Genomic DNA, 115,343 nt, shown 5'->3' with positions numbered 1-115,343 from the left:
ACGCTGATCGCGCGGTTTCGCGAAGCCGCGCCGCTCGCGCACCTCGAACTCGATTCGCTGAACCCGGCGCTCGATCACGCTGGCGCGCTCGACTCGGGCGTGCTCGATCTGGTGATCGCGAACTGGCCGCGGCCCGATCCGCGGTTCGCGCGCAGCGACCTGTTCCCCGACACCGTGGTGTGCCTGATGCGCGACACGCACCCGCTCGCGCGGGCGCCGCTCACGCGCGAGGCCTACGCGGCGGCGGCCCACCTCGCGCCGACGCCGTACACGGGCGCCGCGCGCAACGCGATCGAGATCGGCCTCGCGCGCGCGAAGCTCGAACGTCGCGTGGTAACGACGCTGCCCTACTTCGGCGTGGTCCCGCAGGTGCTGCTGCAATCGGACCTGATCTTCACCACCACGCGCCGCTTCGCCGAGCATTACGCGCAGATGCTGCCGCTCGTGATCCTCGCGCCGCCCGTGTCGTTCCCGCGCATTCATTGCTACCAGCTCGCCCATCCGCAGCCGGACCGGCCGTCCGACCTCGCGTGGCTGCGCGCGCTGGTGAAGTCGGTGTCGGATTCGCTGACGGCACCGCCGCGCGCGCGGCGCAAGACGGCGCGCTGAGGCCGTTCACGCGTCGAGCCAGGTTTCCTGCAGATGGAGCCAGCGAATCCGGCCCTCGGCCGCGTCGCGTTCGAGTACGGCGGTCGAGCGGCGCGCGGGCAGGGGCCCGCTCGCGTCGCGCTGATGCTCGTCGTAGCCGATCACGGCGCCGTCCGGATGGACGGCGATCGTGCGCAGCGCGACCAGCCTGATCTCGAGCCCGGGCTTGTAGCCGGCGAGCCGCGCGAACAGCGCGCGCAGGCCGGCGTGGTCCAGGCTCGCGCCGTCGGTGCCGGTCATCGTGAAGGCCGGCGCGAAGCGCGCGAGCAGCGCGTCGAGCGCCGCGGCCGAGGTGGCGGTGCCGGCCAGCCACGCCTCGATCTCGGTGCAGATCGAGACGACGGCGTCGAGGAAGGGTTGCGAATCGTTCATCGGGAATCGGACCTCGGCGAGCCTTCAGCGGCGGATCGAACGGGACATCGAGGCGGCGCCGCCGGACGCTCGCCGCGTGCTGCCGCGTTTCAATGCGCGGGGACCGGATCGAGCCCGGTCGCGGCCACCTCGGCGCGCGCGGCCGGCGAGGCCAGGTAGTCGAGCAGCTTGCGCGCCTGCTCGGGATGTCGCGCGCCGACCGGAATCCCGCCCGCGTAGCGCGTGACCGACTGCAGCGACTCGGGAATCCGCCCCGCGAACGTGACGCCCGGCACCGGCAGCAGTTCGGCGACCTGCTGGAAGCCGAGCGCATAGCTGCCGTCGGCCACCTTCGAGGCGACCGGCACGCGCGGCACCTTGACCGCCTTCGGCCGCAGCTGCGCGGCAATGCCGAGCTTGTCGAACAGCTCGCGTTCGATGTACACGCCGCTCGCGCTGTCCGAATACGCGACCGACGGCGCGGCCAGCAGCGCGGCCTTCAGCGCCGCCGGCGTATCGACCTTGGGCACCGGCGCGCCGGCCCGCACCACGGCGCCGATCCGCGAATCGGCCAGTTCGACGCGCGAATCGGCGCGCACCTTGCCCTCGGCGATCAGACGGTCGAGCGCGTAGCCGACCATGATCACGACGTCGGCCGGTTCGCCGCGCGCGAGCCGGTTCGGAATCGCCTGCGGGGTCTCGCCCATCGACGGGCCGTAGGTGATCTCGAGCGTGTCGCCCGTCGCGGCCGTGAATTTCGGCGCGAGGTGCTGGTAGGCGGCGGTGAAGCCGCCCGAATTCATGACGTGGAGCTCGACGGCATCGGCCGCGGGAGCGGCGAACATGGCGGCGCCGGCGAGGCAGGCAAGGAAGGCGTGGACCGTCGCGCGACGGTGCTCGGTGGCAGGCAAGGCGGAATGTTTCGGCATGGTGATCGAAGCGGCCGGCGACGGCCGTGGCGGTATAAAGACAGGGCTGTCCATCTTCGCGAATTGCGACGCATTTGAAAAGTGCCGTGTACTTGCCGATGGTCGCGGCCGGCAGGCGGCACGCGCCGAATCGCCGGTGCCGGATCGCGCGCTGCGCATGACGGCATCCGGTTCACGGCGGGCTCACGGCGTCCGGCTCGCGGCATCCGCTTTGCAGCGTCCCCCGTTCGCGGCGCCCGGCATGGGGCCTTCCGCCGAAAACCTCCGCGTCGGGCCTGCCACTTCACACCGCCACCGCCTCACGCCCCGACTCACGGCGCCGCCACCACCTCGCCCGCGGGCTGCCTGCGCCAGCGCCGCGCCGCGCCGGTCCGCGCCTGCAGCAGCTCGGCGCAGACCGCCACCGCGATCGCGGGCGGCGCCTTGTCGACGATGCCGGCCACGCCGATCGGACAGACCATGTCGGCCAGATGCGCGGGCGCCACGCCGCGCTCGATCAGGCGCCGCTCGAATTTCACGCGCTTGGTGCGCGAGCCGATCATGCCGAAATAGGCGAAATCGTCGCGACGCAGGATCTGCTCGGCGAGCGCGAAATCGAGCGCGTGGTTGTGCGTCATGACGAGGAAGTAGCTGCCGGGCGGCGCCGCGTCGACGATCGCCTCGGGCGTGTCGGTCGGCTCCGGCTGCACGTTCGGCGGTACCTCGTCGGGGAAGCATTCGTCGCGCGCGTCCACCCACTGCACGACGCAGGGCAGATGCGCGAGCAGCGCGACGAGCGCATGGCCGACGTGCCCGGCGCCGAACAGCACGACGTGCATCGACGCGATCGCGCGCACGGGGCCGCGCAGCCGGCCGACCTGAAGCGGTGACGGCAGCATGGCCTCAGCTCCGCGCGGCGCCGGGCGCGGCCGCCGCCGCGCGCACGGCCTCGACCGCGCCCAGGATCGCCTCGCCGGTGGCGGGTGCGTTCAACGGCGGCTGCACGCGATAGTCGCCGACCGCCGCCACCGCGTCGCGGATCGCGAAGAACACCGAGAACGGCAGCAGCAGCGGTGGCTCGCCGACCGCCTTCGAGCGGTGGATGCTGTCCTCGACGTTGCGGTTGCGGAACAGGTTGACGCGGAAGTCGGGCGGCGTGTCGTTGACGGTCGGGATCTTGTAGGTGGACGGCGCGTGCGTCATCAGCCGGCCGCCGTCGTTCCACCACAGCTCCTCGGTGGTGAGCCAGCCCATGCCCTGGATGAAGCCGCCCTCCACCTGGCCGAGATCGATCGCCGGGTTCAGCGAGGCGCCCACGTCGTGCAGCGCGTCGGCGCGCAGCACGCGCATCTCGCCCGTCAGCGTGTCGATCACCACCTCGCTGCAGGCGGCGCCGTAGGCGTAGTAGAAGAACGGCCGGCCCTGCAGCGTCGCCTGGTTCCAGTGCAGCTTCGGCGTGGCATGGAAACCGTCCGACCACAGCTGCACGCGCGCGAGATAGGCCTGGGCGACCACCTCGCCGAACGGCACGGCCTTCGCGCCGATCCACACGCGGTCGTCGGCGAAGCGCACTTCGGCCGCGGCCACGGCCGGCGCGTCGGGCTCGCCGAGCCGCTCGGCCGCGAACGCGGCGAGCCGCTCGCGCAGCTGTCGCGCCGCGTCCTGCGCGGCCTTGCCGTTCAGGTCCGAGCCGGTCGAGGCGGCGGTGGCCGAGGTGTTCGCGACCTTGCTGGTGTCGGTGGCCGTCACGCGCACGCGGCCGAACGCGACGCCGAGCTCGTGCGCGACCACCTGCGCGACCTTGGTGTTGAGCCCCTGCCCCATCTCGGTGCCGCCGTGGTTCACGAGGATCGAGCCGTCGGTATAGACGTGCACCAGCGCGCCGGCCTGGTTCAGGTGCGCGACGTTGAACGCGATGCCGAACTTGACCGGCGTGAGCGCGATGCCCTTCTTCAGCACCGGGCTGCGCGCGTTGAACTCGCGCACGGCCGCGCGTCGCGCGCGATAGCCGCTGGTCGCCTCCAGCTCGCCGAGCAGCGCGTGCAGCACGTTGTCCTCGATGGTCTGGCCGTAGGGCGTGACGTTGCGCTCGTCCTTGCCGTACAGGTTGCGGTAGCGCACGTCGAGCGGATCGAGGTCGAGATCGCGCGCGATGTTGTCGATGAGGTACTCGATCGCGAACGCGCCCTGCGGGCCGCCGAAGCCGCGAAACGCGGTGTTCGACTGGGTGTTGGTCTTGCCGCAGTAGCCGGCGATCGAGACGTCGGGCAGCCAGTAGGCATTGTCGAAATGGCAGACCGCGCGCGTCATCACCGGCCCCGACAGGTCGGCCGAGAAGCCGCAGCGCGAGGTCATCTCCACCGACACGCCGTCGATCACGCCGGCCTCGTCGTAGCCCACGTCGTAGCGGTAGTGGAAGTCGTGGCGCTTGCCGGTGATCATCATGTCGTCGTCGCGGTCGGCGCGCAGCTTCACCGGGCAAAGCAGCTTCCAGGCCGCCAGCGCCGCGCAGCACGCGAACAGGCCCGACTGCGATTCCTTGCCGCCGAAGCCGCCGCCCATCCGCCGGCATTCCACCAGCACGTTGTGCGAGGCCACCCCGAGCAGATGCGCCACCAGGTGCTGCATCTCGCTCGGGTGCTGCGTCGAGCAATACACGTGCATGCCGTCGTCGTCCTTCGGCACCGCGTAGGCCACCTGCCCTTCCAGATAGAACTGCTCCTGGCCGCCGAGCGTCAGCTCGCCCGTGTCGCGGCGCGGCGCGGCGGCGGCGCGGCCGGTCGCGTCGCCGCGCGCGAGCTTCATCGGCGGCAACACGTAGGATTCGGCGGCGCGCGCGGCCTGCGCGGTCAGGATCGCCGGCAGGTCCGCGTAGTCGATCTTCGCGCGGCGCGCCGCGAGCCGCGCCGCGTCGTGCGAGGTCGCCACCACGATGAACACCGGCTGGCCGACGAACTGCACCACGCCGTCGGCCAGCACCGGATCGTCGTGGATCACCGGGCCGCAGTCGTTGACGCCGGGGATGTCCTCGGCGGTGAACACGGCCACCACGCCGGGCGTGGCGCGCACCGCGTCGAAATCGGCCGAGACGATGCGCGCGTGCGCCTTCGTGCTCAGGCCGAGCGCCGCGTGCAGCGTGCCGGCGATCACCGGCAGGTCGTCGGTATAGCTGGCGCGCCCGCTCACGTGCAGATGCGCGGATTCGTGCGGACGCGAGACGTGGACCTGACGGAACTCGAGATCCTTCAGGAACGGTTCGGCTTGCTGGTTCATGGCGCGGGTTTCCGTATTGCGGTTCGGTCAAAGGTCGGCGACGGCAAGGCCGGCGGCCCCTGCTGCATCGGCCTCGGCGGCCACGCAGCGCACGTTCAGCGCCTCGGGCGCGAGCGGCGCGTGCGGGCGCGTCTCCAGCCAGAAGCGATACAGCAGGTTGCGCGCGGCGCCGAGCCGGTAGCCGCTGGTCGCGCGCATGTCGCTGAGCGGCGCGAAATCGCGGTCGAACGCCTGCATCGCGGCCTGCGCCGTGGCCTCGTGCCAGCGCGCGTCGGCCAGCGCCGCCTCCACCTGCGCGGCGCGTTTCGGGGTAGCCGCCATGCCGCCGAACGCCACGCGCGGCGCGCGGATCGTCTCGCCGTCGGCGATGAACGCGAACGCGGCGCAGACCGCCGAGATGTCCGAGTCGAAGCGCTTCGACAGCTTGTAGGTGCGAAACCGCAGGTTCGCGCGCGCGCCGGTGCGCAGCGGCACGCGCAGCGCGGCGACGAACTCGTCGGCGGCCATGTCCTTCTTCTGGTACGCGAGGTAGAGATCCTCGAGCGGCAGCTCGCGGGCCGCCTCGGGACCGCGCAGCACCACGCGCGCGCCGAGCGCGATCAGGCCCGGCATCGAATCGCCGATCGGCGAGCCGTTCGCGACGTTGCCGCCGAGCGTGCCGGCGTTGCGGATCGGCAGCGAGGCGAAGCGCTTCCACATCTCGGCCAGCTCCGGATAGTGCTCGGCGAGCGCCGCGTAGGCGCGCTCGACCGACACGCCCGCGCCGATCTCGAGCCAGCCGTCACGCTCGTCGATGCGGCGCAGCTCGGCCACCTGGCCCAGGTAGATCAGGTCGCCGAGGTCGCGCAGCTGCTTGGTGACCCACAGCCCCACGTCGGTGCTGCCGGCCAGCAGCCGCGCCTCGGGCTTCGCGGCGCGCAGCGCGGCCAGCGCCTCGATGCTGCGCGGCGCGTCGAAGCCTCGGCCGGCATGCTCGTAGCGGAACGTGTCGTCGCGGCGCAGCGCGGTGAGCGTGCGGGCCAGCGCGGCGGTATCGACGGGAGACGCGGGCGGCGCCATCGCGAACATCCGCTCGGCCGCGTCGACGATCGGCCGGTAGCCGGTGCAGCGGCACAGGTTGCCGGTCAGCGCGTCGGCGATCTCGGCGCGCGACGGCGCGGCGGCCCGCGCGCAGGGCGCGCCTGGCGCGGCCGCGTCGCACGGGCCGGCCGCACGCCCGCCGCCGTGTTTCTCGTAGAGCGCCCACATCGACATCACGAAGCCCGGCGTGCAGAACCCGCACTGCGAGCCGTGGCAGTCGACCATCGCCTGCTGCACCGGATGCAGCGCGCCGTCGGGCTGGCGCAGGTCCTCCACGGTGTAGAGCGCGCGGCCGTCGAGCGTGGGCAGGAACTGGATGCAGGCGTTGACGGCCTTGAACTCGACGCCGCCGGCGTCGTTCAGCTCGCCGACCACCACCGTGCAGGCGCCGCAGTCACCCTCGGCGCAGCCTTCCTTGGTGCCGGTGCAGGACGCATCCTCGCGCAGATACTGCAGGACGGTGCGGGTGGTGGCGGCGCCGCTGACTTCGCGGATCGCCTGGCGAAAATGGAAACGGATCGGCTGGCTCATGGGATCGTGAGGATCGTGGGTCTGGGAGCGCGGCTGGGTGTGGGCTGGGCGGCCGTTACCTGGCATTTGCGCCGTCATTTGAGTCAATAAGTCGCACGCTATCATCATCGAAAATGGCAACCCATAGGCCGAACGACATGGGGCGCATATTGTCGATGCCATATCGAAATGCAGCGTGTACGCCACAGTCATTCGTCTGATGAACTAAGCGGTCCATGCGACGGAAACGGTTCCATGCAACAATTCGGGTTTCTACCGACGCCCGTTTTCCCGCTGGATCCGCCCCCCATGTCATCCGCTTCCGATTTGCCCCCGCGCAGCGCGTTCTCGACGACGCTGCAGATCGTCTCCGTCGTCTCGTTTACCTTCGTCTGCTATCTGACGATCGGCCTGCCGATCGCGGTGCTGCCGGGGTTCGTGCATGAGGAGCTGGGGCTGTCGGCGGTGGTCGCCGGGGCCGTGATCAGCGTGCAGTATCTGGCGACGCTGGCCTCGCGCCCGCTCGCGGGGCGCTGCGCGGACACGCTCGGGCCGAAGCGCACGGTGCTGCGCGGGCTGGTGGGGTGCGGCGCGAGCGGCGCGCTGCTGCTGGTGGCGCTGCTGTTCGTGCGCTGGCCGGCGGTGAGCCTGGTGCTGCTGACGGCGAGCCGGCTGGTGCTCGGCATCGGCGAGAGCCTGGTCGGCACCGGCGCGATCCTGTGGGGCATCGGCCGCGTCGGCGTGACCCACAACGCGCGCGTAATCTCGTGGAACGGCATCGCCACCTACGGGGCGCTCGCGATCGGCGCGCCGCTCGGCGTGGCGATCGCCCATTCGCTGAACGCGGCGCTGCTCGGCGTGCTGATGGTGGCGCTCGCGGCGGGCGGCTACTGGCTCGCGCTGCGCATCGCGCCGGTGCCGCTGGTCCACGGCGAACGGATGTCCTACGCGAGCGTGTTCACGCGCGTGCTGCCGCACGGCCTCGGGCTCGCGCTCGGCTCGGCCGGCTTCGGCTCGATCTCCACCTTCATCGCGCTCTATTACGCGGCGCGCCACTGGCCGAACGCGGCGCTCTCGCTGACGGTGTTCGGGCTGCTGTTCATCGGCTCGCGCCTGCTGTTCGCGAACAGCATCAAGACCTACGGCGGGTTCCGCGTGGCGATCGTGTCGTTCGCCGTGGAATGCGCGGGCCTGCTGCTGCTCTGGCTCGCGCCGGTGCCGCACGTCGCGCTGGCGGGCGCCGCGCTGACCGGCTTCGGCTTCGCGCTGATCTTCCCGGCGCTCGGCGTCGAGGCCGTCGCGCTGGTGCCGCCGGCGAGCCGCGGCGCCGCGCTGTCGGCCTATTCGGTATTCCTCGACCTGTCGCTCGGCATCACCGGGCCGCTCGCCGGCTACGTGGCGGGCGAGTTCGGCTATCCGCAGGTGTTCCTGTTCGCGGCGGTGGCCGCCGCGGGCGGCATCGCGACCTCGGTGCTGCTCTACCAGCGGCAGACGCGCGTGGGCACGCGCACGGGCGCGGCTGCCTGAGGGCAGCCTGAAGGCGGCAGGCGGGACGCCGGGCGGGAACGGGGCCGGCGCCGTCCGCGACGGCGGGTATCGCGAACCGCCAACGCTTCCCGGCCGCGGGCCGCAACGGGATGGCACGCCCGAATCGTTGCCGCCGCACCGATGTGCCGGACGGCCGGACCCACGCCATCCTCGCTCGCCGCGACGCTCCGCTCCCGCGCCGCCCGTCTGGCGCGAGCGGCATTAGCGCCGGCCCGCGCGGCCGGCGCGTCTCTCAGAGCCGGTTCGACAGCGCCTGTTCGAGCGCGGAAACCCCGCCCGACAGATCGACCGGCACCTTCAGGTCGACCATGGTGCGGCCGAACGCGTGCAGCGTGCGGAACAGGTTGTGTTCGCGGCACTGCTCGCCCATCTGGCCGATCCGCACGATCGGCAGGCCGAACGACCCCGAGATCTCGACCTGATACTGCTTCGAGATGTGCCCGCAGATCATGCCCGGCGTGAGGCCCTCCGGCACGCGGATCCCCACCACCGAATTGAGCCGGCACGCCTCGGGCGCATAGAGCTCGAGGCCGAGCGCCGCGATCCCGGCCTGCAGCGCGAGCGCGCAGCGCTGGTGGCGCGCGTAGCGGCTTTCGAGCGTTTCCTGGCAGACGAGGCGCAGCGCCTCGTGCAGCGCGAGCACGCCCGAGACGGGCGCCGTGTAGTGGTAGCCGGCGTTGTGCCAGAAGTTCTCGGCGAGCGCCATGTCGAGACACCAGTGCGCGTTCGGCTCGGGGCGCTGCTTCATGCGCTCCCAGGCGGCGTCGGAGAACGCGATCAGCGACACGCCCGGGATCGACGACAGCCCCTTCTGGCCGCCCGTGATCACCGCGTCGATGCCCCAGGCGTCCATCTCGAGCGGCATGGTGGACAGCGTGCAGACCGCGTCGACCACCACCAGCGCGCCGGCCGCCTTGGCCAGCGCCGCGATCTCCTTCATCTGCCGGTTCCAGACCGTGTTCGAGGTCTCGCCGTGGACGATCGTCACGATCTCGGGCCGCTCGCGCCCGATCGCGGCGGCCACCGCCTCGAGGTTCGCCGCCTCGCGGTCGGGCACGTCGAGCAGCGCGACCTCGGCGCCGATGCGCGTGGCCATCTCGGCCATCCGCGCGCTGAAGAAGCCGTTGCGGATCGACAGCACGCGCGTGCCGCGCCAGGCCAGGTTCGAGATCGCCATCTCCATCGCGGCCGAGCCGGGGCCGGCCACGCCGAGCACCCATTTCGTGCGCGTCTGGAACACGTAGCGCGCCATCTCCTTCACCTGCTCGATGATCTTCGCCATGGTCGCGCCGAGGTGGTTGATCACGATCGCGTTGGCCTTGGCGACCGCGGCCGGGATCGGCACGGGGCCGGCGCCCATCATCAGGAGCGGCTCCTCGGGCAGGATCGCGTCGAGCGGAACCACGACGGGGCAGGGAATCGGCGAGTAATCGTTATGGGACATGAGCGGAGGATCGGCGAAAGCGGTTGAAACGGGTGCGGGCGCACCGGAACCGTCGATCATTCCGCGAACCGGCCTCGCGTGCAAGCCCCCGCGCGGCGACGGCGCTCTCGACGGGCCGGCTGGAACCGGGTCCGGGCCGTCCCCTGCACAAGCTTTGTGCGCCGTGCGCGCCGCTACCGCCTGGCCCCGGCGCGGCCTCGCGCAGCCGCCGGGCAGCCCTGGCCGGCCTCGCGGCCGCGCGCGTCTTCACGACGCGTTCACGTCACGTTCGCGGCGCCTTCGCCGCAGCTTGACGACACGATCGCGACACGGCGCACGGATGACCGGAACCGATTCCGAAGGGATTTCCGGATTATCGGAATTGCACGGCGAAGGTTAATCTCGCGGCACGCGCGGCGTTCACGGCGAGCATCGCGCTTCAAGCATTTCCGCTCGCCTCATTCTGAATTCCGAATCTCCGGAAATCTTGAAATCACAAAAATACAGAATTTCTTCCACCAGAAGCTCGGATTTCCCTTGCTAGCCAGAAAGCCTTGCAAAACAAGGAATATCCTGACTTCATGAAAAAATGAAACTGCGTTCCAACATGCCAAACCTGTTAAAAATACTGGCGACGACAACCAATTAACGGGTTGACTGCGTTACCGACTTTATTGAACAATTTAAGATGTCGCGGGTATTACGATAATCGACCCCGAGCTGATCCGACAGCGATTGACGGGACGATTCTCGACGCGGCAATTACACAACCAAAATCATCCGAACGGGCCGACAAGCTATGAACCAGATCCAAACCATGAGGGTGTTCGTCTGCGTCGCCGAACTGCAGAGCTTCCGACAGGCCGCGCGCAAGCTCGGCGTATCGAACGCTCTCGTCACGCGGTCGATCGCGATGCTGGAAACGCATCTGAACACCCGCCTGATCCATCGCACGACGCGCAACCTGTCGCTGACCGAGGCCGGCACCCGTTATCTCGACGGTTGCCGCGCCCTGCTCGAGGAGTTCGATCACCTCGAGGCCTCGGTCGCGCATACGATCCGCGAGCCGGTGGGCACGCTGCGCATCGCCGTGTCGGGGGCGCTCTCGCCGCAGCGGCTCACGCCGCTCGTCGACGGCTTCCGCCGCCAGTATCCGAAGGTGCGCGTGCAACTGACCATCGCCGACGGGCCGATCGACGGGCTCGACACCTCCTACGACGCGGCGATCCTCGCGGGCCGCCGGATCGACGACGGCCCCGCGCTCGTGAGCCACGCGCTCGCGCCCGACCCGTTCGTGGCGATCGCCTCGCCGGCCTACATCGAGCAGCGCGGCGAGCCGCACCGGCCCGACGAACTCGCGCGGCACGCGGCCATCACGCTGCCGCTCGACGCGCACGGCTTCGCGTGGCGCTTCGTCGATGCCGGCCGCTTCGCGCACCTCGTCACGCTGCAGCCGTCCTACACGATCAACGACGCCTGGCTGGTGCGCGCCGCCGTGCTGGCCGGCTCCGGCATCGCGATCCTGCCGGAGAGCTTCGTGGCCGACGCGATCTCGCGCGGCGAACTGGTCCGGCTGCTGGCCGACTACCGGATCGACGATCCCGACGCGCAGCTCGCGGTGGTCTATCCGAACCGCCAGTTCGTGCCGGCCCGCACGCGCAGCTTCGTCGAGCACGCGCTCTACCACTTCGGCGCGCGCTCGAACGGCCGCTACGGCTACGTCCACGACACGCTCGGCGAACACGCCGAGGTCGTCACCACCGGCCTGCAGTGACGCGCGGCGGCGGGCGGCGCCGGCCGCGCGTCACCGAATGCGGCCAATAGCCGCGTTCGTGGCCATCGGCACGCGCGTCGCCATCCGCGGCCCGACGGCCACGATACGGCGGGCCCCGCCCGCCAACGGCGGCGGCCGGAAAGGTCGGCCGCCGCGCCTTTGCCGACCGCGGCCGGCCGGACGCGTGCCACGCGCGCCATCGTTGCTCTGCGGCCCCCGGCACGCCTGCCCGGCCCCCTCGCCCGCCGCCATGGCCGACGCGGTCGCGTCGAAGGATCTGCTATCGTTGCGCTCGTTCGCCGGCTCTCCCGGCCCCGTAGCCCTCCCCGCCTTCTCCATGCGTTTCGACGATGCCTCGATCGCCGCCGTCTACCGGGCGATCTTCGAGCGGCGCGACATGCGCCACTTCACTTCCGATCCCGTCAATCCGGCCGTGCTCGCGCGGCTGATCCGCGCCGCCCATCACGCGCCGAGCGTCGGCTTCATGCAGCCGTGGCGCTTCATCCGGATCACCGACCGCGCGCTGCGCGAACGGATCCACGCGATCGTCGAGGCCGAGCGCTGCGCGACCGCCGACGCGCTCGGCCAGCGCCGCGAGGAGTTCATGCGCCTCAAGGTGGAAGGGATCCGCGAATGCGGCGAGATCCTCGTGGTCGCGCTGGCCGACGACCGCGAGCGGCACGTGTTCGGGCGCCGCACGCTGCCCGAGATGGACCTCGCCTCGGCGGCCTGCGCGATCCAGAACATGTGGCTCGCCGCGCGCGCCGAAGGGCTCGGCATGGGCTGGGTGTCGCTGTTCGACGTCGACGCGCTGCGCGCGCTGCTCGGCATGCCCGACCGCGCGAAGCCGATCGCGGTGCTGTGCATCGGCCACGTCGACGCGTTCTACGAACAGCCAATGCTCGAGGCCGAGCACTGGGCCGCGCGCCTGCCGCTCGAAGCCTGCCTGTTCGAGAACGGCTGGGAAGCGGCACAGGCCCCCGCCACCGCGCCCGCGCCGGACGCCGCGTCGCCGGCGAGCAACAGCTGATCCGGCCCCTCGCATTCCTTTCTTGTCCGGGTTTTTACTGAGATAGAATCGCGGCTATTCCCGCCCCGCCGTGGGCGCGCCGCATTCCGCGGCGCGCGAGCCCGGCCCGTTTTCCCGGAACCGCCCGATGCCGCTGCCCCTGTTCGCCCTCGCCATTGCCGCGTTTGGTATCGGTACCACCGAATTCGTCATCATGGGGCTGCTGCCCAACGTCGCGCTCGATCTCGACGTCTCGATCCCCGCCGCCGGCATGCTGGTGTCGGGGTACGCGCTCGGCGTGACGATCGGCGCGCCGATCCTCGCGATCATCACGGCGAAGATGCCGCGCCGCCAGGCGCTGCTCGGCCTGATCGGCGTGTTCATCGCCGGCAACCTGCTCTGCGCGATCGCGCCGAACTACGGCCTGCTGATGGCCGCGCGCGTGGTGACGGCGTTCTGCCATGGCGCGTTCTTCGGGATCGGCTCGGTGGTCGCGAGCAGCCTGGTCGCGCCGAACCGCCGCGCGCAGGCGATCGCGCTGATGTTCACCGGCCTCACGCTCGCCAACGTGCTCGGCGTGCCGCTCGGCACCGCGCTCGGCCAGGCGTTCGGCTGGCGCTCGACGTTCTGGGCCGTCACCGCGATCGGCGTGCTGGCGGCCGGCGCGCTCGCGGTCTGCCTGCCCCGCCAGCTCGAGATGCCGTCCACCAGCATCGCGCGCGAATTCCGCGTGATGCGCAACCCGCAGGTGCTGATGGTGCTCGGCATCAGCGTGCTCGCCTCGGCCAGCCTGTTCTCGGTGTTCACCTACATCACGCCGATCCTCGAGGACGTCACGCACTTCTCGCCGCACGAGGTCACGCTGGTGCTGCTGCTGTTCGGCCTCGGGCTGACGATAGGCGGCACGATCGGCGGCAAGCTCGCCGACTGGCGCCGGATGCCCTCGCTGATCGTGGTGCTGGCGCTGATCGGCCTCGTGCAGGCCGTGTTCGGCGGCACCATGCGCCTGCCGATCCCCGCGCTCGTGACGATCTTCGTGTGGGGCGTGCTCGCGTTCGCGATCGTGCCGATCGCGCAGATCCTGATCGTCGATCGCGCGAGCGAGGCGCCGAATCTCGCCTCGACGCTGAACCAGGGCGCCTTCAACCTCGGCAACGCCACCGGCGCGTGGCTCGGCGGCCTCGCGATCGGTGCCGGCGTGCCGTTCGCGCAACTGCCGTGGGTGGGTGCCGCGATGGCAGTCGGCGCGCTCGCGCTGACGCTGTGGTCGGCGTCGCTCGAACGGCGCCCGCTGGCCGGGCCGTCGTCGCTGGCCTGAACCGGCTCCTCCCCGAACTGGCCGGGCCGGCTCGCCGGCTATGGTCTCGCGAGCGGGCCGGCTCATCGGGCCAGCCTGATCCTGCACGTCCAACCGGGCGCCCGCGCTCGCGGCGCGACCGTCACCGTGCCGCAGATGCGCCGCGATTCGCTCGCGCGCGGCGCTGCGTCATGGTCCGAATCGCACGGCAGGTGTAGCATCTCGGCCGATGAAAGCGATCCTCAACCGTGATTTCCTCGCCCTGATCCTGAGCGTCGCGGTGGTCGGCCTCGGTACCGGCGCGACCCTGCCGCTCACGGCCCTCGCGCTGACCGAGGCCGGCCACGGCACCGGCGTGGTCGGCATGCTGACCGCCGCGCAGGCGGGCGGCGGCCTCGCGATCGTGCCGTTCGTCACGCGCCTCACGCAGCGCTTCGGCGCGCGCGAATCGATCGTCGCGTCGGTGCTGGTGGTGGCCGCGGCCACCGCCGCGATGCAGGTCACCTCGAATCTCGTCGTGTGGGGCCTGCTGCGCGCGCTCTGCGGCGCCGCGCTGATGCTGCTGTTCACGATCGGCGAAGCCTGGGTCAACGAACTCGCCAACGACGCCACGCGCGGCCGCGTCGTGGCGATCTACGCCACCAATTTCACGCTGTTCCAGATGGCCGGGCCGGTGCTCGTCAGCGAGATCGCCGGGCTGCACGGCATCCGCTTCGCGCTGTGCGGCGCGCTGTTCCTGCTCGGATTGCCGACGCTCGCGGCAATCCGCAAGCCGCCCGTCGCGAGAGCCGGCCAGCACGGTGAGCGACACGAGCCGCGCGACCAGTGGCGCCGCGTGCTGCCGCTGATGCCGGCGCTGATCATCGGCACCGCGTTCTTCGCGCTGTTCGACACGCTCGCGTTGTCGCTGCTGCCGATCTACGCGATCGAGCGCGGCGTGGCGAGCGGCATCGCGGTGCTGCTCGCGTCGGTCACGCTGTTCGGCGACACCGTCATGCAGTTCCCGATCGGCTGGCTCGCCGACAAGCTCGGCCGCGCGCGCGTCCACCTGGGCGCCGGCATCGTTGTCACGCTGCTGCTGCCGTTGCTGCCGTTCGTGATCACCAACCCGTGGCTCTGCTGGCCGCTGCTGTTCGTGATCGGCGCGGCGGCCGGCAGCACCTATACGCTGTCGATCGTCGCTTGCGGCGAGCGCTTTCGCGGCGCCGCGCTCGTCACCGCCAGTTCGCTCGTGTCGGCCTCGTGGAGCGTCGCGAGCTTCGCCGGCCCGGCCGTCGCCGGCTCGCTGATGAACGCCTGGGGCGACGACGCGCTGGTCGGCGTGATGGTGGCCGCCTCGCTCACGTTCGTCATCGCCGCGTGGTGGGAGCGCCGGCGCCTGCCGGTGGCGGCCGCGCGCGACGTCTGAAGCACGCGCCGATCACCCGCCGCGTCGAACTTCGAGTCTCGAGTCCCGGCTCTCACGCCGCGCGGCGCGCCTCGCCGTCGGCCGGCCGCGTGGCCACGCCGAGGCCCAGCACGAACAGCGCCGAGGCCAGCACCGGCAGCGCGGCGGCCCGGAACAGCGCGCCGTTCGACCAGTCCAGCGCGATCAGCTGGCCGCCCACCAGCGGCCCGAGCACCGAGCCGACGCGGCCCACGCCGAGGCTCCAGCCGATCCCGGTCGAGCGCAGCGCGGTCGGATAGTACTGGCCGGCCAGCGCGTTGACGGCCGGTTGCCCGCCCACCACGCAGAAGCCGCCCGCGAACACCACCACCAGCAGCCACGGCAACGAGCCGGCCACCGCGCCGATCGCCGCCACCGACACGGCGGCGCAGACGAAGCAGGCGAACAGCACGCGCACGAAACCATGGCGCTCGATGAACCCGCCCAGCAACAGCGTGCCGACCACGCCGCCCGTCTGCAGCGCGGTGCCGACGATCACGGCCGTCCGTGACGAATGGCCGGCGTCGCGCATCACGGTGGGCAGCCAGTTCGACAGGAAATACAGATCGATCAGGTTCAGGAAGCTGATCGCCCACAGCAGCAGCGTGACGGGCAGCCGGCCCGCGCGGAACAGCTCGGCGACGGGCGCCGCGCCGGTGGCCGGCTCGCGCACCACGAGCCGCGTCCGCGCGTCGATCGCCAGCGCCGGCGCGAACGCCGCGAGCCAGGCGCGGGCGCGGGCGACGCGCCCCTTCAGCACCAGGAACTGCAGCGATTCCGGCAGCCAGGCGAGCATCGCCAGCGCCAGCACGAGCGGCACCGCGCCGCCCGCCAGAAACACGGCGCGCCAGCCGAGCGCCGGGATCAGCGCGGCGCTGACAAACCCGCCGAGTGCCGCGCCCAGCGTGAAGCCGCACGACACGAACATCATGCGCTTGACGCGATGCGCGGCCGGGCTGAACTCGCCGACCAGCGCCATCGCGTTCGGCATGATGCAGCCGAGGCCGAGCCCGGTCACGAAGCGCAGCGCGATCAGTGACGTGATCGAAGACGCCAGCGGCGTGGCGAGCATCGCCAGCGCGAAGAACAGCGTCGCGCCGATCAGCACCGGGCGGCGGCCGATCCGGTCAGCCAGCACCGACAGCCCGAGCGCGCCGATCAGCATGCCGAACAGGCTCGCGCTGAACACCGGCCCGAGCGCGGCCCTGGCGATACCCCATTCGGCGATCACGCTCGGCGCGACGTAGCCCATCGCCTGCGCGTCGAAGCCGTCGATCACGAGGCAGGCGCCGCACAGCGCGAACAGCGCCGCCTGGAAGCCCGGCCTCCGCGTCTCGTCGATCACGCGCTCGACCTCGAGCGTGCGCGGTCCCGCCTGCGGCGCGCTCATCGCGCGCTCCCGGCCTGCGCGAGACAGGCGCGTTGGCGGCGATGGCAACGGGATCGGCCGTCGCGGCGACCAAGCCAGGCGTCATGAAACGCCGACTGGCGGGAAGAAATCGGGGGCATCGCGGGTCTCCGGGATGGCGCGGCCGCCATCGGCCGCGCGGACGTTCGGGGCCGACTTGGAACCGGTCGGCGGGCCTCGGTTTTGGAATTTCGAATCGTAAAATTAATTACGAATTGAGGAATCGATGTATACCCTGAGCACGCGCGGACGATATCCATATGACCAAAACGCCGAGCCGCACGAAGCCGGCACTGCTACTATCCTTGAGGTAATCGCGCCGCGTCGCGGCCGTTTGCCCACCCGACGAGTCCATGATCCCGCCCACCATTCCCGAACTGGTCGACCGGGCCAGCCAGCTGCCCTACCTGCGCGAACATCTGGCGCTGGCCCCGGGAAGCGAAACCGCGATCGCCAGCCTGCCGGGGCTGACGCTCGAAAGCGCCTACGAGCCGATCTACGACGTGACGATGCCTGGTGCGCCGCAGTCGTCGTCGTTCGCCGACGCGATCGAACGCTACGGCGACGAACTCGGTTTCCAGGCCGTGCTGCGCGCGAGCGGCGCGCCGTTCGATCCGTTCGACGCGATCAGTGACGACCCGACGCTGGTGGCCGTCGACCGTCTCTCTCGCGCGCTGCACGCGATCAACTTCTTCGGGCCGCAGCGCCACGGGCTGCTGTTCCTGCGCGTCCACGAGCGGCTGCTCAAGAGCGTCAAGTACGACCACGGCAAGCATTTCTCGACGGTGCTGCGCAACTTCGGGCTGAGCCCCGAGCGCATCGTGATCGAGCTGCCGGCCGCCGCCGTCGCCCACAAGACGTTCCTCGGCTACCTGACCAGGAGCTACCAGCACCACGGCTTCAAGGTGGCCGACAAGCTGCCCGATCCGGGCCGGATCCTCGCCGTCGAATCGGACATGGCGCGCCCGGACTACATCAAGATGGACGCGGCGATCGCCTTGCGCGACGGCATGGTCAAGGCGCTGGTCGGCTATGCGCAGCGCGTGCGGATTCCGATCATCTTCGATCACGTGATCGACGAGGCGCAGTTCATGCTGCTGCGCCAGTACGACGTGCGGCTCATGCAGGGGCCGGCGTTCGCCCAGCCCGCGCACGTCTGACGCCGTGCGCCGCGCGACCGGGTCGGCTCGCGCGGCAAATCTCCCGGATCGGCATGCATGCCATGCCCACGGCCGCACGCGCTGCGCGTGCTACGCGAGCTCGCCGAGCCGCCGCGCGAGCGCGCGCAATTGCGGCCCGATGCGCTTGCGAAACAGCGCCTCCCCCATCGACGACGCCGGCCCGCTGCAGCTGAGGATCAGCCAGCGCCGCTCGCGCGGCTCGCGAAACGGCACCGCCACCGCGTTGACATCCTCATGCCAGTCGCGAAACGAATAGCAGCAACCGTCGGCCGCGAAATCGGCGAGCGCGCGTTCGGCCGCGGCGACGCGCGCGTTCGTCGCGCGCGCCGGCCCGGCCGCCTGCTTCAGCCGGGCGATCAGCGCCGCGCGCGCCTCGGGCGGCTGCACCGCCAGGTAGGCGCGCCCCATCGAGCTGGTCAGCATCGACAGCCGGGAGCCGGGCGCGAGCCCGAGCGTCAGCGCGGTCTCGCTGCGGATCGTCTCCAGGTAGATCATGTCGAGGCCCTCGCGGCAGCCGAGCGAAACGGCCGCGCCGATCTCGCGCGCGAGCGCCTGCATGTGCGGGCGCGCGAGATCGAGGGTGCCCGAGCCCGACAGCAGCGCGTAGCCGAGCGAGAGCACGCCCGCGTCGAGCGCGTACTTGCCGAGCGCCGCGTCGAAGCGCAGATAGCCGAGCGCGGTCAGCGTGTAGGCGAGGCGGTTCACGGTGGCCTTCGGCAGTCCGGTACGCTCGACCAGGTCGCGATTGCCGAGCAGCGTCTCGCCGGGCCGGAACGCGCGCAACAGTTCGAGCCCGCGCGCGAGCGCCGTCACGAACTTGCGCTCGTCGAGAGGTTCATCAATGCGGGCGGAATTCGACACGGTGTACACTGAATCTCAAAATTGCAAAACATTGTTCCGCACTGCGGAACTCCAGTCAAGCAAGGAGCCGACACGATGAGTACCACCGCTTTCCAATGGGACGACCCGCTGCTGCTCGACCGGCAGCTCTCCGACGACGAACGGATGATCCGCGACGCGGCCCATGCCTACGCGCAGGGCAAGCTCGCGCCGCGCGTGATCGAGGCGTTCCGCCACGAGAAGACCGACGCGACGATCTTCCGCGAGATGGGCGAGATCGGGCTGCTCGGCCCGACGATTCCCGAGCAGTACGGCGGGCCGGGCCTCAACTACGTCAGCTACGGGCTGATCGCGCGCGAGGTCGAGCGCATCGATTCGGGCTATCGCTCGATGATGTCGGTGCAGTCGTCGCTGGTGATGGTGCCGATCAACGCGTTCGGCTCCGAGGCGCAGAAGCAGAAATACCTGCCGAAGCTCGCCACCGGCGAATGGATCGGCTGCTTCGGGCTGACCGAGCCGAACCACGGCTCCGACCCGGGCGGCATGACCACGCGCGCGAAGCCGGTGCCGGGCGGCTACTCGCTGTCGGGCGCGAAGATGTGGATCACCAATTCGCCGATCGCCGACGTGTTCATCGTCTGGGCCAAGCTCGAGGAAAACGGCGAGGACGCGATCCGCGGCTTCATTCTCGAGAAGGGCTGGAAGGGACTGTCGGCGCCGGCGATCCACGGCAAGGTCGGACTGCGCGCCTCGATCACCGGTGAGATCGTGCTCGACGAGGTGTTCGTGCCCGAGGAAAACCGCCTGCCCGACGTGAAGGGGCTGCGCGGCCCGTTCACCTGCCTCGACTCGGCGCGCTACGGCATTTCGTGGGGCGCGCTCGGCGCGGCCGAATCGTGCTGGCACACGGCGCGCCAGTACGTGCTCGACCGCAAGCAGTTCGGCCGCCCGCTCGCCGCCAACCAGCTGATCCAGAAGAAGCTCGCCGACATGCAGACCGAGATCACGCTCGGCCTGCAGGGCGTGCTGCGGCTCGGCCGCATGAAGGACGAAGGCACGGCCGCCGTCGAGATCACCTCGATCATGAAGCGCAACTCGTGCGGCAAGGCGCTCGACGTGGCGCGGCTCGCGCGCGACATGCTGGGCGGCAACGGCATCTCGGACGAGTTCGGGGTGGCGCGCCATCTGATCAACCTCGAGGTCGTCAACACCTACGAGGGCACCCACGACATCCACGCCCTGATTCTCGGCCGCGCGCAGACGGGCATCCAGGCGTTCTCCTGATCCCGGGGCGCGAGGCCGGGCCTCGCCGCCGGCCGGTATCACGAAAGCGGGCATCACGACGGCGGCCACCATGAAAAACGGGCATCGCGGCCGGCGATGCCCGTTCCTGTTCGTGCTGCCGGCGGCGCGGCTCGAGCCGCGCGCCACATCACTTCTTGTTCGGTTGCGGCGTGAGACGCAGGTACGGACGCAGCGCCTTGTAGCCCTTCGGGAAGCGTTGCTTCAGTTCGTCCTCGTCCTTCAGCGACGGCACGATCACCACGTCGTCGCCGTCCTTCCAGTTGCCCGGCGTCGCGACCTTGTAGTTGTCGGTCAACTGCAGCGAATCGATCACGCGCAGCACTTCGTCGAAGTTGCGACCGGTGCTGGCCGGATAGGTGATGGTCAGGCGTACCTTCTTCTTCGGATCGATCACGAACAGCGAACGCACCGTCAGCGTTTCGTTCGCGTTCGGATGGATCATGTCGTAGAGTTCCGCCACCTTGCGGTCACCGTCGGCAAGGATCGGGAAATTCACGCTCGTCGCCTGGGTTTCGTTGATGTCGTTGATCCAGCCTTTGTGCGATTCGACGTTGTCGACGGACAGCGCGATCGCCTTGACGTGGCGCTTCTCGAACTCATCCTTGAGCTTGGCGGTCAAGCCCAGCTCGGTCGTGCAGACGGGCGTATAGTCGGCGGGGTGCGAGAACAGCACACCCCAGCTATCGCCGAGCCACTCGTGGAACTTGATGCGGCCGAGACTCGAATCCTGCTCGAAATCGGGCGCGGTGTCGCCAAGACGTAGACTCATGTTGCTCCTCCTGCGGTGATGGATCGATGACGGACGCCGCGCGCGGCACGCACGCAGCCGAGCCTTCTAGCTTACGTCAACCGGCTGTCGCGGCAACGATTATTCCGTCAGATATTCATGAGTATTTGTTATTTTTGCCGACGCGTTTGAAAGATTGGGGAAACTTTTTGGTTCGCGATTCACTCCCTCATGCCATGGCCAGTCGTTTACCATGGCCCGAAACACCGCGTGACGAGCCTGCGCAAGGTTTGGGCTCACGGCTCGCCAGCAGGCACGGGTTTCGCTAGGATGTTGTCTATGCGGTACCTCTGCACAAAGGGAGTTGCAATGTCAGAAGTCAACAAGGAGAAACTGATGTCGGATATCAAAACCGTTCTCGCGGATGCGGAAGACCTGCTGAAACAAGCGGCGGCCACCACGGGCGACCGCGCCTCGGAGCTGCGCGAAAAGGCGCTGTCGCGCCTCAAGCAGGCCAAGGACAAGGCCGCCGACGTCCAGGTCGTGGTCGTGGAAAAGGGCAAGAAGGCGGTGCGTGCAACGGACGACTATGTTCATGAGCATCCGTGGACCTCGATCGGCGTCGCAGCTGGCGTCGGCGTGCTGATCGGCCTGCTGATCAACCGCAAGTAAGCTTCCCGCGGCGGCGCCCGCGAGCGGCGCCGCGTCCCGCTGCCGGGCCGGCCGGCGCTTCTGGCGTCGGCTGGCCCGGCCAGCTCCTGCACGCGCCCAGCGCTCCCATCCATGACGACAGATACGCCGCCCCATCCCGCACACGGCCCGTTGCGCCGCCTGCTCGGTTCCGTATTCGCGCTCCTGCAAACCCGGCTGGAGCTGGTCGGGATCGAACTCGCCGAGGAAAAGGAACGCCTGATCGGAGTGCTGTTCCTCGGTCTCGCCGCGATGATGCTCGCGACGATGGCGCTGATCAGCCTGACCGTGCTGGTCGCGATCGCCTTCTGGGACACCTATCGCTGGCAGTCGCTCGCCGTCATCACGGCGGTCTACGCGATCGGCTCGATCGGTTGCGGACTCAAGGCCCGCATGGGCCTGCGCGAAGCGCCGAGCGTGTTCGAGGCGACCCTGCACGAGCTCGAAAAGGACCGCGAGCTGTTTCGCGGCAAGCCCTGACCCACTTCACGCCCACGCGCCATGAACCAATCCGCACCGGATGATCCGTTCCGCCCGCCGCGTTCGCGGCGGCGGCTCAATCCCACGCAGTATCGTGCGTTGCGCAAGGAACTGCTGATCCTGCGCTCGGACGTCGAGCGCCTCGAACTCGCCCAGGCCGGCGGCGAATTGCGCCAGGCCGTCACGCACTTCCGCTGGCTGAAGCTGCTGATGCCGGGCTTCTCGGGCCGCGGCGCGCTCGGCAAATCGGCGAGGGGGCTCAACGCCAGCCTCGGCTCGCTGGTAGGCCAGTATCCGCTGCTCAGCTCGCTCGCCTCGGCTGTGCTCGCGAAGCCGGTCCGCACGCTGGTGGCGAAAAGCGCGGGGCCGGCGATCAAGTGGGGCTCGGTCGGCTTCGCCGTCTGGGAGGCTTATCAGATCTGGCGTGGCGCGCAGCGCGACAAGGCCTCGGCCGAGGCGCTCAAGGCCGGTTCGCCACCGGCGGCCACCGGCACTGGTACGCGCAGGGACGGCGGCGGCTTGTAACGTCGGGGGAAGGCTCTCTCGCGCAGGCAGGCGGGCGCGAGGCGAGGCGCGCGCGGAGGCAGGGTGCGTGGCCGCTTCGCTGCCTTGCCTGCCGCTGCCCCCTTCCACATCACGGCGGTTCACGCCTCCTGCCGGCGATCACCGGCGTGGCACGCCCTTGTTTCAAAGCATCGTCCAGCAGCCGTCCCGCACCTCGCCGGCGCCCGTCGCGCCACGCGATCGATTGCGGCGCGCGCCGTCCGCGCTCAGCAGATAGCTGCCGCATCGGTCATCTCGCATCGGCCCTTCCCCGACCGGCGTCGCGATCAGCACGTAACCACCGCCGTCGGGCGCCGCGCGCACCGACAGACGGTAGACGGGCGCGCCCTGCTCGGGCACGTTGCCGAGCGCCAGCTCGTGGTCCGGCGGCTCGAAGTGGCTGCGTGCCGCCAGTTCGTGAGCGGCGCGGTACAGCGCCGTCACCGCCCCGAGCCGATGGCCGCGTGCGATCTGCCGCCGGTACGACGGCACCGCGAACGCGGCGATCAGCGCCGCCACGGCCAGCGCGATCGCCAGCTCGACGAGCGTGAAGCCCGGGCGGCGTCGTGCTTTCATGGCCGCCCCGATGCATCGGATAGACATCGCTTCCCCTCCCTCATGACGGCGGCGCCGCCACACGGCGCCAGCGACGCGCGACGCGACGCGTATCGTCGAACGCAAGCTGCAGTTGCAGCCAGGCCGTCGTCGTGGGCGTCGCGCCGGTGCCGCGCGCCGTGATCACATAGGCACGCCAGCGCGGGCGCGACGCGATCGGCCAACGCTCGATCAGGCAGGCTGGCGGCACGACCGCGCCGGGCCAGGACGCGAACGGCCGCCATGCCGACGGGCCGTCGAGCGCGCCCGGCTGCCGCCACATGAACGGCTCGGCCGACGACGCACTCGCACCGGCCGGCTGCATCGCCATCGATGCATGGTGGACGACGGGCGTCGGCACGTTCGCGGGCGCTGGAGCCGTCTCGGCGACGAACGAAACGCGCTCGGCGAGACGACGCTCGCAGGCGTCGAGCGCGGCCTCGGCCGCATGCAGCGCGATGCTGCGTGACGCATAGGCGCCCACCGATCGGGCATCGGTGATCGACATCTCGAACCAGCCCGCGCTCGCGACCAGTAGCGCCGCGATGATCGTCAGCACCCCCGGCAAGGCCGAGGCCGTCGATCGCGCGCGGCGACGCAGCCGGCCGACGGCTGCGCCATGCCCGGCTGCATGCCGACGCCCGGCGCCGTTCGGATGGGCTCGTGACGCCGCGCGACTCGGACCTGCCGACGACTTCGCGGCCTCCACCTGATTCATTTCTCCGCTCCCGATGCGCCCGCCGGCAGGCCGGCGTTTCGCAACGACAGCCAACGCCGCGCGCTCCAGCGGCGCCGCCCGTCGCGGCTCCTCTGCATCGTGCCGTCGCAATCGAGATAGCGTGCGGCCTGCGCCGGCGCCGTGCCTCGCACCTGCACGCAGACTTCGATCGCGACGACCTCGCGCCACGCGCCGGCCGCCAAAGCCGAGGCGTCTCGCCATGCAGCCCTCCCTCGCAGCCGATACCGCAGACGCAGGCGTTCGATGCCTTCCACGAGCGGCTGCGCGACGCCGGGCCGGCCGCTGCCCTCGCAATACAGCTCCGGGCCGCGCGCCGACCTGCCTGACCGCACGAAATAGCGGTTGACGACCAGCGGCCGGTCGCCCACGGCGCCGACGCCCTGCCCCAGGCAGTCGGTCACGCGCCCGTCCGCGGTCGGCCAGGTGGAGACGGCATCGCCGACATAGCGCACGAGCAAGCCATCGGAGCCGTCGGTCTCGGCAAAACAGGCCGGCCGCGTGGCGTCACCGGCCACGCGCCCCGACGAGCATCCGAACAGCGGCGCGACACCGGCCATGCGCGCATCGAGCGGCACGAAGCCCGCCATCCGCACCGACTGCGCGACGAGCGTCAGTGCGACCGCCGCCGCGTCGCGCGCTCGCGCGGCATCGACCGACGCGCCATAGGCAGCACGCTGGGTCCGGTACAGCGCCACGGCGGCGGCCAGTACGAACGCCGCCAGCGCCAACGCGACGAGCGCCTCGACCAGCGTGTGCGCGCGCTGACGGCGCTTTCTCACGGCAATGGACCCTCGGAATAAGCCAGTGCGACACAGCCGGCCGGCTCGCGCGTGCCGCTCGCCCATTGATCGCAAGCGCGCGGTGCCGCGCCATGACCGCGACGCCGCCAGAACACGGTGACGAGCGCGTGGCCGTCGCGCGTCGCTTCATCGAACCGCGCGCCGGGCAGGTCGGGCGTGGCGCGCGCCCAGTCGACCGTCGACACGCTTTCGCTGCGCGCCAGTTCGGCACGCGAATCCGCGAGCCGCCACGCCTGCACACGCATCGCCAGATCGGTCTCGAGATGGCGCATCGTGAGTTGCGTGCCGAGCACGCCGACCGTCGCCCCGGCCAGCAGCAGCAACGCGATCGCGACTTCGAGCAGCGAACTGCCGGCCATTGCCGCCCGTGCATGCCTCATCGGGCGGCTCCGCAGCGTCCCGGCGACAGCCGGGCCCGGCCGCCGGCTGCAATCCTCAGGCAACGCGAGGCATCGGCCGCCCCCGTTGCGGAGGTCGGCGCACCTGGTGAAAAGTCGAAGCGCCGGAAGCCGCCGATCACCTGCCCGACGGGCGGCGTGAACACGACGTCGGCCGCGGCGCCGTCGACGCGTACGCCGGGATCGGCCGGAATCCTGCGCAGGACCGTGCCGCGCGCCGGGCCGCCCGGCGCCGTCACATCGAGCGCCACCACCGCCCATGCGCACGACCACGCGCCGTCGCCGTCGCAGCGCTGCCGGGCCTCGACGCAAGGCGGCCCGGCGCCGCCATCGCCGCGGCACAGCGCGACGCGCACGCCGCGCGCGACCGATTCGACACGCGCCGCCGCGAGCGCGGCGAGCATGGTCGTTGCGCGCGCATCCACCTGGTCGCGCTGCCGCCACGCGACGAACGACGGCATCGCATAGGTCGCGACGAGCGCCACCAGCGCGAGCGCCACCATCGATTCGACGAGCGTGACGCCCGCCGCCCTGCTTCTGTCCCGCATGATCCCGCTCCGCCGACACGACGCAACGACTGTAGCGGGGCGAACGCGGGCGCGCCATTGGCCGGACGGCCGAATGGCGTGAGCCGACCGCGCCGGTGACAATCGTCACGGCGAGATCGGCTTCAGGAGACCGGAAATGAAATCGGGAAGGGTGGAGTCAGCGCTTGCGGGGCGTCTTCGACGGCCCCGAGCGGCGGAATTCCTCGATGACGTCGGCGAATTCGGAGACGTCCTCGAAGCGCCGGTAAACCGACGCGAACCGCACGTAGGCGATCGTGTCGAGGCCGCGCAACTCGTTCATCACGAGTTCGCCGAGCTTTTCGCTGCGCACCTCGCGCTCGCCGGTGGCGAGCAGCTGGTATTCGATGCGCGACACCGCCGCATCGATCGCGTCCGCCGCCACCGGGCGCTTGCGCAACGCCAGTTGCATGCTCGCGACGAGCTTGCGGCGGTCGAACTCGGTGCGGCTGCCGTCCTTCTTGACGACGGCCGGCAACGCCAGCTCGACCCGTTCATACGTGGTGAAACGCTTGTCGCAGGCGGAGCAGCGGCGGCGCCGGCGAATCGCGGCGCCGTCCTCGGACACGCGCGAATCCACCACCTGCGTGTCGTCGTGCCGGCAGAACGGACAGCGCATGACCGATCAGCGGTAGACCGGGAACTGCTTCGTCAGCTCGGCCACCTGCGCGCGCACGCGCTCGATGGTCGCCGTGTCTTCCGGATTGTCGAGCACGTCGGCGATCAGGTTGCCGACGATCTCGGCTTGCTTCGCGCCGAAGCCGCGCGTCGTCATCGCCGGCGAACCCAGACGAATCCCGCTCGTCACGAACGGCTTCTCCGGATCGTTCGGAATCGCGTTCTTGTTCACCGTGATGTGCGCCGCGCCCAGCGCCGCTTCCGCCGCCTTGCCCGTGATCTTCTTCGCCTGCAGGTCCACCAGCATCACGTGGCTTTCCGTGCGACCCGACACGATCCGCAGCCCGCGCTTGACCAGCGTCTGCGCCAGCACCCGCGCGTTCTCCACCACCTGCTGCTGATACGCCTTGAACTCCGGCTGCGCCGCTTCCTTGAACGCCACCGCCTTCGCCGCGATCACGTGCATCAGCGGGCCACCCTGGATCCCCGGGAAGATCGCCGAGTTGATCGGCTTCTCGTACTCGGCCCTCATCAGGATCACCCCGCCGCGCGGGCCGCGCAGGCTCTTGTGCGTGGTCGTCGTCACGAAGTCCGCGTGCGGCACCGGGTTCGGATACACGCCCGCCGCGATCAGCCCCGCGTAGTGCGCCATGTCCACCATCAGGTACGCGCCCACCGACTTCGCGATCCTCGCCAGACGCTCGAAGTCGATCTTCAGCGCGAACGCCGACGCGCCCGCCACGATCATCTTCGGCTTGTGTTCCTGTGCCAGCTTTTCGGCCGCTTCGTAGTCGATGTCCTCGTCTTCGTTCAGGCCGTAGCTCACCACGTTGAACCACTTGCCCGACATGTTCACCGGCGAGCCGTGCGTGAGGTGGCCGCCGTGCGCGAGGCTCATCCCCATGATCGTGTCGCCGGGCTTCAACATCGCGAAGAACACGCCCTGGTTGGCCTGCGAGCCCGAGTTCGGCTGCACGTTGGCCGCGTCCGCGCCGAACAGCGCCTTGACGCGGTCGATCGCCAGCTGTTCGACCACGTCCACGTATTCGCAACCGCCGTAGTAGCGCTTGCCGGGATAGCCCTCGGCGTACTTGTTGGTCAGCTGCGAGCCTTGCGCGGCCATCACGGCCGGGCTCGTGTAGTTCTCGGAGGCGATCAGCTCGATGTGATCTTCCTGGCGCTGGTTTTCCTGCTGGATCGCCTGCCAGAGGTCGGGATCAACGTTCGCGATGGTGCTTTGGGCTCTGTCAAACATACGGTTTCCGTTAAGTGTGTACAGGTTGACCGAGGCGGCCGAGTACATTGCGTTGCTGGCGGCATGGCCAGCCCGACGTGGCGGAAGAATCCGGTTGACGCGAGGCGGGACAGCCACCGGCGATGCACGCAACGGCGCACAACGGCTGCCCAGGCGAACGGCAAAAACGGCACCCTGCGCTTCACGGTGGGACGCTCCACCTTGACCCCGGAGGGTTCTATCGCCAGTCACGCAGGGGGTGATTAGCGCCGTAGTTTATTGGATGCATGGTGAATAGGCAACCGGCCGGGCCGCCCGCCGGCGCAATCGGGGAGCAAACAAAATCAGGCTGGCGGCCCCGTCCAGCGGGGATTTGCACGTTTTCCGCAATGCACCAAGGCAGCCCGAAAACCGCCTGCACGTCGATGCCGGCGTCACGCGGCGTCGCCTTGCCGCAACGCGGCAATGTCAGTAGGCTAACGCGTTCCCCATCGCTTCACCTCACCGACCAGGAGCAGCAGCAATGATCGTGTTCGTCACCGGCGCATCCGCAGGATTCGGCGCCGCCATCGCCAGGGCCTTCGTCAAGGGCGGCCATCGCGTCGTCGCCAGCGCGCGCCGCAAGGATCGTCTCGACGCGCTTGCCGCCGAACTGGGCGAGGCCCTGCTGCCCGTCGAGCTCGACGTGCGCGACCGCGCCGCCGTCGACGCCGTGCTGAAAGGCCTGCCCGCCGGATTCGCCGACATCGACGTGCTCGTCAACAATGCCGGCCTCGCGCTCGGCGTGGAGCCGGCCCAGAAGGCCAGCCTCGACGAGTGGCAGACCATGATCGACACCAACTGCTCGGGCCTCGTCACCGTCACGCACACGCTGCTGCCCGGCATGATCGCGCGCGGCCGCGGTCACATCTTCAACCTCGGCTCGGTTGCCGGCACCTATCCCTACGCGGGCGGCAACGTCTACGGCGCGACCAAGGCATTCGTCCGACAATTCAGCCTGAACCTGCGCACCGACCTGCTCGGTACGCCGCTGCGCGTGACCGACATCGAGCCGGGCCTCTGCGGCGGCACCGAGTTCTCGAACGTGCGCTTCCGCGGCGACGACACCAAGGCCTCGAACGTCTACGCCAACGTCCAGCCGCTCACGGCCGAGGACATCGCCGATACCATCTACTGGATCGCGACGCGCCCCGCCCACGTCAACATCAACACGGTCGAGATGATGCCCGTCGCCCAGGCACCGGCCGGCCTCGCCGTCCACCGCGGCTGAGCCCTTCCGGAAATCGCCCGGAGCCCGCTCCGGTCGGCCTTCGGGCGCCCTCGGGCCAGTCGTCGCACGCGCAACATTCGGTTACCAAACGGCGCGAAAGCTTCCGGTAGAATGCGCGCCATGAATCCGCCCAATCGACCGTCCGGACCGCCCAACACCGCCTTTTCGTTCGACTGGCCGGTTCGCGTGTATTACGAGGACACCGACGCCGGCGGCATCGTCTTCCACGCGAACTATCTGAAGTATTTCGAGCGGGCCCGCACCGAATGGCTGCGAGCATGCGGCCTCGACCAGCACCGGGTAGGCGCCGAAACGGGAGCGATGTTCGTGGTGCGCGATACCGCCGTCGACTACCGCGCCCCGGCCCGGCTCGACGACCTGCTGACGGTCAGGAGCCGGATCGAGCGCTTCGGCCGCGCCTCGCTGGTGTTCGTCCAGGAAGCCTGGCTCGACAGCGTGCTGCTCGCCTCCGGCCGCATCGGCATCGGCTGGGTCCATCGCGAAACCATGCGCCCGACGGGCATTCCGCCGATGGTGCGCACGGCGCTCGAACAGGGTCCGATGCAATGTCTGTCAACGGCCGACACATGAGCGCCGTTTAAACAGAGCCGATGAACTTGCGACCCTGATTCGGGACCAACGAGAACACCGGGCCGGAGCCAGGCTCGGGCCGCCGGCGAGAACGCCGGCCGGCCACCAAGAACCGGATGCCGGACCCGTACCGCGCCATGGCGACAAGGCGCGACGCGACGGCCAAGAAGCACGTTAACCACACACCTATGAACTCTGCACAAGACCTGTCGATCGTTTCTCTCGTCCTCAATGCGAGCGTGCTTGCCCAGGCGGTGATGGGGCTGCTTCTGCTGCTGTCGCTGATGTCCTGGACGTTCATTTTCCGCAAATGGTTCGCGCTGCGCCGCGCGCGCAAGCAGACCGAGCGCTTCGAGCGCGACTTCTGGTCCGGCGGCGACCTGCAGGCGCTGTACCAGAGCGCGGCCAACAACCGCCACACGATCGGCTCGCTCGAGCGGATCTTCGAATCGGGCATGCGCGAGTTTCTGAAAGCCAAGGAAAAGCGCATCTCGGACCCGTCGCTGATCCTCGACGGCGCACGCCGCGCGATGCGCGCCGCGTTCCAGCGCGAGATGGACATGCTCGAGGCGAACCTCGCGTTCCTCGCCTCGGTCGGCTCGGTCAGCCCGTACATCGGCCTGTTCGGCACCGTGTGGGGGATCATGAATTCGTTCCGCGGCCTCGCCAACGTGCAGCAGGCCACGCTCGCCAACGTCGCGCCCGGCATCGCCGAAGCGCTGGTGGCCACCGCGATCGGCCTGTTCGCCGCGATCCCGGCCGTGGTCGCCTACAACCGCTACGCGCACGACATCGATCGCCTCGCGAGCCGCTTCGAGACCTTCGTCGAGGAGTTCTCGAACATCCTGCAACGTCAGGCGCAATAAGGAGCACGCGATGGCCGGCACTCCCCTTCGTTCCAGCATGCGCGGCGGCCGCTCGCGCCGCTCGATGGCCGACATCAACGTCGTGCCCTACATCGACGTAATGCTGGTGCTGCTCGTGATCTTCATGGTGACGGCGCCGCTCGTCGCGCCGTCGATCGTGAACCTGCCCACCGTCGGCAACGCGTCGCCGCAGGAGCAGACGCCGCCCGTGGTCGTCAACATCCAGGCCAGCGGCAAGATGAGCGTGCGCTACAAGAGCGACGCCGGCGCGTCGCAGGAAGACACGATGACGAAGGCCGAGCTCGACGACTTCATCGCGTCGCGGCAGGCCGACCACCCGGACCAGCCGGTCGTGATCGCGGCCGACAAGACCGTCCAGTACGACGCGGTGATGACCGTGATGTCGGATCTGAAAGCGCGCGGCGTGAAGCGCGTGGGCCTCCTCGTCAAATCGCAATGAACCAACGCACCCGGCGCTCCGCTTCCCCGCTGCAGCCGCCTCGCGAGCGCGGCACGGGGCGGGCGTTCGCGCTCGCGGCGCTGATCCACGTGCTGCTCGCGCTGTTCCTCTATCACGGCGTGCAGTGGCAGAACAGCACGCCGGCCGGCGCGGAAGCCGAGCTGTGGAGCGAGGTGCCGGATTCGCCGACGCCGCGCCCCGCTCCGCCGCCACCGCCGGCGCAGGTCGCGCCCGCGCCGCCGCCCGCCCGCGACGACGAAGCCGAGATCGCGCTGCAGCAGAAGCGCCGCCAGCAGCAGGAAGCGGCCGCGCGCGAGGCGCAGCTCGCCGAGCAGCGTCGCGAGCAGGAAAAGGCGCAGCAGGAAGCCGAGGCCAGGCGCGCGGCGCTGGCCGCGCAGCAGCTCGCCCAGCAGCAGGCGGCCGAGAAGCAGCGGCAGGCCGACAAGCTGCGCCAGCAGCAGCTTGCCGACCAGCAGAAGAAGCTCGAACAGCAGAAGCTCGAGCAGCAGCGCAAGCAGGCGCAAGCCCAGGCGCAGGCGGAGGCCGAGAAGAAGGAACAGGCCGAGAAAGCCGCGGCGGCAAAGGCCGAAGCCGCGGCGAAGGCCAAGGCGGAAGCGGCCGCGAAGGCGAAGGCCGACGCGGCGTCCAAGGCGAAGCTCGACAAGGAGCGCCAGGCGCGCCTCGCGCAGCTGCAGGGCCAGGTGGGTGGCGGCCAGGGCGGCGGCGAAGGGCTCGCCAGGAGCGGCACCGGCACCGGCTCGGGCGGCAACGCCGCGTCGCCGGGCTACGCCGACAAGGTGAAGCGCCGCGTCAAGCCGAACATCATCTGGAACGGTGATCGCAGCGGGCTCGAAACGCGCGTGCAGGTACGCTGTTCGCCAAGTGGCGACGTGCTCGGCGTCACGGTGACGCGACCGAGCGGCAACGCCGCCTGGGACGACGCCGTCGTCAACGCCGTGCGGGCCAGCACGCCGTTGCCGCCCGATGTTAACGGAAGCACCCCTTCGAACATTACGATTACGTTCCGGGCCGCCGAGTGACGCGCAATGCGCTTACACTCGCGAGTCGCCGCAAGGAACGAATCGAGTATTGTTGAGTCTCTGTGCGAATGCGCAGCTAATAAGGGAATCGGAAGCATGAGTTTGATGACGAAGCTGGGTTTCAGGTCACTCGTAGCCTCGTGTCTGATTGCGGCGGGCAGCGCCGCGAACGCGCAGGTCAACGTCCTCATCACGGGCGTCGGATCGACGCAGTTCCCGATCGCGACCGCGAATTTCGTCAACGAAGCGGGCTTGCCGCAATCGGTGACGTCCGTGGTGCGCTCGGATCTCGCACGCACCGGCAAGTTCTCGAACGTCGACGCGGGCAGCACGCCGATCCCCGAATCGGCACCGGTCGATTACGGCGCCTGGAAAGCCAAGGGCGCCAACGCGCTGGTGGCCGGCACCGTGAACCGCGACGCGAACGGCCAGGTGAAGGTCGACTTCATGCTGTTCGACACGGTCAAGCAGCAGAGTCTGGGTGGCCTGTCGCTGACGGCGACGGGCGACGTCGAGGGCATGCGCAAGACCGGCCACAAGATCGCCGACTACATCTACCAGAAGCTGCTCGGCGTGCGCGGCGTGTTCAGCACGCGGCTGTCCTACGTGACGCGCTCGGGCGGCAAGTATCGTCTGCTGATTTCCGATTCGGACGGCGAAAACGCGGTGCCGGCACTGACCAGTTCCGAGCCGATCATCTCGCCCGCTTGGTCGCCGAGCGGCACGAAGGTTGCTTACGTATCGTTCGAACTGCGCAAGCCGGTGGTCTACATTCACGACCTGCCGACCGGCCGCCGCTACGTGATTTCAAACCAGAAGGGCAACAACAGCGCACCGGCGTGGTCGCCGGACGGCCAGAATCTGGCCGTCGCGCTGTCGCTGACCGGCAACACGCAAATCTATTCGGTCAGCTCGACGGGCACCGGCCTGCGCCGGCTCACCCAGAGCAGCTCGATCGATACCGAACCGTTTTATTCTCCTGATGGCCGGTGGATCTATTTCACCAGCGATCGTGGTGGTCAACCGCAGATCTACCGGATGCCCGCGCAGGGCGAGAATGCCGGCGCCGCGCAACGCGTGACGTTCAACGGCAGCTACAACACGAGCCCGCGCGTAAGCCCTGACGGCAAGCTGCTCGCGTACATCTCGCGCACCGGTGGCGGCTTCAAGCTGTATGTCCAGGATCTGCAGACCGGCGCCGCCAACGCGGTGACCAACACCACGCATGACGAGTCGCCGAGTTTCGCGGCAAACGGTCAGTACATCCTGTACGCGACCCAAGCCGGTGGCCGCAGCGTTCTTGCTGCCGTTCCCTCGGACGGCAGCTCGCCGCCGCAGATTCTGCCCGTCCAGGGCGGCTCGTTCCGCGAGCCGTCTTGGGGGCCATTCATGCAATGACCAACAGGAGATTCACCATGATGACCAATAAAGCTCGCCTGGCACTCGCCGTAATGATGATCAGCGCGCTGGCCGCGTGTAAGTCGGGCGTCAAGCTCGACGACAAGGCCAACCAGCAAGGCAACGCGATCAGCACGCAGCCGAACCCGAACGACGTCGCGCAAGTGAACGTCGATCCGCTGAACGACCCGAACAGCCCGCTCGCGAAGCGCAGCGTCTACTTCGACTTCGACAGCTATTCGGTGTCGGACCAGTACCAGCCGCTGCTGCAACAGCACTCGCAATACCTGAAGAGCCACCCGGCGCGTCACATCCTGATCCAGGGCAACACCGACGAGCGCGGCACGAGCGAGTACAACCTCGCGCTGGGCCAGAAGCGCGCGGAAGCGGTTCGCCGCGGCCTGTCGCTGCTGGGCGTGCCGGATTCGCAAATGGAAGCCGTGAGTCTGGGCAAGGAAAAGCCGCAAGCGACCGGCCACGACGAAGCCTCGTGGGCGCAGAACCGCCGCGCGGACATCGTCTACCAACAGTAAGTAACGGAAGAACCTCCGCATGACGCACCGCTTCCCTTGGCTGCGTGCAGCCGCTGCGGCCTGCGTTGCCGGTGTCGCGCTCGGCGCGGCGCCGGCGCACGCCGGCATGTTCGATGACGACGAGGCTCGCCGCGCCGTACTCGACCTGCGCACGCGCACCGACAGCTTGACGAACCAGCTCTCCGCCGCGCAACGGACAATCCTCGATCAGTCCGGTCGTCTCGACCAGCTCAACCAGCAGGTCGCGACGCTGCGCGGCCAGAACGAGGATCTGACGAACCGCTTGACGACGCTCGAGCGCCAGCAGCGCGACGCCTACACCGATCTCGATGCGCGGCTCAAGAAGTTCGAGCCCCAGCAGACCACGGTGGACGGCGTCGAGGGCACCGTCCAGCCCGGGGAAACGGATGCGTTCAACGCGGCGTCGCAGCAGTTCCGCGGCGGCGATTTCAAGGGTGCCGCCGCTTCGTTCCGCGCCTTCATCGCCAAGTATCCGCAGAGCCCGTATCAGCCGGTCGCGCAGTACTGGCTCGGCAACGCGCAGTACGCGCTGCGCGACTACAAGGGTTCGACGGCCACCTGGCAGGCGCTCGTGAAGGCCTACCCGCAGCATCCGCGCGCGGGCGACGCGCTGGTGGCGATTGGCACCAACCAGCTCGAGCAGGGGCAGAAGGCGGCAGCCAAGCGCACCTTCGAACAGGTCCTCTCGCAGTTCCAGGGTTCGAGCGCCGCGCAGGCGGCCCAGGCGAAGATCGATTCGATCAAGTGAGCGGCGGGCGGGGCTGTCGGGCGATCGATGCTTGACTATGCTTGACGGGTCCGCGAAACGTTCGCTACAATTTCGCCTCTTTGGGTCGTTAGCTCAGCTGGTAGAGCAGCGGACTTTTAATCCGTTGGTCACAGGTTCGAATCCCGTACGGCCTACCAAAGCATCAAACAGAAAGCCCGGTCGAAAGACCGGGCTTTTTGCTTTTCGAGCGCTTGCGTTGCGCATCGAGGCGCGCGAAGGCGGCACGCGCGTCGCGCTCACGCTGCCGTCGAGGCTGTCGGTGGAGCAGGCGAACAGCGGTCTGCCCGACTGAGTCGGGGCCTGGACGGGCAGGCATGCTCGCGAGGCATCACGGCAACGCGTGCAACAAGCCGGAAACCCGCACCCATCGCCTACACTATCGCCCCGGGCGAACCTCGCCGATCTCCACGCCAACCCTGTCTCTCCCATGCAAGCCCTGCTCACCGCCGTCGTCCCGATCTTCATCGCGCTGCTCGCCGGCATGCTGATCGGCCGCATGCTGCCAGGCGCGCTGCGCGCGTCGCTCACGCGGCTCATCACGCCGCTCGTCTGGCTGCTGCTGGTGTCGATCGGCCACCGCTTCGGCGACGTGCTGAGCCGCGGCGCCGGCGTGCGCGGCGCGGTCGGCCTCGCGCTGCTGTTCGCCGTGCTGACGACGCTGGTGCCGTGGCTGCTGATCGCCGTCGCGAGCCGTCTGCGCCGCCCGCGCGCGCGGCATGCACAAGGCACGGGCGCGCTGAACCTCGCCACGCTGCTCAAGCCGCTGCGCGAATGCGCGATCGCGCTCGGCGCCGTGGCGATCGGCGCGGCCACGAGCCTCGTCGCGCTGCCGGCGTGGCTCGCGCAGCTGCCAATGCCGTCCACCGACCAGCTGCTCTACACGCTGATCGGCTTCGTCGGCATGGACATGCTGGCCGTGCGCCTGAGCCGCGCGAACCTGTCGCCGAAGGTGCTCGCGATCCCGGCCATCGTGATCGCCGGCTCGCTGGCGGGCGGCGCACTGGCCGCGCGGCTCGGCGACCAGCCGCTGCCGGTCGCGCTCGCGCTGTCGAGCGGCTTCGGCTGGTTCTCGCTGTCGGGCGCGCTGGTCGCGAGCCGGCTCGGCGACCTGTACGGCACCGTCGCGCTGCTCACCGACCTGTTCCGCGAACTGCTGGCGGTGGTCCTGCTCTACAGCCTCGGCGCGCGCTTCTCGAGCCCCTGCATCGGCGCGAGCGGCGCCACCGCGCTCGATTCGACGCTGCCGATCATCAAGCAGACCTGCGAGCCGCACGACATTCCGACCGCGATGATCAGCGGCCTGATCCTGTCACTGGCCGCGCCGTTCCTGATTTCGCTGTTCCTGATGCACTGAGCGGGGGGCGGCGCCCGACGCCGACAAGCCGCCTCGGCCATGTGCCTCGCAGGGTCGAGCGCCAGGCGCCATGTCGAGACCGAATCCGCGCAGGCCGGTGCAGCAGGGTACGCGCCGCACTGGGTACCGCTGCCTGCTCTTGATCGATCTCACCCGGCCTCACTCACGTCCTCATCAGCCAGGCGCGCTGCCCATGTAGATGCGCACGCAACCGTTCGCGATAGTCACCACTCACCGCCGCGATCACGCTCGGCCGCGCCGCCAACGCCACGCGCCAGCGCGCGACCTTGCCGAGACCATCGAACAGGTCATCGCTCCACGCGGCGTCGAGGCAATCGAAGTAGCGGAACACCGGCGCGACCATCGCATCGACCATGCCGAACGCCGGCCCGGCGAAGTACGGCCCGTCACCCAGCTCGCTCTCGAAGCGCCGCAGCCTGCCTCGCAACGCATCGCCCTCGACCCGCGCGGCGCGCTCGTCGCCTGCGTTCAGCAAGCGCCACGCATCGCCGAGCATGGCCGACGCGAATTCGATCCAGGCGCGCTGCCCGGCGCGCGCGAACGCGTCGTCGGGATAAAGCCGCGCGCCGATGCCGAGATCCTCGGCGTATTCGCAGATCGCCATGCTCTCGAACAGCACGCCGCCGCGCCCAAGCCGATCGCGCACCTCGAGCAGCGGCACCTTGCCGGTCGGCGAAAGCGCGACGAACCAGTCCGGCCGGTCGTCCAGATCGACATCGACACGCTCGAACACCAGACGCTTCTCGTGCAGCACGATCGCGACGCGCTGCACGAACGGACAGAGCGGATGGCTGATCAGCGTCAGCCGCGGCGCGAGCGCCGCCTGCGTCCCGTTCATCGCGATCAACCGTTCAGCAGGCGGCCGCCGTCGACCACCAGCTCCGCGCCCACGGTCCACCGCGATTCGTCCGAGGCCAGATACAGCACGGCCTTCGCCACCTCCCCGGGCGTGCCGAGGCGGCCGGACGGAATGGTCGCGACGATCTCGCGCTCGACCTGCTCGCGATAGGCCTCGGGGATGCCGAGCTTGTCGTAGAGCGGCGTGTCCACCGGCCCGGGGCTCACGGCGTTGACGCGGATGCCGCGCGCGAGCAGTTCGCCCGACAACGTCTTCGCGAGGCTCAGGAGCGCGGCCTTGGTCGCCGCGTACACCGACGAGCGCGCGGCGCCCGCGTGCGCGTTGATCGAGGTGTTGTGGATCACCGAGGCGGGATTCGCGAACACGGGCAGCAGCGCCTGGATCAGGAAGTACGGCCCCTTCACGTTGATCGCGAACGAGCGGTCGAAGCCAGCCTCGTCCCACTGCTCGACGGCTGCCCAGACCGCCACGCCGGCGTTCAGGAACGCGACGTCGAGCTGGCCGTAATGCTCGGCAACAGTGCGCGCGAGCTGCTGCTGGTCGGCCACGCTGGCCGAATCGGCGCGCAGCACGCGCACCTCCGGGCCGAGTTCGGCGCGCGCGCGCTCGATGCTGTCGGGCTGGTTGCCGGTGACGATCACGCGCGCGCCCTCGGCGAGAAACTGCCGGGCCGTCTCGAGGCCGATACCGCTGGTGCCGCCGGTGATCAGCGTGCGTTTGCCTTGCAAGCGGGACATGGAAATGCTCCTGGTCGGATGAGTGACGGAATGAGGCGACGCCCGACGGGCTGCCCGCCGCGTCGCCTCACCGGAAGCATGAATCTATGACGCTGATCGCATAAGATCCTCGTTTCACATACCATCCATGCTTCGTGAGCATGAATCGAGCCCCGCCATGGACCGCCTGCTATTGATGACCTGCTTCGCGCGCGCGGTGGAGACGGGCAGCTTCTCGGCCGCCGCGCGCGATCTCGGGCTGGGGCAGCCGAACGTGAGCCGCCACGTCGCGGCGCTGGAGACGCATCTGAACGCGCGGCTGCTGCATCGCTCCACGCGCCGGCTGTCGCTGACGCCCGAGGGCGAGCGCTATTACGCGCAGGTGCGGCGCATCCTCGACGCCGTCGATGAGTCGGAGTCGTCGTTCCACGCCGGCGTCGAGCCCCACGGGCTGCTGCGCGTGGCCTGCCCGACCGCGCTGGCCCATGCGTTCGTGCTGCCGAACGTGGCGGCTTTTCTCGCGCGCCATCGCGGCATCGAACTCGACCTGCAGATCGGCGACCGCTACGTGAACCTGATCGACGAAGGCGTCGAGCTGGCGATCCGGATCGGCCATCTGGACGACAGCGCGCTGCGCGCGCGCCGCGTCGGCCGGTTCGAGCGCGGCTGCGTGGCGAGCCGCGCCTATCTCGCGCAACGCGGCGTGCCGGCAACGCCGGCGGCGCTCGGCGATCACGACTGCATCGTCTACACGCTGCTCGCGTCGGGCCATCTCTGGCGCTTTCGCGACGCCGAGGTGGCGGTGTCGGGCCGGCTGCGCGTGAACTCGCCCCAGGCAGTGCGGGAGGCGGTGGAGGCGGGCCTCGGCATCGCCTACGGCCCGCGCTGGCTGTTCGAGGCGGGCCTCGCGGCCGGGCGGCTGCAGTGGCTGCTCGACGAGCACGTGCCGCCGCCCGTGCCGATCCACCTGCTCTATGTCGAGAACCGCCTGCTGCCGCGGCGCGCCATCGCGTTCATGGACTTCTTCAGCGAAGTGTTCGCGGCGGTGCCGGCACTGAACGTCGCCGACACCGCTCGCTCCTGAGTCATCCCCGAGGTTGGGCACTGACATTCGCCCCGTGAAGCTGGCCGCCGACGCCTGCTCCAGACGCTGGCTCCTGAAGCTCGTCGCCGACGCTCGCTCCTGCCTCCCGTCCTCCGAAGCTGGCCGCCGACGCCTGCTCCTGCCTCTTATCCCCCGAGGTTCGCCGCCGACGGCCGCCCCGGAAACACGGCCGGCCGTCCTGCCCGACGTTGCGCGCGCCGCGCCGGATCGACCATGCCGCGCGTCATCGCGGACCCGCGGCATGTCCACCTCACTTCTCGACCACCCCGAGCAGCGTCTGCTTGCCGCCCACGTAGCGATAGAGCGAGATCACGCCGTGCTTCAGGTCGCCGTTCGCGTCGAACTGCGTGTCGCCGAGCACGCCCTGGTAATGCGTGGCCGGCATCGCCGCGAGGATCTTCGCGGGCTCGGTGGACTGCGCGCGCTTCATCGCGTCGACGATGATGCCGACGGCGTCGTAGGCGAACGGCGAGTTGAGCACCGGCGCGTAGCCGAAGCGCGCCTTGTAGCGCTCGACGAACGCGGGGCCGCCGGCCATCTTCAGGAGCGGCGCGCCCGCGATCGAACAGATCACGTCGTCGGCCGCCTCGCCGGCGAGCTTGGCGAGATCGTCGGCGCACAGCCCGTCGCCCGCGAGTACCTTGGCCGTCATGCCGAGCTGGCGCGCCTGCCGGGCGAACGGGCCGCCGGTGCCGTCGAGGCCGCCGTACATGATGACGTCGGGCTGCTCGCCCTTGATCCGGGTGAGGATCGCGCGGAAATCGACGGCCTTGTCGTTGCTCGCGTCGTGCGACAGCACGCGAATGCCGTCGGCGCGCGCGCGTTTCTCGAACTCGACGGCGAGCCCCTGCCCGTAGGCGGTCGAATCGTCGACGATCGCCACCGACTTCACGTGCAGCGTCTTCGCGGCGTAGTCGGCCAGCGTCGGTCCCTGCTGCGCGTCGGTGGCGACCACGCGGTAGGTCGTGGCGAAGCCCTGCCGCGTATAGGCGGGGTTGGTGGCCGACGGCGAGACCTGCACGAGCCCGGCGTCGTGGTAGATCCGCGAGGCCGGAATCGTGGTGCCCGACTGCATGTGGCCGACCACGGCGACCACCTTGTCGTCCACCAGCTTCTGCGCGATCTGGGTGGCCTGCCGCGGGTCGCCGGCGTCGTCCTGCGCGTCGAACACGAGCGTGATCTTCCTGCCGCCGATCACGAGCCCGGCGCGGTTGATCTCCTCGATCGCGAGCCGCGCGCCGTTTTCCGTGTCCTTGCCGAGATACGAGGCCGGCCCGGTGACCGGCGCGGCCTCGCCGATCCTGACCATCTCGCCGGCCTCGTCCGCTTGGGCCGCGCTGCCGGCAAGGGCCGCCGCCATCAGCACGGCGGCCGCGCGAACGCGGCGCCCCGAATCGTTGTTGTTGCTCATGCTTCACCCGCCTCCGTGATTTCGATGAACCGGGCCGCATGCACGCATGCGCCCGGCGTTGCCGCGCGCCGCCGGCGGCGCGTGGTGATGGGTCGACGGAATCGAATGTAGGCAGTCACAAAATGACGGCATTGAACCGTTCTGCCCGGAAATAGAACAAATGCGCCACGCGCGGGCCGGCGCCGGCGGCCCGGCTACAATCGGAACCACCGTCCACCGCGCCTGCCCATGCCTGCCACCGACGACGCGCCGCGCGCTCCCGCCTCCGCTTCCAACGCCGCCGCCGTGCCGATCGTCACGGCGCTCGACGCGCGTCCGCGCTCGCCGCAGGCGCGCCCGAGCCGGTCGGCGGGCGCCGAGCTGAGCGTGGCGATCGTGTTGTGGCCGCGCTTTCCGATGCTGTCGCTGGCGGGTCTCTGCGATGCGCTGCGCCACGCCGCCGACCGCAGCGACCAGAGCCGCCAGCTGCGCTGCCTCTGGACCATCGCCGGGGTGGCGGGCGAGGCGGTCGAGGCCAGTTGCGGAATCCCGGTGACGGTACAGAGCGCGTTTCCCGATCCGGCGCAGTTCGACTACGTGATCGTGATCGGCGGGCTGCTGCCGCATCTGGAGCAGGTGGACGCGCGCTACTGGGACTACCTGCGCCGCGCGGCCGAGGCCGGCACGCCGCTCGTCGGCCTCTGCACCGGCAGCTTCGTGCTCGCGCGCGCGGGCCTGATGGAGGCGCGCGTGGCTTGCGTCCACAGCTTCCACGTGGAGGACTACCGGCGGCTGTTCCCTGCACTGCGGCTCGTCACGCACACCGATTACCTGATCGACGGCGACCGCATCACCTGCGCCGGCGGCATCTCGGTGATCGAGCTGGCGACGCGGCTGATCAGCCTGCACTGCGGCCCCGACCGCGCCTCCAAGGTGATCCACCAGATGACGGTGAGCCGACAGAGCGGCGCCTCGTTCGTCGAGCGGCGCGCGGCGCTCGGCTACCTGTCGGTGGACGACGCGACGGTGCGGCACGCGGTGCTGCTGATGGAGGAAAACCTGGAGGCGCCGCTGACGGTGGCGGTGATCGCGCGCATGACCGGCACCAGCGTGCGCCATCTCGAACGCGCGTTCGCCGCCGAGATGAACACCTCGCCGAACGCGTTCTACCGGCGCATGCGGCTGCGCTACGCGCGCTGGATGCTCGTCAACACCACGCGCCGCATCACCGACGTCGCCTACGAATGCGGCTTCGCCGACGCCGCGCATTTCATCCGCGCGTTCCGCGAAGCCTACGGCGTGACGCCGGGCAAGCTGCGCGGCGCGGCCGGCGGCTGAAGGGCGGCCCGGCGCCCGCCATACCGGGCCACACCGGGCCGGGCCTGACGCAATTCTTCTATTTTTCGGCCGCGCGATGCAATGCGCGACGCGCGGCACGGCCGTACAGTGGACCGATCTCGAAGCGCCCGGGCGGGCGCCTCGCAACCCATACACGGAGGCGTGGAAACGGCATGCGTATCCTGATCGTCGGGGCCGGCGTGATCGGCCTGTCGAGCGCGTACTACCTGCAACGCGCCGGTCACGAGGTGACCGTGCTCGAACGGCACCCGGCGGTGGCGCGCGAGACCAGCTTCGGCAACGGCGGCCAGCTGTCGTACAGCTACGTCGCGCCGCTCGCCGATCCGGGCGTGATCTCGAAGCTGCCCGGCTGGCTGCTGCGCCGCGACTCGCCGGTGCGGTTCCGGCCGACGCTGAACCCGGCCCAGTGGCGCTGGTGCTTCGCGTTCCTCGCGGCCTGCACGCGCTCGCGCAGCGCGCTGACCACGCGCCAGCTGCTGTCGCTGTCGTTCCTGAGCCGCACGCTGCTGCACGAGATGATCGCCGCCGAGCCGTCGCTCGATTTCGACTTCGTGCGCTCGGGCAAGCTCGTGCTGCACCGCGATCCCGGCGCGATGCAGCAGGCGGTCGCGCAGCTCGAACTGCAGCGCGCGCTCGGCTGCGAGCAGCGCGCGCTCGACGCGGCCGCCTGCGTCGCGCTGGAGCCGTCGCTCGCGCCGCATCGCGACCAGTTCGCCGGCGGCATCCATACGCCGAGCGAGGACACCGCCGACTGCCACCGCTTCTGCACCGGCCTCGCGGCGCTGCTGCGCGCGCGCGGCGTGACGATCACGACCGGCGTCGCGCTCGACGGCCTGCGCGTGGCCGGTGACGCGCGTGACGCACGCGTGGTCGCGCTGCGCGACGGCTCGCCGATCGACGCCGACCAGATCGTGATCGCGGCGGGCGCGAGCGCCGCGCCGCTGCTCGCGCCGCTCGGCATCCGCCCGCCGATCTGGCCGCTGAAAGGCTACAGCCTGACCTACGCGCTGCCCACCGGCGCGCCGGCGCCGCGCGCGAGCCTGACCGATTTCGCGCGCAAGGTCGTCTACGCGCGGCTCGGCGGGCGGCTGCGCGTGGCCGGGATCGCGGACCTCGACGCCTCGCCCGAACCGGACCCGGCGCGCCTCGCCACGCTGCACGCGCAGGCCCGCGCGCTGTTCCCCGAACTCACCGCGGGCGAGCCGCTCGCCTGGACCGGCCAGCGCCCCGCCACGCCCACCGGCGTGCCGACCATCGGCCCCACGCGCTACCGCAACCTCTGGCTCAACCTCGGCCACGGCGCGCTCGGCTTCACGCTCGCGGCCGGCTCGGCCGCGCTGCTGGCCGACTGGCTCGCCGGCGGCACCGGCCACCCGCTGCGCGAGACGTTCTCGCACTGATCCCGCCGCTCGCCGCGCGCGGGCCTCCGCTCCCTGATTCGGACCACGATGCCAACCAGACCGACCCTCGCCGTGATCGGCACCGGCGGCACCATCGCCGGGCATGGCGCCAGCGCCACGCATACCGCGTCCTATGCCTGCTCCGTGCATGGCATCGACACGCTGCTCGATCAGCTGCCGCAGGCGGCCGGCATCGCGCGACTGCGCGCCGAACAGCTGCTGCAGACCGGCTCGGAGAACTTCGGCAACGCCGAACTCGTGGCGATCGCGGCGCGCGTCGCCGAGCGGCTCGCCGACGACGCGATCGACGGCGTGGTGCTCACGCACGGCACCGACACGATCGAGGAGACCGCCTATTTCCTGCACCTGACGCTCAAGAGCGCGAAGCCGGTGGTGGTGGTCGGCGCGCTGCGCCCGCCCTCGGCGCTCAGCTCCGACGCGGCGCTGAACCTGCACGCGGCGATCGCGGTGGCGGCGCACCCGGCCTCGCGCGGGCTCGGCACGCTGGTGGTGGCCAACGACGAGATCCACACCGCGCGCGACGTGGTCAAGCAGCACAGCTACAAGCTCGAGGCGTTTCGCTCGCCGTATGGGCCGCTCGGGCTGATGGTGGACGGTGCGCCGCGCTACTACCGGCGCCCGCTGCGGCCGCATACGCTCGACACGCCGTGGTCGGCCGCGGCGCTGCCCGCGCTGCCGCGCGTGGATCTCGTCCACGCCTACGGCGAACTCGATCCCGCCTGGCTCGAGGCCGCCGCCGCGGGCGCGCGCGGGCTGGTGTTCGCCGGCACCGGCAACGGCAACGTCGCCGCGCGGCTGGTGGACGGCCTGCGCGCGGCGGCACGGCGCGGCACACAGGTCGTGCGGGCCTCGCGCACCGGCAACGGCGTGGTCACGCGCAACGGCGCGCAGCCCGACGACGCCTACGGCTGGCTCACGGTGGACGACCAGATCCCCCAGAAGGCCCGCATCCTGCTGATGCTGGGGCTCACGCTGAGCGAGGACCGCGGTGCGTTGCAGCGGCTGTTCGATCGCTATTGAGGGCGCGGCGCCCGCCACGGCGGCCGCGACTGACCAACGGAACCGGCACCCGGCCGATGCCCGCATCCGCACGCGGACTGTCAAGACGGGCTGATACAATGCCCGCAGTCACGCCATCCCCAGATCCAGATGCTCAGCGCCAAACACAACACGTCGTTGCCGCGGTCGTTCCAGATTCAATGCCGGGTCGTCGCCGCCCTGCTGATGCGCGAAATCATCACGCGCTACGGACGCCACAACGTCGGCTTCCTGTGGATTTTCTTCGAGCCGATGTCGTTCACGCTCGGCGTCACGGCACTGTGGAACGTCGCGAAGTTCAATCACGGCTCGAACCTGTCGATCACCACGTTCGCCGTGACCGGCTATTCCACGATCCTGCTGTGGCGCAACACGGCCAACCGCTGCGCGCTGGCGATCCTGCCGAACCACAGCCTGCTCTATCACCGCAACGTGCGCGTGATCGACCTGTTCATCTCGCGCGCGCTGCTGGAAGTGTCGGGCGCGACCATGTCGTTCCTGTTCCTGTCGATCCTGTTCATCGCGGTCGGCCTGATGGAGCCGCCCAAGGACATCGCGCTGATCCTCGCCGGCTGGCTCTATCTGGCAATCATCGCGATCGGCCTCGGCTTCATCATCGGGTCGCTCAGCGAGTTGAGCGAGACCTACGACCGGATGTGGCACACCATCGCCTACCTGCTGTTCCCGCTGTCGGGCGCCGCGTTCATGGTCGAATGGCTGCCCACCACGGCGCAGAAGGTGGTGCTGTGGCTGCCGATGGTCCATGCCTGCGAGATGATCCGCTACGGCTACTTCGGCGCGCTCGTCAAGCCGCACTACAGCGTCGAGTACATGGTGGTGGCCGACCTGGTGATGCTGTTCACCGGGCTCGTGATGGTGCGCTACGTCAGCGCCCGCGTCGAACCCGAATGAAGCGCGGGCACAATCCGTCGCCCCAATGAAGAACCGCCCCGAGGGGCGGTTTTTTTATCGACGAAGCCGGCGGGGCCGCCGGTTCCGGCTACGCGGCGTGTTCCGACCGGACCGCGTGTTCCGGCTCGACCGGCTTGGCCGGTGCCCCGCTCCAGCGAATGTTGTGATACTCGAACATCTCGGTCCAGCCCTGGTTGCTGCCGAACCAGGTCTGCGAGTCGTAGTTGTTCACGACCGAGGTGTAGACGCCGGGGAACGGATTGCCGTCGAGGCCGGCATGGTTGTTGTAGTCGTTCAGCAGCAGCAGGTTGACCTCGGCATTGGGCAGCATCGCGCGCGCCGCGTCCATGAAGCGATGCAGCAGGGCCTCGTCGAACATGGTGGTGTGCGGATAGTGCTGCACCCAGCCGTGCGCGAAGCGCACGAACAGCACCTTGCCCGTCACGTTCAAGAGACGCGTCATCAGGTACGAGAACTTGCTGTTGTTGGCCGCGCACTTGGTGCGCACCAGGTACGGCGAATACTTGCCGTTGATTTTCGCTTCGTCGAAATCGTGATAGTGCATCAGGCCGTAGTGGCTGCACATGACGGCCGGGCCGGAAGGCTCCTCGACCACCCTCATGTTTTCCTCCTGGAAAATATGAGCGAAGCCACTTTCGAACAGCCGGACCAGCGCAATGGTCGGCGTCACCCACCAGTCGAGCGGATAGGCCTTGTCCACGCCGAAATGCCGACGGATCTGATATGCCGTCTGGCAATGCCCCCCCAGGCTGATGAGATGGTCGAATTCCTGATTGATCATGTTACGGTCTCGAATGGATCCAAAGGAGCCCGCCCCCGGGGCCCGTTCGCGCGACATTATCACAGTTCCCCAGCACGGGATAGGCAGGGAAAAACACCCGGCGCGAACCGCTTCGACCCCGCCGGCCATGGCTCTGCGGGCCTTCGGGGCAGCCCCGGCCGGGCGCCGCAAACCGGGCAAAAACCGCACCGATCGTTTCGACTCACGAAACATTCCCGCTTTCAAAATGAGGATGCGATATGCGCGAAAATCACCCCGCGCGGCCGGATATCCGCTCGACACTGGCGTCATGACAATGACCGGGCCATGACCCGCCGCCACCGGCAAGGATTTTCGGCAACGACCCGACTTATCGCTTCGCCTGCCATTGCGCGGTGTCGTGAATTGCGCGCCCGCGCCGTCGTCGCGTTACGCCTTGCTCCCCTCCGTATCAAGGTCCGTGCCTCGCCGTCGATGACAACGCCGCGCCACACGGCGGCCCCATCATGGTGCCGATGCAGCCCGCGCGCCGGCCGGCGGGAACGCCATGACGCCCGCGCTGTCGCATCATCGCCGGCGCCTTGGTCGACGCCAGACGCCAGACGGCGGCATCCGGCCGATCGCCCCGCCGCGACCGGCTCCCGCTCCTCCTGCTCCGAGACCCGATGACTCCTCGCCTGATCACCAAGCTTCGCCTTCTCGCGTTCGGCTTCTGGCTCGCCGGCGCGCTGTCGTCCGGCGCGCGCGCCGATACCGCCAGCGCCGCCGCATCGGCACAGCAGCAGCTCGGCCGGCTCCAGTACCACGCCAGCGCCCCCGGCACGGTCGCGCGCCCGCTCGCGGACAAGCTGCGCGACGTGCTGAACTTCCGCGACTTCGGCGGCAAGTGCGACGGCACCAGCAACGACGACCGCGCGATGGACAACGCGCTCTCGCACCTCGCCAGCGGCACCTCGCTGGTGTTCCCGGCCGGCACCTGCGTGTTCACCACGCCCAAGACGCTGCCGCTGGTGCAGAACGTGTCGATCCGCGGCGCCGGCGCGCGCCAGACGGTCCTGCTCTATACGGGCAAGGACACGCGCTCGGACCTCTGGACCGTCGGCGACGGCAAGACCTCGATGACGGGCTGGTCGATCTCGGGGCTGCGCTTCGACTCCACCACCACGATGAGCGCGGGCGCCGCGCTGCATCTGCGCCGCATGCAGAACGGCAACGAGCTGGCCGACCTCGACGCGGGCGTGTTCACGCAGTCCTCGCGCAAGCTGTTCAACGGCATCTGGCTCGACGACGTCAACGTCTTCAAGTACTCGGGCTTCAACCTGCAGGTGCAGAACGAGGCGTTGATGCTGAACGGCGCACCGGGCAGCGACCAGGGCTCCGACGTCTATCTCGACAACGGCGCGATCACGTTCTCGAAGATCGCCTACCACGTGGGCGGCGGCCAGGGCGGCGTCTATTTTGGCAAGGTGCTGGCGTTCGGCAACGGCGTCAATTACCAGATCGACACGCGGCTCGTCGCGCGCCGCAACCGCGAGATATTCTTCAGCGACCAGAGCATCTCGGACGGCGCCACCGACTACGGCGTCTGGATCAACGACGCGCTCACCTCGAACGCGCCGATCGTGATGAACGGCGCGTTCGCGTCGGCCGGCCAGCTCCAGCCGGGCGGCAAGGGCATCGAGATCTACGTCGAGAAATGGCCGGCGGGCCGCATCACGATGGGGCCGGGGCAGCTCTACAACGCGACGCGCGACGGCATGCGCGTGGACGATCCCACCACCATCATCAGCATCGACGCGGGGCGCCACATCTTCCACAACGGCGGCTACGGCGTGAACGCGACGGTGCCGACCTCGAACCTCCACAGCCTGTCGCAATACATGGCGCAGAACCGGCTCGGCGACTACTCGCCGAACGTGCAGCTCGCGCCGTTCGAGGTCCACGCGGCGATGGCGGCCACCACCATCACCAACAGCCGCCAGACCATCGACAAGGCCTACCTGTTCAACGTGCCGGCCGACCACGGCAAGGTGGAGATCCCGGCCGGCACCCAGACGCTGCTGCTCGATCCGGCCGCGCCGCTCGATGAACTGGCGATCACGCTGCCGGCCTGCAACGCCGGCTACGACGGCTCGCTGGTGCGCTTCTCGTCCACGCGCCGGATCGCGCGGCTCGCGCTGCGGGCGGCGGGCGGCTCGGTGGCCGCGCCGCCCGCCGCGCTGGCGGCCGGCGCGGGCCACCAGTACCTGTGCCGCGGCGAGAACACGACCTGGTACCCGCTGTATTGAGGATCGACCTGCCGCCGCCCGCGCGACGCGAACGCGCGGGCGGCGGTGGCCTGGAACGGGAGCAAGAAAAGAAAGGAGCAGGCGGATCGGATCAGGCGCCGCGCTGCCAGCGCATCCGCGTCGACACGAGTTCGCGCGGCAGCTTCGGCGCGGGCGGCTTCGCGCGCGCCAGCTCGACGAAGCCGAGCCGCCGGTACAACGCGGCCGCGCGCGTGTTGCTGAGCAGCACGTCGAGCACCACCTCGCGCCCGTCGTCGGTCGCGATCACGCCGTGGCGGCAGGCGTCCTCGAACAGCGCCGTGAACACCCCGGTGCCGCGCCAGCGCGCGTCGATCGCGCAGTGCGCGACGTGCGTCTGCGAGCGCTTCGGCGCCGGCAGCTCGCCTTCGAGCACGAGCCCGCGCAGCAGGCTCGCCACCGTGTGGCGCAGCCCGAAGCGGCGCAGCAGCAGCCAGGCCACGTGCGGATCGTCGAGCGCGATCACGCGCCCGTCGTGCGCGGCCAGCACGCCGGCCACGCTGCCGTCGGGCGCCACCGCCACGCGATGCCGGCGCCACGAGAAACGGCCGTGCCGCGACGCGAACGCGCCGGCGAGGAACCCCACCATCGCCTCGTCCGGCACGCCGAGAAAGAAGCCGAACTCGCGCACGCCGGAGGCCAGGATCAGCGGCGCGCAGGCCCGCGCGTCGTCGGGCCGGGCCGCGCGAAAGGTCCAGCCGGCCAGCAAGGCGTCGGGCGCGGACACGGCGGGCCGCCCCTAGCGCGCGAGCCGGGCCAGCGCGGCCACGGTACGCGTGATCTGGTCGGGCTCGTGCGTCGAGCAGATGAAGAAGCGCAGCCGCGCGGCCTTCTCCTCGACGGCCGGGTAGAAGATCGGCTGCACGTTGATGCCCTCGTCGAACAGCGCGTTGGCCCAGCGCGCGGCCTTCAGCGAGCTGCCGGTGATCACCGGCACCACCGCGTAGCCCTCGCTGGTGCCGGTGTCGAGGCCCGCGGCGCGCGCCTCGTCGAGGAATTGCCGGCCCCGTTCGCGCAGCTGCGCGACGCGTTGCGGCTCGCGCTGCAGGATTTCGAGCGCGCTCAGCGAGGCGGCCGCCAGCACCGGCGCGAGGCCGACGCTGTAGAGGAAGCCCGGCGCCAGGTGGCGCAGCATGTCGGTGAGCGGCTGGCAGCCGGCAATGAAGCCGCCGCAGCCGGCCAGCGTCTTGCTGAGCGTGCCCATCCACAGGTCGACGTCCTCGGGGGCCACCCCGAAATGCTCGCGGATGCCGCGCCCGGTGGCGCCGAGCACGCCGAGCGAATGCGCCTCGTCGACGAGCAGGAACGCGCCGTGGCGGTTGCGGATCTCGACGAACTTCGGCAGGTCCGGGAAATCGCCGTCCATGCTGTAGAGCCCCTCGATCGCGATCAGCACGTTGCGATACTCGTGGCGCACGCGCGAGAGCAGCGCGTCGAGCGCGCGCCAGTCGTTGTGCGGGAAGCTCAGGCGCTTGGCGCCGCTCAGCTGCGCGCCCTGCACGATGCTGTTGTGCGCGAGCGAATCGTGGACGATCAGGTCGCCCTGCCCGAACAGCGAGCCGATCACGGTGACGTTGGTGGCATGGCCGCTCACGAACACCACGCAGTCGTCGGTCTCGTAGAACGCCGCGAGCGCATGTTCGAGATCGCGCTGCACGGGCCGCTCGCCCGCCACCATGCGGCTCGCCGAGGCCGAGGTGCCGTAGCGGTCGATCGCCTGCTTGGCGTGCGCCGTCACGGTGGCGTCGCCGGCCAGACCCAGGTAGTTGTAGTTCGCGTAGTTCACGTACTCGCGCCCGCCGATCAGCGTGGTCGCGCCGGCAAGCCCGTCATGGACGCGGAAGAACGGCGACTCGACGCCGAGCGTCTCGCCCATCTCGCGCATGATCTTGAGCTGCTGGTATTGCGGCATCGACTCGAAGCGGCTGCGCGGCGACGCGTGCTCGCCCGCTGCGGCCGGCGCCGGCACGGCGGCCGCGCCGCCCTCGGTCACGCGGTCCAGTTGGCGCTTGAGCGCCTTCGCAGCGAGTTGCTGCCGGAGGTGATCTCCCAATCCCATCGATTCGTTCGCCCGTAGCCTGATCAAGACCGCTATGTTACGCCGCGAACTCGGCCCATTCCCAGGCGTCGGGGCTGGACAGCAGCGCATCGACGAGCCGGAAGTTCATTTCGTGGCTCGGCCGCAACGCCGAGACGCGCGCGAGCAGCGGCGCGCCCGCCATCGCGAGGTCGCCGACCAGATCGAGCACGCGGTGACGCACGAATTCGTCGGGCAGGCGCATGCCGCCCAGCACGCGGCCGCCGACGATCGACGCGGTGCAGGAAGGCCGCGCGCCGCGCAGGATCGGCACGCCGCGCAGGTAGCCGGCGACGATCGCCGGCACCGCCCACTTGACGCGTCCGTAGGAGCGCGACGGCGCGATCTCGGCGGCGAACGCGGCCGGCGTCATCTCGCCGGCCCAGTGCATCTCGCCGAAGCCCTTCAGGTCGTTGCGCACGCTCATCTCGTAGCGCGGCGCGGGTTCGAGCCGCATCTCGCGGCGCGCGCCGCCCTCGCCGTCGGCCACCGCGAGCGCGCGCGTGACGCGGATGAAGCGCTTCGGCGCGGCCAGCGCACGGCGCCCGGCCGGGCGCAGCGCGTCGAGCCAGGGCGCGGCGCTGCCGTCGAGGATCGGCACTTCCTCGGCATCGAGCTCGACCGTGGCGTGGTCGATCTCGCAGGCGAGCAGCGCCGCGAGCAGGTGCTCGACGGTGCGCACGCCCACCCCGTCGGGGCCGCGCAGCATGGTGCAAAGCGGCTGCGCGCGGCGTAGCGCCGGATCGACCGCGAAGCTGGCCAGCTCCCGCCCGCCGTTCAGGCGGCGAAACCGGATGCCGCGCGTGGCGGGCGCATCGCCCGCCGCGGGCAGGATTCGCACCCGCACGCGCCGGCCGGTGTGCAGGCCGTGGCCGTCCAGCGCGAGCTCGCGCGCGAGCGTGCCCTGCGTCGCCTGCCAGCCGGCCGGTACGGCGCTCGTCACTGCGCCACCTCGAGCCTCGGCTTCTTGCCGCCCACCGGATCGTTGGCGGCGGCCTTCAGCGCGGCCTTCGCCTCGCTGTCGAGCGCGTGCTTCGCGGCCAGCGCGGCGACCTCGTCGAGCGCGCCGCCATCGGCGGGCGCGCCGGCGCTGGCCTCCTCGGCCGCGATCGAATCGACGATCCGGCCGGCCAGCGACTGCACGGTCGCGCCGTCGGCGATCGCCATCACCGACAGCTTCACCTCGAACACTTCCTCGACCGCGAGGCCGAGCTCCATGCCCATCAGCGAATCCATGCCCATTTCGAGCACCGACTTGTCGAGCGCGATGCGCTCCGGCGTCATGTGCAGAATCCGCGCGATCTGCGCACGCAGCGTCTCCGAGACGAACGCCACCGCTTCCTCGCGCGGCAGCGCGGCGACCTGCTCGCGCAGCTCGTCGCCGCCGTCGCGCGACGCGTCGCTGCCGGGGCGCGTCTGCATCAGCGCATAGCGGCGCGCGCCGGCGGCCGGCATGCCGCGCGCGAGCGCCTGCCAGTCGATGCGCACCACCGCCTCGCCGGCGCGGCCGTCCAGCAGCGCGCGTTCGAGCGCGTCGAGCGCCTCGGCGGAGCTGATCGCGGCGCCGCCGATGCGCGCCTGCAGCGCCTCGCGCGTGCTGTCGTTGCGGGCCAGGAAGCCGACGTCGTCGAGCGGCCCCCACGCCATGAAGGTGGCCGGCAGCCCGGCCGCGCGGCGGTGCGCGACCAGCGCCTCGAGGAAGCTGTTGGCCGCCACGTAGCTGGCCTGGCCGGGATTGCCGAGATAGGTGGTGGCCGACGAATAGACCACGAACCAGTCGAGCGGCGCGCCGCGCGTGGCGCGATGCAGGTTCCAGGCGCCCGCCACCTTGGGCGCGAGCACGGCCTCGAAGCGCGCGTCGTCGAGATTGCGCACCAGGCCGTCGTCGATCCGCATCGCCGAGTGCAGCACGCCCTTGAGCGGCGTGCCGCGCGCGGCGATCCGCGCGATCAGCGCGTCGAGCGCCGCCGCGTCGGTCACGTCGCAGGCCGCGATCTCCACCGTCACGCCGAGCATCTCGCGCCACTGCGCGACCTCGGCCTCGGTGGCCTCGGCCAGCGCGCCGCCGCGGCTCGCCAGCGTCAGGTGTCGCGCGCCGCGCTCGACCAGGCGGCGCGCCGTGGCGAAGCCCAGGCCGCCCGTGCCGCCGATCACCAGATAGGCGCCGGCCGGATCGAGCGCGAGCGCGGGCCGCGCGGCCAGGCCGCGCGTGGGCGCCGGCGTGCCGGACGGATAGGTGATCAGCACCTTGCCGATCTGGCGCGCCTGCTGCATGTAGCGGAACGCATCCTCGGCGCGCTCGGCCGGGAACGCGCGGTACGGCAGCGGATGCAGCACGCCGCCGGCGAACAGCGCCATGACCTCGCCGAACAGGCGCGCGGTCAGCTCGGGCAGCACGCCCATCAGCTGGTCGGCGTCGATGCCGAAGTAGCTGATGTTGTTGCGGAACGGACGCAGCCCGATGTGGCTGTTCTCGTAGAAGTCGCGCTTGCCGAGCTCGAGGAAGCGGCCGAACGGGCGCAGCGTGTCGATGCTGCGCACCATCGCCTCGCCCGCCAGCGAGTTCAGCACGATGTCGATGCCCTGCCCGCCCGTCATCGCGCGAACCTGGTCGGCGAACGCGAGGCTGCGCGAGTCGAGCACGTGGTCGGCGCCGAGCAGGCGCGCGAACTGGCGCTTCTCGTCGCTGCCGGCGGTAGCGAACACCTCGGCGCCGAAATGGCGCGCGATCTGGATCGCCGCGATGCCCACGCCTCCCGCACCGCCGTGGACCAGCACGCGTTCGCCGCGGCGCACGCGCGCCAGCTCGACCAGCGCGTAATAGGCGGTGAAGAAGGTGGTCGGCACGGTGGCCGCCTCCTCGAACGACATCGCGGCCGGCTTCGCCGCGATCGCCTCGGCGCGCGTCACCACGCGCGTGGCGAACGAGGCCGGCGCGAAGCCGAGCACCGCGTCGCCGGGCGCGAACGCCGTGACCGCGCGGCCCACGCGCAACACGCGGCCGGACAGCTCCATGCCGATCGTCGCACCCGCGAAGCCGTTCTCGACGGCCTCGTCGGACAGCAGCCCCATCGCATACATCACGTCGCGGAAATTGAGGCCGGTGGCCATCGGCTCGATCTCGACCTCGTCGTCGGCGAGCGTGTGCGGCGCCTGCGCGAACCACTCGAGGTTGCGCAGCGAGCCCGGCGCGTCGAACGCGAGCACCGCCGGGGCGTGGGCCCCGAGCGGCGCGCGCGCGGCCGCGCGTTCGGCGCTCAGCATGCGCGGCACCTGGCGGCCGGCCGGCGTGAGCAGCACCTCTTCCTCGGCCACGTCGATCAGCAGCTCGCGCGCGAGCCGCATCACCTCGAAGCCGGCGGCCTGATCGACGTCGATCAGGCGGCAGCCGAGCTCGGGATGCTCGTTGGCGAGCACGCGCCCGAGGCCCCACAGCGTCGCCTGGGCCGGGTCGCCCGCGACCGCGCCGTCGAACGGCGCGCCGCCGCGCGTGATCACCGACAGCCGCACGCCGGCCGCGTAATGGGCGGCGTCGAGCGCGCGCACCAGCGCGGCCAGCGCGATCGCGCCGGAGCGCTGCGCCTGCATCAGGCGCTCGGCCGGCACGTCGTCGCCGAGCCGCAGCGCGGGCGCGCAGAACACCACGTGGGTCGGATCGGTGGCCGGCATGGTCGCGATGAAATCGGCAGCCTGCCGCGCCTCGACGGTCTCGACCACGTGGCCGGCATGCGTCAGCGCGTCGGCCAGCAGCGCACCGAACGGCGCCTCGTCGTCGGCCGCGGTGACGATCACCCATTGCTCGGCGCGTTCGAGCGCGTCGAGGCTGTCGTCGTCGGGCTCGCCCGCGGCTTCGCCGGCCAGCGGCCGGCGCGCGATCACGAGGCTCGGCGTGCCTTCCAGTTCGAGATCCTGCTCGGCGTGGCGCACCACCTCGACGAGGCCCGCGCGCTCGCAGAGCGCGGCGAGTTCGGCCGGCGTCAGCGACGCGGTGCGGCCGTCGCCGGACTGCAGCCCGAACACGATGTCGGCGAAACGGCTGCGGCGCGACTCGGCCAGCACCACCAGCCCGCCCGGGGCGACCCAGGCACCGATCGAGGCCAGCACGTCGACCGGCTCGGGGCGGCCGGCCAGCGCGCGATCGACCAGCACCAGGTCGTACAGCTCGTGCGGATCGGCCTTCAGCGCGAAGCGTTCGCCCGCGACCTGCGCCACCGTGGTGATGCCCGGCGACGCGTCGGCGTCGAACGCGGCGAGCTGATCGGCCGTGCCGACGATGGTGCGCTCGCAACGATCGCCCGGCACGCGCATCGCGAGCGGGCGCAGCACGTCGCCACGCGTCGATTCGATCTCGAGCAGGCGCAGGCGGCGCGCCTCGCGCCAGCCGTCGATCGCCGACATCGCGCAGGCCTGCATGATCGCGTGCGTGTGCTCCCAGGTCGGCGAGGCGTCGAAGAACTGCTCGACCAGGCTGCGGCCGGTGGCCGACAGCACGCGCGAGGGTTCGAGTTCGCCCTTCAGCACGCGCGGCAGCGCCGCGCCGCAATGGGCGAGCAGCGTCAGCTCGGCGACGTGATGCGGCGACTCGGCGAGCAGGCCGCGCCACAGTTCGTCGAGCGGCGGCAGCGCCGCGCAGGCTTCGTCGTCGCGCACCAGGCGCTCGCCGTCGCGACGCGCGAGGCCGTCCTCGATCAGGATCCCGGCGAGGCGCGCGATGAGCGGCGCCTGCGGATGGGTGGGCAGCAGCGGCGCCGCGAACGCGTCGATCGCGTCGAGCCCGCGCAGCGCGTAGAGGCTCGCGAGCACGTCGAGCAGCGGCAGCATCTCGGTCAGGTGCTGGCCGCGGCGCGCGCCGTCCTCGCTCGCCGCGACGCGCGCGGCGGCGTCCCGCAGCAGCGCGGCCGGCGCCGGCAGCATGTCGGCGCGGGCCTCGTCGGGCAGCGGCCGGTGTTCGAGCGCGTAGACGAAGCGCGACGGCGCGTGATGACGGCGGCCAAGCAGGTCGACGCGGCGGAACCGGCAGGCGGCGAGCCGCGCCGTCACGGCGCCGTGGGCGTCGAGGAATTCGAAGCTGGCGACCACCGAATGCGGGCTGCGCCGGTCGATGCGCACCAGCACGCGCTCGATCGCGTCGCCGCGCAGGAAATCGACGCGGCCGATCTGCACCGGCACGTAGGCCGCGTGGTCGCCGTCGCCGGCATGCGCGCCGAGCAGCGCGAAGAGCGGATGGAAACCGCTGTCCATCAGCGCCGGATGCAGGTGGTAAGCGGCCAGCGCGGCCGCGTCGCCGCAGGCGGCCGGCGCCGCCAGCTCGGCCAGCGCGAGATCGTGCCGGATCCGCACGCCGCGCACCCAGCGGAACGCGGGACCGTATTCGAGGCCGATCGTCGACGTGCCGCCGTACAGCGTCGCGCCGTCGAGCACCGGTTGCGCGCGCAACGCATCGAGCAGCGCGCCGGACACGGTCGTGCCCGCGTCGAGCGTGCAGCCGCTCGCGAGCAGGCGCCCGGTCACGTTCAGCGTCCACGGCGCGTCGCTCATGCGGTCGCGCGTCTCGATCGTGAAGATCGCCGTCTCGGGATCGATCTGGAAGCGGAACAGCTTGGCCTGCTGCGGCTGGAACACCACCGGCGCGCGGATCTCGACGTTCTCGAGCGCGCAGCTGTCGGATTCGAAGTAGACGCGCGCGGCGGCCAGCGCCATCTCGACGTAGCCGGCGCCCGGGAACGCCACGCCGCCGTCCACCACGTGGTCGGCCAGGAGCGGCAGCCGGACCGGATCGAGCTGGTTCTCCCACCCGAACGCGAGTTCGTGCAGCCGGTAGCCGAGCAGCGGATGCTCGCGGCGACGGTTGACGAGGTTGTAGGCCTCGACGCTCGGCTCCAGCCAGTAGTGCTCGTGCTGCCACGCATAGGTCGGCAGCGCGACGGGCGGCGCGGCCGGCGCGAAGCGCTCGACCTCGACGGCCGCGCCGTGCGCGACGGCCGACAGGATCGCGGCCTCCAGCGTCGCGGCGCTGCCCTGCTGGCGCTTCAGCGTCGGCAGCACGGCGCCCTGCGCCTGCGCGGCCAGCAGCGAGTTTTTCATGTAGCTGCGCAGGATCGAATGCGGCGCGACCTCGATGAATATGGTCACGCCGTCGGCGATCAGGTTCGCGATGCCGTCGCCGAAGCGCACCGGCTCGCGGATGTTGCGCCACCAGTAGCCCGCATCGAGCGCGGTGCCGTCGAGCCGCGCGCCCGTCACGGTCGAGACGAAACTGCCGTCGCCGACGAGCGGCGCGAGGCCGGCCAGCTCGTCGCGCACGATCGTCTCGATGCCGTCCATCTGGCGGCTGTGGAACGCGTAGTCGAGATCGAGCAGCTGGAAGAAGCGTCCGCTCTCGCGCTGCGCCGCCTCGATCGACTGCAGCGCCTGCAGCGAGCCGGCCAGCGTGACCGCCTCGGCGCTGTTCACGCCGGCCACCTCGACCAGCGCCGTCAGGCCCAGGCGCGCGATCAGTTCGTTGGCGGCCACCTCGCTGAGGCCCGCCGCCGCCATCCGGCCGCTGCCGCGCGTGGCGCCCTGTGCGCGGCTGCGGATCTTGATCACGCGCACCGCGTCGGCGAGCGAGAGAATCCGCGAGGCCCAGGCGGCGGCGATCTCGCCGACGCTGTGGCCGATCGTGGCATCGCAGCGGAGGCCGCGCGCGTCGAGCACGCGCGTCAGGCCCACCTGGATCGCGAACAGCAGCGGCTGCGCGTTCTCGGTGGCCGCGAGCCATTCCGCGCTCGCGCCGCGGCGCATCACCTCGACCAGCGAGGCACTGCCGTCGGCGCGCCAGAGCGCGTCGACCTCGTCGAGCGCGGCGCGGAACAGCGGCTCCTCGTCGTACAGCTGCTGGCCCATGCCGGCCCACTGGCAGCCGTTGCCCGAGTAGACGAACGCGACCCGGCCGGGATCGGCCGGCGCCTCGCCGCGTACCACGCAGGCGGGCAGTTCGGCGGCGCCGGCGGCCAGCGCCGCGAGCGCGGCGCGCCCTTCGTCGTCGCTGGTCGGCGCGATCACGAGCCGGTGCGTGAACCACTGGCGGCGCCGCGCGGCGGTGGCCGCGACCGCCTGCCAGTCGGCGCCCTGCTCCAGAACGGCGAGATAGCGCGCGGCGAGCCCGGCGAACGCCTGCGGCGTGCGGGCGCTCAACAGCAGCGGCGAGCGGCGCGCGACCGGCCGGGCATCGGTCACGGCAGCCGCAGCGCCGGCTTCGACCACTGCCGGCGCCTCGGTCAGCACGATGTGCGCGTTGGTGCCGCCGAAGCCGAACGAGTTCACGCCGACCGTGAGCGGCGCGTCGCCGGCCGCGTCGAGCGGCGTGTAGCGATCGGCCACGCGCAACCGGCCGCCCTCGAAATCGATGGCGGGGTTCGGCGTAACAAAGTGCAGCGAGCGCGGCACCGCGCGGTGCTTCAGGCACAGCACGGCCTTGAGCAGCCCGGCCATGCCGGAAGCGGTTTCCAGGTGGCCGATGTTGGTCTTGATCGAGCCGATCAGCAGCGGCTTGTCGGCCGGGCGGCCCGCCGACATCACGTCGATCAGCGCGCGCGCTTCGATCGGGTCGCCGACCGCGGTACCCGTGCCGTGCGCTTCGAGATACGACACCGACAGCGGATCGACGCCGGCGCGCGCATAGACGCTGCGCAGCAGCGCGGCCTGGGTGGCCGCGCCCGGCACGCTGATGCCGCCCTGCGTGAAGCCGTCGGAATTCACGCCGGAGCCGGCGATCACCGCGTGGATCGTGTCGCCGTCGGCGAGCGCGCGCTCGAGCGGCTTGAGCAGCACGAACGCGCCGCCCTCGGAGCGCACGTAGCCGTCGCCGCTCGCGTCGAACGCGCGACAGCGGCCGCGCGGCGAGAGCATCGACGCCTTCGAGAAGCTGACGAAGCCGAACGGGTGCATCAGCAGGTTCACGCCGCCGGCCAGCGCCATCTCGGCTTCGCCCGAACGCAGCGCCTGCACCGCCTGGTGCAGCGCCACCAGCGACGACGAGCAGGCGGTGTCGATCGACAAGCTCGGACCGCGCAGGTCGAACAGATAGGACACGCGGTTCGAGGCGATGCTGAGCGTATTGCCGGTGGCCGAGTACGGATCGACCGAGTTCAGGTCGTCCACGCTGCGATTGCCGTAGTCGGGACTCGCCACGCCGACGAACACGCCGCAATTGCTGCCGCGCAGATCCTGCGGGCGCAGCCCGGCATGCTCGAAGGTTTCCCAGGCGAGTTCGAGCAGCAGCCGCTGCTGCGGGTCCATCTGGCTCGCCTCTCGCGGCGAGATGCCGAAGAACGCCGCGTCGAAGCCGGCGATGTCGTCGAGCACGCCCGCCGAGAACGTGTAGCTCTTGCCGGCCTCGCGCTTGGACGGATGCTGATAGAACTCCGTGCCGAAACGCTCGGCCGGGATCTGCGTCACCGCATCACGCTCGGCGCGCAGCAGGCTCCAGAGCTCGTCCGGACTGTTGGCACCCCCGGGAAAGCGGCATGCGATCCCAACAATTGCAATCTTTCCGTTCATCTTTATGTCGTTTTCTCTGATGCCTGCGACCCATCCATGCGACTTTCCTGTTGTTGCGTCGCCAGCAACAGCAGGCCACCCAGTTGCTCAGCCCGCGCATCCCGGCGTTCGGACCCTCTCGACCCGTAATTACGCCAGATGAAAAAATCGCTGTGTTCCGGATTGCTGCCCAGACGATCGAAAACCTGAGACAAGGCGGGGACGTGATCGCCGTAAAAGCAGACCACCGCTTCCCGGCGGCTCGAACGCAAATGATCCAGCAAGCGGCCGAGCATTGCATCCGCATTTTCAATATGTCGCAAATAAGCCGTCAAATCGCGCCACGGCGCGCCGTCGCCGAGAGTATGAAGGCTCGCCGACTCCCCCGCCGAAACTGTTTCGAGATGTAACGGCCCGTGGTTTTCCATGGTCATCGCGAACACGAAGCGCGGCTCGTCGCCGGGCGCCACCAGTGTCTCGATGATGGCATCGGCGACGGCCGCGTCCGATACGTAGGGACCGGCACGCGACGCGCCCGTGAAATGCCCGATGTCGAGGAAGCGAGAAAAGCCTAGCAAGGGGAATACCCGGTCGCGCCCGAAAAAGTCGGCGTAGTACGGATGGATCGCCACCGTGCGGTAGCCGCCGCGACCGAACCAGGCCGCCAGCGACGCGCATTGTCGTCTGACGAATGCATACGGATAGAAGCGCGCGTAGCCGAGCGCGGCCTGGCTTGCACCCGTCAGCACCGCGAACTCGGTGCGCATGGTGTTGGCGCCCCACGCCGGCACGTCCAGTTCGCCGTGCCAGAGCGCTTCGCGGCGCGCCTCGTCGAAGCGCGCGAGAAGGCCGGGGGCGATCGCCGCGCCGAGCCGGCGCGCGTCGAAGAACGATTCGCTCTGGATCACGATCACGTCGGGCCGGTGGCGCGGCGCGCCGCTTGCGTAGGGGCTCGCCGCGAGCGCCTCGCGAAAGCGGCGCAGCGTGGCTGGCCGCAGGCCGTTCAGCAGGTAGGCGACGAATACCGCGAGGAAGCCGTGGCGGCGCTGGTCGGCACCGGCGTCGAGCGTGAGCGGCAGCGCGGCGGCCGTCCGCAGCGCGAGCCCGAACGCCAGCACCGCCACCGGCAGCGAGACCGACGCGGGATAAGGCGGCGCGGGCCGCTCGGCGATGAAGCCCGCGATCACGAGCACGATGCCCGCCCCGATCGCGACGACCTTGCCGATGCTCAGAAACGGCAGATACAGCCGCGGATGGGAGAACAACTGGCTGAACAGGCTGAGGTCGGTGAAGACGAACGGCTCGCGCAACGATTCGTACTTGGCATTGCTGACGGCCGCGAGGAGACCGACGAGCGCGAGCGTCGCGCACGCCGAGAAGATCGGCCGCGACGTCGCTGCGAGCGTCAGGTCGGCGACGCAATATACGGCAAGAATGTGAAGCAATGACGACGGCCACGGCCGGCGCCAAGGCCCGCGCGGCAACGCGATGCGCTCGAGCGCGAACGACGGCGCCGCCGTGAGCGCGAACACGAGGCCGGGGAGCAGGCTCAATTGGCCGCGTCCTCGGTGGGCAGGTATGACAGGCGGCCGAGGATCGCGTCGGCCAGCGCGGCCGGCAGCAACGGCAGCAGGCGCATGCCGAGCGCCAGCAGCGCCGGGAACGCGATCTCGGCGCGGCCCGCGTCGAGCCCGCGCCGAATATGGGCGGCGGCGCGCCCGGCGCTCCACAGGAACGGCTTGTCGCCTGGGAACACGTCGCTCATCGCGGTCTTCACGAAGCCGGGCAGCACCACCGTCACGCGCACCCCGTCGCGCGCCAGCAGCGGACGCACCGAATCGCCCCAGGCCTTGATCGCGGCCTTGCTCGCGCAGTAGGCGGGCGAAATCGCCATGCCGCGTAGCGCGGCCAGCGAGCTGACCAGCACCACCCGGCCGGCGCGGCGCGCGCGCATCCGCTCGAGCACCGGCAGCACGGTATGGAGCGCGCCGTAGAAATTGGTGTCGACCACCCGCGCGGTGCGTTCGAGCCCTTCCCAGTCGGCCGCCGAGCCGATCGTGCTGGCCACCCCGGCGTTCGCGATCAGCAGCTCGATCGGATGGCGCGCGTCGAACGCGTCGAGCCAGGCGCCGGCCGCGGCGGCCTCGCGCAGGTCCAGCACGCCGGTCTCCACCTCGGCGCCGCGCGCGCGGCAGGCCGCGGCGGCGGCCTCGACGCGTTCGCGGTCACGCCCGATCAGGCCGAGCGTGACGCCGGGCCGGGCGTAGGCGAGCGCGAGCTCGCGCCCGAGCCCGGCACTCGCGCCGGTGATCACGACGTGGCGGAGGTTCGGCTCAGCCATCTGCGCGGTCCAGGCGGTCGGCCGCGCCCGCCACCGCCATCGCGATGCCGGTGCGCGTGTAGAAATCGCCGTTGATCTGCGTGTGGTACATCACGTAGTCGAGGAACGCGTGGTAGAGGTCCATGTCGGGCTGTTCGCGCTGGTGCCAGAAGTCGTCGAGCGTGCCCTGCCAGGTCAGCCCGGGCAGATTGTAAATGGCCGTTCCCAGCGCGATCAGCGGGCGTTCGTGGTGCAGCGCCGACAGCCCCACCGTGCTGTTCACCACCACCACGCCGCGTGCGTGTTCGAGCAGCGTCGGCAGATGGCCCGCGTTGATGAAGGCTACCCGTTCCGCCACGCCTTCCTCGGCCGCGACGCGCTGCGCGAAACCCCGGTATTCGATCATTCCGGTGTCGAGCGGATGGTTCTTGATCAGCAGCAGCGCGTCGGCCGGCGCGTGGCGTGCGAACGAGCGCACCACCTGCTCGATCGCCTCGCGCACGCCCGCGAACGGCGAATGCACGACGATCTGCGCGTCCGAATTCAGTTGTAGCGGAAACAGGTAGTAAGGCTTGCCGCCGCCGAGCACCGTGCGCGTCACGGCTTCGGCATGACGGTGGTGCCGGCCCTGCATCAGCGCCCGGAACGCCAGCCCGGCGTATTCGACCAGGCCATTTCTCGGACGATGGCTGCGGTAGCGCGGAAACCGCCATGCCAGCAGGGCGTTGGCGATCCGATAGGCGATGTCGTGGAAGACCCGCTCGTAGAGGTTGTAGCCGGTCGGCTTGCCGGGCGCGGCGGGCGGCGTGACGACGTGCGAGCCGAGATAGGCGGCGGGATCGGACGGCATCAGCGAGCGGCCGTTCACGCCATGGCGCTCGAGCGTGATCCAGTGGGGGCGCACGTAACCCTCCTCGAACACGTGAACGCGCAGGCCGAAACGCTCGGCGACGGGATGCAGGTGACGATGAATCTCGCGGCAGTCGCCGAACATCAGCACATCGGTGATGCGCTCGCGACTGACGATGTCAGCGTACCACAGCGGCAGGTCGGACAATTTTCCGCAATAGTTCAGCGCATGTTTAGTTCTGCCATAGAACCAGTCGCCGCCGCAAAAATTGACGCGGCACACGGCGTGGCCGCGCGAAGCCAGTGTTTCGGCGAGCCGGCTGAAGAACAGGGAAGCGGTGCCTTGCAGCACGAGAAATGAGCGAGGCATCTGGACGCCGAAAACCGTTCCTGCGGCGGATGGTGCGACGCCGTGGGGAACCGGCACCGCCCAGACCGCCTTGATGATTGACCCTGGAGCCGACGAAGCGTCGGTGCGAACGCCACGGACCACCCCCGCGCGAACCGCAAAACGTGATTGTATCGCGAGCGGGCGCGGCATGTGGTCACAATCATGTCGAGTCGATATAATCGTTGCTCCCTTGAAGCGAGGGAATTCGTGCGTTCGCCGGCGCCCGCGGGCCTTGCCCGCCACCGGCGAGCCCGCCATGCGTCCCTGCTGCCGGGGCGCCGCCCAGGGCATGGCGGCGAACCCGAGCCGAGCTCTCATCCGCCCGTCACAACGCCGCTGCACCATCGTGGCCCGGCGCGCGGATCACCACCTAACTGTTTTGGATGGAAGAAGTTGGGACACACACCAGATAACGTGACGTCGTCGAACCCGAAACCTCGTGGCATCGTCGACCGGCTCAAGAAGGTCAACCGCCTGTTCGCGGTCACGGTGGCGCTGCCGACCGCGCTCGCGGTCATCTACTTCGGCGTGTTCGCCTCCGACATCTACGTGTCCGAGTCGCGCTTCGTGGTTCGCTCGGCCTCCCACCAGTCGCAGCCGAGCGTGATGGGCGCACTGCTGCAGGGCTCGTCGCTCGGCCACTCGCAGGACGACACCTACCCGGTGATCGACTACATCCAGTCGCGCGACGCGCTGCGCGAACTCGACCGCAACGACTACATCCTCAAGGCGTATTCCGAGCACGGCGACTGGCTCAGCCACTTCAACCGCGCGTTCGACGACAGCTTCGAATCGCTCTGGAAATACTACGCGCACCGTATCGTCAACGTCGATCTGGATTCGACCTCCGGCATCGCGACGCTGCAGGTGCGCGCCTACTCGGCCGCCGACGCCGAGCGCATCAACTCGACGCTGCTCGACATCAGCGAACGTCTGATCAACCGCATGAATGACCGCGCCGCGGCCGACACGGTGCGCTTCGCGCAGGCCCGCGTCGACCAGGCGGCGGCGCGCGCCAAGGATGCCGCGGCGGCGATGGCGGCCTACCGGAACTCGAACACCGTGTTCGATCCGGACAAGCAGTCCTCGCTGCAGCTGCAACAGGTCACGACGCTGCAGAACCAGCTGCTCGCGGCCCGCACCGAGCTGCTGCAGCTGCAGACCATTTCCCCGAAGAATCCGCAGATCCCGGTGCTGCAGACCAACATCGCCTCGCTCGAGAAGCAGATCAAGGACGCCACCAGCACCGTCACGGGCGGCCGGGGCTCGCTGTCGGACAAGGCCGCCACCTACGCGCGCATCCAGCTCGAATCGCAGTTCGCCGACAAGCAGCTCGGCGCGGCCATGACGGCCCTCGAGAATGCCCAGGACGACGCGCAGCGCAAGCAGCTCTACCTCGAGCGGCTGGTGCAGCCGAACACGCCCGACGTGGCCACCGAGCCCAAGCGGCTCAAGCTCACGTTCGAGGTGTTCGCGCTCGGCATGATCGTCTGGGGCGTGCTGAGCCTGCTGCTGGCCGGTATCCGCGAACACCACGACTGATGCGCCGGCGCTTCGTCATGCATGTCGCGGCCGGTTCGTCCGGCCGCGTCGACAGCCCGGGCAAGGAGCCGCGATGATCGAGCTTTTTGACGTCTGCAAGGCCTATCACACGCGCCAGGGCCGGCGCACCGTGCTCGACCGCATCAACCTGAAGGTCGGGATGGGCGAGAAGCTCGGCATCCTCGGCCGCAACGGCGCCGGCAAGTCCACGCTGATCCGCCTGATCAGCGGCGCCGAACTGCCGACCTCGGGCCACGTCGAGCGCAGCATGAGCGTGTCCTGGCCGCTCGCGTTCGGCGGCGCGTTCCAGGGCAGCCTGACCGGCATGGACAACCTGCGCTTCATCTGCCGCGTCTACGGCGCCGACGCCGCGCGCGCCGAGCCGTTCGTGCAGGAGTTCTCGGAACTCGGCTACTACCTGCGCGAGCCGGTCAAGAGCTACTCGGCCGGGATGCGCGCGCGCCTCGCGTTCGCGATCTCGATGGCCGTCGAGTTCGACTGCTTCCTGATCGACGAGATCATTGCCGTGGGCGACGCCCGCTTCCACGCCAAGTGCCACCACGAGCTGTTCGAGCAGCGCAAGGACCGTTCGCTGATCATCGTCAGCCACGACGCCAGCTACATCCGGCAGCACTGCGATCGCGCCGCCGTGCTGGTGGAAGGCCGGCTGCACACGTTCGAGCAGATCGAGGACGCCTACACGTTCTACCAGGACAGCCAGCTTCAATGAGCCCGCTCCACCCCGATGCCGCCGGATTTGCCGCCTAGGCCCGTTGCGCTGTCGCTCCGGATTCACTGCCGCCTCGCGACCCGCCTGCCCGGTCTGCTGCTGCGCTCGGCGCGCGAGCGTCTGCGCGCGCTCGCGTCGGCCGCATCGCCTGTCGGCACGGTCGACGCGGCGACCCCGACGCGGCAGCTGTTGATCGACGTCTCCATCATCGCCGCGCATGACGCCGGCACCGGTATCCAGCGCGTGGTGCGCCGGCTCGCCGAGGGCCTGCTGCGCCGTCCGCCGCCCGGCTACGCGGTGCGCCTCGTGCGCGCCACGCGCAAGCTGCCGTACCGCTACGCCGACGACTACGCGAGGACGCTCTGCGGCGACGCCGCGCCAGCGCCGCGCGATCGGCAAGCACACCCCGACGGCCCGCTCGTGGTCCACGCCGGCGACGTGTTCGTCGGCCTCGATCTCGCGAGCCGGATCGTGCCGCGCCGCATGGACGACCTGCTCGCCATGAAGGCGGCCGGCGCGCGCGTCACGTTCGTCGTCTACGACCTGCTGCCGGCCGTCCACCCGCACTGGTTCACGCGCCGCGCCTCGCGCGACTTCCGGCGCTGGCTGTCGTTCCTCGGGCTGCACGCCGACGCGCTGTTCTGCATCTCGGCCACCGTGGCGGGCGAGACGCGCGACTGGCTGAGCCGGCGCTTCGGGCTCGTCGGCGCGCTGCCGCTGATCGGGGATTTCCGGCTCGGTTCCGATTTCACGACGCCCGCGCCGCGCACGCCGAAGGCGCCGGACGCCACGGGGATGCTGACGTTGCTGATGGTGGGTACCGTCGAGCCGCGCAAGGGGCACGCGGCGGTGCTCGACGCGATGGACCTGCTCTGGCGGCGCGGCGCGCCGATCGCGCTGACCATCGCCGGGCGGCCGGGCTGGCGCATCGACGCGCTGGCCGAGCGGCTGCGCAACCATCCGGAAGCGGGCCGGCGGCTGACCTGGCTGCCCGCGATCGACGACGCGGCGCTGTCACGCCGCTACGATTCGGCCGACGGCCTGATCATGGCTTCGCAGGCCGAAGGATTCGGCCTGCCGCTGGTGGAGGCCGCCTTGCACGGCCTGCCGATCCTGGCGCGCGACATCCCGGTGTTTCGCGAGGTGGCGGGCAGGCACGCGCGCTACTTCGCGAATGGTGGCGCGGCGCAGCTGGCCGACGCGATCGAACGCTGGGCCGCCGAACTGCGCGCCGGCACGGCGCCCGACAGCCGCGGCCTGCCGCTCTCCACCTGGGACGACTCGACCGCGCGCTTCACGGCGCTCCTGCAGCGCGCCGCCGCGCCGGTGGCGGACGAATCGCGCGACTGAAGCCCCGCCTGGCACGGCCGGTCGGCGCCGGCGCGAACCGCGACCGGCGCCCTACCGAACGATCGAACGATCGCGGCGGCCCGCGCCCGGCTTACGCGCCGGCCGCGCGCGCCGCCACGCGCTCCTCGCCGTCCTTCAGCATGCCGCGGATCACCTCCTCCACTGGCAGCAGCGCCTGGCGCCGCGGCAGCAGCGCATCGAGCCGGGTCGTGTCGCCGAGCAGGCTGAACACCTCGTTGGCGCGGATGAACTCGGGCGCCGAAATCACTTCGATCTCGTGGCCGCTCACGCGGATCAGGATGTCGAGCAGCTCGCGCACCGAGGTGCCGCGCCCCGAGCAGATGTTGATGGTCTCGCCGAACGACTTCGGCTCGTCGATCAGGCGCGCGAAGATATCGCAGGTCGACTGCACGTCGATGTAGTCGCGCACCGGATCGAGCCGGCCGAGCCGGATCGAGGCGGCACGCTCGGCGAAGTGGCGCACCAGCTTCGGCACCACGAAATTGCCGTTCTGCCCGACCCCGATCACGTTGAACGGCCGCGTGATGGTGATGTCGTGGCGCTCGCCGAAGTTCCGCACCAGCCGCTCGCAGGCGTACTTGCTGATGCCGTAGTGGCTGACCGGCAACGGCGCGAGATCCTCGGACAGCATGCCGGTGGGCTGGTTGCCGTAGACGCCCGCGGTACTGACGAAGATCAGGCGCCGGCGCCGCCCGATCGCGTCGAGCCCGAGCAGCAGGTTCTCCGTGCCGATCAGGTTGGTTTCGTAGTACTGCAGGGTCTTGCCCTCGGTCACCGACGAGAGCGCCGCCAGATGGATCACGACATCCGGATCGACGTCCTTCAGCACGGCGTCGATCTGCTCGCGTTCACGCAGGTCGCAGACGATCTGCGAGTCCATCCCCTGCATCGTCGTGCCGATCACGTCGTGCCCCTGCGCCTGCAGGTGGCGGGCCAGGTAGCGACCGATAAAGCCCGAAATACCGGTAATCAGGATCGAAGCCATGTCATTTTCCGTCGAGGTTAGTTTGCCGCCGCGCCGGTGCCCTGGCCCGTGGCCTTGCCCTTGCCGGCCGCGTCCGTCACCGGCTTCGCCGCCTTCGCCGCGAGGCTCGCGCGCAGCTTTTCGGCATGCGCGGCATACAGCGCGTCGAGCAGCATCTTCGTGGCATCCTTCCAGCTGCGCGGCTTCCATTCGGCGCGAATCCGCTGCTCGTAGCGCTCGACCTCGCGCGGGTGGCTCAGGTAGTGGCCAATGCGCTCGGCCCACGCGAACGTGTCGTGCGGATCGACGTACTCCACCAGATCGCGCCCGGTCTCGCGCAGCGGATCGGTGTCCGCCGTCAGGCAGAACTTGCCGTAGCTGAGGCTCTCCGGCAGCGTCAGGCTCCAGCCCTCGTAGAACGACGGCAGCAGCGTGAAGCGGCAGTGGCGGTACAGCACGTCGAGTTCCTCGTCGGTCGGGCTCACCATCACGATCCGGTCCTTCATGCGGGCGTCCGCGCGCAGGATGGTCAGGAAATCGGTGGATTTCCAGCCCTCCTTGCCGACGAACACCAGCTTCGGCAGCTCCGTCACACCGCGCTCGAACAACGTCACGTAGGCCTTGTACAAGGTATCGTGATTCTTGCGCGGCTGGATGGTTCCCACCGTCATGACGAAATCGCGCCCCACGCCGAGCCGCTCCAGCACGGTTTGATCGTGCTCGGGCTCGGATTCCTTGACGACGTTGATATCCGACCCGAATTCGACGAAATCGCTGCGCGGCGTATTCCAGCCATGCGCCCGCTGAATCCGCTCGCCGTCCCGCAACGCGGTCCGGCCACCGTACACGATCTGGTCGAACTGCTGCGAGGCGAATTCGAAGAAGCGCTCGTAGCCTTCGCAGGTTTCCGGCTGGTGCAGATGCGGCACCAGCAGCGGCGTGAGGTCGTACACGAGCTGGCTCGCGATCACCGCCTCGTGCTCGCGGCTCGCCCTGGCCGCCGCGCTCATCAGTTTCTGTTCCCACTCGATGCCGGCGAAGAACACGATCGAGTTCTCCGGGAACGCCTCGAGCAAGGCCGGATGGTCGGCATGAACGCCGCCCGTCGCACGGAACGGGCTGCGGAAGCCGCTGCCCTGGCGCTCGTGATGGTTCCAGAAATCGTTGAAGTGCTGGTAGGCCGTGCTCAGGTCGTCGTCGTTGAAAAGCCAGAGCAGCATGTCGTGCGGGATCTCGAACATGTGGCCGCCGTCCTGCGCGAAGTAGTGCGTCTTCGGCGCGAGTTCGTGCAGGTGGCGCGCGAGCGTCAGCTCGGCGCGGATGATGCCGTTCACGCCGCCCTGCCAGTGCAGGTAGGTCAGCGACAGGTCCATCCAGATCTCGGGCAGCTTGCGCGCCGGCACCTTCTGCTCGACCACGAAGCGGTTCACGTTTTCATGGATCGCGCGTGCCGTGTCGCGCCAGGTCGTGATGGTCCAGTCGAGCACGATGCGCTGCTGGTAGGCGCGCAACGCCGCGTCGTCGTTGGCGTAGTGATGGATCTTCTCGGCCCAGCTGCGCGCGTCCCACGGCGCGACGTAGTCCACCAGGTCGCGGCCGATCTCGCGCAGCGGCGGGGTGTCCGCCGAGAGGCAGAACTTGTGCTGGCTCAGGCTCTCCGGCAGCGTCAGGCTCCAGCCCTCGTAGAGCGTGGGCAGCACCGTGAAGCGGCAGTGCTTGTAGAGCACCGCGAGCTGCTTGTCGGTCGGCGACAGGCGGATCACCTTGCCGACCAGACGCGGATCGCGGTCGAGCGAATCGACCAGATCGCCGACCTGGCCGAGCACGCGCCCGCAGATCACGAGCTGCGGCATGCCCTCGAGCTGCTCGGTCTGCGCGATCAGGTAGGCGCGGTAGAGCGTGTCGTGGTTCTTGCGCGGCTCGATCGAACCGACCGTGATGATGAACGGGCCGGTGATGCCGATCTCGCGCAGGACCGCCTCGTCATTGCCCGAATCGGCGAGCTTGACGATGTCCGAGCCGAACTTGACGGCCTGCCCCGGCGGCGACGGCCATTTCATGCGGGCCTGCAGCTCGCGCGTGTCGCGCTTGGCCGTCTCGCCGCCGAACAGCATGAAGTCGACGTTCTCGGAAATCCACTTCAGATAGCCTTCGAACTTGTTCTGGCCGATCTCCGAGTAGAGGTGGCGCGTTTCGGGGCGCAGCAGGATGATGTCGTAGACGAGATAGACGACGAAGAACTCGGGGAACGCCGCCTTGACCCGCTCGAAATAGGCTTCCTTCTGGCTGTCCATCCAGCCGACGCTCACCACCACGTCGCCGGCGCCATACGGATGATGCAGGCTCGACGGTTCCGGCAGGTCGATCACGATGTTGCGCGCCTTCGACGCCTCGGTGGCGCCGGCGGCGCGATAGCGGTCGAAGAAATGCATGTAGGCATCGACGACGTTGTCCGCGTCGAACAGCCATGCGAGCTGCGCCTCGGGAATCTCGACGAAGCCGTTGCCCTTCTGCATCGAGAAACGCACCGCGGGATCGATCTTCTTCAGGCCGTAGGCGATCTCCAGCTCGGCGCGCACGATGCCGACCACGCCGCCCGTCCACTCCATCGAGGTGGTCAGGTCGAACCAGAAGGTGGGCGTGCCGCCCCTCGATACGCGCGCCGTGCCGACCTTGCCGGAAGCGACCACCGCCGGCGGCACGACTGGCGCCTGCGGTTGCGGGGCCGGGGTCGGGGCCGGCGGCTGAGGCGTGACGCTGGCCGGCGCCGGGCTTTGCGCCGACGCGTCCCGCGCGGCCGGGCGCGACTCGAACAGGGTCAGCACGCGCTGCAGCGGCGAACGCATGTGACGGCGATGGCGCGCGATACGCTCGTCCAGGCCATGCACGGCCGCCGCGTAGCGCAGGCCCTCGTCCGACTGACGCAGGTCGGCCAGCACGCGCAACTTGCCCGCCGAGCGCGTCAGCATCGCCGAATAGTGCAGGAAACCACCCGCATCCGGTGCCCGCCCCAACAGCGTTTGATACGCCTGCTCGATGAACTGCCGGCCATCGAGGGCCAGCAGCATGTCGACGGTGATCACGGATTGCAGCGAATCGGGAAAATTAGTGTGCTGACTCATTCTGAATGATCGAAAAGATCCAATGTGAATTGGGTATCAAATGCGCTCGGGACATCATCGGCATGGTGGCCCGCACGGCTGCCTGCCCCGCCCCCTGCCGTCGTCGTGTCTAGCGCGCCGCCTCCAGCCGGCGGCACAGCGCCAGCGTGTTCCCGGCGCAGCTCGCCCAGTCGCGGCGGGCCGCCACCTCGAGCCCCTTCGCCACGGCCGCGGCGCGCCAGGCGTCGTCCGACAGCACCGTCTCGATGCCGGCGCGCAGTTCGTCGTCGTGATCCGGGCTGACCAGCAGCGCGGCGCCGCCGGCCACCTCGGGCAGCGACGTGCTGTTCGAGGTCAGCGTCGGCACGCCGCTCGCGAGCGCCTCCAGCACCGGCAGGCCGAAGCCTTCGTAGACCGAAGGAAACAGGAACGCGCGCGCGCCAGCGTACAGCATCGGCAGCGACGCTTCCGGCACGAAGCCCAGATAGCGTAGCCAGCCTTCGTTCTCTGCCTGTGAAATCCGCGCGAGCAGCGTTTCGTTGAGCCAGCCGCGACTGCCGGCCAGCACCAGCGGCCAGCGCCGCCGCAGCGCCTCGGGCAGCCGTGCGTAAGCCGCGATCAGGCGGTCGACGCGCTTGCGCGGCTCGAGCGTCGAGACGCACAGCGCGTAGCCGCCTGCCGCGAGCCCGAGTTCGGCAAGCGGCGCGGCCAGTTCGGCGGCCTCGCGCGGGTGATACTCGGGCGCCACGCCGAGCGGAATCGCCGTGATCCGTTCGAGCGGCCAGCCGAAGAACCCGGCCACCTCGGCGCGCGTCGCCTCGGAATCGGTGATCAGATGGCCGGCGCGCGCGAGCGTCGAGCCGAACGCCGTTTCGAAATGCCGGATCCGTTCCGCCGGATGCGTTTCCGGAAACTTGAACACCGACAGGTCGTGGACCGTCGCGACGCCGCGCTCGGCGAATTCAGGCAGGAAATAGTTCGGACCGTGAAAGAAATGCGATCGCAGTTCGCGACGCCGCCACCAGTGCTGCATGCGCTGCGTGCGGCGCACGCCCAGCAGCGTCTGCAGCGCGCTTTTCGGCGGCTTGTTCGCCGCCTGCGGCTGCAGCAACGTGGCCGGATCGTCGATCCATCGTTCGCCGTGCAGCAGGCGCGGCGCGTCATCCGACGCGATGGCCCGGTAATGACGCGCGAGTTCCCAGGTGTAACGCCCGATGCCGGTCAACGGATGCGCGATCGCATCCACGCAGAGAATCAGTTTCACGCAATGATTTCCTTCGATCGGCCGGCGCCCGATCGGCGCCGTCGCCGGCCGGCCACGCCGCGTCGCGCGCGGGACGACGCGAGCCCGGGCGCGACCCGCTTCGCGATCAGAACGACTTGCCGGTTTCGTTGCGGCGGATGTCGGCCTCGACCATCATCTGGCAGAGTTGCTCGAGCGTCGTCTTCGGCTCCCAGCCCAGTTCGTCGCGCGCCTTCTTCGGGTCGCCGATCAGCAGTTCCACTTCGGCCGGACGATAGAAGCGCGGGTTGATCTTCACGATGGCGCGATTGCTGTTGCGGTCGATGCCGACCTCGCTTTCCTCGCTGCCCTGCCACACCAGATCGAAGCCGGCGGCCTTGCCCGCCATGGTGGCGAAGTCGCGCACGGTTTCCGTGCGGTTGGTCGCGAGCACGAAGGTGTCGGCTTCCTTGGCCTGCATCATGCGCCACATGCCTTCGACGTATTCCTTGGCGAAACCCCAGTCGCGCTTGGCGTCGAGATTGCCGAGCTCGAGCGTGTCCTGCAGGCCGAGCTTGATGCGCGCCATGGTGTTGGTGATCTTGCGCGTCACGAATTCCTGGCCGCGCAGCGGCGATTCGTGATTGAACAGGATCCCGCTGCACGCGAACATGTCGTAGCTCTCGCGGTAATTCACAGTGATCCAGTGCGCGTAGAGCTTGGCGACGCCATACGGGCTGCGCGGATAGAACGGCGTCGATTCCGTTTGCGGGATCGCCTGCACCTTGCCGAACATCTCCGAGGTGCTGGCCTGATAGAAGCGGATCTTCGGATTGACGACGCGGATCGCCTCGAGCAGGTTCAGCGCGCCCACGCCGGTGATTTCGGCCGTCGTGACCGGCTGGTCGAACGACACGCCCACGAAGCTCTGCGCCGCGAGGTTGTAGACCTCGTCGGGCCGGGCCGACTGCACGAGACGGATGTTGGCGCTCAGATCGGTCAGGTCGCACTCCACCAGCTTCAGGTTCGGGTGGGAAGCGATCCCGAGATCCTCGATACGCCAGAAATTCACCGAGCTGGTACGGCGGTAGGTGCCGTAGACCGTGTAGCCCTTTTCTATCAGCAACTGCGCGAGGTAGGCGCCGTCTTGACCAGTAATGCCGGTGATAATTGCTGTCGTCATCGCTTATCTCAAAATAGTCAGACAAAAACTTCGGGCTTAACGATTGATTTAGAAAATAATCGTTAAGCCCCGAATTGGTTTAAATCATTTCTGAAACCCAAGATCAACCGGGATCATCGAATATGTATTAATCATATTAAATGATCGGATGATTGATCGATTCCGATGCTCCGGAATCCGACGAATCGCTCAACGAGTCACTTCGACCCCGGTGATCACCGGGTAAGCCACCGAGAACACCACGTTGAGGAATTTTTGCAGCTCGGCCACCGGCGCATTCGAGACGTAGAGGATGTCCTTGTTGTCCATCATGAAGTTCTGCGCCACGAAAAACGCGTTGGGATCGCGGAAATTCACGCGGTACACCACCGGCACCTTGCCGTCGGCCGTGGTGCGCACCGGCGTGTTGGCCCACTTGAGCGCGTTGGCGTCCTCGAGGCGGAAGATGAACACGCCCTGCGCGTCGGAACGCGTATCGAGCAGGCCGCCCGAGCGCGCGATCGCCTGCGCCAGCGTGATGCCCTGCGCCTCGAAGCCGACTTCCTCGTTCTTGCCGGTCGCGCCGAGCGCCATGAAGCTGTAGGGCTGGAACAGCGCCGTCATCACGTCGCCCGCGTGCAGCGGCACGTTCTGGCGCGGATCGCGGATCACCGATTCGAGCGGCATCGACACCACCTTGTCGCCGCGCGTGAGCTGGATCGTCACCTTGTCCACCGGCTGCTTGACGCCGCCCGAGGCGGCCAGCATGTCGAGCACGCGCTCGCCGTGGGCGGTCAGCGGCTGGCGGCTGCTGTTGACCACGTCGCCCACCACGGTCACATACGAGGTGGCGTTGCGCGACAGCTTCACCAGTACCTGCGGATCGTGCGCCACGTTCTTCAGGCGCGCGACGATGGCGTTCTGCAGTTGCACCGGCGTGAGGCCCGCGGCCCGGATCTGGCCGACGAACGGCACGTTGATCGAGCCGTCGCCGTCGATCATCTGCTCGGGCAGCGCCGTGACCTGCGAGCCGCCCGCGGCGGCCGACTTCGCGTCATGGCTGCTGCCGCCGCCGGCGCCGAACAGCGTGGCGGGCGGCGCTTCCCAGATCGAGATTTCGACCGTGTCGCCGATTCCGAGCTGCTGATTGAACGCGGGGCGCCCGCCCAGCGCCGTAAAGAAGCTGTTCGCGCCGCGTTCGGCGAACAGCTGGCGGGCGATGTCGTTGGTCACGTCGACCACCTGAATCCCGTCGCGATCGACCTGCGCCGCACTCTGGCCGGCCTGATTGATGCGCGAGGCGCTCGGCCCCGAGGTCGGGATGGTCGAACATCCGGCCAGCACGCCTCCCAGCACGACCGCCATGCAACCCAACTGAAATGTCTGACGCAACATTTATACCGACTTCAAGAATAAATTGTGATGTATTGTCGCACGGCGTAAGTTAAGATGGTCGCTTTGGCAAAAAATAAATGCCACGAAGTGAAGTCAGTATTGCAGCTGCGAGATCGCACTACCGTGTCATTATTACTTCTTGATGTAACCCGCCTGTTGAATCGCCTCTACGACGGCACCTTGCCGACCGGGGTGGATCGCGTCGGGATCGCCTATATCGAGAGGTACGGGCACCGGGCTCGCGCGGTACTGAGCGAACGCGGCTTCGTGACCACGCTCGGCGAGCGCGATTCGCGGCGCGTGTTCGACTGGCTGACCGGACGCGAGCGCGCCGCGCGCGCCGCGATCCGCGCCACCGTCGCGCGCGCCGTGGCCACCGGCTGGCGGCGCCGCGCCGCCGTGCCGGGCGTGCTGCTGAACACCAGCCACACCGGCATGGAATATCCGCGCTACTACCGCAGCGTCGCCGCCCGCAACGCGCGCTCGGTCTTCATGATCCACGACCTGATCCCGCTCACGCACGCGGAATACTGCCGGCCCGGCGTCGACCAGCAGCACCGCCGGCGCGTGCGCCTCGCGCTGGCCCATGCCGACGCCCTGATCGCCAATTCGCAGGCCACCTTCGACACGCTCGCGCACGAGGCCGAACTGGCCGGCCTGCCGCTGCCACCGACCGCGGTCGCCCATCTGGCCTCCGGCATGCAGCCGGCCGGCGGGCACGCGCGCCCGCTCCCCCGCCCCTATTTCGTCATGCTCGGCACCATCGAGCCGCGCAAGAACCACTGGCTGATGCTGCACGTCTGGCGCGCGCTGGTCGAGAAGTGGGGTGCCGCGGCGCCGACGCTGGTGGTGATCGGCCGGCGCGGCTGGGAGTGCGAAAACGTGGTCGACATGCTGGAGCGCTGCGCGCCGATCCGCGATTTCGTCATCGAGAAATCGAACTGCTCCGACGCGGAACTGCAGGCCTGGCTCAGCCACGCGCAGGCGCTGCTGTTCCCGTCGTTCGCCGAGGGCTACGGGATTCCGCTGGTGGAAGCGCTGGAACTCGGCGTGCCGGTGATCGCGAGCCGGCTCGACGCGTTTGCCGAGATCAGCGCCGGGATCCCCGACTATCTCGATCCGCTCGACGGGCGCGGCTGGCAGCAGGCGATCGAGGCCTACGCCGAAGCCGGGTCGCCCGCGCGCGCGGCGCAGCTCGCCCGCATCGCGCGGTTCGTCGCGCCCACCTGGGACGCGCATTTCGAACACGTCGACGCGCTGCTGCGGACCCTGACGGGCGCCTGACGACGCCATGCGCCGCCTCACCCGATCCGCCGACGCGGCGCAGGCGCCCCCCGGCGCCGCGCGCCGGACTTGCGATCGCTTCGACGCCCGCGCGGCGCGTGCTGCCCGGCCCGGCCCGGTCTGGTCGTCGGGGCGGCCGGTCTCGCTGTCGGCGTTCCGCGAGGCGGCCGGCGACGGCAGCGCGCGGGCCTGGAGCCAAGTGCTCGGCGCGATGCTGGCCGAGCCGCCGGCGCGGCCGGCCGCCGAGCTGGACGCGCTGATGCGGCGCGTCCTCGGGGCACGCGCGGCGGCCGGCGCGCACGACTTCCCGCCGCTTCCGGTCGAATTCACGGCCAACTCCACGGCTGGTTTCCCGGCCGATCTCGCGACTGACCGCGGCGCCGCCGCGACGCCGCGCGTGCTGCTGATCGACGAGCGCCGGCGCGGCCCCGACCGTCACGCCGGCAGCGCGCGCGAGCGCGAACGCGGATTCGCGCGGCTGCTCGATGCCGCGCGCGAACGCCATCGCGACGCGCGGTTCTGGCTCGCGCCGTCGAGCGACGACGGGCATGGCGCATGGCTGTCGTCGCGGCACGCGGCGCGGCTGCCCGCCGGCCTGCGGCGCGTCGCGACGCCCGGCGCCGTCTGCGCGATGCTGCCCCATGTCGACCACGTCTACGTGCTCGGCGCCTCCGAGGGCCTGCACGCGCTGCTCGCCGGCAAGCCGCTCGACGTCTTCGGGACCCCGAACTATGCCGGCTGGGGGCTCACGCGCGATGACCGGCCGCTGCCGGAGCGCGTCGCGCGCCCGACGCCGGCCGCGCTGTTCGACTGCCTGTTCGTGCGGCTCGCACGTTATCTCGACCCGGTCACGCAGGGCGCCGGCACGCTCGCGACAACGCTCGCGCACCTGGAGCTGCAGGCGGCGGTGCGCGCGCGCTTCGCCGACCTTCGACAGGTGACGGGCCTGCGCTTCCAGTGGTGGAAGCGCCCCTACGCGACGCCCTACCTGCAGGCCGGCGCCGGCCGCCTGCGCTGGGAACGCGACGCGCGGCGCCTCGCGCCGGGCGGGTATGCGGCGCTATGGGGCGGACGCGGCCTGGACAGCCTGCCGGCCGGCGTCGCGCCGCTCTGGATCGAGGACGGTTTCCTGCACTCGCACGGTCTCGGATCGGACATGATCGCGCCGTATAGCCAGGTGCTCGACCGAACCGGCATCTATTTCGACGCGACACGCCCGAACGACCTGCAGGCGATCCTGAACCACGCCGACTTCGACGCCGCGGAACTGGCGCGCGCGCAGCGGTTGCGGCAGGCGCTCGTCGCCAACGGTCTGACCAAATACAACCTGGGCCGGCGCGCCCCGGCATGGCGCCGCCCCGATGCGCGCGCCGTGCTGCTCGTGATCGGCCAGGTCGCCGACGACGCCTCGATCCGGCTCGGGACCGGAACGATCAGCACTGCGGATCAATTGCTGAAGACCGTGCGCGCGCGCTTTCCCGACGCCTGGATCGTCTACAAGCCGCATCCCGACGTGCTGTCCGGCAACCGCGTCGGCCTCGTCGAGGCGCAGGCGCTGGCCGACGTGGTCGACGCCCAGGCCGACGTGCTGTCGCTGATCGAGGCCTGCGACGCGGTCCACACGCTGTCGTCGCTGGCCGGCTTCGACGCGCTGCTGCGCGGCAAGCCGGTCCACACCTACGGCCTGCCGTTCTACGCGGGATGGGGGCTGACGGTGGACGCCCTGCCCCAGCCGCGCCGCGAGCGGCGCCTGTCGCTAGAGATGCTGACGGCCGGCGTGCTGCTCCGCTATCCGGTGTACTGGGACTGGACCTGGCGGATGTATACGAGCCCCGAGGCGGTCATCGAGCGGCTCGCCGGCCCTGCCGCGCGCGCGTTGACCGACCTGCGCCGCGATCGCGGCCGCCCGCTGCGCAAGGCGCTGCGCTGGCTGCGCAACATCGCGCGCCACGCCGCCTGGCGCTGGCGCAACGCGCCGTCGCGCGACGACGGTGCCGACGGCTAAACTGGCAGTTCCCGGCAATTTTCGAACCCGTGTTCCTCAACAAGAGCTTGCGATGAATATTTATCCGATCATTCTCTGCGGCGGCAGCGGCACCCGTCTGTGGCCCATGTCGCGGGGCGGTTATCCGAAGCAGTATCTGCGGCTGACCGGCGAACAGACGCTGGTGCAGCAGACCGCGCAGCGTCTGCGCACGATCCCCGACGTGGCCGCGCCGATCATCGTCAGCAATGCCGAGCAACGCTTCCTGGTGGCCGAACAGCTGCGCCAGATCGACGTCGCGCCGACCTCGATCGTGCTGGAGCCGGTGGCCCGCAACACCGCGCCCGCGATCGCCGTGGCGGCGCTGCTCGCGGCGCAGCAGCAGCCCGACGCGCTGATGCTGGTGCTGCCGTCCGACCACGTGATCCTCAACGAGCGCGCGTTCGTCGAGGCCGTCACCAACGCGGCGCCGGTGGCCGCCGACGGCGCGCTCGTCACGTTCGGCATCGCGCCGAAGGAAGCGCACACGGGTTACGGCTACATCCATCGCGGCGCGCCGATCGACGCCGGGCGCGCGGTGTTCCAGGTCGACGCGTTCATCGAGAAGCCCGACGCGGCCAAGGCGCGGCGCCTGCTCGACGAAGGGGGCTACTACTGGAACAGCGGGATGTTCCTGATCAAGGCCTCGACCTACCTCGAGGAACTGCGCCAGCACGCGCCCGAGATCGCGCGCCAGGCCGGCCTCGCGCTGGCCGGCGCCCAGCGCGACAGCGACTTCGTGCGGCTCGACCACGAGGCGTTCGCCGCCAGCCCGAGCCTGTCGATCGACTACGCCGTGATGGAGAAGACCCGCCACGCGGCCGTGGTCGAGACCGTCGACCTGGGCTGGGACGACATCGGCTCATGGAGCGCGCTGGCCGACATCTCCGCAAAGAACGCGGACGGCAACACGGTACTCGGCGACGTCTACACCGACGCCGTCAGCAACTCCTACGTGCGCGCCGACCATCGCATGGTGGCCGCGATCGGGGTCGACAACCTGGTGATCGTCGAGACCGCCGACGCGGTGCTGATCACGCATCGCGACCGCTCGCAGGACGTCAAGAAGATCGTCGAATGGCTGAATGCCTCGGGCCGTCACGAATCGGTCACGCACCGTCGCGTGGTACGCCCGTGGGGCGACTACGAGGGCATCGACCAGGGCGACCGGTTCCAGGTCAAGCGCATCGTCGTCAAGCCGGGCGCGCAGCTGAGCCTGCAGATGCACCACCATCGCGCCGAGCACTGGATCGTCGTGAAGGGCACCGCGCTCGTGACCAACGGCGACCGGGAAATCATGCTGACCGAGAACCAGTCGACCTACATCCCGCTCGGCGCGACGCACCGCCTGAGCAATCCGGGCAAGATCCCGCTCGAGCTGATCGAGGTGCAGTCGGGCGCCTACCTCGGCGAGGACGACATCGTCCGCTTCGAGGACACCTACGGCCGCGCGCCGAAGTAAGCGGGCGGCGGCGCGCGAAGGCTCGCGAAAGCCTTCGAAAGCGCGCCGAAACCGGCTTGCAGGCGGGCCGCGACCTGCCTGCAAGGCCGGCGCCGCCGGTCGCGCGGGCCGCCGCCGGGGTCGGCCGATTTCCGCTATGCTCGGCTGACTTCCCGGCCGGCCGCGCCCCGCGCGCCGGCCCTCCGCCGCAGTCGCAGAAGGAGTCCCCATGTGCCGCTGGCTGGCCTATACCGGCAATCCGATCCCGCTCGAAACGGTGCTGTTCCGCGCCAGGCATTCGCTGATCGACCAGAGCCTGCATTCGCGGCTCGGCGCCACCACCACCAACGGCGACGGCTTCGGCATCGGCTGGTACGGGCGCCCCGACGAGATCCCGTTCCGCTACCGCTCGGTGCATCCGGCCTGGAACGACCGTAACCTGCGCGAGGCCGCGCGCGCGATCCACTCCCCGCACTTCGTCGCGCACATCCGCGCGGCCACCGACACGCCGATCCAGGAAACCAACTGCCATCCGTTCCGGCACGGCCGCTGGATGTTCGTCCACAACGGCCTGATCCGCCGCTATCACAAGCTGCGCCACGACCTGATGCTGCGCATCGATCCGGCGCTGTTCCCGTCGGTGGAAGGCTCGACCGACTCCGAGGTGATGTTCCACCTGGCGCTGACGTTCGGGCTCGAGCACACGCCGCTGCCGGCGCTCGAACGGATGGCCGGCGTGATCGAGGACATCGCCGCGAAGCACGGCGTGGCGCAGCCGATCAACATGACCGTCTGCGCGACCGACGGCGAGCAGGTGGTGGCCGTGCGCTATTCGAGCGAGCATCGATCGCGCACGCTGTTCCACAGCACCTCGTTTCGCCATCTGCACGAACTCTATCCCGACGATCCGCGCATCGCGGCGGTCGGCGACGATGCGTTCCTGGTGCTGTCCGAGCCGCTCGTCGACCTGCCCGACGCGTGGCAGGAGATCCCCGAGAGCACGGCGATCGTCGCGCGCGGCGGCCGCGTCGAGACCTTCGCGTTCACGCCGCGCGCGCCGCGCAACGGCACCCACGGCTGAGCATCCGGCGCTCTCGCCTCGGCACCGGCAGCCCAATTCCGGCGCCGCTTCCCGGGCACGCGCCGCGAGCCGCGCATCGCCTTGACCATGCTTGACCTTTCCTGCGCGGCGCGCGGCTGCCGCCGCGGGTCCGGACGGTTATCACGGCGCGGCCGGGCGCATGCCGCGCCCCGATTTTCCGACCCGGAGACTTCATGGCGGAACTCGCTACCGCCCAACAATGCATGCCGCAAGCGACGACGCCCGCTCGAAGGGAGCGAGCGTCGTCGCTTTCAGGCGGGGGCCGGGACCGGGGCAAGCGGATCGCGGCAGTCCGGCCGCGGCGGCGGTGCCTCAGCCGCGCCCGCGCGGCGCGTTCGAGCCGCCGCGCGACGGGTTCGCCCGCCCGCGCAACAGCTTCCAGAGCGCGCCGATCACGACCGGCACGGCCGCCGCGCCGATCCCCACCAGCACGATCACGTTCAGGTACTGGCGGATGAACGGGATGTTGCCGAAGAAATAGCCGAGCAGCGTGAGCAGCAGCACCCAGCCCAGCGCGCCGGCCACGTTGAAGAGCTGGAAGCGCGCGAAGCGCATCGCCGAGACGCCGGCGACGAACGGCGCGAAGGTGCGCACCACCGGAATGAAGCGCGCCAGCACCAGCGTCTTGCCGCCGTGGCGTTCGTAGAAATCATGGGTCTTCTGCAGCGCGGCGCGGTCGAGGAAGCGCTCGAGCACCGGCACGTGCGTGTCGAACACCTTCGGCCCGATCGCGCGGCCGAGCAGGTAGTTGACGGTGTTGCCGAGCATGGCCGCCGCGAGCAGCAGCACGATCAGCGCCACCACGCTCATCTCGCCGGACGCGGCGAACGCGCCCGCGATGAACAGCAGCGAATCGCCCGGCAGGAACGGCAGGATCACCAGCCCGGTTTCGCAGAACACGATCAGGAACAGCACCAGATACACCCAGGCGCCGTACTGCCGGATGAACTGGCCGAGGAACGCGTCGATGTGCAGGACCAGGTTGACGAAATGAATCAGCGTATCCAAGACGTTTCCTTCGATTCGGGAACAGGGGCGGGACGAGCGCGCGAATTGGGGGCGCGCGGACTGGGGACAAAACAGCGGGAAAGCCGGACGGGCGCGCCGCCGGCCGGGCCAACGCAACCGGCGAGATGATACCGAAGGAAACTTGAGCGCCCGTGTACGCACTTGAAAAAATTTGTGTCGCTCGGCAGCGCCGGTGCGCGCGCGGCGGCGTCGTTATAATTCCCGCATGTCCGAATTCACCGATTCCACCGACTCCGCCGACGCCCCCGCGAGCGCCGGCGCTCCCGCGGCCGGGCCGCGCCCGCTGCGCGCGATCCAGCCGCTGCCCGACCAGCTGATCAGCCAGATCGCGGCCGGCGAGGTGGTCGAGCGCCCGGCCTCCGTCGTCAAGGAGCTGCTCGAAAACGCGCTCGACGCCGGCGCCACCACGCTGCGCATCGTGCTCGACGAGGGTGGCGTCAAGCGCATCGCGATCACCGACGACGGCTGCGGGATTCCCGCCGACGAGCTGCCGCTCGCGCTGATGCGCCACGCCACCAGCAAGATCCGCTCGCTCGTCGAGCTCGAATCGGTGGCCACGCTCGGCTTTCGCGGCGAGGCACTGGCCTCGATCGCCTCGGTTTCCGAGCTGGCGATCACGAGCCGCACCGAGCAGGCGCCGCACGCCACGCGCATCGACGCCGACACCGGCGCGCTGTCGCCCGCGGCCGGCACGCGCGGCACCACCATCGAGGTGCGCGAGCTGTACTTCAACACGCCCGCGCGCCGCAAGTTCCTGAAGAGCGAGCAGACCGAATTCGGCCACTGCCTGGAGATGATCCGCCGCGCGGCGCTGGCGCGCCCCGACGTGGCGATCTCGGTGCTGCACAACGGCAAGGCAGTCGAGCACTGGAACGCGAGCGAGCCGGCCGTGCGCGTCGCGAAGATCCTCGGGGAGGGCTTCGCCACCGCGCACCTGCCGCTCGACGAGCAGGCCGGGCCGCTCGCCGTGTACGGCTGCGCGGGCCTGCCCACCGCGAGCCGCGGCCGCGCCGACCAGCAATACTTCTTCGTCAACGGCCGCTTCGTGCGCGACAAGCTGCTCACGCACGCGGTGCGCGCCGCCTACGAGGACGTGCTGCACGGCGACCGCTACCCGTCCTACGTGCTGTTCCTCGACCTGCCGCCCGAGGCCGTCGACGTGAACGTGCATCCGTCGAAGATCGAGGTGCGGTTCCGCGATTCGCGCTCGATCCACCAGTACGTGTTCCATGCCGTGCAGCGCGCGCTCGCGCGGCACGCGGGCGCCTCGCCCGAGACCACGGCGGGCGGCCATGCCGCGCATCTGGCGCCGGCCGGCGCGGGGGCCACGCTGGAACGCGCGCCGCTCGGGCTCGCGGGCGGCGAGGCCGGCGACGCGACGGCGCGCGCGGCCGAGGGGGCCGAGGAGGCCGCGGATGGTGTCGGCAGCCTTGGCGGGCTCGGCGGGGGTTTCGGTTCGAGCTTCGGCGGCGGCGCGTCGTCAGGCACGGCGGGCGGCTTCGGGCGCGCGGCGGGTGGCTTCGGTTCGGCCGGCGGCGGCGGCGGCGGCGGCAGCGGCGGCGGATTCGGCGGCGGCGCCGCACGCCCGGGCTCCGGCAACACCTGGATGCGCCAGTCGCGCATGACCCAGGGCACGCTGCCCGTCGCGCAGCCGCTCGCGCTCTACGACGCGCTGTTCGGGCGCAAGGAAGCCAGCGGCGAGGCAACCGGCACGGCCGAGCCCGCGCCGTTCGGCGCCACGCCCGGCACGCTGCCGGCCGACGCCGGACTCGACACGCAGCCGCTCGGCTTCGCGCTCGGCCAGATCCACGGCATCTACGTGCTCGCGCAGAACGCGCAGGGCCTCGTGATCGTCGACATGCATGCCGCGCACGAACGGATCCTCTACGAGCAGTTCAAGACCGCGCTCGCGAACCGCACGATCGCGGTGCAGTCGCTGCTGCTGCCGGTGACGATGGCGGCCACGCCGGTCGAGATCGGCACCGCCGAGGAGGAGCGCGAGACGCTCGACGCGCTCGGCTTCGACCTGGCGACGCTCTCGCCCACCACGCTCGCGATCCGCGCGGTGCCGGCGCTGCTGCGCGACGCCGACCTGCCGACGCTGGCGCGCGCGGTGCTGGCCGATCTGCACGAATTCGGCGGTTCACGCGTGCTGACCGAGCGCCAGCACGAACTGCTCGGCACGCTGGCCTGCCATCACGCGGTGCGCGCGAACCGGCGCCTGACGCTCGACGAGATGAACGCGCTGCTGCGCCAGATGGAGGCCACCGAGCGCGCCGACCAGTGCAATCACGGCCGGCCGACCTGGTACCAGCTCACGCTTGGCGATCTCGATCGCCTGTTCATGCGCGGCCAATGAGCGGCGTGACCGGTTCTCCGCGCGTCACCGTCGCCTGCCTGCTCGGCCCGACCGCCTCGGGCAAGACCGCCGCGGCGCTGGCGCTGGCCGGGCGGCGTCCGGTGGAGATCGTCAGCGTCGATTCGGCGCTCGTCTATCGCGAGATGGACATCGGCACCGCGAAGCCGGACCGCGCCGAACGCGAGCGCGTGCCGCATCACCTGATCGACATCCGCGATCCGCTCGACGCCTATTCAGCCGCCGAATTCCGCGCCGATGCGCTGCGTCTGGTCGGCGAGATCCTCGCGCGCGGGCACACGCCGCTGCTGGCGGGCGGGACCATGCTCTACTACAAGGCGCTGACGCAGGGGCTCAATGCGCTGCCGGCCGCCGATCCGGAACTGCGCGCGCGGCTCGATGCCGATGCCGCGCGCGACGGCTGGCCGGCGCTGCACGCGCGGCTCGCGCTGGCCGACCCGGACACCGCCGCGCGGCTCGCGCCGAACGACGCGCAGCGCATCCAGCGCGCGCTCGAAATCCTCGAACTGAGCGGCCAGCCGATGTCGGCGCTGCTCGCCGCGCCGCCGCCCGCCAGCGACGAGGCCGAGCGCTACCGCTTCGTGCCGGTGGCGCTGGAGCCGTCCGACCGCGCCGTGCTGCATGCGCGGATCGCCGCGCGCTTCGACGCGATGCTCGCGGCCGGCTTCATCGACGAGGTGCAACGGCTGCGCCGGCGCGGTGACTTGCATCTCGGCCTGCCGTCGATGCGCTGCGTCGGCTACCGGCAGGCCTGGGAGTATCTCGACGGCGCCACCGACCTCGCGACGATGCGCGACAAGGGCGTGTTCGCCACGCGCCAGCTCTGCAAGCGGCAGCTGACCTGGCTGCGCTCGATGCCGGAGCGCATCGTGGTGGACTGCTGCGCCGACGACTCGCCGCGGCGGGCCGTGACCGCGCTCGAACGCGTGCTCGACACGGCGGCCTGAGTCGCGCCGCCCGGCCACCGGCGGGGCGCCCCCCGCGGCACGGGGCGGGAAAACGGACGACGGGCAACGGACGACGGGCAGCGCGACCGCCGCCGCCGCACCACGCGAACGAACCCCCCGCCGGCGTCGCGCCCACCAACGAAAAGGGCCGCGAATCGCGGCCCTTCCTGCTGCACGGCGCGAGCGCCGTGCCACCGATCCTCTCGCTGCCTCGGCCTCACACCACCACGGTCTGCGCCTCGCCCTCGCGCGTGGCGCGCACCTTGCCGATCTTCCAGACCTGCTCGCCGGCGGCGCTCAACTCGGCCACCGCCGCGTCGGCGTCGGCCGCCGAGACGATCACTGCCATCCCGATCCCGCAGTTGAAGACGCGATGCATCTCCGCGTCGGCCACGCCGCCGTGCTGCTGCAGCCACTGGAACAGCGGCGGCAGCGTCCAGGCGGTCTGGTCGAGCTCGGCCGTCAGGCCCTCGCGCAGCACGCGCGGGATGTTCTCGACGAGGCCGCCGCCGGTGATGTGCGCCATGCCCTTGACCGGCAGCTTCGCCATCAGCGCGAGCAGCGGCTTCACGTAGATGCGGGTCGGCGCGATCAGCGCGTCGGCCAGCGTGCGGCCGTCGAACGCGGCGTCGAGGTCCGGGTTCGCGCGCTCGATGATCTTGCGCACCAGCGAGAACCCGTTCGAGTGGATGCCGCTCGACGCGAGGCCCAGCACCACGTCGCCCTCGACGATCGTGCTGCCGTCGATGATCCTGCTCTTCTCGACCGCGCCGACCGCGAAGCCGGCCAGGTCATATTCGCCGTCCGGATACATGCCCGGCATTTCCGCCGTCTCGCCGCCGATCAGCGCGCAGCCGGCCAGCTCGCAGCCCGTCGCGATGCCCTTCACGACCGTCGCGGCCGTCTCGACGTCGAGCTTGCCGCACGCGAAGTAGTCGAGGAAGAACAGCGGCTCGGCGCCCTGCACGAGGATGTCGTTCACGCTCATCGCGACCAGATCCTGGCCGACCGTGTCGTGGCGGTTCAGGTGGAACGCGAGCTTGAGCTTGGTGCCGACGCCGTCGGTGCCCGACACCAGCACCGGCTCCCGGTACTTCTTCGGCACTTCGAACAGTGCGCCGAATCCGCCGATCCCGCCGAGCACGCCGTCGCGCAGCGTTTTCTTGGCAAAGGGCTTGATCTTGTCGACGAGCGCGTCGCCCGCGTCAATGTCGACGCCCGCGTCACGGTAGGAAAGACCTTGGGCGTCGGGAGCGGATTTCGGAGAAGTCATGGGGGAATGCGAGAAGGTCGGTAAAATGCGATTTTACCCGAAGCCGGACGCCCGGCCGAATTCCCCGCGTCGATCTCTCCAGGTAAAGCATCGTGTCCGAATCGTCCCCGTTTTCATCGCCGGCCCACCGGCCGGCAGCGGCGCCCGCCGCGCCGCCGCGCGGGTCGCGCGCGGCCGGCCCGGCACGCGGCGCGGGCGCGATGCCGGCCGGCGCCCGGGCACGCCGGGCGCGCGGTCGAAGCGATGGCGCCTCGCGTTGGATCGCCGCGACAGCGGCCGGGACCACGAACGACACCGCGACGACGACGGCGGCTGCGCCGCAACCGCGGCAACCGCGAACGCGCGGCATCGGCCCCACCGCCGTGGAAGCGGCGGCGACAGCCCGGCGCCCGCTCCCCGCCGCCGCACGGCGCGAGCCCGACCTCACCCGATCCGCACCGTGACCGCCACCCGTCAACTGACGCTCGACCTCGGCACGCCGCCGCCCGCGACGTTCGAGAACTTCACCATCGGGCCGAACGACGAGCTCGTCTCGCGGCTGCGCCGGCTCGATCTCGCGCTCGCCGCCGGCCCGGTCGCCGACCGCTCGTTCTACGTCTGGGGCGAGGCCGGCAGCGGCCGCAGCCATCTGCTGCAGGCGCTCGTCTACGACACCTCGTACGGCAGCGCGCGCTACCTCACGCCGCAAAGCCCGCTCGGCGCGATCGCGTTCGATCCGCGCGTCTCGCTGTACGCCGTCGACGACATCGACGCGATGAGCGACACCCAGCAGATCGCCCTCTTCAACCTGTTCAACGAGGTGCGCGCGCATCCGTCGAGCGCGTTCGTCGGCGCCGGCCCGGCCGCGCCGCTCGCGCTCGACGTGCGCGAGGACCTGCGCACGCGGCTCGGCTGGGGCCTGGTGTTCCATCTCGCGCCGCTGTCGGACGCCGACAAGGCGGCCGTCTTCAAGCAGGCCGCCAAGGCGCGCGGCATCGCGATCGCCGACGACGTGCCCGCCTACCTGCTCACCCACTACCGGCGCGACATGCCGAGCCTGATGGCCCTGCTCGACGCGCTCGACCGCTTCTCGCTCGAACAGAAACGCGCGGTCACGCTGCCGCTGCTGCGTGCGCTGCTGGCCGCGCTGGAGCGCGAGGCGGACGCTTCCGGCCGGATCAAGTAGCTTCAAGTAAAATGCCCTTCCATGACAAATCTGGCACTCTTTGACCTCGATCACACGTTGATCCCGACCGACAGCGACCACGAATGGGGCCGCTTCATCGTCAAGCTCGGCCTCGTCGACGCTGACAGCTTCACGCGTCAGAACGATCGCTTCTACGCCGACTACAAGGCCGGCACGCTAGACATCCATGCCTATCTGGCCGCGGTGCTGGCACCGCTCGCGCAGCATTCGCGCGAGCAGCTCGACGCGTGGCACGAGCAGTACATGCACGAGGTGATCCGGCCTGCGATGCTGCCGGCCGCAGTTGAGCTGGTGCGCGAGCACCAGCAGGCGGGCGACCTCTGCTGCATCGTCACCGCGACCAACGCGTTCGTGACGCGGCCGATCGCCGACGCGTTCGGCGTCGAGACGCTGATCGCCTGCGACGTCGAAACCGTCGACGGCGATCCGGCCTCGGCGCTCACCGGCCGCGCGACCGGCACGCCGAGCTTCCGCGAGGGCAAGATCGCGCGCACCGAGGCGTGGCTCGCCTCGCTCGGCAAACGCCTCGCCGACTTCGAACGCAGCTACTTCTACAGCGACTCGCACAACGACATCCCGCTGCTCGAGAAAGTGACCGATCCGGTCGCGACCAACCCCGACGACACGCTGCGTGCGCATGCCCGCGAACACGGCTGGCGCGTCCTCGACCTCTTCCAACCGTCGTGATCAAGAAACTCATCCGCAAGCTGCTCGGGCAGGACGATTCCGCCGCCCAGGACACCCCCGGCGCGGCCGACGCCGCCCCGCCCTCCACCGGCCCCGCGGCCGCCTCGCCGGCTGCCGTCGCCGCCGCGAAGAAGCAGGCCGCGCGCGACGCCGCGAAGGTCGCCGCGAGCCGCACCGAGCCGACCCTCGTGCCGGCCGCCGTGCATGGCATCGACCCGTCGCTGATCTCGCGCAACGCCGTACGCGTGACCGACACGCTGCAGCAGGCCGGCTTCCGCGCGTTCATCGTCGGCGGCGCGGTACGCGATCTGCTGCTCGGCATCGCGCCGAAGGATTTCGACGTCGCCACCGACGCGACGCCCACCGAGGTACAGCGGCTGTTCCGCCGCGCGAGGCTGATCGGCCGCCGGTTCCAGATCGTCCACGTGCAGTTCGGCCAGGAGCTGATCGAGGTCTCGACGTTCCGCGCGCTGGTGGACACGCCGGCCGACGCGCCCGAGGCAGCCCCCGCCGACGCCGCGCCGCCGCGGCGCATGAAGCGCGACGAGCTCGACCGCCGCACCCACGCGGTGGACGCGAGCGGGCGGGTGCTGCGCGACAACGTCTGGGGCGAGCAGCACGAGGACGCGGCGCGCCGCGACTTCACGATCAACGCGATGTATTACGACCCCGCGACGCAGACCGTGCTCGACTACCACGACGGCATGGCCGACGTGCGCGCACGACTGTTGCGCATGATCGGCGATCCGGCCACGCGCTACCGCGAGGATCCGGTGCGGATGCTGCGCGTGGTGCGCTTCGCGGCCAAGCTCGGCTTCGACATCGAGCCGCACACGCGCGAGCCGATCCAGCCGCTCGCCGACCTGATCAACAACGTGCCCGCCGCGCGCCTGTTCGACGAGATGCTCAAGCTGCTGCTCTCGGGCCACGCGCTCGCCTGCCTCAGGCAGCTGCGCAGCGAGGGCCTGCACCACGGGCTGCTGCCGCTGCTCGACGTGGTGCTGGAACAGCCCCAGGGCGAGAAGTTCATCACGCTCGCGCTCAACAACACGGACGCGCGCGTGCGCGCCGGCAAGTCGGTGTCGCCGGGCTTTTTGTTCGCGACGCTGCTCTGGCACGACATGCGCCAGCGCTGGAACCAGAACGTCGCGAACGGCGAGTTCCCGGTGCCGGCGCTGCAGCGCGCGATGGACGACGTGCTCGAGATGCAGACCGAGAAGCTCGCGATCCACAAGCGCTACTCGGCCGACATGCGCGAGATCTGGGGCCTGCAACTGCGCCTGGAAAAGCGCTCGGGCCGCAGCGCCATGAGGCTGCTGGAACACCAAAGGTTTAGAGCGGGGTATGATTTCCTCCTCCTGCGCAGCGAGTCGGGCGAACTGGACCCGGGCGTCGCGCAATGGTGGACGGATTTCATCGACGGCGATGCCGCGGCTCGCGAGGCATTGCTCACGAACGGCGCCCCGCGCGACCCGGCGGCACCGCGCAAGCGCCGCCGCCGCGGCGGCACGCGCAACCGCAGGCCGGCCGACGGCACCGTGCAAGAGGCCGACGCGCCGGACGCGCAGGACTGAGCCGTCGAACGACGTAGGATGTGGATGCCATGACGGTTGCTTATCTCGGGCTGGGCGCGAATCTCGGCGATGCGCGCCAGGCGTTGAAGGACGCGGTGGTCTGCCTCGCGCAGCAATGCACGTTGATCACCGTGATCGGCAAGTCGAGCCTGTACCGGACGGCCCCCGTGGACGCCGGCGGCGACGACTACTACAACTGCGTGGTCAAGATCGACACGCGGCTGCCGGCCCGCGAATTGCTCCGGCTCTGCCAGCAGATCGAGCACCACTTCGGTCGCGAGCGGCCGTTCCGCAACGCGCCGCGCACGCTCGACATCGACATCCTGCTGTATGGCGACCATCTGATCGACGAGCCCGACCTCGTCGTGCCCCATCCGCGCCTGACCGCGCGCGCGTTCGTGCTGGTGCCGCTGCTCGAACTCGATCCGGCACTCGCGATTCCCTCGCACGGCGCCGCCCAGGCGTTCCTCGCCGCAGTGGCCGACCAGCGCATCGAGAAGGTGCAGACCTGCCAGTGCCTGGTGGCGATGAAGGCCGCCAACGAGACGCGCCGCTGCCGATGAACGCGACGCCGCTGACCGTCACGCCGCCCGACCCGCGCCCGCCCCACCGCTACCTCGCGATCGAGGGGCCGATCGGTGTCGGCAAGACCTCGCTCGCCACGCTGCTGGCCGAACACTGGGAGATGGGCACGCTGCTCGAGCGCCCACAGGACAATCCTTTTCTCGAACGCTTTTACCGCGAAGGCGCGCGCCATGCGCTGCCGGCGCAGCTTGCGTTCACGCTGCAGCGCGCGCGCCAGGCCGGCGAGCTCGCCGCCGCGCAGGCCGCCGGCGCCGCGCTGGTGGCCGATTTCATGCCGCAGAAGAACGAGATCTTCGCGCGCCTGACGCTCGCCGACGACGAATGGCAGCTCTACCGCGCGCTGGCCGAGCGCATCGACACGCCGGCGCCCGCGCCCGACCTGGTGGTCTACCTGCAGGCGAGCCCCGAGGTGCTGTACGCGCGCATCCAGAAGCGCGGCGTCGCGATGGAGCTGCAGATCGGCGACGCCTACCTGCGCGCGCTGTGCGATGCCTACAACGAATTCTTCTATCACTACGACCGCACGCCGGTCCTCACCGTCGCGGCGGAACACCTGAATCCGCTCGACTCGCCGGACGACCTTGCCCTGCTGATCACGCGCATCGAGACGATGCGCGGGCGCAAGGAATCCTTCGTCAAGGGCGGCGCGGGCCGCTGAGGCGGATCGCGGCGCCGCCTGTCTTTCTCCACGAAACCGGACCCTCCATGACCTACCTCCAGGAATCGAGCCGCGCGGCCGTGACCGTGCCGAAACTGCAGGCCATGCGCGACGCGGGCGAAAAGATCGCGATGCTGACCTGCTACGACGCGAGCTTCGCGTCGCTGCTCGATCGCGCCGGCGTCGACGCGCTGCTGATCGGCGATTCGCTCGGCAACGTGCTGCAAGGCCAGACCACCACGCTGCCCGTCACGCTCGACGAGATCGCCTATCACACCGCCTGCGTGGCGCGCGCGCAGCCGCGCGCGCTGATCGTCGCCGACCTGCCGTTCGGCACCTACGGCACGCCGGCCGAGGCGTTCGCGAGTTCGGTCAAGCTGATGCGCGCCGGCGCGCAGATGGTCAAGCTGGAAGGCGGCGAATGGCTCGCCGACACGGTGCGCTTCCTGGTCGAGCGCGCCGTGCCGGTGTGTCCGCACCTCGGGCTCACGCCCCAGTCGGTGCATGCGTTCGGCGGCTTCAAGGTGCAGGGCAAGACCGAGGCCGGCGCCGCCCAGCTGCTGCGCGACGCGCGGGCGCTGGAGCAGGCCGGTGCGCAGCTGATGGTGCTCGAGGCGGTGCCGACACTGGTCGCCTCGGAGCTGACCGCGCTGATCCGCACGCCCACCATCGGCATCGGCGCCGGCCTCAACTGCTCGGGCCAGGTGCTGGTGCTGCACGACATGCTCGGCATCTTCCCCGGCAAGCGGCCGCGCTTCGTGAAGGATTTCATGCACGGCCAGCCGAGCATCTTCGCGGCCGTCGAGGCCTACGTGCGCGCCGTCAAGGACGGCAGCTTCCCCGGCCCGGAGCATTCGTTCTGAGAGTGGTTTGCGTGGCGCGCTGGCGGCGCGCCGCCAACGAAAAAGGCGCGGCATCCCCGGTGGATGCCGCGCCTTTTTCACGTCAATGGACGCACTGGATCGCGCGACGCCGTGCAGCGCCACGCGCCGCGCCGTATCACGCTCAGGCGCGCCGCAGCGTGGCCGGCACCGCGCCGCGCAGCGCGTTGCAGACCATCAGCGCGTCGGCGCGCAGCAGGTCGTCGGGCGTCATCACGCGCTCGCTCGCGCCCCAGGCCGCGTCGTCGAGCAGCGCCGCGCGCATCACGCCGGGCAGCAGCCCGCAGGCGAGCGGCGGCGTGTACCAGCGCCCGTCGAGCCGCACGAACAGGCTGGTGCGCCCGCCCTCGGTCAGTTCGCCGCGCTCGTTGACGAACAGCATGTCGAACGCGCCGGCCGCCTCGGCCTCGCGCCAGGCGCGATCGTATTCGGCGCGGCGCGTGGTCTTGTGCGCGAGCAGCGGATCGGACGACGCGGTCGGCGCGAAACCGTGTTCGGCCGCGAGCAGCACCGTGACGCCGGGCGCGGCCAGCGCCGCCATCGGCGCCGCCACCAGTTCGAGCGTGCCGTCTTTGGCCAGCGCCGCGCGCAGGCGGATCGCGCCGTCGCCGTCGAACGACGCCACCCGTTCGGCGATCTGCTTGTCGAGCGCCGCGCGATCGCAGGCGAAGCCGAGCGCCTCGGCACTGGCGGCGAGCCGCGCGAGGTGGCGCTCGAGATGGCGCACGCCGTCGGCGCGCGTGGCATGCATCGTCTCGAACAACTGGAAGCCGGGATCGGCGTCGGTCAAAAAGCTGGCCTTCAATTCGCACTCCGCGTATTCGTCAGGGGCGGCGCTGTCGAGCACGATGCCGGCGCCGACGCCCATTGTACCGGCGCGCCAGCCGTCGGCGCGACGCGCCGCGAGCACCAGCGTGCGGATCGTCACCGACAGGCAGAAGTCGCCGCAGGCGGCGCCCGGCGCCGCCGCGTCGAGCCAGCCGAGCGCGCCCGTGTAGAGGCCGCGCGGCGTCGATTCGAGTGCGTCGATCAGCGCCATCGTGCTGTGCTTCGGCGCACCCGTGATCGAGCCGCACGGGAACAGCGCGCGCAGCAGGTCGGCGAAGCCGGCCTCGGGCCGCGCCTCGGCCTCGACCGTCGAGGTCATCTGCCAGACCGACGCGTAGGGCTCGACCGTGAACAACGCCGGCACGCGCACCGAGCCCGTCACGGCCACGCGCGAGACGTCGTTGCGCAGCAGGTCGACGATCATCAGGTTCTCGGCGCGATTCTTCGCGTCGCCGGCGAGGAACGCCGCGGCGCGCGCGTCGGCGGCGGGGTCGGCCGAACGCGGCGCGGTGCCCTTCATCGGCCGCGTGCGCAGCCGCGCGCCGGCCTTCTCGACGAACAGCTCGGGCGAGCACGACAGCACCCAGCGGTCGTCCGGCAGCGCGACGAGCGCACCATAGCGCACCGGCTGGCGCGCGCGCAGCCGCCGGTATAGCGCGAGCGGCGAGCCGTGCGCCTCGAAGCCGAGCCGGTAGGTGTAGTTGACCTGGTAGGAATCGCCGGCGCGCAGCGCGGCAAGGATAGCGTCGATCGCCGCGTCGAATCCGGCGCGCGTGACGCTCTTGCGCAGCCGCGCGACGCCGGCCGCCGACGGCTCGCCGCCGGGGCCGCCGCCTTCGGCGTCGTGCGCGGCGAGCCACGCATCGACCTCGTCACACGAGAGCCGCGCGAGCGAGGTGAACAGCACGAAGCGCAGCGCGCCGTCGGCCTCGGCGCCATCGCCGGGCACGCCGCGCTGCAGGTTGCGGCCGAACGCGTAGTCGCCGAGCACCACCGCGTGCAGGCCGCGCGCCGCGTCGGCCGCCACCGCCGCGCAGATGGCGTCGAGCGCGGCCGGATCGGTGCAGACGCGTTGGTGCGAAAAGCCCGTGTACAAACGACTCGACCGCGCGAACGCGGTCGAGTTGCAGTCGTCGAGCAGCGCGAACGGCGCGCCGGCTCCGACTTCAGTCATGTCGCCATCCTTCCGGTCACTCGAAGAAGCTCTTCACCCGGTCGAACCAGCTCTTGCTCTGCGGGCTGTGGCGACCGCCGCCTTCGGCCAGCGACTGCTCGAACTGCTTGAGCAGGTCGCGCTGCGCGTCGGTCAGCTTGACCGGCGTCTCGATCTGCACGTGGACGTAGAGATCGCCGGCGATGCTCGAACGCAGCCCCTTGATGCCCTTGCCGCGCAGCCGGAACGTCTTGCCCGACTGCGTGCCTTCCGGCACCGTGAACGAGGCGCGTCCGGCCAGCGTCGGCACCTCGATCTCGCCGCCCAGCGCCGCCGTCGTGAACGGGATCGGCATCTGGCAGTGCAGGTCGTCGCCGTCGCGCTCGAACACCGAGTGCGACTTGATGTGGATCTCGACGTAGAGGTCGCCCGACGGCCCGCCATTGATGCCGGGCTCGCCGTTGCCGGCCGAGCGGATCCGCATGCCGTCGTCGATCCCGGCCGGGATCTTCACTTCCAGCGTCTTGGTTTCCTTCACCTTGCCCGAGCCGTGGCAGTGCGCGCACGGTTCCGGGATGTAGGTGCCGGTGCCGTGGCATTTCGGGCAGGTCTGCTGGATGCTGAAGAAACCCTGCGACATGCGCACCGAGCCCTGGCCGTGGCAGGTCGGGCAGGTGTCGGGCTTGGTGCCCGGCTTCGCGCCGGAGCCGTGGCAGATCTCGCACGAGACCCAGCTCGGCACGCGGATCTGCGTCTCGTAGCCGTGCGCGGCCTGCTCCAGCGTGATTTCCATGCTGTAGCGCAGGTCGGCGCCGCGATAGACCTGCGGGCCGCCGCGGCCGCCGCGCGCGGCCCCGCCCGCGGCCTGGCCGAAGATGTCGCCGAAGATGTCGCCGAATGCGTCGGCGAAGCCGCCGAAGCCCTGCGCGCCAGCGCCGCCCATGTTCGGATCGACGCCCGCGTGGCCGTACTGGTCGTAGGCCGCCCGCTTCTGGTCGTCCGAGAGCATTTCGTAGGCTTCCTTCACCTCCTTGAAACGCTCTTCCGCATCCTTGCTGTCCGGATTGCGGTCAGGGTGGTACTTCATCGCGAGCTTGCGATATGCCTTCTTGATTTCGTCGTCGCTCGCGTTCTTCGCGACGCCCAGAACCTCGTAGTAATCCCGTTTCGCCATATCGGTTCACTGCCGCCGCGCACCTCGCGCGGGCGGCTCCTCTCGCTTCCAGTAAAGTCTTGCGACCTGTAGAGCGGCGCTCGCGCGCCGCCCGCCATAAAACGAATGTGCCCGGCGAGCCGCAAGGCCCGCCAGGCGCAGGGATGATCCACCCGTCCGGCAGTGACGGGGCGGATCGGAAGCGGCCGTGCCGCGCGGCACGGCCGCTTCCCGACTTCAGTCCTTCTTCACTTCCTTGAAGTCGGCATCGACGACGTCGTCGGCCGCCGCGCTCGCGCCGCCCGCATGCGCCGCGCCTTCGGCCGCGCCCGCCGCGCCGGCGGCACCGGCCTGCTGCGCCTGCATGTCGGCGTACATCTTTTCACCAAGCTTCTGCGAAGCCGTCGACAGCGCCTCGACCTTCGCCTCGATCGCTTCCTTCTCGGCCGAGGTGTCCTTCAGCACGTCCTCGAGGTCCTTCAGCGCCGCCTCGATCTTTTCCTTCTCGCCGGCGTCGAGCTTGTCGCCGTACTCGGCCACCGCCTTCTTCGTGCTGTGGACCAGCGCGTCGCCCTGGTTGCGCGCGTCGGCGCGCTCACGCAGCTTCTGGTCTTCGGCCGCGTTCGCTTCGGCGTCCTTGATCATCTTGTCGATCTCGGCTTCCGACAGGCCCGAGTTCGCCTTGATGGTGATCTTGTTTTCCTTGCCGGTCGCCTTGTCCTTCGCGCCGACGTGCAGGATGCCGTTCGCGTCGATGTCGAACGTCACCTCGATCTGCGGCACGCCGCGCGGTGCCGGCGGGATGCCTTCGAGGTTGAACTCGCCGAGCAGCTTGTTGCCGGCCGCCATCTCGCGCTCGCCCTGGAACACCTTGATCGTCACGGCGCCCTGGTTGTCGTCGGCCGTCGAATAGACCTGCGCGTGCTTGGTCGGGATCGTGGTGTTCTTGTTGATCATCTTCGTCATCACGCCGCCGAGCGTCTCGATGCCGAGCGACAGCGGGGTCACGTCGAGCAGCAGCACGTCCTTGCGGTCGCCCGACAGCACCTGGCCCTGGATCGCGGCGCCCACGGCGACGGCTTCGTCCGGGTTCACGTCACGGCGCGGTTCCTTGCCGAAGAACTCCTTGACCTTCTCCTGCACCTTCGGCATGCGCGTCTGGCCGCCGACCAGGATCACGTCGTCGATGTCCGACACCTTCACGCCGGCGTCCTTGATCGCGATGCGGCACGGCTCGATGGTGCGCTCGACCAGTTCCTCGACCAGCGCTTCCAGCTTGGCGCGCGTGATCTTCAGGTTCAAGTGCTTCGGGCCCGAGGCGTCGGCCGTGATGTACGGCAGGTTGATCTCGGTCTGCTGGCTCGACGACAGCTCGATCTTCGCCTTTTCGGCCGCTTCCTTCAGGCGCTGCAGCGCGAGCACGTCCTTCGACAGGTCGACGCCCTGCTCCTTCTTGAACTCGCCGATGATGTAATCGATGATGCGTTGGTCGAAGTCCTCGCCGCCGAGGAACGTGTCGCCGTTGGTCGACAGCACTTCGAACTGCATTTCGCCGTCCACGTCCGCGATCTCGATGATCGACACGTCGAACGTGCCGCCGCCGAGGTCATACACGGCGATCTTGCGGTCGCCCTTCTCGGCCTTGTCGAGGCCGAACGCGAGCGCGGCCGCGGTCGGCTCGTTGATGATCCGCTTGACTTCCAGGCCGGCGATGCGGCCCGCGTCCTTGGTGGCCTGGCGCTGGCTGTCGTTGAAGTAGGCCGGCACCGTGATCACAGCTTCCGTGACCGGCTCGCCGAGGTAGTCCTCGGCCGTCTTCTTCATCTTGCGCAGCACTTCGGCCGAGACCTGCGGCGGCGCGAGCTTCTCGCCATGCGCTTCGACCCAGGCGTCGCCGTTGTCGGCCTTGATGATCGCGTAGGGCATCAGGCCGATGTCCTTCTGCACTTCCTTCTCTTCGAAGCGGCGGCCGATCAGGCGCTTCACCGCGAACAGCGTGTTCTTCGGGTTGGTCACGGACTGGCGCTTGGCGGGCGCGCCGACCAGCACTTCGTTGTCGTCCATGTACGCAATGATCGACGGCGTGGTGCGGGTGCCTTCCGAGTTCTCGATGACCTTGACCTGATTGCCTTCCATCACGGCCACGCACGAGTTCGTGGTCCCGAGGTCAATACCGATGATCTTTCCCATTTTCGTAATCTCCAGAAACTCTGTTTTGCTGCGGATTCCGGGACGTTTTGCCCGGTTTGCCGCGCCGAATTCAACCATGCACACGAAATAGGTGCGTTCGCGCCGTTTTCAAGACCCCGAAAGCGATGCGGCTATTCAATTTTTTCAATCGGCGGGCGCCGCGGGCCGATACGGCCCCTTATCAACACGAAGCCGGGCGCAACCCGCCGCGCCCGGCTCCGGAACGTCACGCGGCCGCGCCGCCGGCGCGCACGAGGCGCGGCGCCGGCGGCGGGGCCGGAAACGCTCAAATCATGCTTGAGTCATGCCGATGTCATGCGGGCGACGCGCCGATTTCGCGCCAGCCGCGCGCTTACTTCGGCTGCGAAACCGTCACGAGCGCGGGACGCAGCACGCGGTCGGCGATCGTATAGCCCTTTTGCAACACGGTGACGACGGTGTTCGGCTCCTGCTCGGCCGGCACCATCGAGATCGCCTGGTGCTGGTGCGGATCGAACTTCGCGCCGACCGGGTCGATCACCTGCACGCGGCCCTTTTCGAGCGCGCTCTGCAACTGGCGCAGCGTCAGCTCGACGCCTTCGCGGACCTTCGCGATGTCGTCGGACTTGTCGCCGACGGCGGCCTCGAGGCTGTCGATCACCGGCAGCAGGTGCTCGGCGAAGCTCTCGATCGCGAATTTGTGGGCCTTGGCGACGTCGTCCTGGCCGCGGCGGCGCACGTTCTCGGTCTCGGCCTTGGCCCGCAGGAAGCTTTCCTGCAGGTCGGCGATCCTGGCTTGCGCCTCGGCCAGCGCGGCCTCGGCCTCGCCCGCCGCCGGCGGCACTTCGGCGGCCTGGGGTTGCGCAGCCTGCGCGTCGCGGCCGCTCTCGTCGGCCGGTTGACCAGCCGGATTCTCTTGCGTGTTTTCCATGTCGCTGAAATCGAATTGAGTGATGAAAGCCAGACCGGCGGCGCCTCGCACGGGAACGCACCGCCGCACAACGTTGGCGCAGATAAGGCCGAAGACAACATTTTCAAGAGGGTCTTTCGGACAGCGCGACGAAATCGGCCGGTTTGGACCCGTTCGAGCCGGTCCGGGACCGGATTTCGGCCCGGAACCGGGCGATTCTCGAGCGCCGCGGTGCCAGTTCGGAGACAATGCCGGAACGGCACCGGTTCCACCGCCAGGCGACCGAACGGTCCGGCGGCCTGGCGAAACCCGCCGTAACAACCGTTACCCGCGCCTCACTGGATCGGCTTCGGGCACTACACTACACTTTGGTACAGGTTGCCCGAGCAAGCACGGTTCCCACCATGGTCCGTCAGGCAGCCTCCCACCGAACCCGTCCCGCCTGCCTTCCCGAGGGGAGTACCGTGAAACTGACCTTTGCGATATCGGTGGTCGCGCTGGTGTTGGCGGCCGGCACCACCACCATCTGTCTGTCGGGCGCCGTCACCGACCGCAATACCGAATACGGCAGCGCCCGGGCGACGTTCGAGCGCCTCTTCAGCGCCCATTCGAAAGTTTGTCGATGATCCGGCGGTCACGCTTGGTCGGCCGGCCGTGCAGCTCGGCGGCCGGCTCGCGATAATGCCGTCGCCGCTCCAGTTCGGCAAGCCGCTTCGCGCGGCCCTCCCCGGTTTCCGCATAGAGAGTCTGCGCGATCGCGGCCGGCCCGCGCAGGTCGCAGATGCCGAGCACGTCGACCTGCCAGACCGCCGTGTCGATCGTCACCTCGACGCGGTCGCCCACCCGCACGTCCTTTGACGGCTTGACGGGCGCCCCGCCGATCCGCACCCGCCCTTTCTCGACGGCATCGGCCGCGAGCGAGCGCGTCTTGAAGAAGCGCGCGGCCCACAGCCATTTGTCGATGCGCAGCTTCGCGCCCGGTTCGGTCGAAATTCGGTAATTCATCGGAGCCTTCCCGTCTCAATGGCCGCCGCGCGGCCGGTCCGCCTTCATGCCGCCGCGTCGGCCGCCGCCGGCGCGCGCACCGGCCAGCCCTGCAGGTTCTCGGCCACGATCTGGCCGAGCGCGTCGATCCAGGCCGGCGACGCGTTCAGGCACGGAATCCGGTGGAACGTGCCGCCGCCGCCGTGCAGGAACTCGTCGCGCACCTCCATGCCGATTTCCTCGATCGTCTCGAGGCAGTCAGCCGTGAAGCCGGGGCAGAACACGTCGGCGCGCTTCACGCCGGCCGCGCCAAGCTCGCGCAGCGTCGGCGCCGTGTAGGGCTGCAGCCACTCGGCCTTGCCGAAGCGCGACTGGAACGTGACGCGGCATTCGAGCGTGGTCAGTTCGAGCGCCGCCATCAACAGCGCGGCCGTCTGCTGGCACTGGTCATGGTAGGGATCGCCGAGATCGAGCGTGCGCTTGGGCACGCCGTGGAAACTCAGCACCAGCTTGTCGCCGGCCGCGAAATCGGGGCGCCCGTGCTCGGCCCAGTAATGGCGGACCTGCTCGGCGAGCGCGTGGATATAGGCGGGATGGTCGGCGTAGTGACGCAGCGTGCGGACCTCGAGCTGGTTGCGCATGCGGCCGAGCGCGGCGAACGCCGCGTCGAACGCGGTGGCCGTGGTCGACGACGAATACTGCGGATACATCGGCACCAGCAGCACGCGCTCGGTGCCGGCACGCTTGAGCTGGCCGAGCACCGTGCCGATGTCGGGCGTGCCGTAGCGCATCGCGTAATCGATCAGCACCTGATAGCCGTTGGCGGCGAACAGCGGGCGCAGGCCCTCGACCTGCCGCTCGGTGAACACGCGCAGCGGCGAGCCTTCCGGCATCCAGACCGAGCGGTATTTCTTCGCCGAGGCGCGCGAGCGGAACGGCAGGATCAGCCCGCGCAGGATCGGCTGCCAGGCGATGGCCGGGATTTCGACGACACGGGGATCGGACAGGAACTGCGCGAGGTAGCGCCGCACCGCGCCCGGCGTGGGTTCGTCGGGCGTGCCGAGATTGACGAGCAGGACGGCGACGCGATGTGCCGCGGCGTGTTGCGACGGCGGTTCGAGATCAAAACGCATGAAGGGGGTGGGCCTGAGCCCCGGATCGAACGATCCTCATTATAGCGACGGCGCCACGGCGCGACCGGTGCCGCCCCAATGACCCCGACGCGCGCATAGGCAAGGCCGGGCGGCCCGTGCCGCGGGCAGCGTCACTGCTGGCTCAGCGTCAGCGACAGCAGGCGCGCGGTAATGTCGACGATCGGAATCACGCGGTTGTAGGCCATCCGGGTCGGCCCGATCACGCCGAGCGTGCCGACGATCTTGCCGTTGACCTCGTAGGGCGCCGTCACGACGCTCATTTCGTCGATCGGCACCAGCGTCGATTCCCCGCCGATGAAGATCTGCACGCCCTGCGCGTGGCTCGACACGTCGAGCAGCTGCAGCAGGCTCGTCTTCTGGTCGAACACGTCGAACAGCTTGCGCAGCCGCGCCATGTCCGACGACAGGTCGGCCACCTCGAGCAGGTTGCGCTCGCCCGAGATCAGCAGCGTGTCCTCGTCGTCGGAGGCCTCGGTGCTGGCGGTGACGGCCGCGTGCATCAGCGCCGTCATGTCGCCGCGCAGCGCGTCGATTTCCTCGCGCAGGCGCCGCCGCACCTCGTCGAACGACAGCCCGGCGAAATTGGCGTTGATGTAGTTCGAGGCCTCGGTCAGCTGCGACGACGAGTAATCGCGCTGGGTGGCCATCATGCGGTTCTGCACGTCGCCCTCGGGCGTCACGATGATCAGCAGGATGCGCTTGTCCGACAGCCGCATGAACTCGATCTGCTTGAACACGTGGCTGCGGCGCGGCGTCAGCACCACGCCGGCGAACTGCGAGAGGTTCGACAGCACGCTGGCCGCGGCCGCCACCACCTTCTGCTGCGGCTCGCCCGCCTGCAGCGTGGTCTGCACGAGCCGCGTCACGGCCGCATCGTCGATCGGCGACTCCACGCTCAGCAGCGTGTCGACGAACATCCGGTAGCCGCGCGGCGTCGGCACGCGGCCGGCCGAGGTATGCGGGCTCGACACGAGGCCGAGTTCCTCCAGGTCGGACATCACGTTGCGGATCGTGGCCGGGCTCAGTTCGAGACCGGAATACCGGGACAACGTGCGCGAGCCGACCGGCTGACCGTCGGCGATATACCGTTCGATCAGGGTCTTGAGGAGGGTTCGGGCGCGGGGATCTAACATGAAGGAAAATTCTAGCGCAACCGGGCGGCGCCCGCGAGATTTCCGGCGCCCGCCCCGCCCGCCCTGCTCCCCGGCCGCTCGGCCGGTTCCTTTTCGTCATCCAGCTATGGTGTAATGCCGGCATGAAAACCGGTAACCTGTTCCAGACCGTCGCGCTCGTCGGGCGCAGCAACACGCCCGGCATCGCCGAACCGCTCGCCGCGCTCGCCGCCGCCATCACGCAGCGCGGGCTCGAGGTCGTGTTCGAAGCCGAAACGGCGCGCGAGTACGGCATCGACGGCCACCCGGCGCTTACGCCGAGCGAGATCGGCGCGCGCGCCGACCTCGCGATCGTGCTCGGCGGCGACGGCACGATGCTCGGCATCGGCCGCCAGCTCGCGCCCTACCGGACGCCGTTGATCGGCATCAACCACGGCCGGCTCGGCTTCATCACCGACATTTCCGCCTCGGAGATGCTCGAACTCGTGCCGCAGATGCTGTCGGGCAGCTTCGAGCGCGAGGAGCGCACGCTGCTCGAGGCGCGCATCGTGCGCGACGGCGAACCGATCTATCACGCACTCGCGTTCAACGACGTGGTGGTGAACCGCAGCGGCTTCTCCGGCATGGCCGAGCTGCGCGTGTCGGTGGACGGCCGCTTCATGTACAACCAGCGCTCGGACGGCCTGATCGTCGCCACCCCGACCGGCTCGACGGCCTACGCGCTGTCCTCGGCCGGGCCGATCCTGCACCCGCAGCTGCAGGGCATCGTGCTGGTGCCGATCGCGCCGCACGCGCTGTCGAACCGCCCGATCGTGCTGCCCGACGACGTCAAGGTCGGCATCCAGATCATCGGCGGGCGCGACGTCAACGTGAACTTCGACATGCAGTCGTTCACCGCGCTGCAACTGAACGACACGATCGAGGTGCGGCGCTCGCGACACACCGTGCCGTTCCTGCACCCGGTCGGCTACAGCTATTACACGACGCTGCGCAAGAAGCTGCACTGGAACGAACATCCGTCGCACGACGACGATCCGGAATCCTGACGCGGCCGCGCCCGACATCATGCTTCGTCATCTCTCGATCCGCGACTTCGTCATCGTCGCCCGGCTCGACCTCGAATTCGATGCCGGCTTCACCGTGTTCTCCGGCGAGACCGGCGCCGGCAAGTCGATCCTGATCGACGCGCTGGCGCTCGCGCTCGGCGAGCGCGCCGACGCCAGCGTGGTGCGCGCCGGCTGCCAGCGCGCCGACATCACCGCCGAATTCACGCCGCACGACCGCGTCGCGCAATGGCTCGACGTCCATGCGTTCGACGCCGACGACAGCGTGATGCTGCGCCGCGTCATCGACGCGAACGGCCGCTCGCGCGCGTTCATCAACGGCACCAGCGCGACGCTGTCGCAGTTGCGCGAACTGGGCGAGATGCTGGTGGACGTCCACGGCCAGCACGCGCACCAGTTGCTGATGCGGCCCGACGCGCAGCGCGAGCTGTTCGACACGCACGCCGGGCTCGCCGCCGAGGCGGCGGTGGTGGCGCGCGGCTGGCGCGCGTGGCGCGACGCGCTGCAGAAGATCGAGGCCGCGCAGGTCCACGAACGCGAGTTGCAGCTCGAGCGCGAGAAGCTCGCCTGGCAGCTCGCCGAACTCGACAAGCTCGCGCCGCAGCCCGGCGAATGGGACGAAGTGAACGCCGAGCACGGCCGGCTCACGCATTCGGCGAGCCTGATCCGCGGCGTGCAGGGCGCGCTGCTCGCGATCTCCGAATCCGACGACGCGCTGCTGCGGCAGCTCGGCGGCGTGATCTCGAAGGTGCGCCAGCTGGCCTCGATCGATCCGACGCTCAACGACGTGCTGGCCGCGCTCGATCCGGCCGAGATCCAGCTGCGCGAGGCCGGCTATTCGCTGTCGCACTACGCGCAACGGCTCGAACTCGATCCGGAGCGGCTCGCGCAGGTGGAGGCGCGGCTCGACGCGCTGCACACGGCCGCGCGCAAGTTCCGGCTGCCGCCCGACACGCTGCACGACGAACACATGGCGCGCCGCGAGCAGCTCGCCGCGCTCGACGCGGCGGCCGATCTGAGCGCGCTCGAGGACGCGGCCGCGCGCGCGAAGCAGACCTACCTGGCCGACGCGCGCGCGCTGTCCGAGGCACGCGCGCAGGCCGCCGGCGCGCTCGGCGCGGCGGTTACGGCCGCGATGCAGGAACTGTCGATGGCGGGTGGCAGCTTCGACGTGACGCTGGTGCCGCTCGCCGAAGGCGGCCCGCACGGGCTGGAGCAGATCGAATTCCGCGTGGCGGGCCACCCGGGCGTGCCGCCGCGGCCGCTCGCGAAGGTCGCCTCGGGCGGCGAACTCGCGCGCATCAGCCTCGCGCTGGCGGTGATCGCGAGCGCCGCGAGCCTCACGCCGACGCTGATCTTCGACGAAGTGGACACCGGCATCGGCGGCGGCGTGGCCGAGGTGGTCGGGCGGCTGCTGCACCAGCTCGGCCGCGACCGGCAGGTGCTCTGCGTCACGCACCTGCCGCAGGTGGCCGCGCGCGGCGATCATCATTTCCAGGTCGCCAAGGGGCTCGACGCGGCCGGCGGCACGGTCTCGACCGTCACGCCGCTCGACCGCGCGAGCCGCGTCGAGGAAGTCGCGCGGATGCTCGGCGGGCTCGAGATCACGGCCACCACGCGCAAGCACGCGAAGGAAATGCTGGCGGCCTGATGCCAGCCGGGGCGCGGCGGCTCGGGCCGGGCGCGAGGATCGGCCGGCGGCGCGGCGCACATGGCTCGATCGGGCCGCAGGAGCGCGACATGAACGCCAGCGCCCGCGGTTCCCCCGCTGTTCGCGACGGCTCTCCCCCCGATCATCCACCGATCGCCCGAGCCACGCGCTCTCGTCCGCCCGCGCCGCCGCTCAGCCGGTGGCCGCCCTGATCGCATCCAGATCCGCGAGCGCGAGCCAGTGGCAATAGCCGCCCAGCGTGGTCCGGTCGATCGTGGCCGGATCGATCTGCGCGTAGTCGCCGTTGCGGAACGCGTGCTTCGAGAAATACTCCTCGACGTGCCACGCGTGGATGTGCAGCACGTCGTCGCCGAGCCGGCGCGAGGCATGCGGGAAATGATCGAGCAGGCCGAGCGTGCAATGCTGCGGATAGGTCTGGCGCAGCGCCAGCTCGCCCGCGTACATGGTCAGCACGTTCTTGCACCAGCCCGGCCACTCGCCCGGGTCCGCGGCGAATTCCTCGGCGAGCAGGCGCTGGCAGTAGGCGAGCTGCGCGACCAGGAACGCGCCGACCATCGCGCTCGGCCCGAACACCGACGCGCCCACGTTGTGCAGCCCCGAATGCGGAAACCCCCAGCGCTCGCTGCATTCCACCAGCTTGCGGCGCACCGCGTCCTGATAGGCATAGGCGCCGAAGCCGAAGCAGAGGCCCGACGGCACGAAGCGCGCGAACGCCGGCGTGACGAACGTGTCGCAATCGGTCTTCAGTACCACGTCGAACGCCGCGCAGGCGTCGAGCACGTCGGGCGCGCAGAGATTTGCCACCGAATTGATGTAGGGATAGCCGGCCCATTCGGCGTGCCGGTCGGCGTAGGGCGCCGCCGCGATCGTGATCAGGCGCGGGTCGGCCGGCAGATGGCCGAGCGCGTCGGGATGGCAGACGGCGATCAGCGCGCCGTCGTCGAGCGCTCGCGCATGAAGCAGGCTTTTGTACAGCCAGAAGAACTCCTCGATCATCCGGCTGTTGTGGTCCACATACACGAGGATCGCCTTTTTCATCGGAGTGCCGGCCCGGAGCTTGGACCGCTGCATCGTATCACCGGGCCGCGGCGATCTCCATGCGTGCCGGCCCGGCGCGGGCGCGGCGGCGCGCACGGCAACGCGCCATGCCACGAACGCGGGCCGGCACGGCGCACCGCGGCTGCCCTTCGGCCCGGCCGGTGCCGCGAGCCGACCGGCGGCCGGCTCAGCCCTGCGGGTCGGCCGCCGTCGCGGCCGGCGCCACGCCGCCGAACACGCGCTGCCACAGCGCCAGCACGGCGGCGCGCTCGGCGGCCACCGTCTCGCCCGGCACGCGCGCCTTCTCCATCCCGTCGAGCCGCAACTGGTGCTGGCGCTTGCGGTAGCACCGGTAGGCGGCGCCCACCGTCTCGGCCTCGGTGTCGTCCATCAGCCCCAGGTGCGCCACCTCGCGCAGCAGCGCGATGTTGCCCGTGTTGCGGATCAGCTCCGGATCGCGCGCCGCGTGCAGCAGCACCCAGTACTGGACGATGAACTCGATGTCCACCATGCCGCCGCGATCGTGCTTGAGGTCGAACAGCTCGCCATGGTTCGGATGGCCGGCCGCCACCTTGTCGCGCATCCCGACGATCTCGCGCGCGAGCAGCTCGCCGTCGCGCGGCGTGGTCAGCACCTGCTCGCGGATCGCCTCGAACGCGGCGCCGATCCGTGCGTCGCCGGCGCTGAAGCGCGCGCGCGTCAACGCCTGATGCTCCCAGACCCAGGCGGTGTTGGCGCCGTCGCCCTCGCGCAGCTGATAGCGGCGGAACGCGTCGAGATCGGTGACGAGCAGCCCGGCCTCGCCGTTGGGCCGCAGCCGCAGGTCGAGATCGAACAGCGCGCCCGCGCCGGTGGCGGTGGTGAGCCACGTGATCAGGCGGCGCGTGTAGGTGGTGTAGACGTCGGCCGCGCGGTCGTCGGGATCGTCGTAGAGGAAGATCACGTCGAGGTCCGACGCGTAGCCGAGCTCCTTGCCGCCGAGCTTGCCGTAGGCGATCACGGCGAAGCGCGGCGCGTCGCGATGGCGCTTGGCGAGCTGCGACCAGACCACCTCGAGCGTGACGTCGAGCACCGCGTCGGCGAGTTCCGAAAGCCGGTCGCTGACATGCTCGACCGACAGCTTGCCGGCCAGATCGATCAGCAGGATCCGGAACACCTCGGCGTGCTGCGCGTGCCGCAGCAGGTCCATCTGCTGCTCCATGCCGTCGGCCGCCGCGAGCCGCGCGCGCAGCGAGGCCTTGAACACGGGCCAGTCGAACGGGCTCGCGATCGCCTCGTCGTCGAGCAGCTCGTCGAGCAATTGCGGATGGCGGATCAGGTAGCCGCCGCCCCAGCGCGTCGCGCCGAGCACCGACAGCACGCGTTCGAGCGCGGCCGGGTATTCGGTCAGCAGCGCCAGATAGGCGCCGCGCCGGCCCACCGTCTCGAGCAGGTCGAAGAAGCGGATGATCGTGTCGTCGCGATGCGCGGCGTCGATGCCGACGGCCGCGTCGAGCGCGCGCTGCGCGACGCGGTCGAAGCGCTGCCGGCTGCTCTCGGGCAGCCCCGCGTAGCGCGAGGACTGCCAGACCGCGCGCAGCCGCGCCAGCACGGCGGCCGGCGTCACGAAGCCGAGGCCCGCGAGGCGCGCGGCGAGCACGTCGTCCTCGCCGTCGTCGGCCAGCGCGTCGCTCCAGATCCAGGCGGCGGCATCGTCCTCGGCGCCGTTGCCGTTGCCATTTCCATTGGCGCCGCCGTTGCCGCCGCTGCCGTTCGCCTCGCCGGGCCGGTTCGAGAAGATCTGGTCGAACTGCGCCTCGACGAACCCGCGGTGCCGGTCCAGCTCGGCGACGAGCGCCGCGTAGTCGGCATGGCCGAGCGAGGCCGCCAGCGCCGCGCGGTCCTCGGGATCGACCGGCATCGCGTGGGTCTGCGCGTCGTTGCGATACTGCAGCCGGTGCTCGATCGTGCGCAGCAGCCGGTACGCCTCGGCGAAGCGCTCGGCCACCTCGGCCGCGATCAGCCCGCGCTCGGTGGCATGGGCCAGCACCGCGAGCGTCGGACGAATCCGGAAGCCGGCGTCCTGGCCGCCGCGGATCAGCTGGAACACCTGCGCGCTGAACTCGATCTCGCGAATCCCGCCGCGCCCGAGCTTGATGTCGTCGGCCTTGTCGGGGCGCATCGTGGCGCGACGCTGCGCCTCCTGGCGGATCTGCCGGTGCAGATCCCGGATCGCGCCGATCACGCCGAAATCGAGATAACGACGGTAAACGAACGGCTTGACGATCGCGTCGAGTTGCGCGGCGAGCCGCTGCGCGGCCTCGCTGGCCGGCTCCGAGACGAGCCGCCCCTTGATCCACGCATAGCGCTCCCACTCGCGCCCCTGCACGTAGAAGTATTCCTCCAGCATGCCGAGGCTGCAGACCAGCGGGCCGGAATCGCCGTTCGGGCGCAGCCGCATGTCGACGCGGAACACGTAGCCGTCGGCGGTGGTATCCGACAGCACGCCGATCAGGCGCCGGCCCAGGCGCGTGAAAAATTCCTGGGTGGCGAGGCCCGCGCGCGTGCCGCCGGTGGTTTCGCCGTCGTCCTCGTAGACGAAGATCAGGTCGATGTCGGACGAGACGTTCAGCTCGCGCCCGCCCAGCTTGCCCATGCCGACCACGCCGAGCGCGAGCCGCTCGCCGGCCGGCCCGTGCGGCTCGCCGTAAAGCCCCTCCAGCTCGGCCGACAGCACCGCGAGCGAGCGCTGGATCGCGATCTCGGCCAGGTCGGTCATCGCCGCCGTGACTTCGGCCACGTCGGCCGCGCCGGCCAGATCGCGCTCGGCGACGGCGCCGAACACCTCGATGCGCAACTGGCGCAGCGCGCGGCGCAGCGCCTCCTCGCCCGGCGCGCCCGCCGGCGAGGCCGCCGCCAGCAGCTCGTCCAGGCGCGCGTCGATGGCCTCGCGCGTGAGCGGTGCGGCGGCGGTGTCGGCGATGCGCGCGGCGAGTTCGGGGCGCGCGGCGACGGCGCGGGCCAGATAGCGGGAATAAGCGGTGCTGAGCAAGGCGTTGGCGTCGGTCATGGCGGCGGGGCGCGAAGCGCGGGAACGGGACACGAGGAACGGAGCACGAGGCGGGACGAAACGCGACGCGGAACCCGGCTGCCAGCACGGCGCGGACCGGCCGGCGGACCGGTGGCACACCGCACCGACCGCCAGCCGGAACCTCGGCCAGGCCACTGTCCGGAGCCGGCTTGCCGGCACCGCGCGCGGTCGGGCGGGGAAGTCCGGATGCCGGCCGAACGGCCGCCGGACCGGACCCCTGTGTTACATTTCAACGTCAATTCGCAACGCTACCATATCCCCGCCCGTCCGCCGCATGCCCGACCGTCAGGAATCCGCCGCCAGCAGGCCAGAAGCCGGACCTCCCGGGCACGATCATCCGGTCCTGCGGCGCGTTTGCCGCCTGGTGCTGATCGGCGGCGCGACGATCTACTTCGTCGCCGCGAGCGCCTACCTCGGCCTGCGCTACGCGCTGCTGCCGCAGATCGACCGGCTGCGCCCGCGCATCGAATCGTTCGTCTCCGACAAGCTCCACGCCGAAGTCCGCATCGGCCGCCTCGCGCCGCACTGGTCCGGCATGCAGCCCGGCGTGGACGTGACCGCGCTGACCATCCGAGGCAAGGACGGCACCCTCGCGCTGACGATTCCGCACGCCACGGCCGCGATCGCCTGGGCCTCGCTGGCGCATCTGGCGCCGACGCTCTCGAGCCTCGTGGTCGACGCGCCGGACCTGCTGATCGAGCGCAACCGCGACGGCACGCTGATGATCGCCGGCGTGGCGGTGCCGACCACCCGCAAGGGCGGCAACGACGCGTTCAGCACCTGGCTGCTGCGCCAGCAGGCGATCGTGCTGCGCGGCGGCACGCTGCGCTGGCGCGACGCGCAGCGCAACGCGCCCGAACTGACGCTGACCGGCATCCGGCTCGCCGTGCTCAACGACGGCCTGGTCCACCGGCTGGCGCTGCAGGCACCGGCCAACGGCACGCTGTTCGCCGGCCCGCTCGATTTCCGCGCGCGCTTCACGCACCGCGCGCTCGGCGCGATCGGCCGGCCCGCCAACTGGACCGGCGACGCCTACCTGTCGACCGGCCCGGTCGACCTGCCGACGCTCGCGCGCTACCTGCCGGTGCCCCTCACCGCCTATGCCGGCCGCATCGACAACACCATCTGGCTCGGCTTCCAGGACGGGCGCCTGCGCGACGCGCACGGCACGCTGAGCGGCGCCGACGTCGCGCTGCGCGTGCGGCCCACCCAGCCGCGGCTCGACATGCCGATGGCGAACTTCGGCTGGGACCTCGCGCTCGATCCCGGTCGCGACTACACGCTCAACCTCACGAACCTGCACGCCGAGCTGGGCCAGCCGCCGCTCGACGACGGCACGCCGCTGTCGCGCGCGCTCGCGTTCACGACGCTGACCGCGCGCTACCGCGTGCCCGACGCCACCCACGGCCAGTTGATCCGGGTGGCCGGCGACCGCGTCGATCTCGGCATCCTCGCCGAGTTCGTGCGCGGCCTGCCGCTGCCGGCGCGGTTTCGCAACGCGCTGGTGCGCACCGATCCGCGCGGCCTGATCGCGAACTATGTGATGGAGGCCGAGCGCGCGCCGCCGGGCCGCGCCGAACTGGCCGGCGACGAGACCGCCCACGCCGCGCCGATCGTGCGCTACCGGATGGCGGGCGACCTGCAGGGCATCAGCTTCGAGGCGCAGGAGCCGGGGCCGGGCCTCTCGCCGCGCGGGCATCCGCGCGCCGGCGTGCCTGGCTTCGAGAACCTGTGGGGCCACGTCGACGCGAACGAGCGCGCGGGCGAGGCGCGCATCGACACCGTCCGTGCCGCCGTCACGGTGCCCGGCGTGTTCGCCGATCCGCGGCTCACCTTCGACCGGCTGCGCGCGCAGACCTCGTGGACCCTCACGCGCGTGCCCGGCGAGCCGCGCCCGCGCGTCGACGTCAAGGTGCCGCTGCTCTACGTGGCGAACCCCGACGCCGAGATCACCGTCGCGGGCGGCTACTCGAACCCGGGCCACGGGCGCGGCTCGCTCGACCTGAAGGCCGAGTTCGGCCGCGCGGCGGTCGCGCGCATCGTGCGCTACCTGCCGACCAGCATGTCCGACCACCTGCACGAGTATCTCGGCCATGCGCTGCAGGCGGGCACCGTCTCGAAGGGCGCGACGATCGTCGCGAAAGGCCCGCTCGAGACCTTCCCCTACGAACACGCGCCGCACGACGGCGTGTTCCACATCGTCGCGCCATTCACGGGCGGACGCTTCGACCCGACGCCGCAGCCGCCGCGCAAGCTCGCCGACGGCACGCCGAGCGTGTGGCCCGTGCTCGACGGCATCAGCGGCGTGTTCGAACTCGAACAGAACAAGCTGCGCTTCGACATCCCGCGCGCGCACTACAAGCGCGTGCAGTTGAGCGGCGTGAGCGGCCGGATCGCCGACCTCGGCAAGCCGGCGCAGTCGCCGCTCGTGATCGTGGGCCGCGCGCACGGCCCGCTCGCCGACCTGATCGACTACGCGAACCGCAGCGCGCTGGGCAGCATGAGCCATCACTTGGGCGAGCGCGTCAAGGCGCAGGGGCCGGCCTCGCTCGCGCTGAAGCTGACGGTCCCGCAGCGCGCCGCGCACGGCCACACGCAGGTGGAAGGCTCGCTCGCGTTCGGCGACAACGCGCTCGCCGCGGACGGCCTGCCGCCGCTGTCGCAGCTGCGCGGCACGATCCGCTTCACGCAGCAGAGCGCGGCGCTCGACCGGCTCTCGGCGCGCCTGCTCGGCGGCGACGTCCATGCCGACGGCAACTACCGCCGCAACGGCGGCTACGCGCTCGACGTGAGCGGCCGGATCGCCGTCGATTCGGCGCGCGGGCTGAACCTGCGAGGGCCGGCCGCCGCGCTGCTCGGGCGCGTGGTCGGCGACGCGCCGTACCGGCTCTCGGTGCGCGGCGCGAAGGGCGCGCCGCCCCAGATCGACGCTTCGTCGGACCTCACCGGGCTCGCGCTCGATTTCCCCGCGCCGTTCACCAAGCCGGCCGGCACGCCGATGCCGTTCAGCTTCACGCTGGCGCCGCTCGCGCCCGAGGACGGCCGCACGCTCGAACAGGCCGACCTCGCGCTCGGCCCGATCGCCGCGCACTACGTGCTCGACGCCACGCACGGCGAGCCGCTGCGCGCGGTGCGCGGCTCGCTCGGCATGAACCGCCTGCCGGACCTGCCGCGCGACGGCGTGACGGCGGCCGTGGATGCCTCCGAACTCGATGCCGACGCGTGGCTCGCGTTCGCGAAGACGCTGCGCGCGACGCCGGCCGCCCCGGCAACCCCGGCACCGGCGCCCGGGCCGGCGGCGCCCGCCCCCACGCCGGCCCCCGCGCGCGTCGATCTCGCGAGCTTCGCGCCGAAGCGCTTCGCGCTGCACTTCGGCCGGCTGAAGCTGCTCAAGCGCAACTGGGAGAACGTGATCGTCGGCGCCTCGCACGTCGACGATCTCTGGCAGGCCAACGTCGCCTCGAACCAGGTCTCCGGCTATCTGTCGTGGGCGCCGCCGGTGCCGGGCCAGACCGGCGCCGGCGTGCTGAACGCGCGGCTCGCCAAGCTGATCGTGCCCGACAGCGCCGACCACGATCTGGTGGGCCGCGCGATGGACCTGCCGACCAACCGCGCGATGCCGTCGATCGACCTGGTGGTCGACCAGGTGGTGGCGCGCGGCCACGACATCGGCCGGCTGCAGGTCAACGCGCACAACTTCAGCGAGAACGGCATCCCGGTCTGGCAGCTCGACCGGCTCGAACTCGCGAACCCGGCCGCGAAGCTGACCGCCACCGCGAACTGGCGCACCTCGAAGCGCGCGATCGCGCTCGGCGCCGACGAGGACGACGCGCCGCGCCGCACCGTGTTCGACTTCAAGCTCGCGATCGACGACGCCGGCGCCCTGCTCGACCGGGTCGGCCTGCCGCGCACCATCGCCGACGGCCGCGGCACGCTGCAGGGCAAGGTCGGCTGGCGCGGCGGCCCCACCGCGATCGACTATCCGACGCTCGACGGCCGGCTCTCGCTCGATCTCGCGCACGGCCAGATCCTCAAGGTCGATCCGGGCGCGGCCAAGCTGCTCGGCGTGCTGAGCCTGCAGGGCCTCGCGCGCTTCCTCACGCTCGACTTCCGCGACGTGATCGGCAAGGGCCTGCCGTTCGACTCGATCGAGGGCACCAGCCGCATCAACGACGGCATCGCCACCACCGACGACTTCCGCATGGTGACCGCGCCGGCCCGCGTGACGGTGAAGGGCTCGGTGGACCTCGCGCACGAGACCCAGGACCTGCACGCGCACATCGCGCCGAAGGTCAGCGCGAGCGCGGCGGCGGTCGGCGCGGCGGTGGTCAACCCGCTGCTCGGGCTCGGCGTGCTGGCCGCTAACCTCGCGCTGTCGCAGACGCTCGCGCACGCGTTCGCGTTCGACTACGCGATCACCGGCTCGTGGGCGCATCCGCGGATTCAGCGGGTCGCGGACGATCGGGGTAAGATGGACCGCACGCCCGCCGATGCCGTCCACCCCTGACGGCACGGGACGCACCCCTTTTTCACGTCCGACGACTCCGATGACCGACCGATCCGATCGCCTCACCCCGTTGACGGTCGCCGCCCTGCAGACGGTCAGCTCGCCCGATCCCACCCGCAACCTGGACGAGGCGGGCCGGCTGGTCGCCGAGGCGGCCGCGCTCGGCGCGAAGCTCGTGCTGCTGCCTGAATACTTCTGCTTCATGGGCCAGCGCGACACCGACAAGCTCGCGCTCGCCGAGCCCTATCAGGACGGCCCGATCCAGCGCTTCCTCGCCGATTGCGCGCGCCGCCACGGCGTCTGGCTGATCGGCGGCACGCTGCCGCTGGCCGCGCCGGAGCCGTCGCGCGTGCTGAACACCTCGCTGGTGTTCGATCCCGAGGGGCGTGAATGCGCGCGCTACGACAAGATCCATCTGTTCAGCTTCGAGAAGGACGGCGAATCGTTCGACGAGGCCCGCACGATCCGCCCCGGCGGCACCGACGCCTCGGCGGTACGCAGCTTCGAGGCGCCGTTCGGCCGGGTCGGCCTGTCGGTCTGCTACGATCTGCGCTTTCCGGAGCTGTATCGCCGCCTCGGCGACTGCGCGCTGATCGTCGTGCCGTCCGCGTTCACGTACACCACCGGCCGCGCGCACTGGGAAACGCTGCTGCGCGCCCGCGCGATCGAAAACCAGTGCTACGTGCTCGCCGCCGCCCAGGGCGGGCGCCATGAGAACGGCCGGCGCACCTGGGGACACAGCATGCTGGTGGACCCGTGGGGCGAGATCGTCGCCGTGCGCGACGAAGGCCCCGGCGTGGTGTCGGGCACGGTCGATCCGGCGCGCATCGCCGAGGTCCGCCAGAGCCTGCCCGCCTGGCGCCACCGCGTGCTCGACTGAGATACTCGACGAGGCCGCGTGATCCGCTCCAGACCCGACTCACCGCGACACACCGACGACTGACCCGACTCCGCTCAAAGCAACCCCGATACCCGACACCGCATGAACATCATCGAACCCGGCATCCGCAATCTCGCCCTCGCGAAGGACATCCTGCTCACGCCGTATGGCCTCGACGAAACGCTGCTCACGCGCACGCTCGCCGACATCTTCACGCATCGCGTCGACTACGCGGACCTGTACTTCCAGGCGACCCGCAGCGAAGCGTGGAGCCTCGAGGAAGGGATCGTGAAGTCGGGCAGCTTCAGCATCGACCAGGGCGTCGGCGTGCGAGCCGTGGCCGGCGAGCGCACCGCGTTCGCCTACTCGGACGACCTCTCGCCCGAGGCGATCCGCCAGGCCGCCAGCGCCACCAAGGCGATCGCGGCCGCGGGCGGCGGGCGCCGCAAGATCCAGGTCGCCTCGTCGCTGACCGGCGTGTCGGGGCGCGACCTGTACCTGCCGTCCGACCCGCTCGCCTCGCTCGACGCCACCGCCAAGGTCAAGCTGCTCGAACGCATCGAGCAGATGGCGCGCGGCCGCGACCCGCGCATCACGCAGGTGATGGCGGGCCTGGCCGGCGAATACGACGTGGTGCTGGTGGCGCGCAGCGACGGCGCGCTGGCCGCCGACATCCGCCCGCTGGTGCGCGTCTCGGTGACGGTGATCGCCGAGCAGAACGGGCGCCGCGAGATCGGCTCGGGCGGCGGCGGCGGCCGCTTCGACTACGGCTACTTCAGCGACGAGGTGCTGTCGCGCTACGTGGACGACGCGGTCCACGCCGCGCTCGTCAACCTCGACGCGCGCCCGGCGCCGGCCGGCGCGATGACGGTGGTGCTCGGCTCGGGCTGGCCCGGCGTGCTGCTGCACGAGGCGATCGGCCATGGCCTGGAGGGCGACTTCAACCGCAAGGGCTCGTCGGCGTTCGCCGGGCGCATCGGCGAGCGCGTCGCCGCCAAGGGCGTGACGGTGGTGGACGACGGCACGCTGCCGAACCGCCGCGGCTCGCTCAACATCGACGACGAAGGCAACCCGACCCAATGCACGACGCTGATCGAGGACGGGATCCTGAAGGGCTACATCCAGGACACGCTGAACGCGCGCCTGATGAAGATGCCGGTGACCGGCAACGCGCGCCGCGAATCGTACGCGGCGCTGCCGATGCCGCGCATGACCAACACCTACATGCTGAACGGCGACAAGGATCCGCAGGAAATCATCGCGTCGGTCAAGCACGGCCTGTACGCCGTGAACTTCGGCGGCGGCCAGGTGGACATCACCAACGGCAAGTTCGTGTTCTCGGCCTCCGAGGCCTACATGATCGAGAACGGCAAGGTGACCTACCCGGTGAAGGGCGCCACGCTAATCGGCAGCGGCCCCGAATCGCTGAAGTACGTCAGCATGATCGGCAACGACATGAAGCTCGATTCGGGCGTCGGCGTGTGCGGCAAGGAAGGCCAGAGCGTGCCGGTGGGCGTCGGCCAGCCGACGCTGCGGATCGATTCGATGACGGTCGGCGGCACCGCCTGAGCCCGGCCGGGCCGTCACGCTGCTGTGCGGCAATTCCGCACAGCAGCGCAGACATCCTGCGTCGCAATTAACACCCGCGCGGATTATCCGCGTTTTTCGCACCCACCGGTTGCATTGCGCGTGCCGCCCGGGTATAAAGTCGACATCGCTCCAATCACGACACACCGCCCGATCATGTCCGCCAAGTTTTATTTTTACTTTTTCTGGTATCTCAGACCGCTGGCGGATCGAGAGGAGTGATAGCGCGCGACGCGCGAACCAAATTCCCAGAAAACCGCCGGCGAACCCGGCGGTTTTTTTTCGTCCCGCCGGTTCAGCAGCGCCGGCGCCGATGAACCCGGCCGCATCCAGGCCACACCGATCGATACCCGCAACGGCCGAGCGCGACCGCCCCGGCGACGCGACACTGGAGAACACAAGCATGCCACCGCACAACACCGACGATGTCCGGATTCGCGAATTGAAAGAACTGACGCCGCCCAATCACCTGATCCGCGAGTTCCCGTGCTCGGAAGCCGTGGCGGAACTGATCTACAGCACGCGCCGCTCGCTGCACCGGATCCTGCACGGCATGGACGACCGCCTGGTGGTGGTGATCGGCCCGTGCTCGATCCACGACACGAACGCCGCGGTCGATTACGCGAAGCAACTCGTCGAACTGCGCCGGCGCTTCCAGAACGATCTCGAGATCGTGATGCGCGTCTACTTCGAGAAGCCGCGCACCACGGTCGGCTGGAAGGGGCTCATCAACGATCCGCACCTCGACAACAGCTTCAAGATCAACGAAGGGCTGCGCACCGCGCGCGAACTGCTGCTGCAGATCAACGAGCTGGGCCTGCCTGCCGGCACCGAGTTCCTCGACATGATCAGCCCGCAGTACATCGCCGACCTCGTGTCGTGGGGCGCGATCGGCGCGCGCACCACCGAGTCGCAGGTCCACCGCGAACTCGCCTCGGGCCTGTCGTGCCCGGTCGGCTTCAAGAACGGCACCGACGGCAACGTGAAGATCGCCGTGGACGCGATCAAGGCCGCCTCGCAGCCGCACCATTTCCTGTCGGTGACCAAGGGCGGCCACTCGGCGATCGTCTCGACGGCCGGCAACGAGGACTGCCACGTGATCCTGCGCGGCGGCAAGGCGCCGAACTACGACGCCGAGAGCGTCAACGTGGCCTGCGCCGACATCGGCAAGGCCGGCCTCGCCGCGCGCCTGATGATCGACGCGAGCCACGCCAACAGCTCGAAGAAGCACGAGAACCAGATCCCGGTCTGCGCCGACATCGGCCGCCAGCTCGCGGCCGGCGACGAACGGATCGTCGGCGTGATGGTGGAATCGCACCTGGTGGCCGGCCGCCAGGACCTGACGCCGGGCTGCCCGCTGACCTACGGTCAGAGCATCACCGACGCCTGCATCAGCCTGGACGACAGCGTCAAGGTGCTCGAAGGGCTGGCCGACGCCGTCAAGGCACGCCGCGTCGCGCGCGGCAGCGGCAACTAAAGCCGACGCCACGCAGCCTGAAGGGCCGGGCCGCCTCTCGGCGAACCGGCCCTTTCCCCTGCAGCGACATGCATCGCCCGGGCCTGCCCATGGCAGCCAGGGCGATGCGCCGTCAGGCACCCGGCCTCATTCCACCGCGCCCGAACCGAAGATCTCGGTATGCACGCGCGCCGGCGCGACGCCGAGCGCGAGCAGCGCGTCGCGCTGCGCGGTCATGAAGCCGACCGGCCCGCAGAGGTAATAGTCGGCATCGGGCAGCACGGCCGCGCGCAGTTCGGCCGGCGTGAGCCGCCCTTCGCGGTCGTGATCGACGC

92 protein-coding genes, 1 tRNA gene and 1 riboswitch (2 of these 94 running past the window's edge) are annotated in these 115,343 nt (G+C 70.1%); of the genes, 49 read left to right on the top strand and 44 right to left on the bottom strand.

Going from position 1 to position 115,343, the window contains the following annotated elements:
• Positions 1-609 carry the 3' portion of a LysR family transcriptional regulator gene (locus bpln_RS03510; protein ID WP_055138096.1) on the top strand. Its footprint begins 366 nt before the window's first position, so the window shows 609 of its 975 coding nt (coding positions 367-975); its start codon lies beyond the left edge, outside the window; its stop codon occupies positions 607-609.
• A 6-nt stretch (positions 610-615) separates the two neighbouring features.
• Here bpln_RS03510 and bpln_RS03505 read toward each other — a convergent pair whose 3' ends face one another.
• The 5 genes from bpln_RS03505 to xdhA form a co-directional block, all read right to left on the bottom strand.
• On the bottom strand, positions 616-1,020 hold the full coding sequence (locus bpln_RS03505; RefSeq protein WP_055138095.1) for a hypothetical protein: 405 nt from the start codon (positions 1,018-1,020) through the stop codon (positions 616-618).
• A gap of 89 nt (positions 1,021-1,109) precedes the next feature.
• Positions 1,110-1,844 (bottom strand): substrate-binding domain-containing protein, encoded by a 735-nt coding sequence (locus tag bpln_RS03500; RefSeq protein WP_055138094.1) that lies wholly within the window; start codon positions 1,842-1,844, stop codon positions 1,110-1,112.
• Positions 1,845-2,239: 395 nt separating this feature from the next.
• Positions 2,240-2,806 carry a xanthine dehydrogenase accessory protein XdhC gene (gene xdhC / locus bpln_RS03495; RefSeq protein WP_042623994.1) on the bottom strand — a complete coding sequence of 189 codons (567 nt, stop codon included), beginning with the start codon at positions 2,804-2,806 and terminating at the stop codon, positions 2,240-2,242.
• A gap of 4 nt (positions 2,807-2,810) precedes the next feature.
• On the bottom strand, positions 2,811-5,180 hold the full coding sequence (gene xdhB / locus bpln_RS03490; RefSeq protein WP_055138093.1) for a xanthine dehydrogenase molybdopterin binding subunit: 2,370 nt from the start codon (positions 5,178-5,180) through the stop codon (positions 2,811-2,813).
• Between the two features lie 27 nt (positions 5,181-5,207).
• On the bottom strand, positions 5,208-6,791 hold the full coding sequence (xdhA, locus tag bpln_RS03485) for a xanthine dehydrogenase small subunit (RefSeq protein ID WP_055138092.1): 1,584 nt from the start codon (positions 6,789-6,791) through the stop codon (positions 5,208-5,210).
• A gap of 288 nt (positions 6,792-7,079) precedes the next feature.
• Here xdhA and bpln_RS03480 point away from each other — a divergent pair, with 288 nt between their 5' ends.
• Positions 7,080-8,297 (top strand): MFS transporter, encoded by a 1,218-nt coding sequence (locus bpln_RS03480; RefSeq protein ID WP_042623991.1) that lies wholly within the window; start codon positions 7,080-7,082, stop codon positions 8,295-8,297.
• Positions 8,298-8,550: 253 nt separating this feature from the next.
• On the opposite strand, the gene bpln_RS03475 is transcribed toward bpln_RS03480, so the two are convergent.
• Positions 8,551-9,762, bottom strand: coding sequence for a pyridoxal-phosphate-dependent aminotransferase family protein (locus bpln_RS03475; RefSeq protein WP_055138091.1), 1,212 nt, complete (start codon positions 9,760-9,762; stop codon positions 8,551-8,553).
• Between the two features lie 778 nt (positions 9,763-10,540).
• Between bpln_RS03475 and bpln_RS03470 the strand changes: the two genes are divergently transcribed.
• From bpln_RS03470 to bpln_RS03450, 4 genes are all read left to right on the top strand, one after another.
• Complete coding sequence (locus bpln_RS03470) at positions 10,541-11,515, top strand: LysR family transcriptional regulator (protein ID WP_042623989.1); 975 nt, start codon at positions 10,541-10,543, stop codon at positions 11,513-11,515.
• A gap of 337 nt (positions 11,516-11,852) precedes the next feature.
• Positions 11,853-12,545: a 5,6-dimethylbenzimidazole synthase gene (gene bluB, locus bpln_RS03460; RefSeq protein WP_055138089.1), complete on the top strand. Its 693-nt coding sequence runs from the start codon at positions 11,853-11,855 to the stop codon at positions 12,543-12,545.
• A 127-nt stretch (positions 12,546-12,672) separates the two neighbouring features.
• Positions 12,673-13,842 carry an MFS transporter gene (locus bpln_RS03455; RefSeq protein WP_042626406.1) on the top strand — a complete coding sequence of 390 codons (1,170 nt, stop codon included), beginning with the start codon at positions 12,673-12,675 and terminating at the stop codon, positions 13,840-13,842.
• Positions 13,843-14,050: 208 nt separating this feature from the next.
• Positions 14,051-15,229 carry an MFS transporter gene (locus tag bpln_RS03450; protein ID WP_055138088.1) on the top strand — a complete coding sequence of 393 codons (1,179 nt, stop codon included), beginning with the start codon at positions 14,051-14,053 and terminating at the stop codon, positions 15,227-15,229.
• A gap of 52 nt (positions 15,230-15,281) precedes the next feature.
• On the opposite strand, the gene bpln_RS03445 is transcribed toward bpln_RS03450, so the two are convergent.
• Positions 15,282-16,637 carry an MFS transporter gene (locus bpln_RS03445; protein ID WP_055138087.1) on the bottom strand — a complete coding sequence of 452 codons (1,356 nt, stop codon included), beginning with the start codon at positions 16,635-16,637 and terminating at the stop codon, positions 15,282-15,284.
• 371 nt (positions 16,638-17,008) lie between these two features.
• Here bpln_RS03445 and bpln_RS03440 point away from each other — a divergent pair, with 371 nt between their 5' ends.
• The gene (locus bpln_RS03440; protein WP_055138086.1) at positions 17,009-17,815 is read left to right on the top strand and encodes an EAL domain-containing protein; all 807 of its coding nucleotides are present in this window, start codon (positions 17,009-17,011) and stop codon (positions 17,813-17,815) included.
• 90 nt (positions 17,816-17,905) lie between these two features.
• On the opposite strand, the gene bpln_RS03435 is transcribed toward bpln_RS03440, so the two are convergent.
• Positions 17,906-18,706, bottom strand: coding sequence for an IclR family transcriptional regulator (locus bpln_RS03435; RefSeq protein ID WP_042623984.1), 801 nt, complete (start codon positions 18,704-18,706; stop codon positions 17,906-17,908).
• A 66-nt stretch (positions 18,707-18,772) separates the two neighbouring features.
• On the opposite strand from bpln_RS03435, the gene bpln_RS03430 reads away from it, so the two are divergent.
• Positions 18,773-19,960, top strand: a complete 1,188-nt coding sequence (locus bpln_RS03430) for an acyl-CoA dehydrogenase (RefSeq protein WP_042623983.1) — start codon at positions 18,773-18,775, stop codon at positions 19,958-19,960.
• A 148-nt stretch (positions 19,961-20,108) separates the two neighbouring features.
• Here the strand turns inward: bpln_RS03430 and bpln_RS03425 are convergent, their stop codons facing one another.
• A complete protein-coding gene (locus bpln_RS03425) occupies positions 20,109-20,750 on the bottom strand; it encodes a peroxiredoxin (RefSeq protein WP_055138085.1) in 642 nt (213 codons plus the stop codon).
• Between the two features lie 327 nt (positions 20,751-21,077).
• On the opposite strand from bpln_RS03425, the gene bpln_RS03420 reads away from it, so the two are divergent.
• The 3 genes from bpln_RS03420 (at position 21,078) to bpln_RS03410 (ending at position 22,403) form a co-directional block, all read left to right on the top strand.
• Complete coding sequence (locus bpln_RS03420; protein ID WP_012734770.1) at positions 21,078-21,380, top strand: ElaB/YgaM/YqjD family protein; 303 nt, start codon at positions 21,078-21,080, stop codon at positions 21,378-21,380.
• A gap of 111 nt (positions 21,381-21,491) precedes the next feature.
• On the top strand, positions 21,492-21,878 hold the full coding sequence (locus bpln_RS03415; RefSeq protein WP_042623981.1) for a phage holin family protein: 387 nt from the start codon (positions 21,492-21,494) through the stop codon (positions 21,876-21,878).
• A gap of 21 nt (positions 21,879-21,899) precedes the next feature.
• Positions 21,900-22,403: a DUF3318 domain-containing protein gene (locus bpln_RS03410; RefSeq protein ID WP_042623980.1), complete on the top strand. Its 504-nt coding sequence runs from the start codon at positions 21,900-21,902 to the stop codon at positions 22,401-22,403.
• Positions 22,404-22,565: 162 nt separating this feature from the next.
• Here the strand turns inward: bpln_RS03410 and bpln_RS03405 are convergent, their stop codons facing one another.
• From bpln_RS03405 to glyA, 7 genes are all read right to left on the bottom strand, one after another.
• Complete coding sequence (locus tag bpln_RS03405; RefSeq protein ID WP_055138084.1) at positions 22,566-22,997, bottom strand: type IV pilin protein; 432 nt, start codon at positions 22,995-22,997, stop codon at positions 22,566-22,568.
• Between the two features lie 40 nt (positions 22,998-23,037).
• Positions 23,038-23,574 (bottom strand): pilus assembly PilX family protein, encoded by a 537-nt coding sequence (locus bpln_RS03400; RefSeq protein WP_244132124.1) that lies wholly within the window; start codon positions 23,572-23,574, stop codon positions 23,038-23,040.
• A 155-nt stretch (positions 23,575-23,729) separates the two neighbouring features.
• Positions 23,730-24,533, bottom strand: coding sequence for a PilW family protein (locus tag bpln_RS03395; RefSeq protein ID WP_055138083.1), 804 nt, complete (start codon positions 24,531-24,533; stop codon positions 23,730-23,732).
• The gene (locus tag bpln_RS03390; RefSeq protein WP_148653926.1) at positions 24,530-24,934 is read right to left on the bottom strand and encodes a hypothetical protein; all 405 of its coding nucleotides are present in this window, start codon (positions 24,932-24,934) and stop codon (positions 24,530-24,532) included. The genes bpln_RS03395 and bpln_RS03390 overlap by 4 nt, the downstream gene beginning before the upstream one ends.
• Positions 24,931-25,500: a GspH/FimT family pseudopilin gene (locus bpln_RS03385; RefSeq protein ID WP_055138081.1), complete on the bottom strand. Its 570-nt coding sequence runs from the start codon at positions 25,498-25,500 to the stop codon at positions 24,931-24,933. The genes bpln_RS03390 and bpln_RS03385 overlap by 4 nt, the downstream gene beginning before the upstream one ends.
• A gap of 157 nt (positions 25,501-25,657) precedes the next feature.
• Positions 25,658-26,137: a transcriptional regulator NrdR gene (nrdR, locus tag bpln_RS03380; RefSeq protein WP_042623975.1), complete on the bottom strand. Its 480-nt coding sequence runs from the start codon at positions 26,135-26,137 to the stop codon at positions 25,658-25,660.
• A gap of 6 nt (positions 26,138-26,143) precedes the next feature.
• Positions 26,144-27,391, bottom strand: coding sequence for a serine hydroxymethyltransferase (gene glyA, locus bpln_RS03375; RefSeq protein ID WP_042623974.1), 1,248 nt, complete (start codon positions 27,389-27,391; stop codon positions 26,144-26,146).
• 140 nt (positions 27,392-27,531) lie between these two features.
• Positions 27,532-27,632, bottom strand: a riboswitch (ZMP/ZTP riboswitch).
• Positions 27,633-27,893: 261 nt separating this feature from the next.
• Between glyA and bpln_RS03370 the strand changes: the two genes are divergently transcribed.
• The 10 genes from bpln_RS03370 (at position 27,894) to bpln_RS03325 (ending at position 35,672) form a co-directional block, all read left to right on the top strand.
• Positions 27,894-28,640 carry an SDR family NAD(P)-dependent oxidoreductase gene (locus bpln_RS03370; RefSeq protein ID WP_042623973.1) on the top strand — a complete coding sequence of 249 codons (747 nt, stop codon included), beginning with the start codon at positions 27,894-27,896 and terminating at the stop codon, positions 28,638-28,640.
• A gap of 111 nt (positions 28,641-28,751) precedes the next feature.
• A complete protein-coding gene (gene ybgC / locus bpln_RS03365) occupies positions 28,752-29,231 on the top strand; it encodes a tol-pal system-associated acyl-CoA thioesterase (protein WP_055138080.1) in 480 nt (159 codons plus the stop codon).
• A gap of 188 nt (positions 29,232-29,419) precedes the next feature.
• Positions 29,420-30,097: a protein TolQ gene (tolQ, locus tag bpln_RS03360; RefSeq protein WP_042623971.1), complete on the top strand. Its 678-nt coding sequence runs from the start codon at positions 29,420-29,422 to the stop codon at positions 30,095-30,097.
• A gap of 10 nt (positions 30,098-30,107) precedes the next feature.
• Positions 30,108-30,557, top strand: a complete 450-nt coding sequence (gene tolR / locus bpln_RS03355; protein WP_042623970.1) for a protein TolR — start codon at positions 30,108-30,110, stop codon at positions 30,555-30,557.
• A complete protein-coding gene (tolA, locus tag bpln_RS03350; RefSeq protein ID WP_042623969.1) occupies positions 30,554-31,597 on the top strand; it encodes a cell envelope integrity protein TolA in 1,044 nt (347 codons plus the stop codon). The genes tolR and tolA overlap by 4 nt, the downstream gene beginning before the upstream one ends.
• 96 nt (positions 31,598-31,693) lie before the next feature.
• On the top strand, positions 31,694-32,995 hold the full coding sequence (gene tolB, locus bpln_RS03345) for a Tol-Pal system beta propeller repeat protein TolB (RefSeq protein WP_042623968.1): 1,302 nt from the start codon (positions 31,694-31,696) through the stop codon (positions 32,993-32,995).
• Between the two features lie 17 nt (positions 32,996-33,012).
• On the top strand, positions 33,013-33,528 hold the full coding sequence (gene pal / locus bpln_RS03340; protein ID WP_042623967.1) for a peptidoglycan-associated lipoprotein Pal: 516 nt from the start codon (positions 33,013-33,015) through the stop codon (positions 33,526-33,528).
• Positions 33,529-33,547: 19 nt separating this feature from the next.
• Entirely contained in the window at positions 33,548-34,297 is a 750-nt protein-coding gene (ybgF, locus tag bpln_RS03335) for a tol-pal system protein YbgF (RefSeq protein ID WP_042623966.1), read from the top strand.
• An 82-nt stretch (positions 34,298-34,379) separates the two neighbouring features.
• Positions 34,380-34,455: transfer RNA gene (locus bpln_RS03330), tRNA-Lys, on the top strand.
• Positions 34,456-34,745: 290 nt separating this feature from the next.
• Positions 34,746-35,672, top strand: a complete 927-nt coding sequence (locus bpln_RS03325) for a LysO family transporter (RefSeq protein WP_055138079.1) — start codon at positions 34,746-34,748, stop codon at positions 35,670-35,672.
• A 163-nt stretch (positions 35,673-35,835) separates the two neighbouring features.
• Here bpln_RS03325 and bpln_RS03320 read toward each other — a convergent pair whose 3' ends face one another.
• Positions 35,836-36,531 (bottom strand): glutathione S-transferase family protein, encoded by a 696-nt coding sequence (locus bpln_RS03320; RefSeq protein ID WP_055138078.1) that lies wholly within the window; start codon positions 36,529-36,531, stop codon positions 35,836-35,838.
• Positions 36,532-36,536: 5 nt separating this feature from the next.
• Positions 36,537-37,289, bottom strand: coding sequence for an SDR family oxidoreductase (locus bpln_RS03315; RefSeq protein ID WP_055138077.1), 753 nt, complete (start codon positions 37,287-37,289; stop codon positions 36,537-36,539).
• Positions 37,290-37,446: 157 nt separating this feature from the next.
• On the opposite strand from bpln_RS03315, the gene bpln_RS03310 reads away from it, so the two are divergent.
• On the top strand, positions 37,447-38,352 hold the full coding sequence (locus tag bpln_RS03310; protein WP_055138076.1) for a LysR family transcriptional regulator: 906 nt from the start codon (positions 37,447-37,449) through the stop codon (positions 38,350-38,352).
• Between the two features lie 271 nt (positions 38,353-38,623).
• Here bpln_RS03310 and bpln_RS03305 read toward each other — a convergent pair whose 3' ends face one another.
• Positions 38,624-39,784: a branched-chain amino acid ABC transporter substrate-binding protein gene (locus tag bpln_RS03305; protein ID WP_042623962.1), complete on the bottom strand. Its 1,161-nt coding sequence runs from the start codon at positions 39,782-39,784 to the stop codon at positions 38,624-38,626.
• A 228-nt stretch (positions 39,785-40,012) separates the two neighbouring features.
• On the opposite strand from bpln_RS03305, the gene bpln_RS03300 reads away from it, so the two are divergent.
• The 4 genes from bpln_RS03300 to bpln_RS03285 all read left to right on the top strand — a co-directional run bounded on the left by bpln_RS03300 (position 40,013) and on the right by bpln_RS03285 (position 44,493).
• Complete coding sequence (locus bpln_RS03300) at positions 40,013-41,101, top strand: GlxA family transcriptional regulator (protein WP_042623961.1); 1,089 nt, start codon at positions 40,013-40,015, stop codon at positions 41,099-41,101.
• 173 nt (positions 41,102-41,274) lie between these two features.
• Positions 41,275-42,522 (top strand): D-amino acid dehydrogenase, encoded by a 1,248-nt coding sequence (locus bpln_RS03295; RefSeq protein WP_055138075.1) that lies wholly within the window; start codon positions 41,275-41,277, stop codon positions 42,520-42,522.
• Positions 42,523-42,570: 48 nt separating this feature from the next.
• Positions 42,571-43,563 carry an asparaginase gene (locus bpln_RS03290; RefSeq protein WP_055138074.1) on the top strand — a complete coding sequence of 331 codons (993 nt, stop codon included), beginning with the start codon at positions 42,571-42,573 and terminating at the stop codon, positions 43,561-43,563.
• A 129-nt stretch (positions 43,564-43,692) separates the two neighbouring features.
• Positions 43,693-44,493, top strand: a complete 801-nt coding sequence (locus bpln_RS03285) for an ABC transporter permease (RefSeq protein ID WP_042623958.1) — start codon at positions 43,693-43,695, stop codon at positions 44,491-44,493.
• Positions 44,494-44,581: 88 nt separating this feature from the next.
• Here the strand turns inward: bpln_RS03285 and bpln_RS03280 are convergent, their stop codons facing one another.
• A complete protein-coding gene (locus tag bpln_RS03280; protein WP_042623957.1) occupies positions 44,582-45,295 on the bottom strand; it encodes a DUF1796 family putative cysteine peptidase in 714 nt (237 codons plus the stop codon).
• 644 nt (positions 45,296-45,939) lie between these two features.
• Here bpln_RS03280 and bpln_RS03275 point away from each other — a divergent pair.
• On the top strand, positions 45,940-47,562 hold the full coding sequence (locus bpln_RS03275) for a glycosyl hydrolase family 28-related protein (protein ID WP_055138073.1): 1,623 nt from the start codon (positions 45,940-45,942) through the stop codon (positions 47,560-47,562).
• 91 nt (positions 47,563-47,653) lie between these two features.
• On the opposite strand, the gene bpln_RS03270 is transcribed toward bpln_RS03275, so the two are convergent.
• From bpln_RS03270 to bpln_RS03240, 7 genes are read right to left on the bottom strand one after another with little or no spacing between them, the layout of a single operon-like run.
• On the bottom strand, positions 47,654-48,307 hold the full coding sequence (locus tag bpln_RS03270) for a GNAT family N-acetyltransferase (RefSeq protein ID WP_042623955.1): 654 nt from the start codon (positions 48,305-48,307) through the stop codon (positions 47,654-47,656).
• Positions 48,308-48,319: 12 nt separating this feature from the next.
• Entirely contained in the window at positions 48,320-49,639 is a 1,320-nt protein-coding gene (locus bpln_RS03265; protein ID WP_055139431.1) for an aminotransferase class I/II-fold pyridoxal phosphate-dependent enzyme, read from the bottom strand.
• Positions 49,640-49,676: 37 nt separating this feature from the next.
• Complete coding sequence (locus bpln_RS03260) at positions 49,677-50,600, bottom strand: UDP-3-O-acyl N-acetylglycosamine deacetylase (protein ID WP_055138072.1); 924 nt, start codon at positions 50,598-50,600, stop codon at positions 49,677-49,679.
• Positions 50,597-58,198, bottom strand: a complete 7,602-nt coding sequence (locus bpln_RS03255; RefSeq protein ID WP_055138071.1) for a type I polyketide synthase — start codon at positions 58,196-58,198, stop codon at positions 50,597-50,599. Before bpln_RS03255 ends, bpln_RS03260 begins: the two co-directional genes overlap by 4 nt.
• 2 nt (positions 58,199-58,200) lie before the next feature.
• On the bottom strand, positions 58,201-59,730 hold the full coding sequence (locus tag bpln_RS03250; protein ID WP_420807352.1) for an LTA synthase family protein: 1,530 nt from the start codon (positions 59,728-59,730) through the stop codon (positions 58,201-58,203).
• Positions 59,727-60,518: an SDR family NAD(P)-dependent oxidoreductase gene (locus tag bpln_RS03245; RefSeq protein WP_042623951.1), complete on the bottom strand. Its 792-nt coding sequence runs from the start codon at positions 60,516-60,518 to the stop codon at positions 59,727-59,729. The genes bpln_RS03250 and bpln_RS03245 overlap by 4 nt, the downstream gene beginning before the upstream one ends.
• Complete coding sequence (locus bpln_RS03240) at positions 60,511-61,716, bottom strand: capsule biosynthesis protein (protein WP_171907438.1); 1,206 nt, start codon at positions 61,714-61,716, stop codon at positions 60,511-60,513. Before bpln_RS03240 ends, bpln_RS03245 begins: the two co-directional genes overlap by 8 nt.
• A gap of 435 nt (positions 61,717-62,151) precedes the next feature.
• Here bpln_RS03240 and bpln_RS03235 point away from each other — a divergent pair, with 435 nt between their 5' ends.
• The 3 genes from bpln_RS03235 (at position 62,152) to bpln_RS03225 (ending at position 65,359) form a co-directional block, all read left to right on the top strand.
• Complete coding sequence (locus bpln_RS03235) at positions 62,152-63,279, top strand: KpsE/RkpR family capsule polysaccharide export protein (protein ID WP_226993594.1); 1,128 nt, start codon at positions 62,152-62,154, stop codon at positions 63,277-63,279.
• Between the two features lie 73 nt (positions 63,280-63,352).
• Positions 63,353-64,009: an ABC transporter ATP-binding protein gene (locus tag bpln_RS03230; protein WP_042623948.1), complete on the top strand. Its 657-nt coding sequence runs from the start codon at positions 63,353-63,355 to the stop codon at positions 64,007-64,009.
• A gap of 27 nt (positions 64,010-64,036) precedes the next feature.
• Complete coding sequence (locus bpln_RS03225; RefSeq protein WP_244132135.1) at positions 64,037-65,359, top strand: glycosyltransferase family 4 protein; 1,323 nt, start codon at positions 64,037-64,039, stop codon at positions 65,357-65,359.
• 91 nt (positions 65,360-65,450) lie between these two features.
• On the opposite strand, the gene bpln_RS03220 is transcribed toward bpln_RS03225, so the two are convergent.
• The 5 genes from bpln_RS03220 to bpln_RS03200 form a co-directional block, all read right to left on the bottom strand.
• The gene (locus bpln_RS03220) at positions 65,451-66,365 is read right to left on the bottom strand and encodes an NAD-dependent epimerase/dehydratase family protein (RefSeq protein WP_042623946.1); all 915 of its coding nucleotides are present in this window, start codon (positions 66,363-66,365) and stop codon (positions 65,451-65,453) included.
• Between the two features lie 17 nt (positions 66,366-66,382).
• Positions 66,383-69,466 (bottom strand): glycosyltransferase, encoded by a 3,084-nt coding sequence (locus bpln_RS03215; RefSeq protein ID WP_055138069.1) that lies wholly within the window; start codon positions 69,464-69,466, stop codon positions 66,383-66,385.
• 109 nt (positions 69,467-69,575) lie between these two features.
• Positions 69,576-70,709 (bottom strand): glycosyltransferase family 4 protein, encoded by a 1,134-nt coding sequence (locus tag bpln_RS03210; RefSeq protein ID WP_055138068.1) that lies wholly within the window; start codon positions 70,707-70,709, stop codon positions 69,576-69,578.
• A 106-nt stretch (positions 70,710-70,815) separates the two neighbouring features.
• A complete protein-coding gene (gmd, locus tag bpln_RS03205) occupies positions 70,816-71,850 on the bottom strand; it encodes a GDP-mannose 4,6-dehydratase (RefSeq protein WP_042623943.1) in 1,035 nt (344 codons plus the stop codon).
• Between the two features lie 189 nt (positions 71,851-72,039).
• Positions 72,040-73,224, bottom strand: a complete 1,185-nt coding sequence (locus bpln_RS03200) for a polysaccharide biosynthesis/export family protein (protein ID WP_055138067.1) — start codon at positions 73,222-73,224, stop codon at positions 72,040-72,042.
• Between the two features lie 123 nt (positions 73,225-73,347).
• Here bpln_RS03200 and bpln_RS03195 point away from each other — a divergent pair, with 123 nt between their 5' ends.
• The 4 genes from bpln_RS03195 to bpln_RS03180 all read left to right on the top strand — a co-directional run bounded on the left by bpln_RS03195 (position 73,348) and on the right by bpln_RS03180 (position 79,053).
• Positions 73,348-74,508, top strand: a complete 1,161-nt coding sequence (locus tag bpln_RS03195; protein WP_055138066.1) for a glycosyltransferase family 4 protein — start codon at positions 73,348-73,350, stop codon at positions 74,506-74,508.
• 7 nt (positions 74,509-74,515) lie between these two features.
• Complete coding sequence (locus bpln_RS03190; RefSeq protein ID WP_082465177.1) at positions 74,516-76,513, top strand: capsular polysaccharide export protein, LipB/KpsS family; 1,998 nt, start codon at positions 74,516-74,518, stop codon at positions 76,511-76,513.
• 52 nt (positions 76,514-76,565) lie between these two features.
• Entirely contained in the window at positions 76,566-77,993 is a 1,428-nt protein-coding gene (locus tag bpln_RS03185; protein ID WP_042623940.1) for a mannose-1-phosphate guanylyltransferase/mannose-6-phosphate isomerase, read from the top strand.
• A 208-nt stretch (positions 77,994-78,201) separates the two neighbouring features.
• Positions 78,202-79,053, top strand: a complete 852-nt coding sequence (locus bpln_RS03180) for a class II glutamine amidotransferase (RefSeq protein WP_042623939.1) — start codon at positions 78,202-78,204, stop codon at positions 79,051-79,053.
• Between the two features lie 333 nt (positions 79,054-79,386).
• Here bpln_RS03180 and bpln_RS03175 read toward each other — a convergent pair whose 3' ends face one another.
• Positions 79,387-80,082, bottom strand: a complete 696-nt coding sequence (locus bpln_RS03175; RefSeq protein WP_055138065.1) for a VTT domain-containing protein — start codon at positions 80,080-80,082, stop codon at positions 79,387-79,389.
• A gap of 226 nt (positions 80,083-80,308) precedes the next feature.
• On the opposite strand from bpln_RS03175, the gene mutL reads away from it, so the two are divergent.
• Entirely contained in the window at positions 80,309-82,462 is a 2,154-nt protein-coding gene (mutL, locus tag bpln_RS03170; RefSeq protein ID WP_055138064.1) for a DNA mismatch repair endonuclease MutL, read from the top strand.
• A complete protein-coding gene (gene miaA / locus bpln_RS03165; RefSeq protein WP_055138063.1) occupies positions 82,459-83,427 on the top strand; it encodes a tRNA (adenosine(37)-N6)-dimethylallyltransferase MiaA in 969 nt (322 codons plus the stop codon). Before mutL ends, miaA begins: the two co-directional genes overlap by 4 nt.
• A gap of 217 nt (positions 83,428-83,644) precedes the next feature.
• Here miaA and purM read toward each other — a convergent pair whose 3' ends face one another.
• On the bottom strand, positions 83,645-84,700 hold the full coding sequence (gene purM, locus bpln_RS03160; protein WP_042623935.1) for a phosphoribosylformylglycinamidine cyclo-ligase: 1,056 nt from the start codon (positions 84,698-84,700) through the stop codon (positions 83,645-83,647).
• A 439-nt stretch (positions 84,701-85,139) separates the two neighbouring features.
• Here purM and hda point away from each other — a divergent pair, with 439 nt between their 5' ends.
• From hda to panB, 6 genes are read left to right on the top strand one after another with little or no spacing between them, the layout of a single operon-like run.
• A complete protein-coding gene (gene hda, locus bpln_RS03155) occupies positions 85,140-85,865 on the top strand; it encodes a DnaA regulatory inactivator Hda (protein ID WP_042623934.1) in 726 nt (241 codons plus the stop codon).
• Positions 85,866-85,886: 21 nt separating this feature from the next.
• Positions 85,887-86,573, top strand: coding sequence for a histidinol-phosphatase (locus tag bpln_RS03150; RefSeq protein ID WP_042623933.1), 687 nt, complete (start codon positions 85,887-85,889; stop codon positions 86,571-86,573).
• Entirely contained in the window at positions 86,570-88,147 is a 1,578-nt protein-coding gene (gene pcnB, locus bpln_RS03145; RefSeq protein WP_055138062.1) for a polynucleotide adenylyltransferase PcnB, read from the top strand. The genes bpln_RS03150 and pcnB overlap by 4 nt, the downstream gene beginning before the upstream one ends.
• A gap of 29 nt (positions 88,148-88,176) precedes the next feature.
• Entirely contained in the window at positions 88,177-88,710 is a 534-nt protein-coding gene (gene folK, locus bpln_RS03140) for a 2-amino-4-hydroxy-6-hydroxymethyldihydropteridine diphosphokinase (protein WP_042623931.1), read from the top strand.
• Entirely contained in the window at positions 88,707-89,390 is a 684-nt protein-coding gene (locus tag bpln_RS03135; RefSeq protein ID WP_042623930.1) for a deoxynucleoside kinase, read from the top strand. The genes folK and bpln_RS03135 overlap by 4 nt, the downstream gene beginning before the upstream one ends.
• A 47-nt stretch (positions 89,391-89,437) precedes the next feature.
• A complete protein-coding gene (gene panB / locus bpln_RS03130; RefSeq protein ID WP_042623929.1) occupies positions 89,438-90,253 on the top strand; it encodes a 3-methyl-2-oxobutanoate hydroxymethyltransferase in 816 nt (271 codons plus the stop codon).
• Positions 90,254-90,395: 142 nt separating this feature from the next.
• On the opposite strand, the gene pabB is transcribed toward panB, so the two are convergent.
• The 4 genes from pabB to grpE form a co-directional block, all read right to left on the bottom strand.
• Positions 90,396-92,273 carry an aminodeoxychorismate synthase component I gene (pabB, locus tag bpln_RS03125; protein ID WP_055138061.1) on the bottom strand — a complete coding sequence of 626 codons (1,878 nt, stop codon included), beginning with the start codon at positions 92,271-92,273 and terminating at the stop codon, positions 90,396-90,398.
• Positions 92,274-92,289: 16 nt separating this feature from the next.
• Complete coding sequence (dnaJ, locus tag bpln_RS03120; protein ID WP_042623927.1) at positions 92,290-93,426, bottom strand: molecular chaperone DnaJ; 1,137 nt, start codon at positions 93,424-93,426, stop codon at positions 92,290-92,292.
• A 216-nt stretch (positions 93,427-93,642) separates the two neighbouring features.
• Positions 93,643-95,595 carry a molecular chaperone DnaK gene (gene dnaK, locus bpln_RS03115; RefSeq protein ID WP_042623926.1) on the bottom strand — a complete coding sequence of 651 codons (1,953 nt, stop codon included), beginning with the start codon at positions 95,593-95,595 and terminating at the stop codon, positions 93,643-93,645.
• A gap of 352 nt (positions 95,596-95,947) precedes the next feature.
• Positions 95,948-96,505, bottom strand: a complete 558-nt coding sequence (grpE, locus tag bpln_RS03110; protein WP_042623925.1) for a nucleotide exchange factor GrpE — start codon at positions 96,503-96,505, stop codon at positions 95,948-95,950.
• A gap of 443 nt (positions 96,506-96,948) precedes the next feature.
• Between grpE and bpln_RS37105 the strand changes: the two genes are divergently transcribed.
• Positions 96,949-97,110, top strand: a complete 162-nt coding sequence (locus bpln_RS37105) for a hypothetical protein (RefSeq protein ID WP_167352301.1) — start codon at positions 96,949-96,951, stop codon at positions 97,108-97,110.
• Here bpln_RS37105 and bpln_RS03105 read toward each other — a convergent pair.
• The 3 genes from bpln_RS03105 to hrcA all read right to left on the bottom strand — a co-directional run bounded on the left by bpln_RS03105 (position 97,082) and on the right by hrcA (position 99,755).
• Complete coding sequence (locus tag bpln_RS03105; RefSeq protein ID WP_042623924.1) at positions 97,082-97,489, bottom strand: RNA-binding S4 domain-containing protein; 408 nt, start codon at positions 97,487-97,489, stop codon at positions 97,082-97,084. The genes bpln_RS37105 and bpln_RS03105 overlap by 29 nt on opposite strands.
• Before the next feature lie 44 nt (positions 97,490-97,533).
• Complete coding sequence (gene hemH / locus bpln_RS03100) at positions 97,534-98,601, bottom strand: ferrochelatase (RefSeq protein ID WP_042623923.1); 1,068 nt, start codon at positions 98,599-98,601, stop codon at positions 97,534-97,536.
• A gap of 131 nt (positions 98,602-98,732) precedes the next feature.
• Complete coding sequence (gene hrcA, locus bpln_RS03095; RefSeq protein ID WP_042623922.1) at positions 98,733-99,755, bottom strand: heat-inducible transcriptional repressor HrcA; 1,023 nt, start codon at positions 99,753-99,755, stop codon at positions 98,733-98,735.
• Positions 99,756-99,877: 122 nt separating this feature from the next.
• On the opposite strand from hrcA, the gene bpln_RS03090 reads away from it, so the two are divergent.
• On the top strand, positions 99,878-100,780 hold the full coding sequence (locus bpln_RS03090) for an NAD kinase (protein ID WP_042623921.1): 903 nt from the start codon (positions 99,878-99,880) through the stop codon (positions 100,778-100,780).
• Positions 100,781-100,799: 19 nt separating this feature from the next.
• The gene (gene recN, locus bpln_RS03085) at positions 100,800-102,449 is read left to right on the top strand and encodes a DNA repair protein RecN (RefSeq protein WP_055138060.1); all 1,650 of its coding nucleotides are present in this window, start codon (positions 100,800-100,802) and stop codon (positions 102,447-102,449) included.
• Between the two features lie 192 nt (positions 102,450-102,641).
• Here the strand turns inward: recN and bpln_RS03080 are convergent, their stop codons facing one another.
• Complete coding sequence (locus tag bpln_RS03080) at positions 102,642-103,508, bottom strand: DUF7164 domain-containing protein (RefSeq protein WP_055138059.1); 867 nt, start codon at positions 103,506-103,508, stop codon at positions 102,642-102,644.
• 187 nt (positions 103,509-103,695) lie between these two features.
• Positions 103,696-106,557: a bifunctional [glutamate--ammonia ligase]-adenylyl-L-tyrosine phosphorylase/[glutamate--ammonia-ligase] adenylyltransferase gene (glnE, locus tag bpln_RS03075; RefSeq protein ID WP_055138058.1), complete on the bottom strand. Its 2,862-nt coding sequence runs from the start codon at positions 106,555-106,557 to the stop codon at positions 103,696-103,698.
• A 295-nt stretch (positions 106,558-106,852) separates the two neighbouring features.
• Between glnE and bpln_RS03070 the strand changes: the two genes are divergently transcribed.
• The 4 genes from bpln_RS03070 to aroG all read left to right on the top strand — a co-directional run bounded on the left by bpln_RS03070 (position 106,853) and on the right by aroG (position 115,029).
• Positions 106,853-111,085, top strand: a complete 4,233-nt coding sequence (locus bpln_RS03070) for a YhdP family phospholipid transporter (RefSeq protein WP_055138057.1) — start codon at positions 106,853-106,855, stop codon at positions 111,083-111,085.
• A 40-nt stretch (positions 111,086-111,125) separates the two neighbouring features.
• Entirely contained in the window at positions 111,126-111,965 is an 840-nt protein-coding gene (locus tag bpln_RS03065) for a carbon-nitrogen hydrolase family protein (RefSeq protein WP_055138056.1), read from the top strand.
• Between the two features lie 102 nt (positions 111,966-112,067).
• Positions 112,068-113,534, top strand: a complete 1,467-nt coding sequence (gene tldD, locus bpln_RS03060) for a metalloprotease TldD (protein ID WP_042623915.1) — start codon at positions 112,068-112,070, stop codon at positions 113,532-113,534.
• Positions 113,535-113,955: 421 nt separating this feature from the next.
• Positions 113,956-115,029 (top strand): 3-deoxy-7-phosphoheptulonate synthase AroG, encoded by a 1,074-nt coding sequence (gene aroG / locus bpln_RS03055; RefSeq protein WP_055138055.1) that lies wholly within the window; start codon positions 113,956-113,958, stop codon positions 115,027-115,029.
• 126 nt (positions 115,030-115,155) lie between these two features.
• Here aroG and hmpA read toward each other — a convergent pair whose 3' ends face one another.
• Positions 115,156-115,343, bottom strand: partial view of an NO-inducible flavohemoprotein gene (hmpA, locus tag bpln_RS03050; RefSeq protein ID WP_055138054.1) — the end only. The gene runs 1,021 nt beyond the window's last position; only the last 188 of its 1,209 coding nucleotides appear in the window; its start codon lies beyond the right edge, outside the window; its stop codon occupies positions 115,156-115,158.

The sequence above is a fragment of the Burkholderia plantarii genome, assembly GCF_001411805.1.
Classification (GTDB): Bacteria; Pseudomonadota; Gammaproteobacteria; order Burkholderiales; family Burkholderiaceae; genus Burkholderia; species Burkholderia plantarii.
Note: the sequence above shows the minus strand (reverse complement) of the source record. Positions and strands in the feature narration are given on the sequence as shown.

Coding starts and splice junctions, on each gene's coding strand:
- bpln_RS03505 (WP_055138095.1), bottom strand. CDS start 1,020: ATGAACGATTCGCAACCCTTCCTCGACGCCGTCGTCTCGATCTGCACC.
- bpln_RS03500 (WP_055138094.1), bottom strand. CDS start 1,844: ATGTTCGCCGCTCCCGCGGCCGATGCCGTCGAGCTCCACGTCATGAAT.
- xdhC (WP_042623994.1), bottom strand. CDS start 2,806: ATGCTGCCGTCACCGCTTCAGGTCGGCCGGCTGCGCGGCCCCGTGCGC.
- xdhB (WP_055138093.1), bottom strand. CDS start 5,180: ATGAACCAGCAAGCCGAACCGTTCCTGAAGGATCTCGAGTTCCGTCAG.
- xdhA (WP_055138092.1), bottom strand. CDS start 6,791: ATGAGCCAGCCGATCCGTTTCCATTTTCGCCAGGCGATCCGCGAAGTC.
- bpln_RS03480 (WP_042623991.1), top strand. CDS start 7,080: ATGTCATCCGCTTCCGATTTGCCCCCGCGCAGCGCGTTCTCGACGACG.
- bpln_RS03475 (WP_055138091.1), bottom strand. CDS start 9,762: ATGTCCCATAACGATTACTCGCCGATTCCCTGCCCCGTCGTGGTTCCG.
- bpln_RS03470 (WP_042623989.1), top strand. CDS start 10,541: ATGAACCAGATCCAAACCATGAGGGTGTTCGTCTGCGTCGCCGAACTG.
- bluB (WP_055138089.1), top strand. CDS start 11,853: ATGCGTTTCGACGATGCCTCGATCGCCGCCGTCTACCGGGCGATCTTC.
- bpln_RS03455 (WP_042626406.1), top strand. CDS start 12,673: ATGCCGCTGCCCCTGTTCGCCCTCGCCATTGCCGCGTTTGGTATCGGT.
- bpln_RS03450 (WP_055138088.1), top strand. CDS start 14,051: ATGAAAGCGATCCTCAACCGTGATTTCCTCGCCCTGATCCTGAGCGTC.
- bpln_RS03445 (WP_055138087.1), bottom strand. CDS start 16,637: ATGAGCGCGCCGCAGGCGGGACCGCGCACGCTCGAGGTCGAGCGCGTG.
- bpln_RS03440 (WP_055138086.1), top strand. CDS start 17,009: ATGATCCCGCCCACCATTCCCGAACTGGTCGACCGGGCCAGCCAGCTG.
- bpln_RS03430 (WP_042623983.1), top strand. CDS start 18,773: ATGAGTACCACCGCTTTCCAATGGGACGACCCGCTGCTGCTCGACCGG.
- bpln_RS03425 (WP_055138085.1), bottom strand. CDS start 20,750: ATGAGTCTACGTCTTGGCGACACCGCGCCCGATTTCGAGCAGGATTCG.
- bpln_RS03420 (WP_012734770.1), top strand. CDS start 21,078: ATGTCAGAAGTCAACAAGGAGAAACTGATGTCGGATATCAAAACCGTT.
- bpln_RS03415 (WP_042623981.1), top strand. CDS start 21,492: ATGACGACAGATACGCCGCCCCATCCCGCACACGGCCCGTTGCGCCGC.
- bpln_RS03410 (WP_042623980.1), top strand. CDS start 21,900: ATGAACCAATCCGCACCGGATGATCCGTTCCGCCCGCCGCGTTCGCGG.
- bpln_RS03405 (WP_055138084.1), bottom strand. CDS start 22,997: ATGAAAGCACGACGCCGCCCGGGCTTCACGCTCGTCGAGCTGGCGATC.
- bpln_RS03390 (WP_148653926.1), bottom strand. CDS start 24,934: ATGAGGCATGCACGGGCGGCAATGGCCGGCAGTTCGCTGCTCGAAGTC.
- bpln_RS03385 (WP_055138081.1), bottom strand. CDS start 25,500: ATGCGGGACAGAAGCAGGGCGGCGGGCGTCACGCTCGTCGAATCGATG.
- nrdR (WP_042623975.1), bottom strand. CDS start 26,137: ATGCGCTGTCCGTTCTGCCGGCACGACGACACGCAGGTGGTGGATTCG.
- glyA (WP_042623974.1), bottom strand. CDS start 27,391: ATGTTTGACAGAGCCCAAAGCACCATCGCGAACGTTGATCCCGACCTC.
- bpln_RS03370 (WP_042623973.1), top strand. CDS start 27,894: ATGATCGTGTTCGTCACCGGCGCATCCGCAGGATTCGGCGCCGCCATC.
- ybgC (WP_055138080.1), top strand. CDS start 28,752: ATGCGCGCCATGAATCCGCCCAATCGACCGTCCGGACCGCCCAACACC.
- tolQ (WP_042623971.1), top strand. CDS start 29,420: ATGAACTCTGCACAAGACCTGTCGATCGTTTCTCTCGTCCTCAATGCG.
- tolR (WP_042623970.1), top strand. CDS start 30,108: ATGGCCGGCACTCCCCTTCGTTCCAGCATGCGCGGCGGCCGCTCGCGC.
- tolA (WP_042623969.1), top strand. CDS start 30,554: ATGAACCAACGCACCCGGCGCTCCGCTTCCCCGCTGCAGCCGCCTCGC.
- tolB (WP_042623968.1), top strand. CDS start 31,694: ATGAGTTTGATGACGAAGCTGGGTTTCAGGTCACTCGTAGCCTCGTGT.
- pal (WP_042623967.1), top strand. CDS start 33,013: ATGATGACCAATAAAGCTCGCCTGGCACTCGCCGTAATGATGATCAGC.
- ybgF (WP_042623966.1), top strand. CDS start 33,548: ATGACGCACCGCTTCCCTTGGCTGCGTGCAGCCGCTGCGGCCTGCGTT.
- bpln_RS03325 (WP_055138079.1), top strand. CDS start 34,746: ATGCAAGCCCTGCTCACCGCCGTCGTCCCGATCTTCATCGCGCTGCTC.
- bpln_RS03320 (WP_055138078.1), bottom strand. CDS start 36,531: ATGAACGGGACGCAGGCGGCGCTCGCGCCGCGGCTGACGCTGATCAGC.
- bpln_RS03315 (WP_055138077.1), bottom strand. CDS start 37,289: ATGTCCCGCTTGCAAGGCAAACGCACGCTGATCACCGGCGGCACCAGC.
- bpln_RS03310 (WP_055138076.1), top strand. CDS start 37,447: ATGGACCGCCTGCTATTGATGACCTGCTTCGCGCGCGCGGTGGAGACG.
- bpln_RS03305 (WP_042623962.1), bottom strand. CDS start 39,784: ATGAGCAACAACAACGATTCGGGGCGCCGCGTTCGCGCGGCCGCCGTG.
- bpln_RS03300 (WP_042623961.1), top strand. CDS start 40,013: ATGCCTGCCACCGACGACGCGCCGCGCGCTCCCGCCTCCGCTTCCAAC.
- bpln_RS03295 (WP_055138075.1), top strand. CDS start 41,275: ATGCGTATCCTGATCGTCGGGGCCGGCGTGATCGGCCTGTCGAGCGCG.
- bpln_RS03290 (WP_055138074.1), top strand. CDS start 42,571: ATGCCAACCAGACCGACCCTCGCCGTGATCGGCACCGGCGGCACCATC.
- bpln_RS03285 (WP_042623958.1), top strand. CDS start 43,693: ATGCTCAGCGCCAAACACAACACGTCGTTGCCGCGGTCGTTCCAGATT.
- bpln_RS03280 (WP_042623957.1), bottom strand. CDS start 45,295: ATGATCAATCAGGAATTCGACCATCTCATCAGCCTGGGGGGGCATTGC.
- bpln_RS03275 (WP_055138073.1), top strand. CDS start 45,940: ATGACTCCTCGCCTGATCACCAAGCTTCGCCTTCTCGCGTTCGGCTTC.
- bpln_RS03265 (WP_055139431.1), bottom strand. CDS start 49,639: ATGGGATTGGGAGATCACCTCCGGCAGCAACTCGCTGCGAAGGCGCTC.
- bpln_RS03255 (WP_055138071.1), bottom strand. CDS start 58,198: ATGAACGGAAAGATTGCAATTGTTGGGATCGCATGCCGCTTTCCCGGG.
- bpln_RS03245 (WP_042623951.1), bottom strand. CDS start 60,518: ATGGCTGAGCCGAACCTCCGCCACGTCGTGATCACCGGCGCGAGTGCC.
- bpln_RS03240 (WP_171907438.1), bottom strand. CDS start 61,716: ATGCCTCGCTCATTTCTCGTGCTGCAAGGCACCGCTTCCCTGTTCTTC.
- bpln_RS03230 (WP_042623948.1), top strand. CDS start 63,353: ATGATCGAGCTTTTTGACGTCTGCAAGGCCTATCACACGCGCCAGGGC.
- bpln_RS03220 (WP_042623946.1), bottom strand. CDS start 66,365: ATGGCTTCGATCCTGATTACCGGTATTTCGGGCTTTATCGGTCGCTAC.
- bpln_RS03215 (WP_055138069.1), bottom strand. CDS start 69,466: ATGAGTCAGCACACTAATTTTCCCGATTCGCTGCAATCCGTGATCACC.
- gmd (WP_042623943.1), bottom strand. CDS start 71,850: ATGACGACAGCAATTATCACCGGCATTACTGGTCAAGACGGCGCCTAC.
- bpln_RS03200 (WP_055138067.1), bottom strand. CDS start 73,224: ATGTTGCGTCAGACATTTCAGTTGGGTTGCATGGCGGTCGTGCTGGGA.
- bpln_RS03190 (WP_082465177.1), top strand. CDS start 74,516: ATGCGCCGCCTCACCCGATCCGCCGACGCGGCGCAGGCGCCCCCCGGC.
- bpln_RS03185 (WP_042623940.1), top strand. CDS start 76,566: ATGAATATTTATCCGATCATTCTCTGCGGCGGCAGCGGCACCCGTCTG.
- bpln_RS03180 (WP_042623939.1), top strand. CDS start 78,202: ATGTGCCGCTGGCTGGCCTATACCGGCAATCCGATCCCGCTCGAAACG.
- mutL (WP_055138064.1), top strand. CDS start 80,309: ATGTCCGAATTCACCGATTCCACCGACTCCGCCGACGCCCCCGCGAGC.
- miaA (WP_055138063.1), top strand. CDS start 82,459: ATGAGCGGCGTGACCGGTTCTCCGCGCGTCACCGTCGCCTGCCTGCTC.
- purM (WP_042623935.1), bottom strand. CDS start 84,700: ATGACTTCTCCGAAATCCGCTCCCGACGCCCAAGGTCTTTCCTACCGT.
- bpln_RS03150 (WP_042623933.1), top strand. CDS start 85,887: ATGACAAATCTGGCACTCTTTGACCTCGATCACACGTTGATCCCGACC.
- folK (WP_042623931.1), top strand. CDS start 88,177: ATGACGGTTGCTTATCTCGGGCTGGGCGCGAATCTCGGCGATGCGCGC.
- bpln_RS03135 (WP_042623930.1), top strand. CDS start 88,707: ATGAACGCGACGCCGCTGACCGTCACGCCGCCCGACCCGCGCCCGCCC.
- panB (WP_042623929.1), top strand. CDS start 89,438: ATGACCTACCTCCAGGAATCGAGCCGCGCGGCCGTGACCGTGCCGAAA.
- pabB (WP_055138061.1), bottom strand. CDS start 92,273: ATGACTGAAGTCGGAGCCGGCGCGCCGTTCGCGCTGCTCGACGACTGC.
- dnaJ (WP_042623927.1), bottom strand. CDS start 93,426: ATGGCGAAACGGGATTACTACGAGGTTCTGGGCGTCGCGAAGAACGCG.
- dnaK (WP_042623926.1), bottom strand. CDS start 95,595: ATGGGAAAGATCATCGGTATTGACCTCGGGACCACGAACTCGTGCGTG.
- grpE (WP_042623925.1), bottom strand. CDS start 96,505: ATGGAAAACACGCAAGAGAATCCGGCTGGTCAACCGGCCGACGAGAGC.
- bpln_RS03105 (WP_042623924.1), bottom strand. CDS start 97,489: ATGAATTACCGAATTTCGACCGAACCGGGCGCGAAGCTGCGCATCGAC.
- hemH (WP_042623923.1), bottom strand. CDS start 98,601: ATGCGTTTTGATCTCGAACCGCCGTCGCAACACGCCGCGGCACATCGC.
- hrcA (WP_042623922.1), bottom strand. CDS start 99,755: ATGTTAGATCCCCGCGCCCGAACCCTCCTCAAGACCCTGATCGAACGG.
- bpln_RS03090 (WP_042623921.1), top strand. CDS start 99,878: ATGAAAACCGGTAACCTGTTCCAGACCGTCGCGCTCGTCGGGCGCAGC.
- recN (WP_055138060.1), top strand. CDS start 100,800: ATGCTTCGTCATCTCTCGATCCGCGACTTCGTCATCGTCGCCCGGCTC.
- bpln_RS03080 (WP_055138059.1), bottom strand. CDS start 103,508: ATGAAAAAGGCGATCCTCGTGTATGTGGACCACAACAGCCGGATGATC.
- glnE (WP_055138058.1), bottom strand. CDS start 106,557: ATGACCGACGCCAACGCCTTGCTCAGCACCGCTTATTCCCGCTATCTG.
- bpln_RS03070 (WP_055138057.1), top strand. CDS start 106,853: ATGCCCGACCGTCAGGAATCCGCCGCCAGCAGGCCAGAAGCCGGACCT.
- bpln_RS03065 (WP_055138056.1), top strand. CDS start 111,126: ATGACCGACCGATCCGATCGCCTCACCCCGTTGACGGTCGCCGCCCTG.
- tldD (WP_042623915.1), top strand. CDS start 112,068: ATGAACATCATCGAACCCGGCATCCGCAATCTCGCCCTCGCGAAGGAC.
- aroG (WP_055138055.1), top strand. CDS start 113,956: ATGCCACCGCACAACACCGACGATGTCCGGATTCGCGAATTGAAAGAA.